Source organism: Pseudoalteromonas sp. P1-9 (assembly GCF_001399975.1).
GTDB lineage: Bacteria > Pseudomonadota > Gammaproteobacteria > Enterobacterales > Alteromonadaceae > Pseudoalteromonas.
This window is the reverse complement of sequence record NZ_LKBD01000011.1, coordinates 1-101705: the sequence shown is the minus strand read 5'-3', so window position 1 is coordinate 101705 and position 101705 is coordinate 1. Positions and strand designations below refer to the sequence as shown.

Below are 101705 nucleotides of genomic sequence, written 5' to 3'. Positions count from 1 at the left end.
ATAATCTTTTTGAGTTCTCTTGGATATAGGTTTCATAACATTCTCCAAATTTAAGTTGGAAAAGTGTCAACCGTATTTAGGACTGGTCAGAACAAAGTAAAAAGGGCGCTTATGCGCTCTTTTTTATTGCCGTATTCAAGAATTTAACTGACAAATAACGATTGGAAATTATGCTTGAGCTATATTCGCGCATTGATTAAGCTCTGAACCCTGTAACTTCTTCTTTACGCTCTCTTACCTTTCAAGCTTATCGCTTACGTAAACGTCAATCTACAATTTAAATATTAGCGGATCTTTGCGATATTTTGCTTGGAATAGGTCTGTAATTGCATTGTTTTTAATTAAATTAAGTTTAATTTAAATTGAATATGTTTAATTGTAAGTTTAACTGGGTTGTTCATCTAAAATTGTAGTCTTGATGAAAGGATAATGTTAGAGTCGGTGCAAACCAAGAATAACCCGTTCATTTAACGCCATACTTATTATGCGCGTTAAACATTTACAAGTTGGAGAGTCGTGTGACTGTTTTTAATCGTACTGAATTTGATAACCACGAAAACGTTGTTTTTTGTGCAGACAAAGAAACTGGCTTAAAAGCAATTATTGCTGTACACAGCACTAAATTAGGCCCAGCAGTGGGTGGTTGTCGTTTATGGGATTACGCAAGTGACGAAGATGCAGTATACGATGTACTGCGTTTATCAAAAGGCATGACATACAAGAATGCAGTAGCGCGCTTACCATTTGGTGGTGGTAAATCGGTAATCATCGGTAATGCAAAAGAAGTCAAATCGGATGCATTATTTAAAGCGTTTGGTCGTCATTTAGAGCGTTTAGGTGGTAGCTACTACTCAGCAGAAGACGTAAACATCACCTGTGATGACGTAGCAGTCATGAACACTGAAACAAACTATGTACTTGGCCTTGAAGGTAAAAGCGGTAACCCATCTCCGTTTACAGCGTTAGGTACGTTTTTAGGTATTAAAGCGGCTTACCAACACAAGCACGGTCATCAAGACTTAGCGGGCGTAAAAGTGTCAGTACAAGGTCTTGGCGCGGTTTCTTACACACTATGTAAATACCTACACGAAGCAGGTGCTGAGCTGTTTGTAACAGACATCAACGAAGAGCGTGTTAGCCGTGTAGTTAACGACTTTAACGCAACTGCAGTTAACATTGACGAAATCTACGACCTAGATGTTGATGTATACGCGCCGTGTGCACTTGGTGCAACGATCAATGATGAGACTATTCCGCGTATTAAAGCAGGCATTATCGCAGGTTGTGCGAATAACCAGCTTGCAGAGCCACGTCACGGTGAAATCATTCGTGAAAAAGGCATTTTATACGCGCCAGATTACGTAATTAACGCAGGTGGTATCATCAACGTTTATTACGAAACTGCGCCAGAAGGTTACAGTGCAGAAGCTGCAACTAAGCACGTTGAAGGTATTTTCGATACACTAAGCGAAATCTTCAAGCGCTCAGAAGACGAGCAAAAGTCAACGCACATTATTGCAGACGAACTAGCACAAGAAATCATCGAAAACGGTTTGTAATTTCCCCGTTTTTTGCTTGTAAAAACACGAGTAAAACAATGAACTTGCAAGTTCATGCTATGCTCGGTAAGGTGCCCGCAATTGCGGGCATTTTTATTTTAAGATTATGGCAACTCAAATCGACCTTTCTACTTGGCAACGCGCCGAACACTTTTCATTTTTTAAAGACTTAGCAAACCCATACTTTTCAGTCTGTGTGCGTATAGATGCGGGTGAATTGTATGGCGCATGTAAACAAAGTGGCCAGTCGTTCTATTTAGCCTGCCTTTACGCTTTGTTGCGTGCCAATAATAGCTATCAACCCGTTTGCCATCGTATTGATAACAACCAAGTATGGCTGTGCGATAAAATTGAAATTAACGCGGTGCAATTAGATGAGCAAAACCTCTTTAAAATTTCGTATTTACCTTATGCGGAAGGCTTCGCTGACTTTAGTGAAAAAGGCAAAATTGCATTCGAAACAGCAATAAGTCAGCCATTTTTCTCAGAGCAATTTAACTCGATAGAAGGGCGCCTTAACTGTATTCATGTGTCGGTGTTACCTTGGCTTGATTTTACCGGCTTTTCCCACGCAACACCGTTTGGTGAGCAAAATGGCATTCCCAAATTTGTGTTTGGTAAATTTGATAAACAGCTTGGCACCATGCCACTCAATATTGATGTGCACCACGGCTTAATGGACGGCTTTCATGTTGCGCAGTTTACAAATGTGCTACAGCAAGAAATGGCAGCACTTGCAAAGAGCCTAGATTAACCTACTTAATATCCACCAATTTACTGGCGCGGCGATATTGTATTTTTGCTCCATTAAAATTGGGTAGCTCCCACTTTTTTGGGGCTTCTACACGCTGACCACTCATGTAATGAAGCACCACGCGTTTTGCGCTTATAAAGTATTCCACCCTGAGTTGTTGTTGCGGAAGCACCACTGTTAGCGGGTAAAGCTCACAAAATTGCTGCCATGTGTAGTTATCAACTAAGCCATAGGCAAAATCACTGTTATCAAGAAGTGCCAGCTCATCAAGCGAGCTTATTTCTAAATCACTTAATACCCGTGTGATTTGTTCGTGTGGTGCTAATAATTGCCAATCGGTGCTATGTACATTTTGGTAAAGACAAAGCTGCTGGTATTCCTGTGTTAATTCATCATAGAGTGATTCACAAAGCACGCCAGTTTCAATTAGGTTAACGGTGGCGGTAATAAATTCATGGCTTTTAACTGCGGCGCTAAATGATTTTAATATGGTGCCTGCGTATTGATATTGGTAATTGCCTATTAATTCATTTTGCTCAGTAATTTCAGATGAGCATAGCTTTGCATCACCTAAGTTATTATCAATAATAGCGTTGGTTGTTATGGGGCTTACTTTAGTTGCCAGTGTTTTTCGGTCTTTTACTGCACGCCCAGCTAGGCTGTAGGTTTTGAGTACCAGTAGGGCGTCGGGCTCGTTACTTAAGTAGCTGTCTTTGGCAATCACCACTTCTTGCTTACCATTATTGTAACTGCCACGGCGGTTTTGCTTTTTAATATACACGCAGCTAGGCAGTAAAGCGGCAATAGTGTGTTGCAATTCAGTGATGTTGTAACTGGCGTATTTACTGAGTTCAGGTAAATCAAAATGACTGCGCAGCTGGCTGGCAAACTGTTTGGCCTCAACAAGCGCGTTTTCTTCGGTGCTAATATACTCTAAAAACTGACCGCGCACTAAGCCAATGAGCAAGCTAAAGTCACATAGGTTGGGAAAGTCATTTTCTAATTGTATAAATTTTTCTGAATTTTTATCTAGAGTGTACAGTTTAGCTGGTACGCTTAGGGCACCTGCAAGGTCGGCCATTGCCTGTTTAAGGCGGTTATTTGGCATACTTGCCACTAAATGGGAAAGCGTAACGTCGATGGGTAATGGCGCAAGGGCTTTACCATAGTCAGTTGCAATACCCGCATCGTTAATGGCATTGATGGTTTTAAGCGTTGAAAACGCTAAATCATGGGCTTGTTGTGACAGTGGGTTGATAAAGCGCAAATTGCCAAGGGCATGATTATTTGCCGCGGCTGCCAACATCATATCGGTTAAGTTTTCTCGCTGAATTTCAGGGGGTGTATGGGCTTCAAGCGGTGCGTGTTGACCAAAGAGTGCTAAGTAGACACCCTTAGTAATTCGCCCCGCACGGCCTCGGCGTTGTAGTTTGGAGTCATTGGCGATGGCAGTTAAATCCAACACACTTTGGCCGTTACGTATATGCGTGCGGCGTTCAAGCCCCGAGTCAAGCACCGCATCAACACCGGGAATGGTTAACGAGGTTTCCGCCACGTTAGTCGCTAAAATAAGGCGGCGTTTATCCCCTTGATGTAATGCGCGTTTTTGCTCGCTAATGGGGCTTGCACCATGTAAGGTGATTATATCGAATTGGTCATTCAATCGCGTGCGCAAATAGCTGGCACAAAGTTGAATTTCCCCTTTGCCGGGTAAAAATGCCAATACATCTTGGCTGCCAAGTTGATACGCTTTTTCAGCGGCAAATGCCATGCGCTCAGTGAGGTTGTCTTTATGTGGCATATCACGCATGGCAGGTGCAAGGTAATGCTCATCTACAGGGAACACTTTACCTTCAGCGTGTAAATGTATGCCTTGGCAATAGTTAATAAGTTGCTCAGCGTTTAATGTTGCGGAGGTGATCACTAGCTTGTGGTGTTGATTGTTGGTTTTATTATGCTCAAGCAGTAAAGCCAGCAGTAAATCGGTATCCCAACGGCGCTCATGAAACTCATCGAGCATAATGGTGTTGAAATCCTGTAATAACCCTTCATTTAACCAACGCAGTGCTACACCCGGGGTTACAAATACAATCTCGGTGTTGTCGTTTGCTTGTATTTCAAAACGTATGGCATAACCCACTTTGTCGCCAAGGGATGTTTGCATTTCGTTTGCGACGCGCTCGGCAAGGCTAGTACAGGCAATACGCCTTGGCTCAATGACCAATACCTTGCCAGTGTGTGTGCACCACTGTGGCAATTGGGTTGATTTACCCGTTCCCGTATTGGCGCTGACAATAATTGGTTGATAGCTATTGTTGTTGCCAATATGGGCTAAAAAATCGGTTTTAATCTGGTTGATTGGTAGCATGCGTTTATTTCTTTGTCCGAGTCGCGATATAATTGACGGTATTATTTGTCTATTAGGATAATGTTTTGAAAGACATTGCGATTTTGATTTCACCTGTTGCAAACGGTGCTTATTTTAACGAAACCATCGATATTGCACAAAAAGAGTTTAAACAGTGTATTGGCGAGTATGATCTTACACTAAACGAGATTGGCGGCATGCAATTTTTGCAAACCCAGTTGCCAGAACAAAAACTCGAAGCATTAGCACGCTTATCGTTTGTACAAGGTATTTTTAGTCATGATTCGGGCACGTTAATGCCGTTATCGCTAAATACTGATTTTCACTTACACAGTGATTTTGTATTTGGTAGTAAGTACAAAGGCAAAACTAATGAAATTTTAACGCAGTTGTTGCTAAATGTGGGTTTAAGTTTCTGTAAAGAAAAAGACATCAGCAAGATTAAATTGCTCGACCCTATGTGCGGGCGCGGCACCACTTTAATGTGGGCAATGCGTTATGGCATTAAGTCAAAAGGCATTGAGCAAGACCCAAATGCGGTATTGGATTTTAGAACCTTTGCCAAAAAATGGACGAAACTTCACCGCCAAAAGCATGAGCTAAAAGAGGGGTTTATTGGTAAAGCCAATAAACAAAACAAGGGTAAGTTTATTGATTTTACTGCTAATGGCGTTAATACCCGTATAATTAATGGTAATGCGACAACTGCGTGTGATTTATTAAAGCGTGAAAAGCAGCATTTAATCATTAGTGATATTCCTTACGGTGTGCAGCACTTTACGACTGAAAAAACCCGCAACCCAATTGCGGTGTTAGAAGAATGTGCACCACAATGGGCAGATTTACTGCATAAAGACGGTATTTGCGTTATTGCGTTTAATAAGTACATTCCAAAGCGCAAAGAGCTGATTGCGGTTTTTGAAGCGGCAGGCCTTAGTGCACTTGAGTTTGAAGCACCGCATCGCATGAGCGAATCAATTTTCCGTGACGTGGTTGTTTTAAGAAAGAACTAAATAATATATTCCCTACCTTGAACAATCCCATGCTTCACCCAATTAAATAGAGAAGGGGGGAGCATGGACTTCATACTAATAATATTAACCTTGGTATTTATCGCTGCTTATTGGCATTTCGATACGCTACGCACTATTTACTGGGAACATAAACTAAAAGATCGCACATTAAGCGACAGCGATCGCAATGTATTACTCAAGTACATGCCGATTTATCGCCGAATGACAGATAGCGAGCGCGCACGACTAGAAAAACACATCATTTGGTTTTTAGACACCAAAGACTTTTTAGGACGCGATGGCCTAGTGATAAACCACGCAATGAAGTTGATTGTGGCGGCCGATGCTTGTGTGCTGGTGCTAAATAAACCGTGGCCGCTGTATAAAAACGTAAAGCAAATTTTGCTTTACCCAAGCGCCTACTATGCAAATTCAGAAAGCCGTGATGGCGCAGGCCTTGTGAGTTTTCATCAAACAGTTAGGCAAGGGGAGTCGTGGCCTGGCGGTACTTTGGTGCTTTCATGGCATGATGTACTTAACGGTAACCGTTTACCAAACGATGGCCACAATTTGGTATTCCATGAGTTTGCCCATCAACTGGATCAAGAAACTGGCGCAACAACAGGCACGCCGCTATTAAAAGATAAACTCACCTATGAAAGTTGGGGACGCGAATTCTCTCGTGCCTACAATATGTTAAAAGCGCATGTGGCGTATGGCATGCCCCACGTTATTCACAGTTACGGTGCCACCAATGAAGCGGAGTTTTTCGCAGTAATCACCGAAACCTTTATTGAAAAGCCCAGCGAATTAAAAGCCTATGATCCGGTCATTTTTGATCTATTGCTTAATTACTTTGGCTTTGACCCAAGACGCTGGAGTTAATACCAATTTTATTAATAATTTGAACATTCTAGCGAGTTAAATGACCCATAAACTGCGTTTTAAAATTCTAAAGTAGAACAACTACATGTCGAATTTTAAGCCTTGTTTCTGAGCCATTTTTCTGTCGCAATAAATGACCCGTTAATTAATGCAATTGGTATCAATCTGCCAGTTCGCTTGGGTAAGCTGTTCAATAAACCATTGAAAGGCTTTGCCTTGATTATCTTTATGCCACGCAATGTATAAGTCTTGTTTTGGTCTTGGAATGGTGCACTCTTTTTGCACTAGCTCGCCATTTGCAAGATACGGTTTAGCAATATGACTTGGCAAAAATCCCACACCAATACCGGCAAGTTGGGCAGTGAGTTTTGCCTGCATTGAATTAACATTGATTACTTGCTTGGCGCTAAATAGCCCGGTACTTCTTTCTGGCAACAAAGTGGAAGTGTCTGATACCACAATCGCGGGGTAGTGTTTTAAATCATCGTCGTCAAGCGGTGTATTCACCTTTGCCAATGGGTGCGATGCTGCTACAGCAAATATAAAGCTTAGCTCTGCGATTTTGAGGGTGCGATACACGCCTTTTGGCAGTTCGCCAGTTGCACCAATAACAATATCGGCACGCTTGCTATGTAGCGCATCCCAGCCGCCACCTAAGGCTTCAACGCTCAGTTGAATATCGACTTGCTCGGGCCGTTTGGTGAACTCTTTTAATAACTCAAAAATGACATCTTCTGGGATCACGGTATCACGGGCGATACGCAGGCGTTTTTCCCAGCCTGAATCTAATTGGCTTACGGCATCGAGCATTTTGCTGGTGGAATGCAAAATTTGCCTGCCATGTTCTAACACCAGCTTACCCGCAGGGGTGAGTACTGCTCGCTGTTTTGAACGATCAAACAATGGCGTGCCAATGTCTTCTTCAAGTTTTTTGATAGTGTAGCTTAGTGCCGAAGGCACTTTATATAGTGACTCAGCCGCCGCGGCAAAACTGCCTTTTTTATCGATAGCATCGAGCGCTTTTAGGGCGTCAATGGTGATAGCTTGATACATAATTTTTTATTCAAAAAATTTGAACTAAGGGTTCAAAATGTTCCGGTTTTTTATTGAGTTTAGCATGCTTATACTTAATTTCATCAGTTAAGCAAACGCTTTAACAAATTAGATAAGTTTAAAATTTTTGAGGAACAAATTATGAAAACACTATTAACAACACTTACATCAAGTAAAGCTGGTTACGCAGCACTGGCGTTAAGATTACCTATCGGCATTATTTTTATGGCACATGGCGCGCAAAAATTATTTGCTTGGTTTGGTGGTTATGGCCTTGAGGGTACGGGGGCATGGATGGAATCTATTGGCTTGGCACCTGGCTATTTAATGGCGCTAATGGCTGGCAGTGCGGAGTTTTTTGGCGGTTTATTTATTTTACTTGGCTTATTAACTCGCCCAGCGGCATTAGCACTTGCAGGCACTATGATTGTTGCAATTTTTACTGTGCATTTTGAAAATGGATTGTTTATGTCTAACAATGGCTATGAGTTTGGCTTAGCATTATTGGCAGCAAGTATTTCTTTGGTGTTCTCGGGTGCGGGTAAAGCCTCACTGGATGCGCTTATTTCAAATAAATTGACACAACACGCTTAATTAAGAGGGAAAGTACGATGATCACACTTAGAAAAGCACATGAGCGCGGCGGCGCTGACTATGGCTGGCTTAAGAGCAAACATACCTTCTCTTTTGCAAATTACTACGACCCACAACACATGGGCTTTTCAGCCCTTCGTGTTATCAATGATGATGTTGTGGCACCGGGCGCGGGCTTTGATACCCATGGCCACCGCGATATGGAAATTGTTAGCTATGTATTGTCAGGCACCATTGAACATAAAGACAGTGCGGGCAATATCAAAACGCTTCCTGCGGGTGAATTTCAGTTAATGTCGGCAGGCAAAGGTATTTTTCACAGTGAATATAATGCATCAAATGAAGAAGAGCTTAGATTTTTACAAATCTGGATTGAGCCGAATAGCTTTGGCGACAAACCCGGTTATCAACAAAAAGATTTTGGTACAGACGTTGGTTTAACGACGATTGTGACGCCAAATGGCGAAAATGGCACGCTTGCGATAAAACAAGATGCAAAGCTACATCAACTGATCCTTGATCCAAAACAGCAGTATATATTTGAATCAAATAATGCACCTGTGTATGTACATCAAGTTTCAGGCAGCACTCTAGTGAATGCTATTCAAATTGAAAGTGGTGATGGTGCAAAAGTGTTAGATGAAACTGAATTAGTATTTGAAAACGTATTTAACACCCCAGCGACATTAATTATTTTTGAATTACCACAGGTTTAAGGAGCAGAACATGGGATTATTAGTTGAAGGTAAATGGCACGATAAGTGGTACGACACCAAAAACAGTAAAGGTAAATTCGAACGTGAAGCCGCACAATTACGTAATTGGATCACACAAGACGGTGAAGCGGGTGCTTCCGGTACAAGTGGTTTTGTCGCAGAATCGGGTCGATACCATTTATATGTGTCGCTGGCATGCCCGTGGGCGCACCGCACCCTTATTTTTCGCGCATTAAAAGGGCTAGAACAGCATATTTCTGTATCAGTTGTAAGCCCAGACATGTTAGAGCATGGTTGGACATTTGATAAAACACAGCATAGTACGGGCGATGCATTGTTTGATTTTGATTATATGCATCAAATATATACGCGTAATAACGCAAACTACAGCGGCCGTGTTACCGTACCTGTGCTTTGGGATAAAAAACAAAACTGTATCGTCAGTAATGAGTCGTCAGAGATTATTCGCATGTTTAACACTGCCTTTAATCATTTAACAGGCAACGAGCATGATTATTATCCTCTGCATTTACGGGCTGAAATTGATGAAATTAACGAATTTGTTTATCACAGTATTAATAACGGAGTATACAAAGCGGGTTTTGCGACAACACAAGACGCATACGAAGGGGCGTATATTGAGCTTTTTAATGCACTTGATAAAGTTGAAGCCATTTTGGCTAAACAGCGCTACTTGGTAGGTACACAAATTACTGAGGCAGACTGGCGTTTGTTCACAACCTTAATACGATTTGATGCGGTTTATTTTTCACACTTTAAATGTAATCAACGTATGCTTGAGTCGTATCCGAATATTGCAAATTATATTCGTGAGCTTTATCAAGTGAAGGGCGTGGCTGAAACGGTCGATTTTTATCATATTAAACGCCATTACTATTTTAGCCACACTATGATTAACCCAACGCAAGTGGTACCAGTTGGGCCAAAAGTGGATTACAGCTCAGCACATAATCGTCATTCGCTAAAATAATGACAATAAAAAAGGCAGCGTATAAGCTGCCTTTTTTACTTTTAATAGCTAATTAGCTATTAAACAACACCGCGTGGAAGACGAGTGTCGTGGTCACGCTCAGCAAGTTCTTTAATCCAGAACTCTTCAGCAGTAAACCCTTCAGCATTTGGCTTAGTAACTGTGTATTCTTTTTCTTTAGATGCAGTTACTGGTGCCGCTTTTTTAGCAGCAGCTTTCTTAGCCGGTGCTTTTTTAGCAGCAGGCTTAGCTGGTGCTTCTTCTTTCGCTGCAGGTGCTGCGCCAGATGAAAGTTCCTCTGCAAGCGTTACTAAATCAGCTAGGCGAACGTTTTTACCGCCGTCTACACTGTACCAACCACTTTTCGCTGTGATCTCAGGTTTTTTACCATTTGCTGCTTCATACGCTTTTTCAAACGCTGCAAGCACTTCAGTTTTATCGAGTTTACTCATCGTATATCCCGTTTATTTGATACGAAGATTACTGTTAAAAATACATTTATACCTAGTTTCACGTCATTTTTCAATTTTTTGAGAATTTTCTTTATTTTTGACGGTAGGTTAAGGACAATTCAATGATCAAAAACAACTTATAGGTAAGCATAATGCAACTTTCTAAATTGCTCCAAGAATTAGATAGTTTACTCGCCCCCCATAAGGTAAAAGACTTTAGTCCAAACGGCCTTCAGGTCGAAGGAAAAGACAGCGTTAATAAAATTATAACGGGTGTAACGGCAAGCCAAGCGCTAATCGATGCCGCTATCGAAAAAAATGCTGATGCGATATTGGTTCACCACGGCTATTTTTGGAAAGGCGAAGCGTATCCAATTACGGGTATGAAAAAACGCCGCATTGGCGCCTTAATTAAAAATGATATCAGCTTAATTGGCTATCATTTACCAATTGATGTGCACCCAACTCTTGGCAATAATGCAAAACTGGCAGAATTACTTGATATTGAGTATGAAGCGGGGCTTGATCCATACAGTGAGCCAAGTATTGCAGTGAAGGGGCGTTTAAAAACACCACTTAGCGCCGAAGAGTTTGCCGATAAAATTGAGCGTGTGCTCAATCGTAAACCATTAGTTGAAAATGTACGCGGTAAAAATATAGAAACCATTGCTTGGTGTACCGGTGGCGGGCAAGGCTATATTGATTTAGCCGCAAGCCAAGGCATTGATGCTTACCTTACAGGTGAAGCGTCAGAGCAAACAATACACAGTGCACGCGAGCAAAATATCGACTTTTTTGCCGCGGGGCATCATGCGACCGAGCGCTATGGTGTAAAAGCTGTGGGTGAATACTTAGCTGAGCAGTTTAATTTAGACGTTGAGTTTATTGATATAGATAATCCAGTCTAAACAACAAATAAAAAAGCAGCGATTACGCTGCTTTTTATTTGGTTCTATTTGCTGACTTCCGTAGCAATATACCGCTGAGAATACAGTGTATTAGCTAGTAACCACCTTTTAAAATGGTAATTTGCTGGTCAATCACAGCGAGTTCGCATCGCTTATATTTTAATGCTGCTTGCTGAGAATTAGGTAACTCATTGAGATAACGCCATTGGCAGTTATCGGAAATATAACTATCAAAACTGTTTTTACTGCGTTGAAAACTTAAAAATAATTGGGTGTTACCCGTGTTATTTTGCTTTATTTCCACTTCTTTTTCTAATTTAGTGAGCCAAGTTTGACGTGTACGTTTGTGGTCAATAATGGCTTGATCTAAGCATTGTAGCTGCAATAGGACTTTGCCTTTGCTACAGGGCTTTTCATCGTTTTGAGCCAATGCATTAATGCTCAGCAGCATTAACACGGTGTAAAAAAGAGTGTATTTATTCATAATTAAAAACCAAGGTAAATAGGGCGCCACCGAGCTGGCTTGTGGTAATGGTCATTTTGCCGTTATAGGCATCCATCAGGTCGCCTACAATCGCCATGCCAACACCGTGGCCGTGTTCGTAGGTATCTAAGCGTTTTCCGCGAATTGTAAGTTCTTCTATTTTATCTGCGGGTACGCCCGGACCATCATCACCAACTTCGATAATAAGTTGTTGTCCTAACTGCTTCACTTTTATTTCAATTAAAGCGTCACATGCTTTGCAGGCATTGTCGAGAATATTGCCTAGCAATTCCATTAAATCAGTTTTATCACCTAAAAAGATACTTTTTTCATCAACTGCTTGAATAAATTGAATGCCTTTGTCGCGATACACTTTACCCATTGCATTGATAATTGAGTCGAGTATTGGCTTAACTTTAGTTTGTTTTTTCCACGTATCAGTACCGCCCGAGGCCGCTTTCTTAAGCTGATGTTCAATCATATTGCTGATGCGATCGAGCTGTTCTTGACTGTCACCATTACTTGCCAGCTCACTTGATTTTAAAACAGCCAACGGAGTTTTTAAAGCATGGGCAAGGTCGCTTAATGATGCACGGTATTTATCTTTTTGCCTTTGTTGTGTAGCCAATAATAAATTAAGATCTTGCTGAATTTTTTCTAGCTCTTCTGGGTATTCCCCCGTAATTTGGTCGGCATTGCCACTTTCGATTGCGACAATTTCTTTATCAAGGCGTTTAAGTGGGTGGCTACTCCATAAAAAGCCCAGCATAATCAATAAGCCCATCACTATGGCGATAATAATCAGCCAGTGCCTCAAGGTTTCTTGGAAGTCTTGCATTTGCGATAAAATGGCTTCTTCGTCTTTTAATACCAATACGGTGACTTGATATTCAATGCCATCGGCATCCATGTAAAACACAAAGCTAAGCTGTCGAAAGTACTTATCAAGCTCTTCAATTTTAGAAAAGTCCATAATACCGGGCGCGGTTGCTGCGTGTTTTGGAATATATTGATAGCCGAGCGTTGATTCAGATTGCCAAGCTATTTCTTTGTTGAGATAAATATAGGCAAAGGTATCGGACACAGGACGAGTGAGTTCGGGGGCAATTAGGGTAATCGGCGCCAGTTCACCTTGCTCAATTTCCACTTTTGCCATCAGTGAATACAAATGTGCTTCGAGCGTGCGCTCGGTGTTGTCGACTAAACTTGCATAAAGTGCCTTACCAATTGAAAAGAACATGGCAGGCATAAGTACTAAAAGCAAAAAGACAAGGATAAATCCTTGTCTAATTTTTAACGATATACGGTGGATCACAGTTTGCCGCTTAAACGGTAGCCGCGGCCACGGAGTGTTTCAATTGGTGCGATTGATCCGTCTGGGTCGAGCTTTTTACGCAGGCGTAATACAAATACTTCAATTACGTTAGAGTCTAAATCGAAGTCTTGGTCGTAAATGTGCTCTGTTAACTCAGATTTAGATACGACTTTTTCTGGGTTAACCATTAAGTACTCAAGTACTTTGTACTCGTATGCGGTGAGCATTAATTCATTGTCGTTAACCCATACTTGTTGCGAGCGAGTATGAATGCGAATTGGACCCGCAGTAATAGTTGGGTCTGCTTTACCGGCGCTGCGCCTAATAAGGGCATTACAACGGGCAATTAATTCTTCGTTATGAAATGGTTTAGTTAAATAGTCATCAGCACCGGCATCTAATCCTTCCACTTTATCTTGCCAGCGGTCGCGGGCAGTTAAGATTAAAATTGGAATATCAATGCCTTGCTTTCGTGCATTGCTGATTACGTCAATGCCGTCCATTTTAGGTAGGCCTAGGTCAACGACTGCTAAATCTAACGGGTATTCAGTAAGGTGAAATAAACCAGCTTCGCCATCGTGACACATATCAACGCTGTAACGGGCTTTTTCAAGTGCGTGTTTTAGATTGTCTGCCAGTTGCAGATCATCTTCTATTATTAGAATGCGCATTGTTATTGCTTTCCTTTTTTAACCTGGCCATTTGACTTATTTACTTTAAAATCAACAACCTTACCTTTTGGTTGTAACATTCTTACTTTGTAGTAATGGGTGTTCTCTTTCACGCTTAAAATCTTACCAGGGTAGGATTGCGACACTTTCTTGGCCGCTCTGCGCTTGGTTAAACCCAGAGTGTTAACATTTTTTAGCGCTTTATTCGCTGCCGCATTTTGTGAAGATGTTTTGACGTTTGAGCCATTTTCATTACTTGCATTGGCATTAAATAGCACTAAGCAACTGATCAGACTAATCAAATATTTCATACGTTAGCTCGCCACATTATGGAGTAAGTTAAATGTATAAAAAGTTCACTGAACTTACTCTGAATCAGTTACGGTAAAACTAGTTTAAACGGTTTAACAATTGATTCTTTGTAAATACCTGCTTCGATATAGGGATCGTTTGCAGCCCAGCTGCGCGCATCTTCTAATGAATCGAATTTAGCAATCACTAATGACCCCGTGAAACCTGCTTCGCCCGGATCGTCGCTGTCGATTGCTGGTAGTGGCCCGGCAGATAACAAACGTTCTTCTGCTTTTAACGCTTCTAAGCGTGCTAAGTGAGCAGGACGCGCTTCTTTTCGCATCGCTAAGCTGTTTTCAACATCTATTGAATAAATCATGTACCACATACAGCACCTGTTTGGTTATTTTATTGAATATAAAAATAATTCTATCAACAGAAAGGATAAAACTAAAAATCATTTTTCGCGAAAACTTGAAACAGTAGGTTTAACACTGATAGCATCCAAGGTTGAAAACAATAATACTAAGGTTCAGCATGAGTGCATCGCGAGAGCATTTTAGCTCCAAACTCGGATTTATTTTGGCCGCTGCAGGCAGTGCAGTAGGCATTGGAAACCTCGTTGGTTTCCCTGTATCGGCAACCAAAAATGGCGGTGGTGCATTTTTAGTTGTTTATGCATTGTTTGTAATTTTTGTTTGTTTACCAGTAATGATGGCCGAAATGGCTATGGGTCGTAGCGCGCAAAAAGACCCGCTTGGCGCGTACAATAAATTATCGGGTAACAGCAGTAAATGGCGATATCCGGGATTTTTAGCGGTACTTACGCCATTTATGATTGGCGTGTTTTACATGGTGATCACCGTGTGGATTTTTGGTTACCTTGTTCAGGCAGCCATTGGTAATTTAGATGCGCTTGCCGATCCCAGCAACTTTGGCCAGTTTATTAACCAAACCAGCGTGTTTTATTACATGGTAGGTGTAGGTGTGCTGGTTAATCTAATTCTACTTGGTGGTGTAAAGCAGGGCATTGAAAAAGCAGCAAAACTGCTTATGCCAGCGCTATTTGTGCTGCTAGTTGGCCTTGTTGCTTACGTACTGACATTAGATAACGCGATTGCTGGCCTTCGGTATTACGTTGTGCCTGATTTTAGCAAAGTGAACGCTAGCGTGTTAAACGGCGCACTGTCGCAAGCGTTTTTCTCACTATCGCTCGGTATGGGTATTTTAATGACTTACGCCTCATATATTTCAAAGAAAGAAAATATTGTAGGCAGTGCAAAAATGGTTGCAGTAACTGACTCATTGGTCGCATTTATTGCGGGTTTAATGGTTTTACCGGCTATTTTCAGCTTTAACCCAAACACCAATCCTGCGGAGTTATCTGACTCATCAGTTTCGATGATTTTTGTTTATTTACCAAAAATCTTCCTCGCGATGCAGCAAGATATCGGCTACGTAGGCGCAAGCGCGATCGCAGTAATCTTTTTCTTACTGGTATTTTTTGCAGCAATTACATCACTTGTGTCAATTATTGAAGTACCAACAGCGACCTTAATTGAAGAAAAGGGTGTTTCGCGTTTTAAAGCATTGCTATTACTTGCAGGTAGCATGGGTATTTTAACCATTTTATGTACCATGTCGTTTGGTATGAGTGAGTGGTTAAGCACTCTGTTTAATTATGGCGACCATGATCCTGCAACTACGAAGAGCCTATTTGATTTTATTTACGATGTGTTTTACGACACCATCTTACCGTTAAACGGCTTAATGGTGTGTTTGTTCGTAATGTACCGTTGGAAGAAAGCGAAGCTAACAGAAGAGCTTAGCCAAGGTGCACCAGACTATGCAGGCAGCTTTACTGAGAAGTATGTAAACTTCTCACTATCAACCTTTATTCCATTCATTTTGGCGCTGATTTTTATTAATACAGTTGCTAATAAGTTCTTTGCTTACAATTTATTAGGCTTCTAATACGATTTAAATAAAGACTTAAGTTAAAAGCGGAGCAATTGCTCCGCTTTTTTGTGTTTAATGGCAATATAAGGTGATGGAAGGGCGAACTTTAATCATCTTAAAAGGTAGAATAGTTAATAGAATTAGATAGTTAAACTAGGTTAGAAGATGGTCAAAATTAACAGTGAACAAAGTAAGCGTAGTGCGCAGTTTAAGTTTGTAGCGTACGCACTTTCTGTAATTATGATTGCCGGATGTTTAATTGCAACGAGCATGCAAGTGGCGCTAAATTGGCCATTGATTGTAATTTTTTCTCTATGTATTGTTGGCTTTTTAATAGCGTCACAATCAGCAAACAACCGCTTTTTGATGTTGGGTACAGCGCCTTTAATGCTCGATAGTAAGGTTGTTATGTTAGGCATCGAGACGAAAGGGCAAATAGTCATTAATCAGCCGCATTTTGAGAAGTTTAATACAGCGATACTTCAAATACTCGCCCCCGGTTATGAAAGCGGTTTAAATGAGATTTGGTCTGATACTTTACCATTAAAAATTGAGTTTGACGGCGATATCACTTTGCTTGATTTTAGCTTTACGCTACCCACACAAATTAAGCTTCATTCAGGTACTCGTTGTTATTTAAGAATAAGTTATGTAGAGAATATGCAAGAAGTAAAGCGTACTTATCGATTGAATGTGCGAGACCCGAAAGTAAGGATGTTGTAGTGGCGTGTTTCTTTCTTATGTATTGCCATTATTAATGATGCTTTTGAGTTGGTTAAGTTAGAGGGAAATGAGTTAAATCTCAGCTAATGTAAATTAATTAAGGTTGGTTGGTCGCGCTGGCGACGGCAGCCAAAAGATGAAAAGTAATCGAAACGAAGTTTCGCAGTGCTTTGAAATGAGGTCATGGATGACCGATGTAACCAAGCTTCATGGATGAATTTTAACGCCAATTTTAAAAACGCCGGCCCCCCCTTTGGATTCTCTCGACGCCCCAAAATCAAACTTATTCTTAAAAAAATAATTTAAATATGAACATAAACGCCATGAAGCAACGTCCATGTTGTACATGGCTTGCTCGACCGCTTCGCTCCCTGTCTCGCATTATTCATTTAAATAATGTTTTCAGGTTTGATTAAGGGGATACGAAAGAGCCCAAGCTGAGAGCTTTACTGCTAGTTTATTTAACGAGATTCAGATCACCATCTACAAAGCCAATAGCAAATGCTTTAGCTTGGGTTAATTTGACCGCATTGTTGAAATCTGAGTTAAGGTAATTTTGAGCCATATTTATAATATTTTGTACTGCAGCTTCCCATGAGTTACCGAATATGTCACTTGAAACCTCAATGTAACGAGATGTAGGCACCCAACCTTCATTACATGCCCAATCTTCATCTTCTACGTCGAATTCATTTGAGCCCAAGACTTCAATAATAAATGGTGACTCGTAAACATTAATGTTAAAAGCTATTACATCTGATGGGATTTCTTCGTTTAACTGGCTATCTAGCCAACTAAAAAAATCTGCTTCATGTTTTATCATGCTTCTAATTCTCTATTTTAACTAACGTCTTAATAAACGTAGAAAGAGTTAAAGCCAAAAGTTTTGCCTTCTTTTGAATAACTTAAGTTTCGTATTCCACTTTATTAAAATCATCAAAGGCTAGTTTTAATTCTGAAAAAAGAGGGGAATAAGACTCTCTAATACTTTTAGTAAAATCATACTTTTTATTGCATTTCTTGTGGAGAATCCAAGTCCTCATTTCTGCAAGAGTACAAAGATCAGAAATTGTTCGAGCAATATGAGCTAATTTAACAACCTCTTGTCGTTTACTATCACGTGTACAACGCTCCCATATCATTGCAACACCGTCACCATCTTTATGTATTAAATGGCTGCTCATTCCAAAGTTATAAGCAAGATGAATTAAAGAAGATAAACCACTATCTTTGGATTTATTAAATTCTTGAATAATTGTGCTAAATGACCACTTCTGTTCGAGTAACTTCCTTTGATGCTTATTTGTTCCTTCTCTAATAGTTTCTGTTTCCGAATCCGTTAATTTAATGTCTTGAAGGGATTTTGTTTTCTGAAAGAACTCAGCATCTACTTGATCTAATAAAGAGCTGACTCTATCACTTCTCTTTACAGAGGAATAACTAGGAAGTATGTCCCAATATTCATTTACTTTTTCAAGAACTTCATCGTCAGTACCTTGGAGCATAAATATGTATTTAACAACACCTTCAATAATCGACCTATTAATTATCTCAGCATCCCATTCCTGACCTTGCTGAAGAAGTAACAATGAACTCTCACTACTGAAATGACAAGAAAGATAAAGTTGGGTACTTACAAACCTCACTTTTGGATTTAAACCATCGTAATCTTTATCCAATAGAGGCTTGCATTGGTCAAAATGCTCCCCTATGAAATGACTTGCTAGTGCAGTCCAACGCTTTAATTTATGCTTCATACTTCCCTGAAATCGTCAATTTATTAGCGAGACCTTTTCAGGTAGGTGTTTATTAACCTTAGGCTTCGCGTTTGATCATTAAAAAACTCATCTTAAATCAGAGTGTAAGTTAAATAAACAAGTTATGTGCGGACTGTCGAGGGGGAATATATGTTAGCCATAGAAAAGGCGCTTTTTAGCGCCTTTTAAATATCTTGTAGAAAGTTATAGTCGTTTAATGCGGTGTGCAATCAAACTTTTCATTGGTGTAAAACGCGGCGTACGCGATGCCGCTTAGGGTAAAGTACATGGTAAGTACAAAGAGTAAAAAAGTGCCTACATTGAAGCCTGAATTATTAAATGCATTCATCATAAATACGGCAAAGCCAATACCAATCGGTAAACACAGTAATGTTTTAAATAGGTTCTCGTTTTTGATTTCGTATTCAGGTTCTTGTTGGTTATCTGTTTCCATTTAAGCCTCGACTAATATTATTGTTGTAACCACTTTAAGTGGCTGGATTTTAGTTTTCTTTGGGCCTGTTTATCTCGATATAGCTCCTTGAGAAAAACACAACAGGTCATTAAATGTTCAACTTAATACTAGAACGATTTAATAAATTTTCCTAATTATCAAAACATAATGGGTGATATTTGTAACGTTCGCTTTATATGAAGTGTAAGTAGAAAGTTCCTAAGCAATAAATAAGTTAACCAACCGGTATTTTGCTAGCTGATATTTACATGGTGAGGGATTGAAGCATTATTTGTGCAGCAGGGCTTAAGGCTGAGTAGCGTTCGGAGAGAATTAACTCTCGAACGGCAAAACACGGATTTACTAAAAAGGAGCGGTTATCGCTCCTCTTTATATTTAAATCACGTTAAGGCTTGTTACCGTTATTCGCTTTTTTGTTCTTCATCGTCAGGCAAATATTGATAAAGCATCACGATAGTGATGATTAGCGCAACGAAAGTGGCGGCGGTAATGCCGAACACTTTGAAGTTAACCCAAAAATCCAGTGAAAACGCATAGGCAACATAAATATTAACAGCTGCGATTAGGTATAAAAACGCGCTCCAAAATAAGTTTATCTTATCCCAAAGTGGCTCTGGCACTTCAATTTTCTGGCCCGTATCATTAGTTGAAGCCAAAATTGAGCCTAACATTTTAGCCATTAGGTTCTTTTTAAAGAAATAACGTGATGCTAATAAAATGGTCGCAAAGCCTGCATAAACCACGGTTGCTTTCCACTTAATAAACTGCTCATCTTGGAAAAGAATAGTGAGTGAGCCAAGACCAACCGCTAAAGCAAAGAGTACCCAATGTTTGGTAGCGACTTTTTTCTCGATAAAGAAGTAGTAGGCTATTTGCAGAACTGACGCACCAATAAGTACCGACGTTGCCCAAAAAATATCCATGGTTTTATAAAGAATGAAAAATAAGATCAGGGGAGCATATTCAAATAATGCGAGCATTGTTTACCTCTTAAATTATGCTGAATATTTACCTTACACCAGAGTTAATATGAAACACCAGAGTTTGGGTTTAAAAAAAGGGCGCTTGGCGCCCTTTGTGTTGTTTATATACAATTATTTTTGCGTTGCAGCTTTCATATTGCGTACAAAGCTTTCAAGCTCGCTTAGCATAGTTTCAGGTGATTCAAGATTATTCTCGATGATCTTAACCACAGCAGAGCCTGAAATGGCACCTGCAGCACCTGAGGCAATTGCTGCTTTTACATCTTCAGGTGTTGAAATACCAAAACCCAGAAGCGCAGGTGCTGCGTTAAAGTTTAATAACTTTTTGATCATTGAATCTGCTGGCATTTGTGCTTTGGTTTCGGTGCCCGTAACACCTGCGCGCGATAGCAAATAAGTATAACCACGGCCGTAAGATGCGCATTGGCGAAGTGTATCGTCATCGGCATTTGGTGTGGCAATAAAGATAGGCTCTATCTCTGCTTGCATTGCTGCTTGTCTAAACATTTTTGACATATGCAGCGGTACATCAGCAACTAAAATTGAATCTACGCCCACCTCTTTTGCTGTGCGATAGAACTTATCAATGCCTTGCGCTAACACTAGGTTTGAGTAAAGCAGTAAACCAATTGGAATATCTGCGTTGTACTCACGTACTTTGCGAATGATTTCAAAACTCTCAGCTGTGGTGATTTTATTTTCTAGCGCACGAATATTTGCCGCCTGAATCACTGGACCATCAGCGATTGGATCAGAGAATGCAATACCTAGCTCTAGCGCATCAGCACCGCCGTCAATTAAGCGTTTAATAATCTCAAAGCTTAACTCTTTGTTTGGGTCGCCAATGGTAACGAATGGCACAAACGCACCTTGATTAACTTCATTTAATGCGTGAAATGCTTGTTGATAGCGGCTCATAGTTTGCCTCCTTCATTTAACACGGTATGCACGTGTGCTAAATCTTTGTCACCACGGCCACTTAAATTAACCACAATAATGGTTTCTTCGTTTTGCTCTTCAGCTAATTTTAATGCATAAGCAAGGGCATGGCTTGATTCAAGAGCCGGAATAATCCCTTCGTTTTTCGCTAATAACTGGAACGCTTCAAGCGCTTCATCATCACTAATGCCAACGTATTGAGCACGGCCTGTTTCAGCAAGGTGTGCGTGTTGAGGGCCAACCGCTGGGTAATCTAGGCCTGCTGATACAGAGTAAGACTCTTCGATTTGGCCATTGTTATCTTGCATAATAAAAGTGTATGCACCGTGTAAAATGCCTTTAGTGCCTTTACAAATTGCTGCGCCATGCTCTTCTGTATCAAGGCCTTTACCTGCTGGCTCAACGCCAACCAGTTTTACACTTTCATCGCCAATAAAGTCATTAAACATACCAATAGCGTTAGAACCACCGCCAACACAGGCAATCACATAATCTGGTAGGCGGCCTTCTGTATCAAGCACTTGTTGTTTTGCTTCTTCACCAATCATTTTTTGGAAGTCGCGTACAAGTGTTGGGAATGGGTGCGGGCCTGCTGCTGTACCAAGTAAGTAGTGTGCGGTATCGTAGTTTGCTGACCAGTCGCGCATTGCTTCATTAACCGCATCTTTTAGTGTGCCAGAGCCTGCGGTAACAGGAATGACTTCTGCGCCCATTAGTTTCATTCTAAATACGTTTGGTTGCTGACGTTCTACGTCTTTTGCACCCATATAAACGCGGCATTTTAAGCCAAGGAGTGCGCAGGCTAGGGCGGTTGCTACACCGTGCTGACCAGCACCGGTTTCAGCAATGACTTCTTTTTTGCCCATACGTTTTGTGAGTAATGCCTGACCTAACACTTGGTTGGTTTTATGTGCGCCACCGTGCAGTAAATCTTCACGCTTAAGGTAAAGTTTTACTTTAGGGTTTTTCACTAAGTTGCGTGTAAGCGTTAGTGGCGTAGGGCGACCGGCATATTCATTAAGCAGCTTTTCAAACTCTGCATGAAAGCTAGGGTCGTTCTTTGCTTTATTAAATTCACTTTCAAGTTGTTTTAAGGCGGGTACCAGAAGCTCTGGTACGTACATGCCGCCAAAATCGCCGAAATAGGCTGGGTTATTATTTTCCACCTCAAGATTCCTTTATCTTAGAAAACACAGAATTAATTTGTTGATGACATTTTTTACCTGGGCTTGTTTCAATGCCTGAGTTTAAATCAAGGCCAATTGCTTGGGTTGCAAGCGCGTCTTGAATATTGTCGTTATTTAAGCCGCCTGCAAGCATGTAGTTGCGCTCGTTAATCAGCACATCCCAATTAAAGGGTTGCCCCGTACCACCGCTTTGATTACCCACTTTGGTATCAAATAAATAGCGATCAGCCCCTTGGCTCTTATGTTCAATCACATCGCTTACCGCAACGGCTTTCCATACTTGCACGCTTGCTGGCAGCGCCTTTTTAAGCGCAGCAATATACGTTTCGTCTTCATCGCCATGTAACTGTACTGCAACCAGTTTTAGCTCAACGGCAATATGTACGATGGTGTCAATCGTTTCGTTTACAAATACGCCAACAAAACCTAAATCGCAGCTATCGGCAATTGGTTTTGCACAGTCGATATCAACGTAACGCCGCGATTTTGCATAAAAAATTAGGCCACCAAATACGGCACCCGCATTATATGCGGCAATCGCATCTTCTGAGCGTGTTAAGCCACAAATTTTATTTTCACCTAAAATCAGCTTGCGGCAGGCTAAATCAAGGTTGCTTTCAGCCATCAATGAGCTGCCAACTAAAAAACCATTACACAATGATCTTAAGCGTTTTACATCAGCGTGGGTGTAAATACCTGACTCTGAAATAACCACTTTCCCTTCAGGGATTAACGTGCGAAGAGTTTCTGTAGTGGCAAGATCGGTGCTTAAATCACGCAGGTTGCGGTTATTAATACCAATAATCTCAGCGTCTAGTGCTAAAGCGCGGTGTACTTCGTCTTCATTACTCACTTCGGTCAAAATTGCCATATTGAGCGATTTTGCCACTTTAGCAAGCGCGGTGTACTGGTCATCATTAAGCACGCTTAGCATCAATAAAATTGCATCGCCTCCGTGCAGGCGTGCTAAATACACTTGGTATTCATCAATGAAAAAATCTTTACAAATAAGCGGTTGATTCACCAATGAGCGTACTTTAGTTAAGTAATCAAAACTGCCTTGAAAGTATTTCTCGTCAGTCAGTACGCTAATACACGCTGCGTAATGCTTGTAAGCACCGGTAATTTCGCCAAGGTTAAAATCATCACGAATAAGCCCTTTTGATGGCGAAGCTTTTTTACACTCTAAAATAAAGTTAGTACCAGGTTTTGCTAGTTCGCCGTAAAAATCACGCTCGCTTGGTACCACCTCATTAATAAAGCTTTCAAGTGGTTTATTGGCTTTTCGCGATTCAAGCTCAATGCGTTTATCGGCAACAATTTTTTCTAATACATTAGCCATGAGACACCTCAATAATACGTGATAAGTGTGAAAACGCTGCGCCACTTGCTAAATGGTTTTGTACCGCCTCTGTTGCGTCTTTAAGGTTGCTGTAGTCGCCTTGCATTACTAGCATTGCTGCTACATTTGCTGCAATTGCTGCATTGTGCGCAGGCTTGCCTTCACCTTTCAAAATCGCCAGGCTGGCTGACGCATTATATTCAGGCTCGCCACCTTCAATATCCGAAAGGGCATAGTTATCAAGGCCAAAATCTTGCGGCTGTAAGGTGTACTCGGTGATTTCGCCGTCTTTTAGCTCGGCAACTTTCGTTTCGCCGTGTAGGGCAATTTCATCGGTACCTGCGCCGTGTACTACCATAACACGCTCACAGCCAAGCAGTTTAAGTGTTTGTGCCATTGGTCGAAGTAATTCAGGGGTATAAACCCCCAGTAGCTGATGGCTTGGCTTTGCTGGGTTTGCCAGTGGTCCTAAAATATTAAATAACGTGCGTGTTTTAAGCGCGGTACGCACTGGCATCGCGTATTTCACACCTGCATGGTAAAGCGGTGCAAATAAAAAGGTAAAATGGGTTTTTGCAAGGCAGTTCTCTGCTTGTGCCACGCTCATATTAATATTGATGCCAAGGGCATTGAGTAAATCAGAAGAGCCTGATTTACTTGAAACACTGCGGTTGCCGTGTTTTACCATATTAACACCCATACTCGCGGCAACAATCGCTGCGGTAGTTGATACGTTAATTGAATTCGCACCATCACCGCCTGTACCACATGAGTCAAAGCTAATTTCACTTGGGTTAGTGAATGTCACGGCATTATCGCGCATCGCTTTGGCTGCACCTGCAATTTCGTTGTCGGTTTCGCCTTTAATTTTAAGTGCAGTCAACGCTGCGGCAAGCTCGATTTCGTTTACTTGACCTGTCATCACAAGATTAAAAAACTCGCTGCTTTGTTCAAACGTTAAATCTTGCTGTTCGATTAATAGATTAATCAGTGGTTGCATTATGCGCCCTCCACATTGGCTAAATACGCTAGGCTTTGCTTTAACAGCTGTGAGCCATTTGGCGTTAAAATTGATTCTGGGTGAAACTGAAACCCAATCACTTTATCTTGCTCTTGTATAATTGCCATAGGAATTGTGTCGTAGCTGGCAATGACATCAAGGCTTACTGGCACTTCGGTTGCCATGAGTGAATGGTAACGCGCCACTGGAATTTGCGAATTTAAGCCACTAAACACTGCATGATTGTTTAGCTCAATAAGTGATGATTTGCCATGCACGGTTTCACCTGCGTGACCAACAATACCACCATAACACTCAACAATTGCTTGATGACCTAAACAAATACCCAGCATAGGGTAGAGGCCTTTAGCTTTGTTGATTAGCTCAATTAAATTGCCCGCTTGTTTTGGCGTGCCAGGACCCGGTGAAAGCACTAACGTAACAGGGCAAGTTTCCTTTGCCATTTTGCTTAAAATGGTGTCGGCTGGCACATGATTACGATAAACCTCTAGTTCAAAGCCTAATTGCTCAAACTCATCTACCAAGTTGTAGCTAAATGAATCAAAATTATCGATAAAATAAATTTTTGCCTGCGCCATTAGGCTTCTCCTTGGTAGATAGACTTAATTGCACGAATAACCGCTTGTGCTTTTTGGCGTGTTTCGTTTGCTTCTAGTTGTGGCACTGAGTCATATACAACGCCTGCACCAGCTTGTACGTAAGCCATATTATCTTTAACAAAGGCACTACGAATAACAATACAGCTGTCCATGGCTCCATCACCTGTTAAATAACCCACAGCGCCGCCATAGCTGCCACGGCGTTTACCTTCGGTAATGCGCACCAGCTCTGCCGCTTTTACTTTTGGTGAGCCTACCAAGGTGCCCATATTCATACACGCTTGGTAGGCATGCAGAGCATCCAGCTCTGGCTTTAATTGACCCACCACACGCGATACTAAATGCATCACTTGCGAGTAGCGGTCAACTTTTAATAACTCTTTTACATAACGTGAGCCCGGTGTTGAAATACGGGCAATATCGTTACGTGCTAAATCAACCAGCATAATGTGCTCAGCGCGCTCTTTTTTATCATCGCGCAGATCGAGTTCAATCTTGCTATCAAGGTCAAAATTAATGCTGCCATCGGCATTTTTACCGCGGGCACGGGTACCAGCAATTGGATACACCTCTACTTGATTGGTGCTTTGGCAATATTTAAGCGCGGATTCAGGTGATGCACCAAATAACACAAAATTTTCGTCTTTCATGTAAAACATGTAAGGGCTTGGATTTTGTGTTTTAAGCTGGTGATATGCTGCAAGCGAGTCAGCGCATGGTAATGAAAAACAACGAGACGGTACGACTTGGAAAATATCGCCATCAACAATGTGTTTTTTAAGGGTTTCAACTTGCTGACAAAAGGTTGCGTCGTCAATATCTACACTTTCGCTTACATCACCCGGAAAGGTTGGGGCATTGTAAGCTGGTAAATCGTCGCATAGCTTATTAAGCGCTTCTAGCTTTTGACCTACTTCAAAACAGTTTGCGTGTGCGTCGGGGCCGCTAAATACATTGCCAATTAGTTCTGTGGTATTTGCTTGATGGTCGATAACTATCAGTGTTTCTGCAAGATAAAAAACAAAATCAGGGGTTGTGTTATCACCGTTTGGTACGTCTGGCAGTGACTCAAAGTTTGCAACCATATCGTAGGCAAAGGTGCCGCCTAAAAATACGGCAAAGTGAGACTCTGTGGTGCTTTCAATATTATTGACACATTGTCTTAATGCGGTAAATGCATTGTCTGCCACTAAGCGAGTGGCTTCATCCATTAAGCTAGTATCGCGTTTAAACATAACACGTAGGGTTGAATCTGTAAGTTCAACGTTGTGTTCTTTAAAAAAGCCAGCTAAATGGGGTAGTAGCTGTTTGCCGTTATTGCTTTTTGCGTCAAATGTTACCGTATCACCATTACATTCAATACGAATAGCAGCATCGGCTAAAATTAAACTTTTTACATTATCTTTAGAATCTATCTCCGCTGATTCTAACAATAAGCTATTAAAGTTAGTCGGGTTGTTACATACCGCGCTGTAAAGTGCTAGTGGACTTTCAATGTAGTCCCGCGCCAGCGAAATGCTGGTAACTTTACCGACCTCGGTTGATATATGACTAAATATCACGCCTCATTCCTTATACAAAAAAGCCCGCTTAGAAGGCGGGCTGAATAATAGACAAACAGAATCCTCCCGCGTTAATTACAGGAACCACCACCATTGGATTAGTTGTTTGTTATTACTCATTATTCACCTCAAATTAGACATAAAAAAACCCGCACATTGTGCGGGTTTTAAGAATAGTTTAGATACAATTATTCCCACCCGCGATTACGAGTGCCACCACCATACTGTTTTGATTTGTGAAGTTACTAATTGCATTTAAACGATTCCTAAAATGTTACAGCCATAGTAAACCCCAGATTGTATACATGAGTCAACACAAAACCGCCATTTTTTATAACTAATCGGATTTGTTAGTGTTTATTGGTTATAAGCAGTGTTTAAACAGTTATAAAGTCAGGGCTTTAGTGGCTTTTTACCAAGTACAACCAGCAAAATCCCGTTTAGAATAATAGCTCCAGAAATCGCGAGGCGTTCACTGATAGGTTCGGATAAAAACAAAAAACCACCAATACTGGCAATAATGGGCACCGATAGTTGCGATACAGCTGCTTGCACTGAAGTTAAGTGTTTTAGTGCAAAATACCAAATGGCATAACCAATACCTGACGTCACACTGCCAGCTATCACGGCGAGTAAAACCCCTGTGGTTGAGGCAGTAATTGAGTTGAGTGAAATCAGGCTTAGTAGCGATATAAAAGGTAAGGTGCGTATAAAATTAAAGGCTGTATCGGCAAGAGGGTTAGAAGACTTTCTACCAGCTAAGGTATAGCCCGCCCACGCCATACCCGAAATCATCATTAGCACAAAACCAATCAGCGAAGGTGATGAAATATCGGGTAGCACTAAGTAGCTAAAACCTATAAACGCAATTAGCGCGCCGCACCACTCGATAGGATAAATTTTGGTACCTGAAAAAAAGGTGTAAGCAAGCATGCTAAATTGCACCGATGAAAATAGCACAAGTGCACCAATAGCGGTTTCAAGTGAAATATAGGCATAGGAAAATGTCACGGCGTAAATAAACAAATAAACGGCGCCAAGCCATGAACCTTTGCCCGCTGTTTGTTTGTTTTTATGAAATAGGGCGTAAAGAATAAAAAGCGTTATCGCCCCGGAAAATAAACGAATTGAGGTGAAGCTTGCTGCGTCAATTTGCCCTTGCCCAAGGGCTATACGGCAAAGAATGGAGTTTCCTGCAAAGGCGAAAAGTGAAAGTAGGGTAATTAGCAGTATTTTCATAAATTAAAGCGCGCTGTTTATTATTAGTCGAGTTTAAACAGATAAAGACCCTTATTAGCAAATATTAATTCCCCAAATGAAAGCAAACAAATCAGCAAGAGTAATTAGCCACTGAATTTGGTATGATTACACGCAGTACAAACTAAAACCATATTTATGAAATTTGACCTACACAGCCATACATACTATTCCGATGGCAAGCTATCACCAGAAGACCTAGTTGAACGTGCCGTTGAAAAGGGCGTTGATATATTAGCGATTACCGATCACGATACCGTTAAGGCGCTGCCAATTGCACAGCAACATATCGACAAAAATGCGTTACCGCTAACACTTGTTAAGGGCATCGAGTTTTCAACCAAATGGGAAAGCTTTGAAATTCATATTGTTGGTTTAAACATTGATGTTGAAAATAGCACTTTGGCATGTTTGATTGCTGAGCAAACAGGGAAACGCGCAACACGCGCCGAAAAAATGGCTGAAAAGCTTGAGAAACGCGGGTTTGAAAACGTATTAGAACAAGCAAAAGCGTTAGCCAACAAAGGCCAGCTTACCCGTGCTCATTTTGCACAAGTAATTCAAACACAAGGGGCTGCTAAAACCTTACAAGGTGTGTTTAAAAAGTTCCTTGTGCGCGGTAAACCGGGTTATGTAACCAGCGAATGGTGTGATATTGCAACTGCTGTTAAGGCAATTAAAGCAGCAGGTGGTCAAGCGGTATTAGCGCACCCAAGTCGTTATAAGCTTTCTAATAAATGGTTGCGCCGTTTGCTTGAAGAATTTAAACATGCTGGTGGCGATGGCATTGAAGTGGCGCTGCCACAACAAGCGCCGAGTGACCGTCAGTTTTTAGCACAGCTCGCAGACGAATATCAGCTGCTTTCGTCGCAAGGTTCTGATTTTCATTTTGCAACCAACTGGTTAGAACTTGGAAAGAACTTATACTTACCTAAAGCCAGTGTGCCAATTTGGCAGGATTGGGCGATTGCCAAAGAACAAGAATTAAATTAAGGATATCCAATGAGTCAATTTTTTCATATTCATCCAGAAAACCCACAGGCGCGTTTAGTGCGTCAAGCGGTTGATATGATCCAGCAAGGCAAGGTAATTGTGTTTCCAACGGATTCAGGTTATGCAATCGGCTGTAGCATAGGCAATAAAAATGCAATGGAGCGTATAGCCCGTATTCGTGGCTTAGAAAAACACCATAATTTTACCCTTGTTTGCCGTGATTTATCGGAACTTGCCACTTACGCTCGTGTAGATAACAGTTTGTTTCGGTTAATTAAAAATAATACGCCAGGGCAATACACCTTTATTTTTAAAGGTACTAAAGAAGTGCCACGTCGCTTGCTTAATGAGAAAAAGAAAACCATTGGTATTCGCGTGCCTGATCACATCATTACCCAAGCGATTTTGGCAGAGTTGGGTGAGCCATTAATGTCTTGTTCGTTAATTCTACCTGGAGAGCAATTTGCCGAGGCGGATCCTGAAGAAATTCGTTTTCAATTAGAAAAACAAGTGGATTTGATTATTCACGGTGGCTATTTGTCTGAGCAGCCAACAACTGTTGTTGATTTCTCGGAAGATTCGGTTGAGATTATTCGCGTTGGTGCAGGTGACCCAGCACCATTTGAATAAGTATCCAGAGTTCAAACAACGGCCATGAGCGAAATGCAGCAGCAAAAGTTACCGCTTGGTTTTTTACATGGCAAAGCGGTAACCGATAAACCTGAAGATCTTTATATTCCGCCAGACGCACTTGAAGTGGCACTGGAAGCATTTGAAGGTCCGCTAGACTTATTGCTATATCTAATTAAAAAGCACAAACTCGATATTCTTGATGTCTCGATTGCCAAGATCACTGGGCAATACATGCAATATGTTGAGATGATGAAAGAGTTTAAGCTTGAGCTTGCCGCTGAATACTTAGTGATGGCGGCGTTACTTGCGCAAATTAAATCTCGCTTATTATTACCGGTACATAAAGAGCTGGAAGAGGAGGAAGATGATCCTCGGGCACTGCTTATTAAGCGTTTACAAGAATACGAACAATTTAGAAAAGCTGCCGAAAACCTAGATGCTTTACCACGAGTAGAACGCGATATTCATATTGCCCATGCGCTGTTAGATGAAACGCAGTCGCAAGATATTGAACTGCCTGAACTCTGTGTGAAAGAGCTACTTCTGGCACTTAGTGATGTCATGGCACGAGCGCAAACTTTAACCCATCACCAAGTCAGTGCGGAAGTGCTTTCAACCCGCGCACGGATGTCACATATTTTATCGCTATTAACTGAAAACGATGGGTTTTTGCCATTCTCACAGGCGTTTGAACACGTTGAAGGTAAAGCGGCTGTAGTGGTGAGTTTTATCGCCATTTTAGAGCTGGTGAAGGAAAGCTTGATTGTGGTTCAGCAAAGCGATATAAACTCGCTCATCTACCTTAAACTAAAATAAATAACGAAATAGGTATTATGGCGAAGCGACTTTCTGATGAACAGTTAATTGAATTGATTGAAGCGGCAATTTTTGTTGCGAATACGCCATTAACCAAAGACAAGCTGCGAGACACCGTATTAAGTGACTTTTCTATTTCCCTAAAGCGTATTCAAAGCGCTATTGATGCCATTATGGCGCACTACGCGACGCGCGGTGTGCGTTTAGTAAAAGTTGGGTCAGGCTATCGGTTTCAAGCATGCAGTAGTTTATCGCCGTGGCTTAATAAACTATGGCAAGAAAAAGCCCCTAAATATTCTCGTGCATTTTTAGAAACATTGAGTTTAATTGCGTATCGTCAGCCAATTACCCGTGGTGAAATCGAGCAAGTGCGCGGCGTTACCGTAAGCAGTCAAACCATCAAAACCATGCTTGAGCACAATTGGGTAAAAGTGGTTGGTTATAAAGAAGTACCGGGCAAACCGGCACTTTATGGCACCACCAAACAATTCTTAGATCACTTCTCATTGTCTTCATTGAATGAATTACCGCCATTACCAGTAGCACAAGACGAAAAAATCTCACAAATCCTCAGTGAGCCTGCGCAACTTGATTAGCTCTGTGCTAGAATAGCCAACAATTCCTAGCTGCGAAGTTACATGAGAAAATAATGAGCGAAAAGTTACAAAAAGTATTAGCACGTGCTGGTAAAGGTTCACGTCGTGAATGTGAAAAATTTATTGAATCGGGTCGTGTTAGTATTGATGGCAAAGTTGCCCGTTTAGGTGACCGTGTCGAACCAACACAGCGTATCCGTCTTGACGGACATGTTGTTAAAGTTGAGGCGTCAAACGAACGTGTTTGTCGTATTTTAATGTACCACAAGCCTGAAGGTGAGCTGTGTACACGTAAAGATCCTGAAGGTCGCCGCACCGTATTCGACCGTTTACCTCCGCTTGAAAATGACCGCTGGATTGCCATTGGTCGTTTAGATATCAATACCTCAGGCTTACTACTGTTTACCAATGATGGTGAACTTGCCAACCGTTTAATGCACCCAAGTTATGAAGTGGAACGTGAATACGCAGTACGTGTATTTGGTGAGGTAACGGATCAGACGCTGAAAAATTTAACAAATGGCGTTGAGTTAGACGATGGCTTTGCCAAGTTCTTATCGGTAGTGCCGCAAGGCGGAAGCGGTTTAAATAACTGGTTTAACGTTACTTTAACTGAAGGCCGTAACCGAGAAGTACGTCGTCTATGGCAATCACAAGAAGTAGAAGTTTCACGCCTAATTCGTGTGCGCTACGGTGACTTATTACTGAATAAACGTTTACCGCAAGGTGGTTGGGAAGAGCTAAACCTAAAAGATGTAAACTATTTACGTCAAACGGTTGGAATGCGCCGCGAAACCGAAACCAAACTATCGGTAATGCCTGAGAAGCGTAAAGATCGCCGCGCTAAGATTAACAAAATCCGTAAAGCGGTTAAAAAGCATAATCAGCGTGTGACGCCGGGCAATAAACGCCGTGCACCAAAAAAGTAATTCGGTGCGTAACTGAATTGTAGATATAAAAAAAAGCGCCAATTGGCGCTTTTTTTAATTAAGAATGTTTTTCTTAATTAAGCATTTTCTTTTAAGTAATCAATAACCACTTGGTGGTGATCTTTGGTTTTAAACTTATTAAAGAAATGTTCAATTGTACCATCTTGGCCAATCAGGAAAGATAAACGGTGAATGCCGTCATACTCTTTACCCATAAACTTTTTTAAACCCCACACACCAAATGCATCGGCAATGGCGTGGTCTTCGTCTGATAACAGTGGGAAGTTAAGCTCTTTTTTGGTTTCGAAGTTTTTAAGGCGTTTTACCGGATCTGGGCTAATGCCAACCGCAACGGTATTAAGCGCTGCAAGTTCAGCTTTATGATCGCGCAGATTTTCAGCTTGTACGGTACAGCCCGGTGTGGAAGCTTTTGGGTAAAAATAAACAAGTACTTTGTTTTCTTTTAATAACTCTGCAAGTTCCACTGTGTCACCGTTTTGATCGGCAAGTGAGAATAGCGGTGCTTTATCGCCAGTTTGAAGCGTATTCATATTATAATTTCCTATCGAATCCGTTTTAAAATGTGTTCTACGTTAGACTTTGAAAAAATGATCTCAAGTTGATGTTTAAATTCAGCTTCATCCACGTCACGCGAGAAATTAATGTCAATTTCAGAGCGCATTACCACATCACCATCTTGTTCAACACTATCGGATTTAAGCGCTGCAATATTTACTTGGTAGTCAGCCATTAATTGCGTCACTTTGCTTAGTGTGCCTGGCGTATCAGGGCCGTGGTAGGTTAGTTTATAACCTGCTTTATACTGTTTTTCTTGATGTTGGCTGGTGCGTTTCATCATGGTTAATAAACCAAGTTCAACGCTTTTTGTCGGAATATTATATTCAACACGACTAATGGCAGAAATATCGCCTTCAAGCAACATTATAAAGGTGAATTCATTACCTAAAATGGCAATGCGGCTATCAATAATATTGCAATTAGTTTCACTTACTAGCTTGGTAAGCTCACTCACTATGCCGGGGCGATCTTCGCCGATGGCAGTAACAACAAGTTGATTTCCAGTGTTTAACGTCATTTTTAGTCTCAATGGGTTAATAACGTGGCCGCGAATTTTAGCAAATTTAAATGGGTTCAACCATGTAAATATATGATGTGGTGAAAATTATAGCGAATTGTTAAGAATAAATTAAAGATAGGGTGGTGGTTTCTTGTGTTTGGCCCTTAGTAAAAGTAACATAGGCGGCAATTTTGAGAATAATATTATGAACCAAACAGTGTGTGCTGCGTCAAATCAAGCAAATAATAAAGAGCACACCAAGGAGAAATTTGTGCAGTATTGGATCCGAAATTCATTGGTTGTCGCTATCTCAATGGCGATTACTGCTTGTTCTGTTTTCACCAATGATTCGCATCATAAACGCAATTACCGTGTTAATGATGAACTTAAAGTGCCTGGTAACCTGACAAAACCATACAAAGATCCTGCCTACGATCTGGAGTCGGCACAATATACATCAGCTGAAGAAAGTGCGTTATATCTGGTAAAAGCTCCGGCTCAAGTACTTACTTTTGCACAAGGTTCATGGATTAACGAAGGTGATAAAGAGTCGCGCATTTTCTTCGATAAAAACGAAGGTATTCAAGATTTAGAAAGTTTTATTTGGCAAGCGATTGACGATTTATTTGTTGAGCGCCAAGTAACTACAGAAAATAAAGCTGACAATTTCGTAGTGACTAACTGGCATACAATTGAAGAACCAATTGATGTTTGGTGGTGGGAAGAAGAGCGCGAGCTAAGCCGTCAAAAATTTAAGTTTATAGTTGAAACTGAAGAGCATAAACGTACTGCATCGGTAAAGGTTGAATTAGTTGATTTTGAATCAAAATATGACGAGTTGACAGCGGTACTGCAGCAGCGTTTAGAAGTGGCGGCGCTAAATGAGTTTATTGGTCAGTTTGATTTTAACTACCGACAGTTAATGGTTGAATTAAACAAAGCACGCGGCATTGTATCGCTGCAAATGGGCTTTGATGACAAAGGTAATGCAGCGTTTGTAACTGAGCAAAAAGCACGTGCTATTTTTGAGCGCTTCCCAAGCTTCTTAGAGCGCGTTGGTTTCAATATTGATGAAATCGAGCAATCTCGTAACTTAATTTTCGCCACGTACGAAACACCAGACGAAAGTGTTTGGGATTCAATTTGGGGTGATGACGTTCGTAAACTGCCACTTGAAGCAGGTCAGTATCAATTATTAGTTGCTGAAACGAACACCGGTGGCACATCAATTACTTGGCTTGATGCTGAGGGTGAAACATTAGAGCCGGGCACGTTAAGCGATACACTACAAGTTATTTTAGCCATGCTAAAAGAGCGTGGTGTAACCGTTCAATAATTTATAAAATTGGATTAGCAAAAAAGAGCCTTCGGCTCTTTTTTGCTTTTAAACGATAGAAAAGTAGCGATTAAAATAGCAATTTAGTAAATGGTTATGCACTTTGTTGGCAAAGATATGCAGATCAATTTACCGCTATCACTTTAAAGGTAACAAATATGAGTTTGGAAGCTAATCAATCGACTGCACCACGCAGTAATTTTGCGACCATAATGATTTTCCTTATTCCGTCATTAATAGGCGTGTTTTTATTTATGACACCGATTAATTATGGGGGCGAATTCACTATCCCTATAGCGATATTGGCTAAGGAATTAAAAGGCGCGTTAGCACACTCAATTACGCTTATTGTGACATCGGTGATTGTGTCAATGGCAGTAATATCCGGCTTAGCTACGCTATTTAAACCAAAGTTTTTAAAAGCGGGTAGCTTTGTCCGTCACTTACTGATTGTTAGCCCGATTTGGCTTGTGGCACGTACATTAGGCGCTATTTTTGTGCTAATGGCGTACTTAAAAGTCGGGACGTTTTCGATTGGTGATACCAAAATTGAAATTCACTCAGACGCAGTTGGTGGCTTGGTACTGCACGAGTTGATGCCAATTCTATTTTCGGTGTTTATTTTAGCTGGTTTATTACTGCCTTTATTGCTTAATTTCGGTTTGCTTGAATTAGTCGGTACGTTACTGACTAAAGTAATGCGTCCACTTTTTGGTGTACCGGGTCGCAGTGCCGTTAACTGTGTTGCCTCTTGGTTAGGTGACGGCAGTGTGGGTATTTTAATGACTGCTAAGCAGTATGAAGAAAAACATTATACACAGCGTGAAGCTGCGATTATTGGCACAACATTCTCGGCAGTTTCAATAACCTTTTGTTTGGTGGTTATTGGCCAAGTAAAATTGGCGCATTTATTTGCACCGTTTTACCTTACTGTGTGTATGGCGGGTATTGCCGCTGCACTGATTGTTCCGCGCTTGCCACCACTTAGATTCAAAAAAGACATTTACATTGATGGTGAAGAAGTAAAAGGTAATCCCGAGGCATTACCTGAAGGGAAAACCTTGTTTAAACATTCACTTGATGTAGCACTTGATAAAGCACGTCATGCGCAAACAATTAAAGAAACGCTTATCGATGGTTTAAAAAATGCCGTTGATATGGTGTTTGCGGTACTGCCAGTAGTTATGGCAATCGGTACGATTGCACTAGTAATCGCTGAATATACGCCAGTATTTCAATGGTTAGGCACACCGTTTATTCCTCTGTTTGAACTGATGCAAATTCCGGAAGCTGAGAAGGCTGCGCAGACTGTGGTTGTAGGTTTTGCCGATATGTTTATTCCATCAATTTTGGCGGCGCAAAATATAAACAGTGAACTTACGCGTTTTGTGGTTGCGGCAATGAGTGTAACCCAGTTGATTTACATGTCTGAAGTGGGTGCACTGTTACTAGGTAGCAAAATTCCAGTAAATATCTTTGAGTTATTTATGATTTTTGTTTTGCGTACATTAGTAACGCTACCGGTAATTGCCTTAATGGGACATTGGTTAGTAGGCTAATTTTCGTGATCTTTTTCGGCTCGCTGTTTTTCTTCTAATGAGCGGCGAGCTTTTTCTATCGGATCTTGATTAAAGTTTTTCATATCCATTTTTGCGGAATGCTTTAGTAATGCGATATTGCTCCAAATCACGCCAAGCACAATTGCGATTATTAAGATTGTGGCCCAGATGCTCATAGATTTGCCTAAAAGTTGTGAATTTCTTTAATTTTAACCCAGTAAATGGAACTTAATAAGTTCTTTTTCATCAATTAAATAGTTGTTACTATTAGCGCGTTTCGCGTAATTACATTTTATTCTGGAGCACTGCGTTGTCACTTGAGCGAGTATTAGTTTGGCCTGAGGCTTATCCACTTTTATTAAAAGGTTTGTTAGAGCAAAATGGCGCATTTATTTTGGATGCCCTAGAAGCTTGGCCGAAATGCGAAGAGACCAAAGACGCGCAAGGGATCAGCACCAGCGTGCTACCGCCACTGTATTATTTATTGTGGCTAAAGCCGGCAGAGCCATTTGAGCAATGTTTCTATCAGCATATATTTGAATACGATGATAATGCTCAGCAGTATATTGAATCGGCTATTGCGCATTTACATCAGCAACTCAATAGCAAAGAAGCAATAAGCGAACTCATGTTATCACGAATCGACCAATACGCAGCGATTGGCAATCAGGTTGCAATGCAAAGTGAGCTAACACTTACCTCACTGTGTATGCACTTGCGTTTCTTTAAGTTGTTTCAGCAGTTTTTAAACCTCGGCATGCCGTTATCACACGACGATGTGTTAGCGATTTGGGCGGATGATGATTTTCGTGAAGTTGCCTTACCCTTTATTAAAAGTAATGTAACTGGTGATACTAACCTTTTGGCAGAAGAAATCGCCGATAGATTGCGTCAAGGCGAAGACTTTTTTGATTTGTTACTTGCACTTTCTGATGGTGAAGTTGATAACCGTTTGTTAGAGCGAGCGTTGCTATCTCATATTTCACAGCCCGACGCTAAACAAAGTTTATGTATGCGCTTTATCGAGCAGGGTGCAAAAGGGCAGATCACCGATGAAGATGGTTTAACCGCCTTAATTTGGTCAGCAAAGCAAGGCTTTGCGAACGTATTTGATGCGTTGCTGAGTAAAGAGCGCGCAGGCGAATGCGATTTAAAAGGCAATAACTTGCTGCATTTTGCGGTGCGAGCGCGCAGCTTGGATATTATCAGTAAAGCGCTTAATGGTGGCGTAAATTATCACCAAAAAGACAGCGATGGCCTTACACCATATCGCTTAGCGGTTGAATTAGAGCTACCTGAAGTGATAAAGCACTTCGAACACAAGTTTGGTATTAAAGAGTTGAGTGAAGCAGGGCAATTAAAACTGATCCAGCATGTGCATTTTTTACATGCATTAGTGTGTTTTATTTTGCCGTTACAGATTTTTCTGATTTTTTCAGACTCAATTACTATTAAAACAGAAATCAGCATTGCGACAACGCTAGTGTCACTCGGTGCATTTGCTTTTGCCTTGTCATTAAAGCGTAGCAACTTATACCCAAATATTAAGCACCCGTTTGCACTCACGCTTATTCGCATATTGTCGCCAATATCACTCATATTAGCGTTGTTACTGCTATTGGTGATCTTAACAACTGTGCTCAGCTAAGCTGTTTCTAATAATTATAAAAGGCCACTTACACAGTGGCCTTTTTTTGTTTGTGGTAAAAGCTTTATAAAAAGCCGTTAGGTCAAAACGAAATGTTATTAGCCTTTCTGATGGATATTTGAAACAATGTTATAAGATATTCCATAAAGTAATAAAGCAGTAACCATGAGCCAATCTTTAATTTATTTAGACGCCAATGCAACAACACCGGTTTATAGTGAAATCGCAAAAGAAGTGATGCACTGTATGGAAGTGGAGTTTGGTAACCCGTCGTCATCACACATTACTGGGTTAAAAGCCAAGCGTTTAATGGAAGACACACGCCAATTAGGCAAACAATTAATTGGCACTGAAAAGGGAAGGTTGCTATTTACCTCGGGTGCAACAGAGGGGATCCAAACGTCGGTTGTATCTGCATTGGTCGCTGCAAAAAATCACACTATCGAAAAGCCAGTATTGCTTTATGGCGCAACAGAGCACAAAGCCGTGCCAAATACGCTAAAGCATTGGAATGAGTTACTTGAAATTAACGCTGAAATATTAGCAATTCCAGTTGATAAAAAAGGCTTGCTTGATCATCAGTTTATCGCAGAGCACAGCAAAAATGCTCTGCTAATTTGTACCATGATAGTAAACAATGAAACAGGTGCAACACAAGACATTGCATCATTAGATAAAGTGATCCGTGATAACAATCCAAATGTGTTTTGGATGGTGGATTGTGTACAAGGCTTAGGTAAACAAAAATTGAATCTTGACCAAACAAGCATCAATTATGCACCGTTTTCTGGCCACAAGCTGTATGCACCTAAAGGTATTGGCTTTTTGTATTTAAGTGAAGATGCACCACTGACACCTTTTATTGCAGGTGGTGGGCAAGAAAGTGGCGCGCGTTCTGGTACCGAGAATTTGCCGGGCATAGCAGGTTTAAAAAAGTTATTTGAATTAATGCAAAAGGGTGAAGCAAGCCCGTTTAAATCGGCAGATGTGTTGGCGAGTTACCGTGATAAGTTAGCAAAAGCATTGTCGCATACATTTGATGAAATCGTTTTTAATAACGACTTTTCAGTATCGGTTCCAACCACAATTAACTTTAGTGTTGCTAACATTGCAGGCAGCGAAGTAATGAATTTATTTGATGCTGCTGGCATTCGAGTGAGTGCAGGCTCTGCTTGTAGCTCAGGTGCTGCCAGTAGCTTTGTACTCGATGCGATGAATCTAGCACCGTGGCAAAGTGAGAACGCAATTCGCCTATCGTTTGGCCCAATGGCAAGTGAAGATGAAATTAACAGTGCGTGTGAGCGCATTATGGCGCTTAAAGATAAGCTTGCAAATGCATGTATGTTAACGAGTTATACTAAAGAAACACCGTGTGCGGTCGGTATTAATCAATATGTGGTCGATGGCAACATAATGTACCTTATTGTCAATCAATCACTTGATACTTTGCTGATTAACCCTATCTTTTCTGAGATAAACAAGGTTAAACGTTTAGCAACTAAGCAAGGGTTGAAGATCACCCATATTATTAGTGATAAATCGGACTACGCAGATGTATTTTTAGACAGTCAATATGTTGATTTAGCTACAGATAAAGCAATGCCTGAGTTTTACGTTGAACTGTGCGAACGCGCAGTTCTATTTACTCACCAAGGTAGTCAGTTAGAGCTTGCATTAACATTAAACGCGCCTAACGCCGTTACTGAAATAAACAGTACAGAGCTTAAAGCACAATTAGCCGCTAATAAATTGGATGGCATCATTGATATTCGCGAGCATTATGAACATCAAGAAGGTGAGCTAAGCGACTATCTAAAGATCCCACGCGATATGGTGACGAATATTCCAAGTCACCGTTTGCTAAATGAGTTTGCTTCAGGGCAGCTGGTAAAAGACAAACATTATGTGTTGGTGTGTCGCAGTGGTCGTCGTTCGAAAGCCTGTTGTGAGCTACTTACTAGCCTTAACTTTACTAAGTTAAATAATCTTTCTGGTGGTGTTGCCTTTATTTAGTGGTAGATAACAGAACGAATACAAGTCAGTTAAATAGCAGGTTTTTTGAGCGGGTTAAATTGAATGCTAACAGTGTTTGAATTTATCAATGTAAAACAACGGCATAAAAAAAATTTTGCTCTGTGATTATTTATTTACCGGCACAAACTCTGACTACATTCTTAACAGAACTGGTATAAAAAAAGCAGCTTAAAGCTGCTTTTTTTATAATCTAAATGAATTATTGTTACAGCGCATTACCGGTTGAGTCCCTCACAACCAATTCAGGCGTAAAACAAATTGCCATTTTTTCTTCTTTAATTTTAGTTGGGCGGCTGTTTGCAAATAGTAGCTTCGCTGCTTGCGTAGCAATATCTTGGTTAGACTGATGAGCCGTTGTTAATTTTGGCCATGTTTGTTTTGAGAAGGGTGAATCCTCAAATCCAGTAATAGATAGTTGCTCAGGAATTTTAATATCCATCAAACGCGATGCGAATAATGCACCCGCCGCGATTTCATCGTTACAGGCAAAAATAGCGGTGACTTTTTCGTTATTCGCCATCAGTGCTTTAGCGCCTTCAACACCGGATTCAAACGAGTACTTACCCGGAAATATCAGCGCATCGTTTAACGTAATATTATGAGCAGACAGTGCGGCTTTGTAGCCCGCTAAGCGCTCAAGTGTTGATTTGTGTTCTTCTTCACCGGTAATAAATGCAATGTGCTTGTGGCCGAGCGAAATTAAATGCTCAGTAATTTGATATGCAGCATCGTGGTCATTTACGAATATAGCGTTAGGCTTACTTTCTTTTTCGCTTGGTTCGCGGCCCGATAATATGCGCACATAGTTAATGCCAATAGAATCAAGTAAATCTGTAACATCTTGACGCTCAGACAGCGGTGGCGTTAATACTAATCCCGATAAACGCGAGCGCTCGATCATGGTTTGAATTTCTTCTAGCACATTTTCGTCGGTACTGCTGCACGGGTGAATAAGTAGTTCGTAACCTTCTTCTTTACAGCGAGATAAAATACCATTTTGCATATCAATGACATAATAAGCATTCGGGTTGCTATAAACGAAGCCGATAGCAAATGACTTGGTGCCTGCTAAACTACGCGCCGCTAAGTTCGGCTTGTAGTTTAATTCTTTAACAGCTGCCATAACCTTATCGGAGGTTTTTTTTCTAACAGAAGGCTCGTTGTTCATAACACGAGATACTGTTTTCATTGATACGCCGGCTAGGCGTGCAACATCATTTATGGTGACTTTCATATTGTTATTATATCTTTTGCTGATGAGCTTTGCGTAAAGCATGGGGTTAATAACACACAACTTATTATTCTAACTGTTTTTTTTTCAAGTCTGTAGCTATGTTTCATAATTTATACAATTAATATGACGTGATACCGGTGTCAAAAAGTTTAAATTGTCAATTGACAGCGTTGTCATTTTTACTTATTGTTAACCTAGACATTTTAATAAGTAGTAACTTTAGCAAGTGTTTAGCGAGTTTCAAGTTGCAAACACACGCTTAGGGTAAAGAGAGTTAGGTAGAGTATGAGTAGTCGTTCTTCTTTAGCAAGTTGGCAAACACTGGCAGGCCTTGCAAGTGATATAAAGCAACAGCACTTAGTTGATTTATTTGCTAATGATGCACAAAGATTTGAGCGTTTTTCCACGCAAATTGAGGGCGTTTTCTTTGATTACTCAAAAAACCTAATCACTCAAGATGTTAAAAATGCGTTATTAGCACTCGCCAACGATGTTGATTTGGCATCATGGCGCGACAAAATGTTCTCGGGCGAAAAAATTAATATTACCGAAAACCGTGCAGTGCTGCATACCGCTTTGCGTAAACGCAATAATCAAGCGGTGTACGTTGACGGCGAAAATGTGGTTGATGCCGTTAACGCAGAATTAAATAAAATCAGTGAATTTACCGAAAAAGTGCGCAGTGGCGCTTGGTTAGGTTACACAGGCAAGCGCATTACTGATGTGGTGAGCATTGGTGTTGGCGGCTCAAACCTTGGTCCGCAAATGGCGACAGAGGCACTTGCTGCCTACGCGGATGAAACGCTTAAAGTGCATTATGCTTCAAATGCCGACGGCATGCAGATAGCAAATGTTCTGAGCAAAGTGAATGCGGAAACCACGCTATTTATTATCTCAAGTAAAACCTTTACCACATCAGAAACCATGGCTAATGCGAAAACAGCTGTTGCATGGTTGAAACAGGCTGCCGGTAATGACGATGCGGTTGCAAAGCATTTTGCCGCAGTGAGCACTAATTTAGAAAAAACGTCAGAATTTGGTATTAATCCAGATAACGTATTTACCATGTGGGACTGGGTTGGTGGACGTTTTTCGATGTGGTCAGCAATTGGTTTACCTATCGCTTTGTATCTTGGTTTTGATGCGTTTATTGAATTACTTGAAGGTGCATTTGAAGTTGATCAGCACTTTGTAGAAACACACTTTGAAAATAATATTCCTGTGCTTATGGCGCTTTTAAGCGTGTGGAATACCAGCTTTTTGGATGCACGAGCGCAGGCCATTTTACCTTACGACCAAAGCATGCATATGTTACCGGCATACCTGCAACAGGCAGAGATGGAAAGTAACGGCAAGTCAGTTACGTTTGATGGCAAAGCGATTGATTATACGAGCGTGCCACTTATTTGGGGTATGACAGGTATCAATGGTCAACACGCGTTTTACCAATATTTGCACCAAGGTACGACGATTGTGCCGGCCGATTTTATTGGTTCAATAAAGCCTGTGCGTGAAGTGAATAATCATCATGAAATTCTAATGGCAAACTTTTTTGCCCAAACCGAAGCCATGATGACAGGCGTTAGCAAAGCACAAGTTGAAAAAGAATTAGCAAGCAAAGGCTTAAGCGAAGCGCGTATTGCTGAGCTGGTTGAGCATAAAGTACATCAAGGCAATCGTCCTACCACATCAATTTTACTTGATACCATTGATGCGAAGCATTTAGGCCGTTTAATTGCACTTTATGAACATAAGATTTTCTGTCAGGGCATTATTTTAGAAATTTGTTCATTCGACCAATGGGGCGTGGAATTGGGCAAAGGCTTAGCAAATGCTATTCAAAAAGAGTTAGAGACAGATGAGCAGCTCACACACGACAGCTCAACAGCGGGTTTAATTGCATTGTATAAAAATAAGCGAAAAAATTAAAAAGCGGTCAAATGTCAGGGTTAAGTTAATGGCATTAGCTTAGACTGCGCGGTTTTCAAAATGCCTTAGGCTGCTTTTAAACTGCAACAAATACCTTTGAACGGGTAGCACTGAGTTATTTGGAACGTCAATTGGTGAGAGAGTTGACGCTTCCAAACACTCTTATTTACCGGTTCAAAAAGCAACTTAGTAATTTTAAGTTGTACTTAATCAAATAGTTAAAAATACCTTTGAACGGGTAGCGCTGAGTCATTTGGAGCGTCAATTGGTGAGAGAGTTGACGCCTCCAAAGCTCATATCCGTTTATAAAGCGAACTGAGTAGCGCTGAGTATTCAGGGGTAACAGTGGGTGAGAGCATTGTTACTCCTGAAAACTCTTTTCTTCATAGCCCCATTTGCGTGAGCAGTTACATACGAATTCAATATAAATTAGCATTCATAAATAGCTTACCCAAGCGCTATTTAGTGCTAACATAACGAACTAAAAACACATTCTATATTGTACTTAACAACAAGTTACTAAAACGAAGAGAACAATTATGCTAAACCCATTCGATATCGTTATTTTTGGTGGTGGTGGTGATTTATCACTGCGTAAACTGCTACCTGCAATGTACCGTGCCTATCAAGAAGGAAACCTGCCGGAAGGGACGCGAATTCTGCCAACCGTTAGGGCATTAGCAAATGAACAAGAATTTGTTGATAAAGTACAAAGCAGCCTTAAGTCGTTTTTAGGTAAAGGCGAATATAACGCGAAAGACTGGAAAGCGTTTTCTGCGTTTTTAAAACCAATTGTTGTTAATGTCACTGAGCAAGACGATAACTGGTTACGTTTAAAAGAAATTTTAGAGTCAGACGAACAAGACAAAGCGCGTGTTTTTTATTACTCATTACCGCCTGCGGTATATGGCCGTTGTAGCGAGCTTTTATCTGATAATCAGCTGATTACTAAATCAACACGTATTGTTGTGGAAAAACCAATTGGTTACTGTGGCGCGTCAGCAGAAGAAATTAACGCGAAAATCGCAGAATACTTTAAAGAAAGCCAAATTTATCGTATCGATCACTATCTGGGTAAAGAGACAGTTCAAAACTTAATGGCACTGCGTTTTTCAAATGTGATGTTTGAGAATATGTGGGATGCAAAATCGATTGATAATATTCAGATCAGTATTTCTGAAACTGTTGGCTTAGAAAGCCGAGCGGGCTTTTACGACAAAGCCGGTGCGCTGCGCGATATGGTACAAAACCACTTGTTACAACTACTGTGCCTTGTAGCGATGGAATCTCCAAATAAGCTAACGGCTAAAAGCATTCGCACGGAAAAATTAAAAGTACTTGAAGCTTTGCGTCCACTTGTAGGGGATGACGTTGAAGCAAACACCGTACGTGGTCAATACGTACCGGGCCAACTTGACGGCAAATTGGTACCTGGCTATTTAGAAGAGCTTGGCGAAAACAGCGAAACAGAAACCTTTGTAGCGATCCGTGCGCACATTGAAAACTGGCGTTGGGCTGGCGTACCATTCTACCTAAGAACCGGTAAACGCATGAAACAGCGTTGTGCTGAGATTATCGTAGAATACAAAAATGTATCTCACAACGTGTATGACGAAACGGTTGGCGGCATTGAGCCAAACCGATTAGTGATCCGCTTACAGCCGGAAGAAAGCATTCAGCTTACGCTAATGTCTAAGCGTTTAGATAATTTAGAAATGCAACTTGAACCAGTAACGCTTGACTTAGATTTGTCTAAAAACTATGAAAATGGCTTCCATTCAGATGCGTACAAGCGCTTAATGCTTGATGCTGCGGCAGGTAATGCATCGCTGTTTATTCACCGTGACGAAGTACGTCAAGCATGGGCGTGGATTGATCCTATTATCGAACAGTGGCAAACAGCGGGTATGCCAGCACTTTATCGTGCAGGTACGTGGGGTCCAGAAGATGCAGACGAGCTACTCGCTGAAAATAATCACGCATGGTACAACGCAGGGAATAACAAATAATGTCAGCCAATATTATTGAAAAGTTTTTCGATTCAAAAGATGCCTATAACGCTGAATTAGGTGAAGATCTTGCTAAGTGTTTAGCACAAGGTATTGAACAAGATGGGCGTGCTGTATTAATGGTATCAGGTGGTTCGTCACCGGCGCCAGCATATCGCTATTTAAGTGGTCTTGAGTTAGCGTGGGATAAAATCGACGTAGCTATGGTTGATGAACGTTGGGTTGAGCAAAGTCACGATAAAAGTAATGAAGCGTTTATTAAATCAACGCTATTACAAGACAAAGCTGCTGCTGCGAACTTTGTAACCATGAAAAATCCAGCGGACAGTGCGCAACTTGGTCAAGCTGAGTGTCAAAACGCATATGCGGCACTTAAACAAAATTTTGATGTGACGATTTTAGGTATGGGACCAGATGGTCATACTGCATCACTTTTCCCGCATGCTGAAGGTCTTGATAATGCGTTAACAACGACTGATTTAGTCGCGGCAATTGATGCAATCAAAAGTGATGTAACTGGTGATATTACTGAGCGCATGACATTAACGCGTGCTGCTATTTTACAATCGAAAGTGATTAAGCTTTTAATCAGCGGTGAAGAAAAGCTAGTAGTTTATAAAGAAGCCAAAGCTGGCGGGGAGGTTGCAGATATGCCACTTCGCGCTATTTTACAGCAAACAGAAGTACCGGTAGAAGTGTACTGGACAGCTTAATGTTCGGCTAAAATAGATTAAAAAGCCCAACTCAAGTTAGGCTTTTTTAATTTAGAAAGCGTGACGCTTCAAAATAGTTCCGCGATGATCTATGGCAATTTTATAAGGCGTTTGAGAAACACCATAACGTTTAAAAATCGCATTTTCGCTATCCCAGATTACCGGCATTTGTAATTGATGGGTTTCAATAAAACTGCGCACATGGGCTTCGTTAACGTAGTAGCCACTGATCACAGCCAGATACAATTTACCTTGTTTAAGTTGATTTTCAGCTAATTGCTTTAGGCTCGCTTCACAATTTGGAAAGTGTGGCATTGGGCATAAGCTATCAAGAAATATCAACTCAAGTGTATTACTGGGCTTGAGCATTTTTATGGTATTGCCTAACGATACCGTTTGCCCTGACAAACTTTCACGACCAAAATCTGAAAATTGTTCACCAACGGCAACATGATTTACCGGCGGTTGTTTTTTAAAGCGTGGTGAGGATGCTTTTTTTAATAACTTGCTTTTATAGTGTGCAAACTGAGCTTGGGAAATTTGTTGGTTTAATTTGAGATATGCCAAGAGTGCAGCATCATCACCTTTAAACAAAACTGTGCCATCGTGCTCAATAATATGAAACGGTGTTTGCCAAACGCCATATTGCCGCATTAACTTAAACCCTTTATCGATTTCGATGGATGCAAATTGCGGGTAGTAGCTTTTAAATTCAGCTAATTGACTGGGTGTTACGTTGAGATCTTGTTGTTTATAGCTGACGTTATCGTTTTGTTGATTTAGCCAGTCAATAAACACGGAATTTGTGCCATCATAATGTGCCCAAATATCCATAAACACCGTATGTTTAATGGGCTCTTGTGTTTTTGTATACGCAGGGTTAGCAAATATTAATAAGCTCAATGTTACAAGTATTATGTGCAATGCTTTAAGTTGATTAAACATAGTTACTACTCCTTTTCTGGTAACGCTGCGATATAGGCGTCAATTTTGTCTGAATGTAAGAAGCTCGTTAGCGCAACCTCGCCACTTTGGTCGATTAAAATATGATAAGGCGTGCCTAATACGCCAAAGTTTTGCGTGATTTCACCGTTTGTATCAAACACTGTATCTAGCGACAGATTATTGCGATCAAAGTAGGCGTTAATATTGTCAACTGAATCATTAATGCCAACGTTCACCGTAATGATGGCGATTTTGTCGCTATGGTTTTTATTTAACTCTGCTAGATGTGGCATTTCAGCTTGGCAATATTGGCACCATGTTGCCCAAAATTTGAGGTAAACGGGTTTTTCCTTTAGTAACTCTTTTAAATTAATAGCCTTACCTTTTAAGGTATGACTAACTAAATTAGGCGCTTTGTCGCCAACCTTAAGCGGTGATGCAAACAAAGGGATGGCAAGAGTAAATAACATAAAAGCCAGTATATTTTTCATATAAATATCCTTAAAACGTGATTTGAAAATAGAAATAAAGGGCCACGCCAACCAGCAAGGCCGCCAATATGTATTTAAAGGCGTTAAGCCAAGGGCCGCTTTTTGGCAGCGAGTTCAAAACGTTGGAAAAAATGCCTGCAATGAACAGTAAGGCACTTAATCCAAGTGCAAATGCGAACAAATAAATGGGGCCAACGAGTGGTGCTTGTTCAGTTGAAACGTACATCAGTAACATACCAAGTACCGGTGAAGTACAGGGCGCCATTACCAAGCCGGACAAAGCACCACTGACAAATACATTGAGTGACGCATACGAACTGAATGAGTTTTTGGTGAAAGAAAGCTGCGGCATGTTTATCCAGCCAAGCATCCATACAGCCATGATTAAGCAAAAACTACCCGCAATGAACAACATTGCAGGGTGGGTGGCGACACTGCCAAACAAATAGCCCAGCTTAGCGGCAAAATAACCTAATAAACTGTAGCTAAGTGCAAGGCCTAACACATATAAACAGGTATATGCTGTTGACTGGTAAACATTGTTTGCGTGCTGGCGTACCACAGCAACGGTAATTGGCAGCATTGGGTAAACACAGGGTGTTAGGCTGGTTAGTACGCCTGTCACAAATATTACCAGCACCACATACAGCGATGCTTTATCACTGACGAGGGCTTCTTGAATAAACATTTCCATACTGAGCTCACTTTAAAAATTGGCTTGCACCAGTGTTGCTGTTATTTTCCCCAAACCCTATTAAATCGATATAAAATCCATCTAAAATAAATATATTTATATATTTTTCAATGCATTAAGTTTTGTCTAGGAGTTTGTTAAAGGTTTTGTTTTGCTATGCTTTGATTTATTATTTAGGCCTATTTTGATTTGTGGATGGATGCGCTGTTGTTTCGTTTTAGTGATTATGAATTTGAACCAGAAACAGGTTACCTAACGCGGCTGAACGATGCCCAAACTCAACAGCCGGTGTTACTGCGAAACAAGGTCGCAAATTTGCTGACTTATTTTTTGCAGCACCCAAATGAACTAATAGCGAAAGAAACCCTACTTACACATTTATGGCAGCATGGTGACTATCGCGAATCAGCATTAACGCAAAGTATTCGTGAGTTACGTTTGGCCCTAAACGATGATGCTAAATCGCCGCGCTACATTAAAACAATTCCACAACGTGGTTATCAGTGGATTTGCCCAATAACACGTGAAGTAAATCAGGCAGAATCGAAGCATTCTGAACAGCCAGCAGCAAAAAAACACAGACAGACAAAACGTTAAATAAATCCATACGTGTATGGTTTTTTATGGTCGTTTTAATGTTAGCTGGGTTAATAGCAGCGGTTGGAATTTGGCAACCTAACAGCTTTAATGTAGCTAATCATAGCGAACAACAAAACCAAGCTACATCACGTTTACGAGTAATGGTGCTGCCGTTTATTAACGATACACAACAGCCTAGCATGGCATGGCTAGAACATGGCCTGTCAGATATGCTGGCGGTTGATTTAAAGCGCTCTCAACGGGTTGATGTGATTTCGCCCTCTGAGGCACATTTATCGTTGTTGAAAAATGAGTTACCGTGGCCCGCAATGCCAGTACAAATACGTAACTTACTCGATAAGCTTGAGGCAAATGTCGCTATTTTCGCAAGTGTGCGTATGCATCAGCAAAAACAAGTTATCGACTTTCAGGCAATTTATTCCGATGGACGTATTAAACAGGGCAGTTTGAGCTATGACGAATTAGCGTCTCAGATTGAAGTTATCTCGCAGCAGATTTTAGCAATGATAAACGCTCATAAACAAAACACCAAAAAAGCGCGACCTGATATTTCAGCTATGGCGATCGCACAAGGCATGCAAGCATTGCAAACCACGGGTGCTTTTGATGCGATTAAGTATTTTCAAGCTGCGAACACTATATCGCAAACAAATTGGGCAAGCGCTTATTTGGCAAGAAGTTATATTGCTGTTGGAAAATGGTCACAGGCTCGCGCCGAATTAAGTAAAATTGAGCAAAACGATCTAAAATACGACCCACTACTTAATGCCTTTATCGCGTATTGGCAGGCAATTATTGCGACACGTCAAGGTAGTAACAATCAACACGCTTTGATTGAGAAAAGTATTCACGCCAGCATCAACAGCCAAGACCCACAATTAATTGCTGAAAGTTATCGTTTACAAGCGTCATTGGCTTGGCAAGCAATGAAATGGCAGCAACATGATGACTTACTGAAAAAAGCAGCGAAGTTAACGGATGATTATATGGAGTTAGCCGCGACGGCAGATTCATTATTTTATTTGGGCCAACCCAATAATGTGGGGCTAGAAAAAAGCCCGTATAACGATTTAGCCAAAAATAAAGAGCGACTAACCAAGGCACTGAGTTTTTACCGAACTTTAGGCAATCTAGAAAAAATCGCGGCAACACAACTGGCTATTGCGCAAAACTATTATTTTGACCAAGAAAAGCGTGAAACCGCTTTGCAAGATGCGTTAGCGCGCTTTACAGAACTTAACTTACCGTATGAGTTAGCGATGGCAGAACTGTATGCGGGGTTTTATCATATGCAATTGCACCAAGGACAACTTGCTGAGCAGTATTTTAAGCAAGCAAAGCATGGGTTTGAAAAGCTGGGTGCCAAATCGGCGTTGCCTTGGGCTGATTTTTACTTAGCATTTTCCTATCTTGATCAAGGGCTAGATCAAAGTGAACAGGGCCGCCATGGGCAAAATCCTGAAATGCTTAAACGAGCGATTAATGCATTTCAGACACTATTACCGAAGACGCAATCGAATGTTATAAAAGCAAGTAGTTATGTATTTGTTGCATGGGCATACACCGACTTACAACAGTTTGATAAGGCCAAGCACGCACTTGAATTAGCGTTAACCCATTCCAGCGATCCTGCGTTAACCTTAACAAATGAATACGCGCGTTATTCGTTAATGTATATTTACCTTCTACAAGACCAAGCGCAAAAAGTACTGGAAAAGAGACACGCCCTTGGCGTACAAGATTGCAAGCAGTTTATGTCGCTAAAGCGTATGATGCATTAGCGCAATATAATAAGGCGGGCAACACGCTTAATGAATTAAAAGAAGTAATGCCGGGGTATTTCACAACACAAGATAACGACCTGCTTGAGGCTTATCGCAGACAAAATAGGGCAGGCAGCACCATGCTCGAGCAAACTCTGCCTAAAGCGCATTCCGTTTATTGTGAAACAGATTGGTCGATTGATATCAGTAAACATGCTAACTAGCAGTGCTTTAATCACTATCGTTTTACCAGTCATTTTGTGCCTTTATGTAAGCTGGGTGGTTATTGCTTGCTTAATGTAAAAGGGTTACAAATTCGATGAATAACAAGGACTGTTTTTCTTTACAGCCCTCATTTTGCGTGTTTTTATCGCGGTGCTTGATATGTTGCTTAGTAATCTAAATGAATACAAAGCAAAGCTTGCACGCTCAGCTCACATTTCTTATCTGGATTTTGTTGGCGACAATGATAAAAGTTTGCGTAAGAGTACTGTTCGCCTGCGCTTTTTGGTTTTCTACTGTGTTATCGCTTATTTATGGTGACCAACCTTATCGCGTTTTAGGCATTGTTTGACTATCGCGATAATAGAACTCACATTTCTTTATGTAAACAACAATTCGATAAGCATGGCGTGGTTATTTTTTGACGATACGACAGGCTCGCTTACTGTGACTTAAACGCTCGCTTTGTAACCTGATGTGTTTTGAAAAGCATAATCATGTCTAATTTTGCTGAAAGATAGAAATAAGACTAGACAAATGACACCGGTGTCTCTATTATCCTCATTAACAAATGACAGCGCTGTCATTTGTTCCCCTAGAAAGTAATGTGAATTAAGATTTGAGGGCTCCACTTCTATCATTCTGCCCAGTGATAGGGGCCCTCAATTAGCTAACACAGAGTTAACCAACGTAACGTTAAAAAAGCGCTTTATCATGCAATGTAATAATTGCCTGACATTTTTCTAAAATCGCTCCAAACACCTGATCCGACCTCCAGCTGATTAAACTTTTCTTACAGATTAAGCTTTACAGATAATATTTGCCGTGTGTTATAGTAAAAAGGTCGCTAGCCCCTGTATTTAGAGGGGGTTATGAAAATTTATTATTGCAAATGTAAATAGATTGTTCTTATTTGTTATATATAAATGAACGTGATTGTTTAAAAAATGCAAAAATAATTGTAGCGATATTGTAATTTTACGTGTAAGGTTTGTTATCAGATGACAACGCTGTCATCTTCACTGGGCAGAAAGTGAATTAAACCAAAACAAAATGATTCAAGGGGAATCCTGTGTTAGCTAAAAATTTCAAAAAAAGCTTATTAGCAGTTAACATCGGTTTAGCAATGGGCGCTGGTTTTTCAGGCGTGGCTGTTGCAGCTGATTCAGAAGTACAAGCAAAAGAAGATGTGGAAGTAATTGAGGTACGTGGTATTCGTCGCTCTCTTGAGGCTTCTCTTAATACAAAACGTTTCTCTGACTCTGTAGTAGATGCAGTTTCAGCAGAAGATGTTGGTAAATTTCCAGATAGCGATGTGGGTGAAGCCCTAGGTCGTATTTCTGGTATCGCTGTTAACCGTGCATTCGGTCAAGGTCAGCAAGTTTCAATCCGTGGTGCTTCTGCACAACTAACACGTACACTTCTTAACGGTCATTCAGTTGCTTCAACTGGTTGGTACGACCAACAAGCTATCGACCGTAGCTTTAACTACACACTTCTTCCACCTGAAATGGTTGGCGGTATCGAAGTATACAAGTCGTCACAAGCTGACGTTGTAGAAGGTGGTATCGGTGGTACAGTTATTGTTAATACGCGTAAGCCGTTAGATTTAGATGCAAACACTATCTTCGGTAGCGTTAAAGCTGATTACGGTACAATTTCTGAAGAGACAGATCCTGAAGTTTCTGGTTTATATAGCTGGAAAAACGATGACGAAACATTCGGTGCATTAGTTGCTGCAGCATACTCAGAAACTAATTACCAACGTAACGGTATCGAATCACTTGTTGGTTGGGGTGACATTGTACCTACAACGTTCCAACAAGAGCGTGAGCGTACTGCGATTAATGCTGCGTTCCAATACCGCCCAACTGATAACTTAGAGCTTGGCTTGAATATCATGAGCCTTGAGCTTTCTGCAAACAACGCGAACACATCGTTATTTGCTATTTTCAACTCAGATGACCCAGCAGACAAAGCTGCAATGTGTGAGCAATCAAATACAGACGGTACATGTACTTTCTACCGTCGTCCTGCAAACACAGTTTATCCAGGTTGGGCGCAAACATGGGGCCGTGCAGGCTCGATGACATCAGACACTGTTGACTTCGACTTTAAATATGTTGGTGAAAATTTTGAACTTGAAGGTCGTGTAGGTAATACACAATCTGACGGTGGTACAGATCTTACTTCAAACTACGGTTTCTGGTTAGGTACACCAGCTGATTATGCAGGTACTTACGATGCAACTGGTGAAGTTATTAAGATTGATGTTGCTAACAAACACTTCACTGCAGATGACTTCCAAGGCGAATTATCTTCAGCTGGTTGGGCTCTTAAAAAGCAACCTAACTCTGACGAAGAAACGTATGCACAGTTTGACTTAAAATTCCCTGTGGATTTTGGTGCAATCACGGCAATCAAAACTGGTTTCCGTTGGGCTGACCACGATGTTAAACAAGAAACTTACACTGCAAACTTAGTTGATAGCATCCCAGCATACGATGCGTCACACTACTATTCAGGCACTATCAGCTCTGGCGCAGGTTATATATTACCTAAACCAAACCTAGACCAAATGCTTGCTGATGGTTACGCGGCAATTACAAGCTTCGATAATACTTCAATTGCTTACAAGTCTGGTTACGGCACAGTAAACGAAGAAAATATTTCACTATACGCAATGGCTGATTTTTCAGCTGAAGGCGTACGTGGTAACGTTGGCCTGCGTTATGTTTCTACTGATGCATCATCTGATTACTACGCACTTGATGCAAACGGTAACTATGCTAACGATTTAACAACAGATACAGCTGATTACAGTGAAGTATTGCCAAGCGTTAACGTTGCATTTGACTTAACACAAGACGTAATCTTACGTTTCTCTGCAGCGCAAGTAATGTCACGTGCTAACTACACTGATATGTTTGCAGCTTCTACATTAGCTGGTTACAACGATGGTACTAAAGGTAACGAAGTTATTACTACTGGTAATATCGGTCTTGAGCCATTCAAAGCAACACAAGCAGATTTAGGTATCGAGTACTACTTTGATGGTGACGGCATGATCAGTGCTACTTACTTTATCAAAGATATTTCATCATTCACTAAGGTTGACCAAAAGACTGAACAAGAAATCGGAATTATTGACCCTAACACAGGTGAAGATAACTGGACTGTTGCAACTAAAGGCACGGGTTCTGGTGGTGAAATCCAAGGTCTAGAGTTACAAATTCAAGATGGCTTTGACAATGGTTTTGGTTACCAAGCTAACTATACTTACGTAGATTCAGAAGCGCCTGCGGAAAACTTCCCAGACCGTATCGAATTATTCTCTGATTCTTCAGATCACACTGTTAACCTAGTTGGTTACTACGAGACTGAAACATACAGTGTACGTTTAGCGTATAACTGGCGTTCAGAGTACATGGTTCGTGAAGCACCTGGTTTCTACGGTAACCGCGAGCACCAAGACTACGGTACACTTGACCTAACGGCTAAGTACTCAGTAACAGACTACCTAGACCTAACATTTGAAGCTGTTAACATCACAGAAGAAGACAGCATCCAAATTGGTACTGCGACAGCAGCTGATGCAGAAGTTAAAGCTGACCTTCGTAACGGTTACCCAGCGTGGAGCTTTGAAGGTGAAGCACGCTATAAAGTGGGTGTAGCTTTCCGCTTCTAAGCAAAAGTTAACCTGTAAAAAAAGCCTCGTAATTGCGAGGCTTTTTTTTATCTTAAATCGTAAGTTATTGGCTGATTCTATTCAGTCTAATAAAAAATTTGAGGTTAATTTAATCGTTTAAAGAAACTATTAATTGAGGTTCGGCTATTAGGGCTTTTTTTATCAAAATCCACATACTTTGTCACTGATGGACTATGTAAAATATTGCCTGAATAAATAATAATACGGTTAGGCTTGGCTTCAACACTATGAACTTTTTCAAATACCTCGTTAGACTGTTCAATATAACCTGTAGCCTTCGATGCTTGATGTTGCTTTAGCATATTAATAATAAGCGGTTCATCGCTTTGTGATAGCGTGATATTTTCACACTCACGATAGCGATAAAAATTTGTTCCCCCCAGTTCATTCCCTGATAAATAATGTACTGCAGCCATATCTTCACTTAACAATGAATCATAATGGGGCATAGTTTGCATGGGTGAAAGTTGATCAGGTTTAACAGTAATTTTTGATAACCAACAACGTGCAATTTGATGTTTGATACTTGATGGGAATACGCAACCTAAGAGTGTCGTAAACGCTTCGTAGTAGGGAACTGGCATTTCATCGCGACTACCAGGGTATAAGGTGCCGTCTTTACCAGGAGGTTGAAAATAAGCAGTGTTATTTGCATAGTCAATGATTTTATCCAAATCATTGAACGCATTGTCAATTATTATGATTTTATGCTCTGAGCCTGAAATATATGACTCAGATACGGTAAAATTTTTATTTATAGAAAACAAAATAGTCCTTCGTTAATTAAACGCTCAGATGAATTGGCTAAAATTTCACAGCCATGGTGTTATTCATTGTTTAGGGCTTGATAGTGTGGCTTAAAATGTAAGGCTTGTTGTTCGCAGTAATTATCAATATCAGCCACATTAGCAACTTTAACTGACTGGGGTAGAGCGTGAGTTGCTTCGCTAAATCGCCCCTTACCTGCAAGCAGACAATACCAACTCGGTGAAAAATACATTACTTCCGCATTTAACTGTTGTAATGTACTTTCGAACTGGCTGTCTGAATCATCCCAAGACATGAGTATTTTTGATAATTTTTCTGGCGATGCAGCACCTCGGTTGTCTCGCCAATAAGCGCTGTCATCTCGGGTGTTTAATCGATAATGTGCACTGATGTAGTCCCGAATAGCATCATAAACAGTATTGATCTCTTGATTAAATTGCTGTTGGGTAGTTGCATCGTTGCTACCTTGCTCAACTGTTTCAATAAAATGTTCAACAGTGTATTGAATACAGCTTAATGCAGTGGCTTCTAGCGGTTCAATAAAGCCTTGTGATAAACCGACACCGAGCACATTTAAATGCCAGTGTTTAGCCACACGCCCTAAACGCATTTTTATATGGTGCGCCTTAATATCGGCACGCTCACTAATACCTAAATAAGCGCGCAGCTCAGTTTCAGCATCTTCAGGTGTAATATATTTACTGCTATACACATAACCATTGCCGTTTCGGTTTCTAAGCGGAATTGTCCATGCCCAACCAGCACTTAAGGCGCGAGACACCGTTTGAGGTGAAATCTCATTATCTGTTTGCGTTTCGGTTGGAATAGCAATAGCACTGTCATTCAGTAAATAATCTTCGTATGAAATAATAGGTACTTTAAGCGTTTTTTGCAGCAATAAACTGGCAAAGCCTGTTGCATCTATAAATAAATCGCCGTTGATAGTTTTACCACAGCTTAATGTTAGGCTGTGTACGCCTTTATCATCATTATTAACAACATCTACGGTACCAATAATGTGCTTTATACCTAGCTTAATAGCGCGATTTTTTAAAAACTCGCCTAGCTTTTGCGAATCAAAATGATAGCCATAATCTAGCTCTTTATTTTGTGCTTGTTTGAGTTTAGGGCTGAGCTTATTCTTTGCTAATTTTGCTTGTAGCCAATAGTGATTTGGCCTTGTTTGAATATCAAACCCTTGGCGTCTTACGTTACAGTTATGGATAAACGCTTGGCCTGTCTTCCAATCGTGATCAGAGTAAAAGGGATGAAAATATTCGTTTTCTTCTAAGTGTGACGTCCAATCAGGGAAGCTGATGCCGCACTTATAAGTAGCATTACAAAACGGCATCCATTCATTTTCAGCGATTTGTAGCTTTTCAAAAAAATATTTTAACGAGGGAGTAGAGCCTTCACCAACGCCAACAACACCAATCATGTCAGATTCAATTAACGTGATTTCAGAGCCTTTATTTGCCCAGCTGTGATGTAATAAGCTTGCTGCCATCCACCCAGCTGAACCACCGCCAAGTACTACTATTTTTTTTGGAATTGCCATACCGTATTTACACCTTGCTTAAGCCAAATTGCTTAATTTTGTTAATAACTGTTAGGTTATCTTCCAAATAATCAGATAGCTTCAACGCGTGTTTTTGAATTAACTCAAATTGTTTTGATGCGTTATCTGGTGCTTGATAACGATAAGCGGTATCACCAATCTCGGTCGGGTAATTCATCCCGTATAAAACGTACAAATAATTTTCTAAGCGAAACGCATCAAAACCGCGTTCAAAATCATATAAGTTTGGAATATGTGTTCGCCAATGCTCAAGCTTTTCTTGTAATTCTAAAGGCCAACTAGCTGTATCACGATTATCACGCCAAAATGCGGTATCGTCTCTATCTGATACGGCATAATGCATTTTTATAAAGTTTATTACGCCTTGCCATAAACCATTTACATAGGTGTTATAGCGTTTTTCAGCTAGGGCTAATTGTGATGTATTGGTAGGGAACGATTTAGCGAGTAATTTAGCGGTTGCGTCAAATGCCAGTAACCCTGTGGCCTCAAGTGGTTCAACAAACCCTTGAGACAACCCAATTGCAACACAGTTTTTATGCCAAAACTTTTCACGATGACCGATTTTCATATCGATAAGTCGTGGACTTATTTCTTCAACTGACTTGTTTAAATAGTTGGCAAGCGTGGCTTTTGCTTCATCTAAAGAGCAATGCTTTGAAGAAAATACATGACCAATACCGCGCCTAGTCGGCAATGCTATATCCCATATCCAACCTGCATCACATGCCGTTGCAATAGTAGAAGAGGGGAGTTTAGGTTGTTCGCTGTCATATGGGACTTGAATCGCAAGAGCTTTATCGACAAAGAGCACATCGCTTTTTTCAATAAACGGAATATTTAACGCTTGCCCTAATAATCGGCTGCAAAAGCCTGAACAATCAAGGTAAAAATCAGCGTTAAATACTTCACCTTGCAAGCTTATTAGGCTGTCAATTGCGCCATCATCTGAAAGCGTCACATCTTCAATATGCGCCATAAGGTGTTCAACACCTAAATTTTCAATTGCATGTTGTTTTAACAAATCAGAAAATTTATAGGCATCCAAGTGATAACCGTACGCTGCTTGCCCAGCAAATTCAGGGTCGGTGATAGCCTTTGGAGATTTATGATTATCACATAAAATTGCTTGGCGATTCATCGCATGAGAAAAAGGTAACACAGGGTTTTGAAGCCAAGCGGCGACACTGTCGTTATCAAGAACAGGGTAGTCGAAAGGGTGATAATATGAGTGCATTTTGCCATTTATAGGCTTCATCCAATTATCAAATTGAATGCCTTGTTTAAAGGAAACATCGCACTCTTTTATAAATGTTTCTTCACTGATGCCAAACTCTTTTAGTGTATTTCGCATCAAAGGCACTGTGCCTTCGCCTACACCGATGGTTGGGGTGTCGGGAGATTCAATCACGGTAATCTTAACACCTTGTTGCTCTTTAGGTTTTAGATTGATTGCCAGATGATTAGCAGCCAGCCAACCGGCTGTACCACCACCTAAAATAATAATTGATTGAATTGGCTTTGTTTCCATTTTGACACTACTTAATAAATGACAGCGCTGTTTTTATGTTATCAATTAGACACAAATTGTCGCTTTTTGTCACCTGTTCCCTTGAAAAATAATTGTTCGTCCTTATATCATTTTGTAATGAAATGTTAGGTAAAGAATAGACGTTTACATACATTAAAAAGAAACGAGGTTTTTACTTTCTTTTTACAATTAAAACCGCTAGCCTAGCAGCATTATTATAAATAATTAGAATCCCATTGGAGCAGTAAGATGACGGACGTAGTAAAGCCTCTTCATAATGTTGAACACAAAGATGTTAAAATTAAAAACGGTTTCAACACAGACCTAGTTAAAGATCAACACTTAGTACCAGTTGTAGCGCACGAATTTGCACGTGTAGCTAACGAATACCCAATTGTATTTGTAAAAAATAACGAAACAGGTGAATTCCAGCCAGTTGCAATGTTAGGTCTTGAGCCTGGTGAGAACCTATTTGTTAAAGATGGCAAATGGCAGGGTGCTTACCTTCCACACGCACTTACACGTTACCCGTTAGTACTGAGCAAAAACCCTGAAAATGAAGACCAGCTATTTGTTGGTATCAACGAATCTAGCGACCTTGTAAACAAAGAAGAGGGTAATGCACTTTTCGATGAGAAGGGCGAAGAAACAGATTACCTTAAGCGTCGTAAAGAAGGCTTAATTGCGTTTGTTGAATTCTCACAAGTTACTGCTGCGTTCACTAAGTTCCTAGCTGATAAAGAGCTGCTTATCCCGCAAACACTAACACTTGAAATTAAAGGCGAGAAGCGTGATATCAATGGTATCTACCTAATCGATGAGAAAAAGCTAAACGAGATGGCTGATGAGGAGTTCCTAGAGCTTCGTAAGCGTGGTTATTTGCCACCAATCTACTCGTTCTTAACATCAATGCCTCAAGTAAATCGTCTTGCACGTCTTAAAGCAGAGCAAGATGCTTAATTTAACGGCTAAACGTTAAGTAAAAAAAGCGCCAATTGGCGCTTTTTTTGTGTTTGCTGTTTGTTAATTTTCTTTATGTGTTTTCAGCATCGCGTACAGCTCGTCTTTTAGATGTAAACGACGCATTTTTTGTTTTTCGAGGTATGCGTCAGACGTATTTTCAACGCCTTCTTCAATGCGGATCACTTCGTGATCAAGATCGTGGTATTCCTTAAATAATTTAGAAAAGTGCGCATTAGTCATTTTTAATTCGCGAATTTCTTCATTAAACTCTGGAAACTCATGATGCATGTCGTGTTTTTCAATAAACATGGGTGTTATTCCTTATTGTGCACAGTTGATACAAGTTTGAACATAGGGTAATGCATGTAAACGCTCGCGTGATATTTCGCTCTCACATTGTCTACAAATGCCATAATTATTGTTTTCTAAGCGCGAAATAGCGGCATTTACTTGTTGTAATTCCAATTTTGCCTCATGGCGAATGCCATCGAGCACTTGGTCGTTTTCACTCTCAGTCGCTTGCTCTGCAAAGTCTTGCGAGCGACCTTTTTTAAAATCTGAACCAATCGCATTGATGCGTTTATTGAGTTCGATTTGTTTTTCTTTAAGCTCGATTAAAATTGCGTTTTTGTTCATAACGCCTCCTATTCTTTAATTATTAATCTACGCTGCTCGGATGGGATTGCGTTGATCTAGCGCAAAAAAGTAACGCCTTTGTGCTGTTCATCGAAAATGCTTGAAGTTGACGCGTTTGCCTTGCAAATTGAACAGCAACAAAAGGAAAACAATAATGAACAAACGACTCGCAACTGCATTTTTAACAGCGTTTTTATCTACAAGCGTGTTTGCTGCAAGTGAACAGCCTTTCTCAATCGCTATTCATGGCGGTGCCGGTACCATAGATAAAAGTAAATTTACCCCTGAAAAGGAAGCTGCATATCGCGTTAAACTGCAAGAAGCGGTAGAAGCAGGTTATAAAGTGCTTGAAAACGGTGGTGAAAGCTTAACCGCGGTCACTACAGCCATTAATATCTTAGAAAATTCGCCGTTTTTTAACGCCGGCGTTGGTGCCGTTTATACTTATGATGGTCACCATGAACTTGACGCATCAATTATGGATGGACGCGACCGTCAAGCGGGCGCCGTAGCAGGTGTAAAGCACATTAAAAACCCAATTGATTTAGCACGTTTAGTAATGGAAGAGTCTGTACACGTGATGCTAAGCGGCAATGGCGCAGAACAATTTGCTAAGAAAAACGGCATGAGTTTAGTTAACAACAGTGTGTTCGACACCGAACACCGTTATAAAGCGTTAGAGCGTGCCAAAAAGAAACTCAATAAAACAGAGAACTACCAAGCAAATCATCGTGCACTGCCTGAGCAATATAAAATGGGCACGGTCGGCGCTGTGGCGTTAGATAAACACGGTAACTTGGCAGCTGGTACGTCAACCGGTGGTATGACGGCAAAACGCTTTGGTCGCATTGGTGATTCGCCTGTGATTGGGGCGGGCACCTTTGCCGATAACCGTTCATGTGCGGTGTCTGCCACAGGCCATGGCGAATATTTCATCCGTTACAGTGTGGCGTCTGATATTTGTGCTCGTGTGCAGTATCAAGGCAAAACCATTCAGCAAGCCGGTGATGAAGTAATTCATGATGTACTTAAACCAATAGGGGGCACAGGTGGCGTAATTATTGTTGATAGTAAAGGTAATATTAGCCTGCCGTTTAATACTAAAGGCATGTATCGCGCGTCAAAACAGGCAAATCAGCCTACCTATGTGGCAATTTTTAAAGACGAATAACGGCGATTTTTTCGTTGAATAAAATTAAAATAAGGGAAGCGCAATGCTTCCCTTATTTTATGACAATCAATTTGTTATTATTGGCCTTTTGAAATTCCGCTTTATTCTATCTATGGCTAATCCACAACAGCAGCTCTATTCACTCTTAAAAAATTGTCTTAAGAAAGATCAGTTTTTCTTCAAACGTCGCCTCGATGGTGTGAAAAAAATAAATGATGAAGCAAAACAGGTGAAGGTGCTTACCACAATTACAAAAGACATTGAAAAAAGCATCGAGCTGAGGGAGTTACGTTTAAAGCAACTGCCAAAGGTGAGTTATCCAGGAAACCTACCGGTTAGTCAGAAAAAAGACGACATTAAAAAAGCCATTAGCGAAAATCAGGTGGTGATTGTCGCGGGTGAAACTGGTTCAGGTAAAACCACTCAGTTACCAAAAATTTGTTTAGAGCTTGGCCGAGGTGTTGCAGGTTTAATTGGCCACACCCAACCACGCCGATTAGCGGCGCGCAGTGTTGCAGCGCGTGTTGCTGAGGAAATTGGCACCACTATAGGTGATAAAGTGGGTTTTAAAATTCGCTTTAGTGATCAAGTTTCTAACTCAAGTTATTTGAAGCTGATGACTGATGGTGTGTTGCTCGCGGAAATTCAACAAGATAGATTTTTAAACCAGTACGACACCATCATTATCGATGAAGCGCACGAACGTAGTTTAAATATCGACTTTATTTTAGGTTATTTGAAAAACCTGTTACCCAAACGCCCCGATTTAAAACTGATTATCACCTCGGCAACCATCGATCCCGAGCGATTTTCGAAGCATTTTAACAATGCGCCGATTATTGAAGTATCGGGCCGCACTTACCCAGTTGAGGTACGTTATCGTCCGTTAACGGAAATCGACAAAACAGAGATGGAAGCAGAGGGCGATCAACTGCAAGGTATTTTTGATGCGGTTGATGAGCTAATGCAAGCTGGGCCGGGCGATATTCTTATTTTTATGAATGGTGAGCGTGAAATTCGCGATACTGCCGATGCACTTGCAAAACGTGGCCTTGCAAATACCGAAGTGCTGCCACTTTATGCACGCCTTTCAAATGCTGAACAAAACCGTATTTTTGCCTCGCACTCTGGCCGTCGCATTGTATTGTCTACTAACGTTGCTGAAACGTCACTTACGGTTCCTGGTATTCGTTATGTTATTGATCCTGGTACGGCACGCATTAGCCGATATAGCTACCGTACTAAGGTTCAACGCTTACCAATTGAAGCAATTTCGCAGGCCAGTGCCAATCAGCGTAAAGGGCGATGTGGTCGTGTGGCGGAAGGTATTTGTATTCGCCTTTATTCAGAAGAAGACTTTTTGGGCCGCCCTGAATTTACCGACCCAGAAATTTTAAGAACAAATTTAGCGTCAGTTATTTTGCAAATGTTGGCACTTGGCTTAGGCGATATTGCGAAATTCCCATTTGTGCAAGCACCAGATAACCGTAATATTACTGATGGTCTTCGCTTACTCGAAGAAATTCAGGCAATTACACCGGTTACACGAAAGAAAGATTATAAGCTTACTAAAGCAGGGCGCGAATTAAGCCGCTTACCAGTAGACCCACGGTTAGCAAAAATTGTGCACGCAGCGAAAGATTTCGACACCATGTTCGAAGCGATTGTGATTGTGGCGGCGTTATCGATTCAAGACCCACGAGAATTTCCGCAAGATAAAAAAGCCAAAGCACAAGAAAGCCATAGCCGCTTTGCGGACAAAGATTCTGATTTTATCGGCTTTTTAAAGTTATGGCGTTATTTAGAAGAGCAACAACAAGCGTTGTCGCGCAGCCAATTTAGAAAGCTTTGCCAAAACGAATTCTTTGCTTATATGCGTGTGCGTGAATGGCAAGATATTGTTTATCAATTGGTATCAACATGCGAAGAAATGGGCTTTAAAATTAACCAAAACCCGAGCGATTACGAAGCAATTCATAAGTCAATTTTGGCAGGTATGCTCAGCCATATTGGTATGAAAGATGAAAATCAGCAATACATAGGTGCGCGTCAAAGTAAGTTCTTTGTATTCCCAGGCTCAGGTCTTTTCAAAAAATCACCGAAATGGTTGGTGGCTGCAGAGCTTGTTGAAACCAGTAAACTATTTGCCCGTATTAATGCCAAGATAGATCTTGCATGGGTAGCGCCACTTGCACAGCATTTAGTGAATCGTAGTTACAGTGAACCGCACTGGCAAAAGAAAGCGGGCGCGGTAATGGCGTTTGAACAGCAAACCCTTTATGGCTTAACCATTGTGTCACGCAAAAGCGTGCAATTTAATAAAATAGACGCCAAGTTAAGCCGTGAAATTTTTATTCGCAGTGCGTTGGTTGAACAACAGCTTGGTCAAAGTGAAAGCTTTTTAAACTTTAATCAAAAGCTGATTGATGAAGTCCAAGATCTTGAGCACAAAGCACGTCGTCGCGATATTTTAGTCGATGAAGAAACCTTGATGGACTTTTACCATCAACGATTGCCAGATAACATCACCAGTCGCGTTGAGTTTAATACTTGGTGGAAGAGCAAAAAAAAAACCGAGCCAAAATACCTGCATATGGATAAAGCGGCGTTAATGCAACATGATGCGGCTCATATTAGTAAAGACAATTACCCGGACGTTTGGCAGCAAGGTAATTTGTTCTTTCCGTTAGAGTATCATTTTGAACCGGGACAAGCATTGGATGGTGTCGTGGTGCAAGTGCCATTAGCACTGTTAAACCAAGTGGAAGATACAGGTTTTGATTGGCATATTCCGGCGTTTCGTCATGAGCTTATCACCGCCTTAATCAAATCGTTACCGAAAACAACACGTCGTAATTTTGTGCCAGCGCCCAATTACGCTGATGCCGTAATGGCGTCACTTGAGCCAATGCAGGGCAGTTTTATTGAAGCAATCAGTAAGCAATTATTACGTATGTCTGGTATCACGATTAAAGCGCAAGAGTGGGATTATTCTGCGTTGCCAAGTCATTTGAAACTTCAGTTTGCTATTAGAGATGATAAAAATAAATTGCTTGCAAGTGGTTTCGACTTAACTGAACTTAAAGAAAAACTGAAAGGTAAAGTAAGTGACAATCTTGCCAAAGTGGCTGAAAAAGGTATAGAACAAAGTGACTTAATTGAATGGTCATTTGGTGAATTACCGGCATCTTACGTACAAAAACAAGGTCAGTACGAGGTTAAGGCGTATCCAGCTTTAGTAGATGAAGGAAAGTCCACAAGCATTAAATTGTTTGATGCTAAAGACAAAGCAGATAGTGCACACTTAAAAGGCTTACGCCGTTTAGTGTTATTAAACATTCCATCACCGATTAAGTATTTACAGCAAAAACTGCCAAATAAGGCGAAGTTAGGCCTTTATTTTAATCCGTTTGGTAAAATTAACGAGCTGATTGACGATTGTATTGCAGCCGCAGTTGATGACATTTTGGCTGCGAGCAGCGCTGTACGCGATGAGCAATCGTTTGCCGAGGTTAAAGAAACCATTCGTGGTGAGTTGGGTGATGCAGTTGTTGCTATTGCACTCGATGTTGAAGCGGCACTTAGCCTAGTTAGTGGCTTGAATAAAAAGCTTAAAGGTAAAACCGATCTCACTATGATCTTGGCGCAAGGTGATATCAAGGAACAGTTATCACAGCTTATTTTTAAAGGCTTTGTCACCCGTCACGGCGCCAAGCGCATCAAAGATGTGATCCGCTATTTAAAAGGCATTGAGCGACGATTAGAAAAACTGCCGATTGACCCGCATCAAGATAAACTTAAAATGTTGGATGTGGAAAAAGCACAAAAGCTACTTTGCGATGCACTTGGTAAAGCGCGTTCAAACAGTGAAAAACAGAAACTTGAAGAAGTACGCTGGATGATTGAAGAGCTGCGCATTTCAATGTTTGCACAGAATTTAGGTACAGCGTATCCTATCTCGTTGAAGCGCATACAAAATGCAATTAAAGAGAGTAGTGGCGAATAAATATCACAAGCAAATGTAAATTTTTTGTTATTGGAAATCGGCATTTGCTGTGGTAATAATAAACCTGCGACAGGAAGTTTAGGGGAAATCTAATGTTGTATGAAGACAAGCGTAATTTTTTTCGCATGTTAGTAAATGCCGAAGCACAGCTAGTAATTTTAGACTCAGAAGCTGGCCGTAAAATTGATGGGGTATGCCGAGATTTAAGTGCAACGGGAATGGCAATTGAAATCGATGAGCCATTAGAGGTAAGTACGCAAGTAAAAGTACGTATCGATGCCACCAATAACAGTGTACCGGCACTTGATGCACTAGCAACTGTGGTGCGCTGCAGCGAAGTAGAAGATCAAGAATATTTGCTGGGGTTGGAAGTATTGGAGATTAATTAAAAAAGGAGCATGATGCTCCTTTTTTAATGGCAAAATCTACCTGAAATAAAACTAGCTATATACTAGGGTCTATTGCTCTTTGTTGTTCTATTTTTGTTCTATTTGAGCGCACTTTTATCGCGGCGTTCGATGTGTAGCCTAGCAATCTAAGCGAATATCGAGCCACAATGAGGAAAGTGTGCTCAAAAGAACCATTCGGCAGCGCTTGATTGGGTTTTCTACTGTGTTATCGGCTGACTCACATAGAAAACTATGTCACACAGCCTCTGCCTTGTATAAACCCCAATCAAACTGCAGAAAAAACGAACTTGAAAGGTCAACAGACCCTAGACCTTAGCGTTACTTCATTGAATATAAAGAATTTAGTGTTGGCATAAAGCGCTAAAGGCGGCAACGTAGTTGTGATTTTAGCAAAAAGGATATGTGTATGTGGTCATGGATAATTATAGTACTAGGCCTAGTCGCATCTGGGTATTTTACCGATGTGCAATCTGAATCTAACTTGCAAGCGATAGTGTGCCCGATTATTTTTGCGATATTGATTATTGCCACTTTGATTAAAGCATCACTTCTTTCATCTGATCTTAGCAGCTCTAAAAGTGGGACCAGCTTTATAGGTGGCGGTGGATTTCTCGGTAGTGGCAGTGGTTCAAGTGGTGGTGATTGTTCTGGCGGTGGCGGTTGCGATGGCTGTTAAATTTGCGGCTTAAAAAGAACTGTCAGATACAATACCTGAATCTGACAGTTTAAGTCTTTATAATACCTTACAGATAAGGCCCTTAAGGTAGAATCCTTCAGGGTATTCCCCCGCAATTGGGTGATCTGGTGCTTGATTTAATCGTTCCATGATACGCAGCTCTCGGCCCGCATCTAATGCCGCATCGGCAACCACTTTTTGGAATAAATTCTGTTCCATTAAACCAGAGCATGAGAAGGTTAATAACGTGCCACCTGGTTTTAAAATTTGCATGGCAATCATATTGATATCTTTATAACCACGGCATGCACCGGTCAATTGTGCTTTGCTGTCTGCAAACTTAGGTGGATCCATCACAATTGTGTCGAACTTCACGCCGTTTTCACGATATTCACGCAGTAATTTGAAAACGTCTTGTTTGATAAAGTCTACTTTTGATAGATCAAGATTGTTATGCTCGACATTGCGTTTGGCAATGGCAAGTGCACTCTCCGATACATCGACATTAGTCACTTTTTCGCAGCCTGCTTTTAATGCGTACAGACTAAATGTGCCTGTATAGCTAAAGCAGTTAAGTACGGTTTTACCTTTCGAGAAACGACTCAGCGCATTACGACTATCGCGTTGGTCTAAGTAAAAACCGGTTTTGTGGCCGCCTAAAATATCCACTTCCAACGCTAAGCCATTTTCCACTATCTTAACCGGCTCGGTTGGTGCACTGCCGTGTAATACGCCAGTAATTGGCTCCAAGCCTTCTTTTTTGCGTACATCAACGTCTGAACGTTCATATACGTTGAAACCCGGGAATAATCTAATTAGTGCTTGTACTAATTCGCCTTTATGGCGTTCGGCACCGGCACTTAGTAACTGGCACACTAAGTAGTTATCAAACTTGTCAATGGTGATGCCCGGTAGGCGGTCTGATTCTGCTGCACATAATCTAAAACCGGTTAGGCCGCCTTCTTCAATTACATAATCGCGTAAACTAAGGGCTTGCTTTAATCGGTTATAGAAAAAGTCTGTATCAACAATGGTGTTTTCATCAAACGACCAAACACGTGCGCGAATTTGTGACTGCGGACTGTAAGCAGCAATTGCTAAAAATTTACCATCTGCATCGTAAACGCTAACGGTGTCACCTAAGCCCGGGTTGCCCTTAACTTTTTTAATGGCTTTAGAAAAAATCCAAGGGTGTTTGCGCTTTAACGATTTTTCACGCCCTGGTTGAAGATAAATAACCCCAGACATAATGGCTCCGGTTGTTGCAGATAAAAAAGGTCGTTATTTTAGTTAACCTCGTAGGTGCTTACAAGTAGAATACGCTTTTGCTAATCGACAATTGCTATGAAGATTCTTATTGCCACAGATATTTTTGGTGAAACCCCATCACATTTGGCACTTTGTGAATGCTTAGCGTCACATCATTCAGTTACGTCTCTTTCCCCGTACGAGCATAACCCCCCAGCATTTGCGAATGAATCAGACGCCTATCAGTATTTTTTACAATCAGGTGGTATGGATAACTATCTGTTACGCTTAAAGAGTTTGAAAAATGCGGGTGAAATTGACATCGCCCTTGGTTTCAGTGCTGGCGGCGCGGCAGTCTGGGCGGGACAACACTTGCTGCCGTCACTTAAAAAAGCGATAGCTTATTACCCGGGGCAGATCCGACACTATCTAGAAGTGCAGCCTGCGGTGCCTTGGCATATTGTGTTTGCGCATTACGAAGCGCATTTTGACCAAAACCAAATAATTGATGCGTTGTTGCCAAAAACTGCGCTTTCTCTTTATCGCGCGCCATATCGCCATGGTTTTGTAAATCCAGATTCGCTGCAGTTCAACCACACGGCAAGAGAGCAGGCAATAGCCTGTCTTTTGCAAAGTATTGACGCTGTTGAAGGTGACAGTTTTGCGAATTACTATGAAAAATTTGGCAATACTAGAGTGACCGACTAAGTTTGTTTAAACAGTTGCTATTAAATTGGTGTGGATATGTCAGAGCGAACCTTAAAAGCTATTGTCGCTGGGCGCGTACAAGGGGTTTTTTATCGCGCGTCAGTCAAGCAAGTTGCAGAGCAATTAGGCATTAGTGGCTATGCAAAAAATCTTGCTAATGGTGAAGTAGAAGTCGAAGCGACTGGCCAAGACTTAAAGCTCATTAAGTTTACTGAGTTTTTAGAGCAAGGGCCAAGTAAAGCTGAAGTGGAAAAGGTGTCGTGGGATTATATTCAAACAAAACAGTTCAATGGCTTTGAGGTACAATAGCGAAAAAATTAGTACCTTTGCAATTCACTGATTATACTTACATTTATAACTAACAAAAGAATGCTCTCACGTATGAAACTACGCTTACTTTATGTTGCCTGCGCGCTTGCCTGCGCCCCTTCGTTTGCTCAATCTACTAAAACTGATATGGAGGTGATTGAGGTCTATGCTACAAAACGTGCACAACCGATTAAACAAGTAAGTGTAACCTTATCGAGAATAGATGGTGAGCAAATTAATGCGGAACAGTTAAAAGACATCACCGCTATCGGTCATTTAATTCCAAACGTTAAAATTTCCCAAAATGCCGCAGAGGGTACAACGCCCGCGGTGAATATCCGTGGCGTTGGCCTAATTGATTACAACACATCAAATACATCGCCTATTGCGATTTATCAAGATGACGTATCAGTTGGTGCTGCCAATAATCAATTAGTTAACTTATTTGATATCGAAAGCGTAGAAGTGCTGCGCGGACCGCAAGGTACCTTATTTGGCCGCAATAGTACCGGTGGGGCAATATTAGTGCGTAACAAGTTGCCCGAGCTAAATAATTTAGATGGCTACATAAAAGTAGGGCGAGGTAATCTAAACTTTGGTTTGCTTGAAGGTGTGGCGAATCTTCCGTTAAGCGATTCAATCGCGGCGCGAGTAGCGGTGAGCTCAAAAGAATATGATTATTCTACCAATAACTTACTTCCTGAATCAGAACAAGCGAATATGGTGCAAACCGATTATCGTATTGCTGTTTATGGGCAATGGGATAACTTCGATATGCTGTTCAAAATCAATGGCAATGACTGGGATGGCCGAGTAAATCCAGTTGGTTCTATTGGCATATTTAAAAATCCTGCCGATGGTTCTTTGTGTAGTAAAGACGAACTTGGCTCAAATAGCTGCTTTGATGCGTTTGGTTTTAACGATGGCAGTGAAAATTTTTTCGATGTTATGGTGAATAATGAGCAAGAACACGATACGGAAAATATAGGTGCGTCGCTAAAACTTAATTACCAATTTAACGATGTAACTCAACTCACTAGCATTACAGCATATAATTCCCTCAACCGCGATCATGGTTTTAATTGTGACGGAAGTCCAGCCCAGCTATGTGAAGGCCATTTGGGTACTAAAGATGATGCTTTTAGTCAGGAAATTCGCGTATCGTCAAAGTTAGATGTTGGGCATCTAATGGTGGGCTTATTTTACTTACATGAAGACATTAAACAAAATAACTTCAATGACATTCTGCGTGACCTACGTGGCGTGCTTGATCCTAGTTTAACGACGACCTTCTTTTATGATAATACCATTAACGTTGAATCTGCAGCCTTGTTTGCCCAGTTTGATTGGCAAGTCAATTCGCAATTTACCGTGGTGCTTGGCACGCGCTATACCGATGAAACGGTTAAATATGAATCCGATAGCGATTTAAACCTTGTGCTCGACCCAAGTGATTTGCTTGGCCAAACAATTGATTACTATAGCGTGTCTGGTGATGAAAGCGATGAGCAGTTATCAGGAAAGTTAGCGCTTAATTATCAAACATTAAACGACACACAATTTTATTATTCACTTTCCAATGGTTATAAAAGCGGCGGATACTATGGCGGCTTTATTGCCACCGAAGAGCAGGCAAAGCTAGCTGCATATGGTCCTGAATATTTGATTGCGAATGAATTGGGCCTGCGTACAGAGTTATTTGATAATACGTGGAAAATCTCAGCAGCAGCGTTCCATTATGATTATCAAGATCAGCAAGTGTTTATGAATCAGGCAAGTGCTACTCCTAATGCGCCACCGTTACAGCTATTAGAAAATGTCGCTTCATCAACAATCTATGGTGTGGAAGTTGAAAATACGTGGTTTGTCGGCAGCGATTTAGATATCGTGCTTAATATTGGTTACTTGCCTCATGCAGAATTTGACGAATATACCGACCCACTTGGTAATCAGCTTACCGATAACCGTTTACCCTTTACATCAGAATGGAATATTTCAAGCAACGTAAATTACCGTATTAACTTTGATAAAAGCGAACTTACGTTTGGCATCGGCAACGATTACCAGTCGGAATATTACTTTGACCAGAACATGAATGCGTTTGCGATGCAGGATGATGTATTGTTATGGCATGCAAACGTATCGTATCGCATCGCAAATTGGCATGTTAATCTGTGGGGTAAAAACCTAACAGATGAAGAGTACAGTCACTTAAAGTTCGACCTGAGCTCATTTTTAGGCATGCTCGAAGATTTTAAAGCCGAAGGCCGTCAATATGGCGTAAATCTGCGTTATCAATTTTAATTCATGTTCGGAAAGCAGTAGATGATCAGAACACGTGGGATATACTTTTTACTGATTTGTTGGTGCTTGCTGAGTCCGATTTTGGCCTCAGCAACGGTTCTGTCTGAAGAGCAACTCGGCGCTAATGTATTAACCTACGCTGCGCAAATTGATAACTCACAGCCTTTAAGCTTTCCGCTGAGCTTTCAAGAATCCCTAACTTGGCGACACAAAGCACAAGCCGTAAAACGACCTAATATATTTGGCGATGAAGTGTGGTATGCGCTTTCAATTGATAATCAAGTCGCTACTGGCGATTATGTATTTGCGCCGTCAAATTTTATGGCAGATGATATTGAGGTACGAGTTTTTGCCAAAGATGGCGTACAAGCGACGTATTCGGGCGCTAATTACCCCTTAAATGTGCCATTTCATTTCGCCAATCGTGTTCACTTAAAACAAGGTGAGCAATATATGGTGATTATACGCATCACCAGTAACTATTTTTACACTGCGCCAAAAGTAACGGTTAGTCACGCCTCCAAGTTTGAACAGCAAGCAACTGTAAATTCAACCATAATGCTGCTTTGTTTTGGCATTGGTTTAGCGCTTGGGTTATATAACTTACTGATTTACTTTGTGTCGCGAGAAAAAATGCACTTGTACTATGCATTATTTACCGCGTCGTGGGTATTCGCGTGGAGTCATTTCTTTTTAATTCCACAGCAGCTATTTAATGTTAATACTGCGTCTGTTCATTGGTTGGGCTTTATCTTATTGCCGCTGACCAACGCACTGTTTTTTATTCCGTTTTTACGACTGGATGAACGCTTTCCTCAATTGGCGAAGGTCGCTTTATGGATTGGTTATGGCGCACTCGCCGGCATTCCCATAAGTTTGTTTATGCCTGGGTTCGGTTTTATCTGGGCCACGCTCGTTACTGGAACCATGATGGTGATTGGCATGGCGTCTGGATTACTTAGTTGGCAACGTGGTTTTAAACCAGCCCGTTATTTTATTTTGGCTTACATTGCAATGCTGCTGCCGAATATGGTAGGCAATTTAAATAACTTGGGGTTATTGGGCGACGTTAACGCAAACTTTTACTTGTACGGCTTAATTGGCACCACGTTAGATGCCTTGTTATTGGCGTTTGCGGTCGCCGATAAATTGCGTTTAATCAATCAGCAAAATATCGATTTAAGTCAAAACCTAGAACTAAAAGTACGTGAACGTACCATCGCCCTTGAAGTTTTGACTGATGAACTTAAAGACGCAAATCAGGCAAAATCACGCTTCTTAGCCAATATGAGTCATGAAATTCGTACGCCAATGACCTCTATTTTAGGCTATGTAGATACCTTAAACAGTGATAACACGTTAACGCCAAACGAGCAGCGTCATGCGCTTAAAGTCATCCAAAAGAATAGCCGACACTTACTAAGCTTAATTAATGACATTCTGGATGTATCTAAGATTGAAGCAAACAAACTTACCATTGAGCAAGTACCAACGAATATCTTCCAGCTACTTTCCGAGGTGGGTTCAATTTTGGGGCGCCAAGTACGCGATAAAGGCCTTGAATTTAATATCGATTACCATTTTCCGCTGCCTAACACCATCATGTCAGACCCCGTTAGGTTGCGCCAAATTTTACTGAACTTAGCCAGTAACTCAGTTAAATTTACCAAAAAAGGCAGTGTCAGTATTAAGGTTGAAATGGAAGAAGACGACCTGAAAATTACCATTGTTGATACGGGCATTGGCATGGATGAACAAGCCGTTAAAAAGTTATTTACGCCATTTCATCAGGGCGATATATCGACCACACGGCAATATGGTGGCACTGGTTTAGGTTTACATATTTCCAAAAACTTAATTGAGCGCTTGGGTGGTTTAATTAATGTTTCGAGCAAACCAGGCAAAGGATCTAAATTCAGCTTTACACTGCCATGTTATACAACCACAGAAACCAAATGGCTTGATTCATACCAGGTCACTCAAGAAGCGAATACCAAGAAAAAACAATCTGGCGAGGTTAAAAAACTCGAAGGCAGTATTTTGCTGGCAGAAGATCACCCAGATAATCGCCTGTTTATATCCCGAATGCTTGAGAATTTAGGATTTCAGGTTATGTGTGTTGAAAATGGTGCTCTGGCAGTTGATGCCACCTTTACCGATGAGTTTGATATTATTTTGTTAGATATTCAAATGCCAGTGATGGATGGTATTGAAGCCCATGAATTAATGCGCTCAACCGGTGTATCGTGCCCGATTTTGGCGCTTACTGCTAATGCAATGACAGATGAAATTAAACACTATTTATCAGTAGGGTTTGATGACCATATTGCCAAACCCATTGATCAAACCGAGTTTTATGAAAAGCTGAGCAAGTATACCGGTATACCAATTGAAGTCGCGGCCATTCCAGAGCAAGACTTAAAAATTATGCGTTTGCAATTTATTAATAACTTAATGGAACAAAAAGCCCTCGCTGAGCACCTATTTTGTTTGGGTGATAATAAAGAGTTGGCAAAACTGTGCCATGCAATTTATGGCGCGGCTGGTATGTTTGGCTTTGATGAGTTGGGTCAAATGGCTAAAGGCTTAGAAGGCGCCTTGAAATCACAATCACAAAAAGATATTAGCTCATCGTATCAATCATTTATGCGCTCGATTAAACAGGTGAGTTAAATTTTCCCGATTTATGCTTAACCCGCCTGGCCCTATTTGTTGAGATACAAAAAAACCGCCAGTCGGCGGTTTTTTTAAGTGGTATTTTCTAACAATTTACTTGAATAGCTGTTCATGCTAGAGGGTAAATATTTTGCTAACAGCGTTTGAATTTACCCTGCGCTATTTCTGAACACACACTCAACACAATTGCTATTACATTACACGCATACCCGGCTGTGAACCGTCATCTGGGTTTAAGATGTAAATCTCTTTGCCGCCAGGACCTGCAGCAAGCACCATACCTTCAGACATACCAAAGCGCATCTTACGTGGTTTAAGGTTTGCAACCATAACTGTAAGCTTACCTTCAATATCTTCTGGTTGATAAGCTGACTTAATGCCTGCAAATACTTGGCGTGTTTCACCACCTAAATCAAGTGTAAGCTTTAATAACTTATCAGCGCCTTCGACGTGCTCTGCTTTTGCAATTTTAGCAACGCGTAGGTCAACCTTTGCAAAGTCGTTAAACTCAATTTCGTCAGCAATTGGCTCTTTTGCCAGTGGGCTATTTGGGTCAATTGCCGGTTTTGTTGGTGCAAGGCTTTCTTTTGATTCTTCAAGCATAGCGTTAACTTTATCCATTTCTACACGCTGCATAAGCGCTTTAAACTTACTAATTTCATGACCAGTTAGTGCTGTATTAATGCTCTGCCATGTTAGTTCAGTGTTCAAGAACGTTTCTACTTGCTCGGCCATTGCTGGAAGCACAGGCTTTAAGTAAGTCATTAATAACTTGAATAAGTTAATACCCATTGAACACACAAGGTGCGCTTCGTTTTGGGTCTCTTCGTTCTTAATTAACACCCACGGTGCTTTCGCATCAATATATTGGTTTGCTTTATCCGCTAACGCCATAATCTCACGAATGGCACGGCTGTACTCTCGGTTTTCAAACGAAGCTGCAATGCTTTCTTGTGCGTTTACAAACTCAGCAAGTAATTCAGGCTCTGCAATATCAGTGCTTAACTTGCCATCAAATTTCTTGGTGATAAAGCCAGCGCAACGGCTCGCAATATTCACTACTTTACCGACCAAGTCAGAGTTAACGCGCTGAGCAAAATCTTCAAGGTTTAAATCTAAATCAGTAATACCCGAATTTAGCTTCGCCGCGAAGTAGTAACGTAAGTACTCAGGGTTGTTAATGTGATCTAGGTATGTGCGCGCTTTAATAAAGGTACCTTTTGATTTAGACATTTTAGCGCCATTTACCGTGACAAAACCGTGAGCAAATACATTGTTTGGCTTTCTAAAACCTGCACCTTCTAACATCGCAGGCCAAAACAGGCTGTGGAAATAGACAATGTCTTTACCAATAAAGTGATATAGCTCGGCATCTGAATCGGTTGACCAAAATGCGTCGAAATCTAGGCCAGATTTATCGCATAAGTTTTTAAAGCTTGCCATGTAACCAATTGGCGCATCTAACCATACGTAGAAGTATTTACCTGGTGCACCAGGAATTTCGAATCCAAAATACGGTGCATCACGGCTGATATCCCACTGCTGTAGGCCATCTTCAAACCACTCGTTTAGTTTGTTTGCCATTTCGCCTTGAATTGCGCCTGAGGTTAACCACGATTTCAACATGTCTTCAAATGCTGGTAAATCGAAGAAGTAATGCTCAGAATCCTTTAACACTGGTGTTGAACCAGACATCACAGATTTTGGTGCTTCCAGCTCAGTCGGGCTGTAAGTTGCGCCACATGCGTCACAGCTGTCGCCATTTTGGTCTTCTGCTTTACAGCGAGGGCACGTGCCTGTTACGAAACGATCTGGTAAGAAAATACCTTTTTCTTCGTCAAATAGCTGAGAAATAGTACGTTTTTTAATATAGCCGCCATCATTTAGACGGTTATAAATTAACTCAGAAAACTGCTTGTTTTCCTCTGAGTGAGTGCTGTGGTAATTATCAAATTTAATATGAAAGTCAGCAAAGTCGCGCTGGCGCTCAACACTTACATTCGCCACCATTTCTTCTGGTGTAATACCTTGTTTTTGCGCGTTTAGCATGATCGGCGTACCGTGCGCATCATCGGCACATACATAATACGTTTCGTGACCACGTAATTTCTGGAAGCGCGACCAGATATCCGTTTGAATATACTCAAGTAAATGGCCTAGGTGAGTCGGGCCATTTGCATAAGGCAATGCACTTGTAATTAAGATTTTTCTTTGCGACATATCGTTTACCGTAAACTAGTGTGGTGACAACACCATTAAAATACCCAACGGGTAACACCTAACTTGTGAAAGCGAATATTAAACAGTACAACAAGCTAAGTTTAAAACTGGAGTTAAGGTCAGGAATATTACATAATTCCAGCGCGTATTTCATTAGCCAAATGAAGATTTACATGTTTAATATTAAAAATCTTTTCCGAGGGTCCAAAGCAGCCGAAAAAGCGCTGAAAAAACCACACAATTCCGACTTATTTGAGCAAATAAACAGTTTGCTCTGCGATTATCGCTCGGACGTCTTTCCTGTGGGGTTACAACAAGCGTGTAGTTTAGTCTCGGTGGATGATGTTGATGGTGTTAAAGTTGCTCTAACGCTTCATTTTGCTGCCACGACAGAGCAGCCTGCAATCGCCGCGTTTCTTTCAGAACAACTGCAAAAACCGGTGCACGTGAGTGTGCAGGTGCAATTGCTCGAGCCTTTTCGCCATAGCACGATTAAACATATTATCTTAGTTGCCAGTGGCAAAGGTGGTGTCGGTAAATCAACTAGTGCCGTTAATTTGGCCCATGCGTTGAAGCAAAATGGTGCAGCCGTCGGGGTGCTAGATGCCGATATTTATGGCCCATCTATTCCATTATTACTGGGGCTTGAAGACCAAAAACCGCAAGCGAAAGACGATAAGACTTTGCTACCTATGAGTAAAAATGGGCTTGCAGCACAATCAATAGGCTTTTTGCTAGGCAAAGAGGATGCCACAGTGTGGCGGGGTCCTATGGCATCCACAGCGCTGATGCAGTTATTAAACGAAACCGCGTGGCCTGAACTTGATTATTTAATTGTGGATATGCCACCGGGTACAGGGGATATTCAGCTCACTATGTCGCAAAAAATTCCAGCAAGTGGCGCTGTGATTGTTACAACACCACAAGATTTAGCGCTTGCCGATGCCAATAAGGGCATCGACATGTTTAATAAAGTTAAAGTGCCAATTTTAGGTTTACTTGAAAATATGAGTTACTTTCACTGTCAACATTGTAATGGTATCAACCACGTATTTGGTGAAGACGGTGGTAAAGCACTTGCCCAGCGTATTGATGTACCATTACTTGGCCAAGTGCCGCTGGCCCATGCCATTCGCGAAAGTGGCGAAGCAGGTGAGTTTATTTCACATAATGCTGACAAGGCGCTCGTTGCCATTTATAATCGAGCGGCAAAACTTATTGCTAGTCATTTGTTTTATCAAGGAAGTGGCAGCAATCCCGTCGAAATTATTATAACGGACGATTAACTATGCGATTATGCGATACCCATATAAAAGAGTATCTAAACGCGGGTAAAATTAGCATTGATCCTGCACCAAAAGATGACATGATTTCCGGTGTGACGGTCGATTTACGATTAGGCAACAAATTTCGTGTATTTCAGGATCATAAAGCCCCCTATGTTGATTTAAGTGGTCCAAAAGAGTTGGTGTCAGCGGCAATGGAATCGATTATGAGCGATGAAATTGTGCTAGAAGAGGGAGAAGCATTCTTCCTACACCCGGGTGAACTTGCCCTTGCTATCACGTATGAAAGTGTCACTTTGCCTGACGATATCGTAGGTTGGTTAGATGGCCGTTCGTCGCTTGCGCGTTTAGGTTTAATGGTTCACGTAACCGCTCACCGAATTGATCCAGGTTGGTCAGGCAATATTGTGTTGGAATTTTACAATTCTGGAAAATTGCCATTAGCCCTTCGCTCGTATATGAAAATTGGGGCGCTGAGTTTTGAAACCATGTCTGGACCGGCAGAGAACCCTTATAACCGCCGTAAAGACGCAAAATACAAAGGCCAATCAGGCGCTGTGGCTAGCCGCATTAGTGACGACAGCCAGTCTTAATCGTTTTGTTTATAGCGTGCCCGTACTTCTGCGGGCATGTGCTTAAATTGATTCTCCATCATTGCCTCTAATGCCGTGTAAGCGGGCTCCATCGGTAGTTTTTCCGTTAAGTTAAGCGCGTAAGCAATTGCCTCAAGGCTCGATAAGCTATCCATACGGTTGGCTTTACGAATATGATACCGATTTTCCGGTAGCTGGCTAAAACTCACCTGTTTAAACTGGCTCAAAATATCCAGACTAAAAAACAGCTTATTCGCTTTTTTCCAGGTACCATCAAGCACGATTAAATGGCTAAGGTTTAACGCGGTATTGTTGTCTTCTAGTGGCTCAGCATCTTCTGTAGGGTATAAAAGGGCACTGGAATTTTGTGGCAGTGCTTTAAGTGCGTCAAAGTCTTCAGGTGTTTCACCGACTAAAACCGTAATATTAGAATAAATTAACTCGGCCAATCGCACTGTATTCTTTGCGTTTTTCTCTTCGCCTTTGTGTTGCAACACAATGATGTTAATGCGATTCGAAAGGGTTTTAACGTGTGCGCATATGCAATCAGTTTTAACAAAGTGGCATGTATTACAAGTGGGGCGGGCCATAGATGTGTAGTTTCGTCGCTAAAATGAGTAGTTTAATAGTCCGCGTTGCTTCATTCAAGCACGCCATTTGATGGGTTAAATAAAAACTAAATGGTGTGCTAAATATAGGAACTAACAGTTAATTTTTAAATCGGAATAGAAAAGTGGCGCATCTTGGTTTAATGTTAAAGGAAGTCAAATACTTTAATAGCTTTCTATGAGTGAAATAGACGTAAACATTAATTCAGATGCACTGTTTGCTATGCAAGATCTGTTGCAAGATCAATTTTTACCTACCTTAGAATTCTGTCTGACAGAATTTGACCGCCTTTATCAAGATCTTGAAAACGATTTTGACAGTAATTTAACTGAGGCAACGCGACATGCCCATAGTTTAAAATCAAATGCGGCGCAATTTGGTGCTGACTCGCTTGCGCAAATCGCGAGACAACTCGAACACGCGCTTAACGAGTCAAATATGGCTCTGGCCAGCGAATTAAAAACGGCTTTGCCTGCGCATATTTCTGCTACTAAAGACGCAATAAACAAGCTGGTTTAATTATTTTATTCCATTAGTGTGTTTATCCTTTCGCTTTTAATGCAAATGCGATAGCCTGAGGCTTGAGCATGCGCTAGCTTTCAATAGATTTAAGCTATTTATCGGAATTATGTAACGACATAAGTCCGTTGCGCGTTTGGTTGTTATAAAATAGAGCGTTTAAGGTAAACGCAAAAATAGTATTTGGGGACGTTTGGCAGTGTTTAAGAAAAGCGATAAGTTACAAGGGGTTTGTTACGACATTCGTGGGCCAGTTTTAAAAATGGCACGTGAAATGGAAGATCAAGGGGAACAAGTATTAAAGTTAAATATTGGTAACCCTGCCGCCTTTGGCTTTGACATGCCAGAAGATATGTTAAAAGACATTATTCGAAATATGAGTGCCGCACAGGGTTATTGTGATTCAAAAGGTTTATACTCGGCCCGCGTTTCTATTTATCAATACTACCAAAATAAACAGTTTTCAAATTTATCAATCGATAATATTTTCATTGGTAATGGCGTTAGTGAGCTTATTCAAATGGCGACTCAAGCTTTGCTTAATAGCCAAGATGAAGTACTGATCCCAGCGCCTGATTATCCACTTTGGACGGCATCGGTTAAGCTGGCTGGTGGTAACCCAGTGCACTATTTGTGTGATGAAGAGCAAGACTGGTTTCCAGATATCAATGATATTAAAAGTAAAATTACATCGAATACCAAAGCAATTGTGCTGATTAACCCAAATAACCCAACGGGCGCTGTTTACGACAAAGCATTGCTTAATGATCTGTTAGGTTTAGCAAGAGAGCACAATTTACTGGTATTTAGTGACGAGATTTACGAAAAAATCATCTACGACAATACGCCATACACGTCGATTGCGAGCCTATGTGACGATGTACCAATTATTACCTTTAATGGGTTAGCAAAAACCTATCGCGCTGCGGGCCTTCGCATGGGCTGGATGGTATTGAGCGGCAAAGTGTCATTGTTAGATGAGTATATGCAAGGGCTTGAAATGCTTGCATCAATGCGTTTGTGTGCAAACGTACCTGCACAATATGCCATTCAACAAGCATTAGGTGGGGTGCAATCAATCGACGATTTGATTTTGCCAGGCGGCAGATTGTATCAGCAGCGTAATATGACATATGAAGGCTTAAACGCCATTGATGGTGTTTCGTGTGTAAAACCAAAGGGCGCACTTTATGCGTTTGCTAAGTTTGATCTTAAGCGCTTTAATGTCGATGATGACGAAAAGCTGATTTTAGATTTACTTAAGCAAGAGCGTACATTATTAGTGCATGGGCGTGCGTTTAATTGGCCTGATCCAGACCACTTTAGGCTTGTGTTTTTACCACATCCAGACCAATTAACCCCGGCGATAGAGGGAATACAGCGCTTCTTTGCTAATTACCAGCAGCGCTAATATTGCTGACGTACTGAGGATAAATTGTATCGAGTTGGTCAACTAAGCTTGGCCAACCTGCCACATTTGAGTTTATCAGTAGCTTTTCAAGCAATTCTTTAGAGTGGATATTGCTGTAATATTGCGCTCGGCTGATATGACTAATATGCCACGGCTCCTTTGCAACGCCCCCATTAAACTGCTTATAGGGCAAGAAAAATCCATACGTTTCAGCGTGTTGTTCAAGCCATTGCGCAAGTTCTAAAAACGGTCCACCCGATGCATACTCTTGTTGGCTAAGCGCCAATTGATAGTTATCATCTACCTTATTTGCGTCAAATACGTCCAGATCGGTGCCAAAGTGGTGTCGGCTCGCCCCAGGAATCGCGCTAAACAACATGATTGCTTGGCATTTGTCTTGTTCATTTAAGTGAGTTAAATCGACTGGCTGGTCGTTGATATCGAACACGGGTCTGATTTGATTAAACTTATTGTTCCAAATAAGGCTTTGCCTTTCAAAATCGCGAAAGCTAGAGGCAAGAGAAAGAGTAATATTGCATTTGCTTGCGGCAACTTGCATTTGCTTGAGGTTGCGTACAATCGATTGCTCAACTAAGCGACCGTGATAATCGCATAAATGCGCTTGCGTAAGACCAAGCGCTGCCTGCTCATCTAGGTTAAACATTTAACTAAAATGGCCTCATAAACATCAGCAAGGATCTCAAGATCGCGTGCGTTTACACACTCGTTAACTTTATGAATGGTTGCATTGATAGGGCCCAGTTCGACTACTTGTGCGCCTGTTTGTGCAATAAAACGCCCGTCAGATGTACCACCTGTGGTTTCAACCGATGTATCAATATGCTGTACATCTTTAATGGCCGCTACGGTAGCTTCAAGTAGCGGGCCTTCATCGGTTAAAAAAGGTAATCCGTTGTAAACCCAGCGAATATCATATTCAAGTCCGTGATGGTCTAAAATAGCAACAGTACGCGCAGTGAGCTCATCAGCGGTTACTTCAGTGCTGTAGCGAAAGTTAAACTGCACTTCAACGCTGCCAGGGATCACATTACCAGCACCAGTACCACCATTGATATTTGAGATTTGGAAACTGGTGGCTGGGAAGTATTCGTTGCCGGTATCCCATTGCGTATTTGCCAGTTCATCCAATGCGGGGGCAGCTAAATGAATTGGGTTTTTTGCAAGATGCGGGTAGGCGACATGGCCTTGCACACCTTTCACAGTAACAAACCCGGTTAATGAACCACGGCGACCATTTTTAACTACATCCCCTAAGGTATGGCTAGATGACGGTTCGCCCACTAAGCACATATCAATTTTCTCATTACGCGCTTCTAATACATCAATCACCTTAGTTGTGCCGTTAATAAACGGGCCTTCTTCATCTGAGGTGATTAAAAAGGCGATACTTCCTTTATGATTTGGGTGTTTTTCAATAAAACGCTTTGTGGCAATCAGCATAGCGGCAAGCGAGCCTTTCATATCAGCGGCGCCGCGACCGTGAATATAACCGTCGAGTAAATTACCCGAAAACGGTGGTTGATGCCATGCATCTGTTGGACCAGTTGGTACCACGTCGGTGTGACCCGCAAAACAGAATAGTGGTGCTTCAGTGCCTTTACGCGCCCACATGTTTAATGTGTCGGTAAAAAATAAAGACTCAATATTAAACCCGAGCGGCGTTAGCAGCTCGGCCATTAAATCTTGGCAGCCAGCATCATCGGGTGTAACTGAGGGCTTTTGAATAAGCGCTTGCGTAAGGCTTACTACATTGTAATCACTCATGAAAAAATACTTTGGTATTGGTCTGCTTTAAAGCCTAAATGTAATTCGCCATCTTTTTCTAAAATAGGGCGCTTAATCATGGCTGGTTGCTCTACTAATAGTGCCACAGCAGATTCGGCGTTTAGGCTCTCTTTAGTTGCATCATCGAGTTGGCGATAGGTCGTGCCGCGCTTATTCAATACTTGTTGCCAATCTAGCTGTTGGCAAAAGGTATTTACCATCTCTGAGTCTACACCGTCTTTGCGGTAGTCGTGAAAAGTGTATTCAATGTTGTTTTGTTCAAGCCACTTTTTTGCTTTTTTAATTGTGTCGCAGTTTGGAATGCCAAAAAGTTTAATCATGATTAATTCGTTTTGTTAATTTAAATAAAATATCGTTTGCAGCGGTTACGCGGCTCGCTTGATAGTAACATTTATCAAGCACCTTGTTTAAGCGCTCAGGCTCAAGCAGTAAAATGCTCGCGAAAACACTGTGATGTTGTTTACGAAAATCAAAGCTCGCGACAAGTTGCCCAGCGGAAACCAAATCGCCAACCTTTAGGTGTTGTTTGAAGCCTGTCATTGGTAGAGATTGTTCATCTAGATTGACGAGAACCAGCAATTTAAGGCCTTGCTTTGATTTAAAGGCAAACTCTAAACCACCTTGGTTGACTGAGAGCAGAGTGCCTGAGAAAGGGGCAAAAAGCTGATAATTGCTGATTTCTAATTCAACTCCTAACCCCAACAATCGATTGCGTACTAATGGATTCATGGCGTCACCTTGGCTTATCACCCGACCGGAAAATGGCGCGTGAATAGCAAGAGCTGCATGTTTAACGCTGTAAAAATCTTGTTTTAACACGCGCATTAACTATCAACCACTTTATAGCCTGCTTTTGACAAGTGAGTTGCGGCGTCATTAATTAATGATTTTTTCACCAAGATATAATCGGTGTCAAATGTTGAGATTGCGAAAATGGAGATCTTTGCACTTGCCAGAACGCCCGAAATATTAGAAAGAATACCGGTCATAGAAAACCCAAGAGGGCCTAAAACCTCAAGCGCTGCCCAATCTTCTTCTTGCTCGTTTGAATCAAGTTTTACATGGGATGGGCATACAACCGAGAGCTCATCATAGGTGCGCGCAATAAAAAACACCTTGCTTTGATAAACGGCAGGTGGAATAGGTGTGTCTACGTCAAAACTGTGAATCGTAAAGGTTTCTTGCATTACGGCTAACGTTTGTTGAGACATATTACTCCCAAAAATCCTTGTGGTTTATAGCCTTACAATATCAAAAAAAATATCATCTGTAAGGCTATTTTCAACCTGATCAGCGGCTTTCTTGCGTTGCCTGTATCGCAGTTAATGCAATGGTGTAAACAATGTCGTCTACCAAGGCACCACGCGATAGATCGTTTACCGGCTTGCGCATACCTTGCAGCATTGGACCGATAGAAATCAGATCAGCGCTTCGTTGTACTGCTTTGTATGTTGTATTACCTGTGTTGAGGTCTGGGAATACAAACACCGTTGCTTTACCGGCAACTTTACTGTCTGGTGCTTTTTTCTTCGCTACGCTTTCCATAATTGCAGCGTCGTATTGCAGTGGACCATCAATTAATAGGTCAGGGCGCTTTGCCTGAGCAAGTTCGGTTGCTAAACGTACTTTTTCAACGTCATCACCGGTACCTGATGTACCTGTACTGTAGCTGATCATCGCAACGCGTGGTTCAATGCCAAATGCGGCTGCGCTATCAGCCGATTGAATGGCGATATCGGCTAATTGTTCTGCTGTTGGATCAGGGTTTATTGCACAGTCGCCGTAAACCAATACTTGATCTGGTAAAAGCATAAAGAACACGGATGATACCAGTGAGCTATTTGGCGCTGTTTTAATCAACTGTAGCGGCGGACGAATTGTATTGGCTGTGGTGTGTACCGCGCCTGAAACAAGGCCATCCACTTTATTCTCTGCGAGCATCATGGTGCCTAACACGACGTTATCTTGCAGTTGCTCTTCGGCAATAACTTCCGTTAAGCCTTTGTGTTTACGTAGCTCAACCATAGGCGCAATGTAGTTTTGTCGTACAATGCTTGGATCTTGAATTTCAACGTTATCGTTTAGCTGCACACCTTGTTGCTCAGCAATACGTTCAATTTCTTCACGGTCACCAAGTAAAACGGTACGGGCAATGTTACGCTCGCCGCAAATAGCCGCAGCTTTAATTGTGCGCGGCTCGTTGCCTTCAGGTAAGACAATGGTTTTTTGCGCTGAGCGTGCAGTAGATGACAGCAAATGACGAAACGCTGGTGGAGACATTTTACGATTTAGCGCAACGCCCTGCGTCAGTGATTCTAACCAGTCTTTATCGATATGGCGGGCATTATGGTCTTTTACTTTTTCGATACGTTGTTCATCGTCTACCGGTACTTCAAGGTTAAAGCTTTGTAGTAGAATCGAGGTGCGCCAAGTGTCATTTTCTGTACAAATAATTGGCAGGCCAGTATCAAACGCTTGTTCGCACAATTTTAAAATGCGTTCTTCAGGTTTAAAGCCACCGGTTAACAGTACCGCACCAATTTTTGTACCATTCATTGCTGACAAACAGGCTGCAACTAACACATCCGAGCGATCACCCGGGGTTACTAATAATGCACCCGGTGAAAAGTGGTTAAGAATATTTGATACGGTACGTGCACAGAATGTAACGCTTCTTAAACGACGATGCTCGATATCACCGTAATTTAAAATTTCGGCATTGAGGTGCTTGGCTAAGTCCATTACGCGCGGCGCAACTAAATCTTGGTACCAAGGTACCGAACCCAATAACTTAAACGGTTTTTTACGAAATAGTGGCAGCGATGCAATGCGATTAAGCTCAATTTGCAAGCTTTCATCATTACTTGGCTCGATAAAGTCAGTGCGAATATTACCTTCTTCATCGAGTGGTGCATTTACTTTATTGAAAATACAGCCGAGTACGCGAGGGTGTTCAACACCACCGTATAAACTTGCTGCTAGCTCAATACGGTCTTCAATTTCATCTACGTCATCATTGCTTGGCGTTAAAACAAATACAATGTGCGCACCAAGGGTTTGTGCAATTTCACGGTTTACGCGGCCAACATAAGGTTGCTTACGTGTCGGTACCATACCTTCAATAATCGCAACATCATCTTTGCCAACATGTTTTTCAAAACGACCGACAATTTCTTCAAGTAAAACTTCAGTTTTACCGTCGCCAATCATTTGCTCCGCGGTATGTAAATCGATTGATTTCGCGGGGTTAATGGTTGAGCCAATTTTAACGATTTCGGTAGATAACTCAGGCCCTGTTTTTTTACCGCGAGGCTGAGAAATAGGTTTAAAAAAGTTAACTTTAACCGATTTTTTTTCAAGGGCACGCACCAAGCCCACAGAAACCGAGGTAAGGCCAACGCCCGTTGATACGGGAATAAGCATAATACGATGTGACATTAGCGTGCCTCCACAAGCTTATGTGCATCCATCGCGATAACCCACTCTTCGTTGGTTGGCACAACAAGTACTTTTGCACCTAATGGGTTAGACGCGATTATGCCGCTGTTACCAAAGCGTGCTGCGAGGTTGGCATCGTTATCAAGTTCAAAGGCAAAATAAGCCAGTAATTGAATGACTTTTTCACGAATAAGTGATGAGTTTTCGCCAATGCCACCGGTAAAGGCAATGGCATCAAGCTGACCTAATGGTACAACGTATGACGCGATGTACTTAGCAAGGCGGTAACAAAACACATCAAGAGCAAGCTTAGCTTGTACATGATTTTGCTCGGCTGCTTCTTCAATTTCTCGACAATCGCTCGAAAGTTCGCTTAAGCCAAGTAAGCCACTTTGTTTATTTAGTAATGCGTCGATTTGGCTGTTTGAATAGTCAAGTGTGGTTGATAAATAGTTGTAAAGACCTGCGTCTAAATCGCCTGAACGCGTGCCCATTACAAGGCCTTCAAGCGGTGTTAAGCCCATACTGGTATCAACGCATTTACCATTTTTAACCGCTGTAACAGAGCAACCATTGCCTAAATGGGCAGTGATAATCGCGCTTTGTTCTATTGGCTTATTAATTAATTTAGCGGCTTCATTAGCAACAAAAAAGTGGCTAGTGCCGTGGAAACCGTAACGGCGCACACCGTGCTCTTTGTATAGCGAAAGTGGTAGCGCATACAAGTACGCTTGTTTTTCCATTGTTTGGTGGAATGCCGTATCAAACACGGCAACTTGTGGTAAGTTTGCAAATGCCGCTTGTGCCGCACGAATACCCATTAAATTAGCTGGGTTGTGAAGTGGTGCAAGGGCAACATTACTTTCGATGCTATTTAATACAGCGTTATCAATGATAACTGAGCCAGTGAATGCTTCGCCGCCATGAACGACGCGATGGCCTACCGCAATTAAGCTGTTACTTAAGTTTTGCTTTTTAATTAGATTAACGATTTCTGCAATGGCAGTGTCGTGCTGTGCCCCTTTTGGTAATTCGATTTTATGCTTTTCACCGTTAAGTTTGTAACTTAGCGATGCATTATCGAGTGATAAACACTCGGCTAAGCCGGTTAGGCTTGCTGCGCCAGTTGTGGCATCGATAATGGCAAACTTTAAACTTGAACTTCCACAATTTAATACGAGCACATTGTGCGACATAGTTAATGGTTTCCTTAAATAGATTTTTCGGCAGTCATTTCAGACTATGGTATACTTGACTTTATTAGTTGCAATTTTACCCTAAAATTTACTTTTTCGTTAGGTAATTCTAGAAACTCAATGCAATTTCGAGGTGGTAATGCAAAAATCGATGTTAGCGCAAATTTCTGATGGGCATCACTACAGCAAAACATGGCCGTTGGAGCCTAAATTAGGCGCTGTATTTTTGGAGTTTCGTGTCATAAAGGCAACTAAGCTTGCCATTAAAGTTGTGCCTTTGCTTGCGGTGTTAAGCGTGTTTGTGCAGGTAAACTTTTTAAGTCTTGAATATTTACCGCAAGCGTTAACCTTTTCTTTATTTTTGTTGTCAATGCCAGTGCAAGGTTTGTATTGGTTAGGCAAGCGTGCCAATACGTTGCTACCGCCTCAAGAAGCGGTGTGGTTTCGCGAGGTTTACGGCAAAATGACTGAGCACGGGGTCGAGCCGCCAGTATCAATTACCAAACCGCGTTACGGCGATTTGGCATATCTGCTTAAAGAGGTGTACGACAAAATGGATAATGCGTTTAAACGCGATCTTTTTTAAATACCCTGTGATAACCAAAAAGTGTCAGGGCTTTAGCTGACACTTTTTTGTATTCACGTAATGCCTTGTAAGATTAAGCAATGCCTTTGTTAAACACACTTACATAAAACGACAGGGTTACTGTAAAAGGTGTTTTCTCGCTGAGAGATTGCCAATGCTCCGGGCGGAATTTCCACGCAAATGGCGTCATTTTAATTAATTCAGTTAACGCATCGAGTTCTAAACTAACTACTTCGGTATGTAACGTATGGCTTTGAAGGCTAAAGCCTGTTGGCGCTTCAACTGCTTGATGTGGTCTTACTTCGTTATAAATAATCGATTTTAATTCAGTTAAGTGGTTATCACCTGGGCTTGCAACAATTAGTGTGCCGTTGTCGTTTACAAGGCGATTTAATTCATCGCTAAATAGTGGTGAAAATACACTGGTTACAATATCAAACACCGCGTCGTTAAATGGTGCACTCGACGATGAAGCAACACTAAAATGGCAGTTTTTAAAGCGCTTAGCAGCATATTTAACCGCAGGTTTTGAAATGTCGAGCCCGTAAGTCGTTGCTACGTTCTCACATTCATCAAATTTGTGGGTATAAAAACCTTCGCCACAACCAACATCTAGTAATGTGCTGTCACTCGCCAGTGTTTCAATCTGTTGGCAAATTGCATCGCGTAAAAAATTATAGTGACCACGAGCTAAAAACGCGCGTCGTGCTATAACCATTTCTTTGTTATCACCCGGATCCTTACTTTTTTTGTTTTGCACGGGCAGCAGGTTGATATAACCTTCTTTGGCTTTATCAAAACTGTGGTTATTGGCGCAAATTAAACGATGTGTGTCATCGGCAAGTGGCGTCTGGCACATAGGGCAAAAATAAAGTTGAGACATTTAGATCTGGTTACACGATAAATAATCGCATGATTATAACCTTAAACCACCAGCAGATACGAGATTAGTGCACCATAAACTCGGCTCTTTCAAAATATATGGTTTAGCGCGCTAAATACTCGTTGTCGTAAAAGGTTCTTACCCAATGAGGGTGATAAATAATTAACACCGTCATTGCCATGCCGTTGATGGTGGCTTCTGGAAACCAGATGAGGCTTGCTAAAAAAGTGTAATTATCAAGCAATATTTGCCAGTCATAGTGGCCAGAAAAATAATGATAGCCTGTCATTAAGCCAATATGAAATACGGCGGTAAGGCCGGCGCCTAAAAAGCTATTAACAAAGATATAAACAAATAAATGGCGAGTAATGTACTGGTAGCACATTAAAAACAGTGCATAGCTAAACAAAATAGGCAACAGCGAGGTAAATAGGGCATAGCTGCCAATTTGTTCAAACGGCACTAAACCAAGGCCTAACTGTAAACTATGGCTAAGCGCTGCAGTGAGAATTGAAAGGCGAGGACCAAGCGTTAACGTTACACCAGTCAGCGCTAAAACGTGAATATCAAGACCGGGATAAAGCCCAGCCTTGAGTGACCAAAAGCCAACTAACATTAGGCTGATGGCGAGCACGCTTCGCTGCACAACTTGATTTGATAAAAGAACATGACGCGTGGTCGCATTCAGTGATTTAATCACTGCAATTGCAAATAACAACAAACAGGTTAATTCAGCTAAGTCAAATTGCACAGGGTTACCTATCAATTGATCCGGTTAAATATCAAATGTTGCCCAAATTGGCGCGTGATCTGATGGCTTTTCAATGCCGCGCAGCTCGTAATCAATGTCTGACTCGATGCATTTTGCTCCAAGCGCTTTCGTTGCTAGCACAACATCAATACGCAGACCGCGGTTATCATCAAAGCCTTTAGAACGGTAGTCAAACCACGAGTACTTTTCAGTAGCATCTGGTGTTAATGCTCTGAAGGTATCAACAAATCCCCAATCGAGTAGGCGAGCAAGCCATTCACGTTCTTCTGGTTGGAATGAACATTTACCGGTTTTTAGCCAGCGTTTACGATTAGGCTCACCAATACCGATATCTAAATCGAGCGGTGAAATATTAATATCACCCATTACGATAATTTGCTCTTCAGGATCATGACTTGCTAAATAAGTCATTAAATCGAGATAGAACTGACGTTTGTATGGAAATTTTGTTTCGTGGGCAATGTTGTCACCCTGCGGGAAGTAGCCGTTTAAAATTTTAACCGGATTACCGTTTTTATCTGCTACTGTCGCAATAATCATGCGTTTTTGCGACTCTTCAGTATCGGTCGGAAAGCCTTTTTCAATTGCGATTGGCGCTTGTTTAGTAAGAACCGCCACGCCGTAATGGGCTTTTTGACCATGAAATGCAACGTGATATCCCATCGCTTCAACATCTTCGATAGGGAAAGCTTCATCATGTACTTTAATTTCTTGAAGGCCAATTACGTCAGGCTGATGCTTGTCGATAACCGCTTGTAGTTGATGCAAACGAGCACGTAAGCCGTTTATATTAAAACTGATAACTTTCATTGTTCACCTTGTTATCCACATCTGAGATTAGTGCGCACTAGTCTAACAAAAAACAAGCGTGTCACGTTAGCTTTTTACTCTTTCATAGTCAGCCGCTTTTATTTAAATTAATATAAGGTAAACCAATTAGTTAGTTTGTTCTTAAAATGCTGCATATTATTCAATCAAACCGTATGGAAGCGCTTCAGCTTCACTTATCTCAGTCGCTGATGCACAGCCCCAATCCGAGCATTTTTGATAAAGAGCAAGTATTGGTGCAATCACCCGGTATGGCGCAGTGGCTAAAGGTGTTGATTGCCGAGCAGCATGGTGTCACAGGGCAAATCGATTATGTGTTGCCTTCAAGTTATATTTGGCGTTTATACCAAAACTTATTGTCAGATGTGCCACAAGAATCGTCATTTAACAAAAATAATATGGCGTGGAAGCTATTTAATATTTTGCCTAATTGTTTAGAACAAGCGGAATTTGCACTATTAAAACAGTACTTGGTAGATACGCAAACTGCGCTCGATAACGATACGCGATTATTTAGTTTGTGCGAAAAAATTGCCGATGCCTTTGACCAATATTTAATGTACCGACCAGCTTGGCTGGAGAGTTGGCAGCAGGGCGACGACGAACTTGCCGATGTCGATATATCAATTGCACCGTGGCAGCCCATATTATGGCGAAAACTTGTTGAACATACGCAAACACTTGGGCAAAACCCATATCACCGTGCGAATCTGCATCAAGATTTAATTGCATGCCTAAGCAAAAATGCAATTAATTTATCTCATCAAAACTTATACATATTTGGCCTGTCAGCTATTCCTAGTCAGCAACTTGAAGTGTTTCAGGCATTAGCCGAGCACATTGATGTGTACATTTATTTGTGCAACCCAAGTAAACACTACTGGGGTGACGTGGTTGATGAAAAAACCAAAGCGAAAATTATTGCCAATTATGACGTAAAACCAAATATTGATGCCGAAGGCGAAGATTATTACATTGTAGGTAATCCACTTTTGGCATCATGGGGTAAGTTAGGGCGTGAATATTTAGAGCAGCTGGTGGAATTAGACGCGCAGTGGACGGATATATTTATTGAAGCGTTCGATGAAAATTTACTGGGTCAATTACAACAGGAAATTTTTGAGTTAGCGTTTAAAGGTGTGCCGCTTGCTAGTGATTCAACTTGGTTTGTATCAGATGAAGGCAAGTTAACTTATAGTGAAAACAAGGGCTATTCGTCATTTCAGTTTGCGCGCTGCCATAATGCACTTAGAGAAGTAGAAGCGCTGCACGATCATTTGTTGAACCTATTTAGTGCTGACGAAAGCTTATCGCCGCGCGATATTATTGTGATGATGCCTGATTCGGGCCAGTATAGCCCATATATTGAAGCGGTATTCGGCAGTGCAAAAAACAATCGTTATATTCCATTTGCGATTTCTGACTTAGGTGTTGAGCAAGAAAAACCAATCGTAAATAGCTTTCTCAAACTCGCCGATTTAGGCGCTTGTCGTTTTTACGTATCTGATATTCTGGACTTATTACAAGTTGACGAAATCTCAGCAAAGTTTGAAATTTCGAGCGAAGAACTCAATCAAATTGGCTATTGGTTAGAGCAGGTTAATATTCGCTGGGGCATTGATGGCGAACATAAAGGCGAATTTAACCAACCGAAAATTGCTATTAATAGTTGGCGACAGGGATTATCGCGCTTAATACTGGGGTTTGCCAGCAAAGACGAAAACACCGAATTTAATCAGTTATTTGCCGCCGATCAGGTTGAAGGCATGGCGGTTGAAACGCTAGCTAAATTAATTCGTTTTTTTGATGCACTTGAACAAACGCAAAAAGAGTTAAAAACCAGTGGCAACTTAGCTGATAAAGTAAAGCAATTGCAACAACTTACAATGCGCTTTTACGCAAGTGATGTAAGCCAAAATAACGACTTAGGCTATGTGCAAAAAGCGCTCGAACACGTTTTACAGCACTTTGAAAACAATGACCATACTGGCACGGTATCGCAAGTGCTCATGGTGCATATTCTCAAGCAGCAACTGATGCAAAAAGGGGTTGGCCAGCGCTTTTTTATGGGCCAAGTAAACTTTTGTACTCTAATGCCAATGCGTGCAGTGCCCTTTAAAGTGGTGTGTATTTTAGGCTTAAATGATGGCGATTATCCGCGCAGTGTGCAGCCTCTGGGTTTTGATTTACTTCAGCACAGCAAACCACAAAAAGGTGACCGTTCACGTAAAATGGACGACCGTTACTTGTTTTTGGAAGCAATTTTAAGTGCCCGTGAACATGTGTATTTAAGCTATATCGGTAATTCGTGTGTGGATAATTCGGAGCGTTTACCTAGTGTGTTAGTCAGTGAACTAACAGACTATTTATCCCGTGTGTTTGAGCACGATAAGGGTAAACTTATTGAATCATTAACGGTTAGCCACTACTTGCAGCCGTTTAATCCTGCGTATTATCAACAATCGCACCTGCAAAGCTATAACCCGATTTGGTTACCAAAACCAACGCCAGTAACGGGTCAAAACGAGCCGTTAGGTGCCGATATCGACACACAGGTTGATTTAGCGTTGTTTATTCAGCAATTACTTGCACCACAGCAATCGTTTTATCGCTCCACCATTGGTGCACGATTAGGTGACTATCAATTTAATAATCAAGATGACGAAACTTTTGCCTTAGACGGTTTAACGCGTTACCGCTATTTGCAAGAAATTATCGAGCGCGATTATCTCAGTAATGCCCCTAATTTGGCGGCAATTATAGCAAGGGGCGATTTACCGCAAGGTGCGGGTGCTGAGTTGGCGTTTGATAACATGGTGAATACTGCAGAGCCTTTGTTGATGGAGTTAAAACGCCATCAAATTATTATAGGTGATGAAACACCAATTGAGCCAAAACGTGTAGATTTGTCACTATCAATGCTGAAAATAAGTGGTGCATTAAAACCTGTATCGTTGGCGACTCAATATTTGTATCGTCCCACAGCAAAATTAAAAGCAAAAGATAAGATTGCCGGGTATTTGTATCACCTAGCGGGCTCAGCCAGTGGTGATGTAAACAGCACCGTATTTTTATCTCTTGATGGCTATATTGAATACCAGCAACTGAACCAAGACGAGGCATTAGCTCAGCTTGAAAAATGGGGCGAGCTTTACCTCAGTATGTTTACGCGGCCACTGCCACTGTTTGCGACGACTGGATTTAGCTATTTACAAAAACGTGATTTTGCCACGGCAGAAAACACCTTTTCAGGTGCCTCGTTTGTTGGTCAAAACGAATTAAGCGATCCGTATATTGCGCTCGATTTTACTTCCCTAGAAAGTGTCGCTGCAGAGTTTATTGAATTAACCGAAACCTATCTTGCACCGATAGACGCCATTATTACGGAGCATAAATATGCAAAATCTTAAACCTATGGCGATGCCGCTGTGCGGCGCAAACTTAATTGAGGCAAGCGCGGGTACCGGTAAAACGTATACCATCACGGCGCTATATTTACGGTTACTACTTGGCTTTACTCAAGAAGGTAAACGTTCAACGCCGCTCAGTATTGAACAGATTTTAGTAGTAACGTTTACCGAAGCGGCCACCGCGGAAATTAAAGACAGGGTAAGGCAGCGTTTAATTACCTTGCGTGACGCTCTACTGGGTAAAGAAACAAAAGATCAGGTAGTTAACGAGTTAGTAAGTCAAATAGATGATAGCCACAGCGCGTTTTATCAAATCGACAGTGCAGTTAAATCGCTCGATGACGCCGCCATTTTTACGATTCATGGTTTTTGTCAACGTATGCTTAAACAACATGCGTTTGAATCAGGAATGGCGTTTAATTTGCAATTTATTATGGATCAGAGTGAATTGCTTGAGACCGCGATTAAAGATTTTTGGCGTCAGTTTGTTTTTCCACTTGAAAAGCAAGAGTACGCGGCGGTAACCAGCTGTTTTTCATCACCGGATGTATTGCTTAAAAATTTATTTGGATTATTGAGCCGCACAGGCATTGAAATTACGCCGCATTATACCTTTGAGCAGGCGCTTTCGTTACAGAATGCTCTTTATGAGACCACAAGTACGCTAAAACAGCAGATCTTAGCGCAAGAGTTTATCGGCTTTATTGAAAACTCACCGTTTAAAAAATCAAAACCAATTGCGAGCAGCAAAAACTTAGGATTATTAAACGCCTATTGCCAAAGTGATGAGGTGATCTTTGAAGGCGCGTCAAAACGCTCGTTTGAAATATGGGGTGAGCAAGCATTTGCAGATAAAGGCAATTATTTAAAAGATAAAACACCGGTTAGTCATCAACTTTCGACCTTATTTGATGAAGCGGCAACGCTAAAAGCGCAGGCCGAAGCAGCATTGCCGGTGTCGATTTTAATTAGTGCGTATCACTACCTTGTTGATTGGTTACTCAGTGAAAAACAAAAGCATCAGCTGATTAATCCTGATGACTTATTACAAAATTTAAGTTTGGCGCTTGAAACTAACACAAGTGGTGAGCTGGCGAATGCAATTTTAAGCAAGTACCCAGTGGCACTAATTGATGAATTCCAAGATACCGACCCTATTCAATACGGTATATTTGCCAATATTTATTTAACCAATAACAGCGTATCGAATAACGACAACGCATTGATTATGATTGGTGATCCTAAGCAGGCTATTTATGGATTTCGTGGCGCTGATATTTTTACCTACATTGACGCCAAGCGCCAAGTACCGCTAGAAAGCCATTACACACTGGATACTAACTATCGTTCATCGCAACAAATTGTCGATGGTGTAAACAGTATTTTCGCTAACAAAGACGATAGTTTTATTTTTAATAAAGATATTCCATTTAGCAAAGTAAACGCGTTTGGTAAAAGCAGCGAGTCGGGATTATTTGTTAACGAAAAAAGTAAGTCGGGTATCCATTTTTGTGTCTTAGATGAACTTGATGACACCGTAGCAAAAGGGCAAGGAGATAATCACCTTGCCAATATTTGCGCCTCGCAAATTGCCGAACTATTAATTGATGCGGCAGCGGGGCGTGCCAAATTGGAAGGTGAAGCGTTAAAGGCAAGCGATATCGCGGTACTCGTCAGGGATCGCAACCAAGCAAATTCAATTAAAAGTGCTCTTTATAAATGTGGTGTTGCCAGTGTATTTTTATCACGCGATAGTGTGTTTGAAACGCCACTAGCCAGTCATTTATTAACCTTTCTTTCTGCGCTTATTAACCCCTACAATGAAGCGATTTTTCGCGGCGTTTTAGTGGGACCGCTGTTTGCGCTAAATTATTCACAAGTGCATGCATTAACGCAAAATACCAATGCATGGGAAGAAACCTTAGAACACTTTGCCGAGCTAAAATTGTTGTTACAACAAAAAGGTGTAATGGCGGTGATTGAATCACTGGTCGAATTAAATGCACTTCCGAGTCGTTGGCAGCAAAAAGGCTGGGATGTACCACGCTTGCTAACGGATATTCGTCATTTAGGTGAATTATTACAGCAAAAACAACTGGCGCTGAATAGTTATCATCGTTTGCTGCATTGGCTCTATGACCAAATTACTAAATTCGCGGCGGAAGGCTCGCAACTGCGCCTAGAAACCGATCAACAACTGGTGAACATTGTAACCATGCATGGCTCAAAAGGGCTGGAATATCCGGTTGTGTATATGCCGTTTGTGGCAAGCTTTAGAGAAAATAACGATGCGGTTTATCATAAAGACGATGGCACACTTATTTATGATTTAGCGCCAGACGATGAGGCGAAAACGCTAGCAAGTAAAGAAAGCCTTGCTGAGGACTTGCGCCTTTTATATGTTGCGCTAACGCGTGCAGTACATTACTTAGTGGTGGGTTTATACAACTGTAAAGATGGCCGCAGCAAAACCCCTGGTATTGCAAAAACGCCATTAGGACATCTGCTACTTAATAAAGACGATATTGATACCGGACATGACTGGTATAACCAACTGCGCGGATTTTGCGATAGCCATCATGGTTTAAGCGCGTCACTTTATAGTGCGCCCGAATCGCCCGTAGTGTTGCCTCAGGCAGAAACCACGTTTGATCAGTTAATGGTTAAGCAAAAAACACAAAGCGTACCAAATAAATGGCGACTTTCGAGTTTTTCATCATTAACTAAGTCATCTCATGGCGATAGCAGCTCATTCGATTATAAGCAAGGTGCCAATGATGAAATGCATTTACTCGATTGGCAGGAAAGCACAACTGCAATTTTACAAAATGAGTTTAGTTTTCCAAAAGGCGCCAATGCGGGTAGTTGTTTACACGCTATTATGGAAGAAATCGATTTTAACTCGCCGGAACAGCCAATTTTTGAGCAAAAAGAACCACTTGCAGATGTTGTGGAAAAGCAGTTACTCGCATATCAAATTGATGATGGTTGGCAGGAGGTTGTTGAAAACTGGATTAAACAGTTGTTGGCTAAACCATTGGCGCCACTAGCCATAGCGATGGAACAATTAGATATGACGCAGTGCCTAATCGAAATGGAGTTTATGCTGCCAGTAAACGAATTAGTAACCCGCAAACTTAACGATATTCTGTTAACGCAAAGTCGTGACCATTTTACACCGCTTACAAGCGCTACCATAAGCGGCATGCTGAAAGGCTTTATCGATTTAATCTTTTGTTTTGATGGCCGTTACTTTGTGCTCGATTATAAGTCGAACTATTTAGGCGATAGTGGCGAGGATTATAATCAAGATAATATGGAAACTGTGATGAGTTCACATCATTACCATTTGCAATATTTACTCTACACAGTGGCGTTACACCGTTTGTTAAAACAACGCATTGCTAATTACGACATTCACACCCATTTGGGGGGCAGCCTTTACTTATTTATGCGCGGTATGCCAACGGGTAATGGCGTGTATTACAAAGCACCGGATGTTGAGCAAGTGCTTGCATTAGACAGCTTATTTGATAAGGGGACATTCAATGCGTGAACTACTTATTGAATATGACAAAATTGACCAGTTTGACCTTAATCTGGCGAGCGTTTTAGTGCCAGATAGCGATTCTAAAGTATTTTACCTAGTACTGTTATTAAGCCGTGCGGTGCGCTCTCAGCATTCATGTTTACCGCTTGAAAGCATTGATAAAGACGACCCGTTTAATCTTGCTCTCACTGAATATGGTAAAAAGCAGTCGCCATTTACAAGTGATGATGACTTCAGTGCACTTTTGCAGGCACACCACAGTGTAGGGGAGCAACAGCCATTACGTTTGTTTGCAAAACACCTGTATTTTGCTCGCTATGATGATTATGAGCGTGAATTTGTAGAGGCGGTAAAGGCGAGAAATGCACTTTCTACTGACCTCGATTTAACTGAGTTGGGTAATTTACTGTCTCATTATTTTAATGACACAGGGGCCCTTGATTGGCAAAAAGTGGCCTGCGCCGTAGCCTGCTTAAAACGTTTTTGCATTATTTCTGGTGGACCGGGTACAGGTAAAACCACCACAGTGACTAAATTGTTGGCAATTTTACAATCGCTCTACAGCAAGGTGCCACTAAAAGTGCAACTCGTTGCGCCAACGGGCAAAGCAGCGGCGAGATTGAGCGAATCGATTGCCGGTGCAAAGCAACACTTGAATATTGATTCGCAAATTGCAAAGCATATTCCAGACACAGCGCAAACCTTGCACCGTCTGTTGGGGGTGCTCCATTTATCAAACAAGTTTCGCCACAATCGACAAAACCCGCTCGATGTGGATTTGGTGGTCTTAGATGAAGCTTCAATGGTCGACTTAGCTATGTTAGCTAAACTATTTGATGCATTACCAAGTCATGCGCGGGTTATTTTATTAGGTGATAAAGACCAATTATCGTCGGTTGATACGGGTAATGTACTGTCAGATTTATGTCGCCCGTTAACGTTAGGTAACGATCATAATTACACACCAGAGACAGCGAAAACTCTCGCGCAGCTACTTAATATGCCAATGAATGCGGCAAAACCAACCTCTTATGAGCTCAATGATAACCTTGCATATTTGCAAGTTAGTCACCGTTTTAAAACCGACAGCGGCATAGGGCGATTGGCAAAAGCGGTTAATAGCAATGATTTGAATGCTCTGAATGAGGTATATCACTCAAACAGCGCAGATTTGATGTTCAGTTCGCTTGAAACTGATTTTAAGGGATTTATTGACCGCGCAGCCGGCCACTACAGTGTTTACCTTAAAGCAATACGCAATGGCGATAGCATTCGCGATATTCATTTAGCGTTTGCAAACTACCAAGTCTTGTGTGCAACGCGTGTTGGGCCGTATGGTACCAACGAGCTTAATATGAAAATCGAAAAACAGCTTGGCCAGCAGCAGTTAATTAAACGCACTGGTAATTTTTATATTGGTATGCCAATTATGATCAGCGAAAACAATTACCAGCTTAATTTATTTAACGGTGATATTGGCATTATCATCGAGGATGAAAACGGTCGATTAATGGCGAGTTTTATTGATGATCAAGGCGCTGAACGCGTTATTTCAACCACCCGTTTACCGCAATTTGATACTGTCTATGCGATGACAATTCATAAATCGCAAGGCTCTGAATTTAAACATGTTGCTATGCTACTACCGGTTAATTCACCGGTACTTAATCGACAATTGGTATACACGGGTATTACGCGTGCGAAAGAATCGTTTGAATTGGTATCGTTAGCGGGAGGCTTAGAACGCGCTATGGCACGCACGGTATCGAGATACTCTGGTCTTTATGCGCGTTTTCAACGTAGTGAACTTTAGCTAACCAAAAGCGTGTAAAGTAAAACAAGGTTATAACTCAACTGGTGGTTTATCTTGTATGGCAGAAAATAGCTGAAAGCAAGGTAAACTTTAAATATCATTTAAAGTTTTATCTGATAGGTCGATAGCAAGTTAGGAGCGAGGGTAAAAAGGAACACGAAGGCATATTAAAACTTGGTAACGATTATGCATAATCTAACTAAGTGTGCCAAACAGGTATGTTGGTATAACACCGATACTACTATGAGGGTTCTATTATGATTAGTCGTGAATATTGTAAAGCATTAGAGTTAAAAGTTTTTAAAACGTCTAAACAGGTACGCAGTTTAAAAGGGCAGTTGTTCTTTTTTCGATTACTTTCAATGGTATTCATGATGTTGTTTATTATTGGCAACATTAATTAGCAAAACGAATATGACGTTAATACTCGGGTTAATGGTTTGAGTTTTCGTTAAGGGTGTTCACGCTAACGCGTCATTTTCTTAACGAAAACTACCACAAACAGGGCTAGAGAGAAGCTACCGCAAAAAGCTTCGACGGCGGCGATAAATCGGGAATAGCCAAGGGGCGTTATGTCACCGTATCCTAAGGTTGTAAAGGTCACTACGCTAAAGTAGAGGCTGTTGACCAGCGCCATTAAATTTTCTTGCGTGTTTTGTGCTGAACTAAATTGAATTGTGTCGCCGTTAAAGTTTACGCCAAATGTGAAGTAACCTAGTGCACACAGCAGAATCAGCATCATCGAAAAGAAAATAACGTTCACAGGGCGTTCGCCATAGCCGCAAAGCATATCGAAAAACTTTGACGCAATGCGATGCTTTGAAAATTTCGGGTATTGATGCCTGCGCATTATCAGTACTTTGTGATTAAACTTGCCTGATAGCTCTAACAGTCCTTGATTCTCTGCGGCATTTCGAAGATCGCGATAGATTTCTTCAGATTGTTCAAAATAATCCAGTGCTTTGTCACTATCGTTTTCTTTTTCAGCTTTTCGCGCGAGATTTTCTTGTAATAAGGTGTGGCCTAATTTCATATTATCGATACGTGCGCCGACTAGTTTAATGCCCAGCAGGTTTGTTCCCTCTAATTTGGCGCAATGCAAATTAGCGTCACGTAAATCGGCTTTCATCAGTGAGGCATCTCGAATACAGGTGTTGTAAAGATGCGCGTTTTGCATATTTGCGCGATAAAAGTTGCTGTACGATAGGTCGAAATCTTCACCGTGGTGATTGACTAGGTTAAGCCCGGTAAGGTCGGCTCGTTTTAGCTGTAAGCCTTTTAACAAACCGCCGCGCTTGGCGTAGCGCTCTAATTTTTCAGTTAATGCTAAGCCACTTTTATCGTATTTTTGATCGTGCCAAAAACAATAGCCGCCACCCATATCAAGCTCACGACATTGCTCGTTTTCGGGCGATACATATTTACATTTTGGTGCATTGCTCATAGATCAAAAATATCAGATATTGAATCCTTTAAGCCTAGCACTTAGCTAAGGTTTTGCTAATTTGATTGTGAATAAAGTTTAGCTAACTTATTGTATTCAAACTTAAGATCTTCAAGTCGTTTGGCGTGTTGACGAGGCAGTGCCATACCTTCAACCAAGCGAAAATTACTGCGACATTTTTCCAAAATAACATCGGCTGCTTGATTTGCTCGAGGCAAAAGCTGTAATAAGGCTTGCAGTAAGTTAAGTGCGCTACCGGTATTCATTGGTGCGTATTTAAGTGCCATTTCAAATTGCTCAATAGCGTTTTGAAAATCGCCTTTTTTATACAACTCGATGCCACGTACATTATGCTGTTCAAACTCGGTCTGATGATTTGCAAGTGACTCGTTACGTTCTTGTAGTTGTTTAAGGGTTTGCCCATCGCACTCATTCAGCTCTTTGTATTTTTCAAGCTGCGCGTTGGCATCGTCAAATTCACCTAAATCAAACAGCGCCATAACAGAATCAGGCAATACCGAGCTACTTAATGATTGTTCAGCAATATAAGGCGCTATCATTTTCTTTGCATCTAAAAAATCGCCTTCACTGACACTTAATCGCGCTTCGCAAAAAGTATTAAACTCTTTAAACAATGCATGTTGCTCCGTAACGGTAGGGTCGTTTTGTGCTTGACGTAAGCTCCCTTTAATTTGATTACTTAGGTCAGCTTTTTCTTCTTTTGAGTTAGCCAAATGGAGTTGGCTGAACATGGCACGAATGTAGTTAAACTGATAATCAATATGGGAAAATGCGGTGCCTTTAGACATGGCAAGCAGGGTGCCGTGTGCTTTAATAAGCGCCTCAAGATCGTTGTTTGCTTGTGCGATTTCAGCAAAGGTTTTTTGCCTTGCAAATGAATGCGGTGAAATATTGCAACTTTGCTCGATAAGAAAAATCGATTCTTTACCTTGGTCAAGATGGTTTAAACACAACGCTTTAATATCTAATGCGTCGATATTAAAGCGGTTTTGACCGAGTAGTTCGTCACAAATACGGATTGCTTTGTCGTATTGTGCCAAAAACATGCAAGTTTGTGCCATATAAGTTAATGCCCAAGTGGGCCGTGCAGTGGCTAAAATATTACCAAGTAATTCAAAGGCGTTTTGGTATTGCCCTAAGTCAAAGTAGATCTGACAGACACGTTTATAACAAAACTGAGCATTACGCGGTCTCTCTTTGGCGATTTTTAAGTAAATTTTTACTGCGGCTTCTAGTTGGCCGTCTTCGATTGCCTGATTCGCGTCAAAAAAGAGCTTCTTTTTATTGGAGAGCTTACTTAAGCGTGTTTTTAACATGCCACTTGAAAACGGCTTAATTAAATAATCGTCAGGCTCAATTTCAAGTACCGACAAAACAACTGAGCGAGTACTTTCTCCTGTAACTAAAATGGAAATACTGTGGCGAGATAATTTGTTTAAATACTTAAGCTCTTCTAAAAACTGTTTACCATTTCGGCCTTGTCCAAGGTTATAATCGATAAACACAATATCAACAGAATCTTTGTCAATTTTATTAAGGGCGGCTTCGCCGGAATCGTAAAATGAGACGTTATTGGCACCCAGTTGTACCAACATGCCTTTTAGCAGTTGTTGGAATGATTTCTGGTCATCAATAATTAAAATGGACTTATCTTTGAGTGGATTTTCGCTGTTTTGACTCATTTATATACAGATTAGCGCTAGATTCTTATAACTATAGCAAGTTAGCCACAATAGAAAATAATGTCGATCAAATATCAGCTAAAACGCAGTAAAAATCGTAAAACACTCGCCATAAAAATTAAAGCAAAAGAAGTATTTGTTTATGCCCCTATGCATTTAAAACAAGACTTTATTGAACAATGGTTAATGCAAAAACAAAATTGGATAAATAAACACTTAGAAAAGCAGATTAAACGTATTGATGCAGCTTCGGTATTAACGCAAAAAACACTCTCTATTTTAGGTGAAGACGTTAATCTAGCATTTGTTGAAGGGCAGCTTAAAAGTAACGCTGAATTAGTTGATGAGGTACTGTCGATTAATACATCGCGACGGGTAATAAATGTAAGAGATAAGCAGCTTTCATTAATCGCTGATTTTGTAAAAGATAAACTTACTGATTATTGCAGCGTCAAGGTGCAGCTATTGGCAAAACAAATTAACGAATCATTTCATAGTGTGAGTGTTAAGCATGTGCGTAGTCGTTGGGGCGCATGTGATTCGAAACGCCGATTACAATTTAATTTACAGTTAGTAACTGCGCCATTGTGGGTAATTGAATATGTTGTTGCACACGAGGTAGCGCATTTAAAAGTGATGGATCATAGCCGTAGGTTTTGGCAGACGGTTGAGAGCATCTATCCAGATTATCGAAAAGCAGAAACCTGGCTTAAAGAAAATGGATATAAATTGGATATATTTAAACTTGATTAGGTTTAGAAGAACTTCAGAAAGAAAGTGGTGGAGGGGGACGGATTCGAACCATCGAAGGCAATGCCGTCAGATTTACAGTCTGATCCCTTTGGCCGCTCGGGAACCCCTCCA

90 protein-coding genes and 1 tRNA gene are annotated in these 101705 nt (G+C 41.1%); 44 read left to right on the top strand and 47 right to left on the bottom strand.

What is annotated here, in order from left to right; genetic code table 11:
- The first annotated feature begins 518 nt into the window (after positions 1-518).
- Positions 519-1559, top strand: coding sequence for a Glu/Leu/Phe/Val dehydrogenase dimerization domain-containing protein (locus AN214_RS09465; RefSeq protein ID WP_054979507.1), 1041 nt, complete (start codon positions 519-521; stop codon positions 1557-1559).
- A gap of 106 nt (positions 1560-1665) precedes the next feature.
- Positions 1666-2313 carry a CatA-like O-acetyltransferase gene (locus tag AN214_RS09460; protein WP_054979506.1) on the top strand — a complete coding sequence of 216 codons (648 nt, stop codon included), beginning with the start codon at positions 1666-1668 and terminating at the stop codon, positions 2311-2313.
- Between the two features lies 1 nt (position 2314).
- On the opposite strand, the gene AN214_RS09455 is transcribed toward AN214_RS09460, so the two are convergent.
- Positions 2315-4681: a helicase-related protein gene (locus AN214_RS09455; RefSeq protein ID WP_054979505.1), complete on the bottom strand. Its 2367-nt coding sequence runs from the start codon at positions 4679-4681 to the stop codon at positions 2315-2317.
- 65 nt (positions 4682-4746) lie between these two features.
- Here AN214_RS09455 and AN214_RS09450 point away from each other — a divergent pair, with 65 nt between their 5' ends.
- Together AN214_RS09450 and AN214_RS09445 are read left to right on the top strand one after the other, a co-directional pair.
- Positions 4747-5694 (top strand): TRM11 family methyltransferase, encoded by a 948-nt coding sequence (locus AN214_RS09450; RefSeq protein ID WP_054979504.1) that lies wholly within the window; start codon positions 4747-4749, stop codon positions 5692-5694.
- 63 nt (positions 5695-5757) lie between these two features.
- Complete coding sequence (locus AN214_RS09445; RefSeq protein WP_054979503.1) at positions 5758-6579, top strand: M90 family metallopeptidase; 822 nt, start codon at positions 5758-5760, stop codon at positions 6577-6579.
- A gap of 141 nt (positions 6580-6720) precedes the next feature.
- Here AN214_RS09445 and AN214_RS09440 read toward each other — a convergent pair whose 3' ends face one another.
- On the bottom strand, positions 6721-7632 hold the full coding sequence (locus tag AN214_RS09440) for a LysR family transcriptional regulator (protein WP_054979502.1): 912 nt from the start codon (positions 7630-7632) through the stop codon (positions 6721-6723).
- A gap of 141 nt (positions 7633-7773) precedes the next feature.
- Here AN214_RS09440 and AN214_RS09435 point away from each other — a divergent pair, with 141 nt between their 5' ends.
- From AN214_RS09435 to AN214_RS09425, 3 genes are read left to right on the top strand one after another with little or no spacing between them, the layout of a single operon-like run.
- A complete protein-coding gene (locus tag AN214_RS09435; RefSeq protein ID WP_054979501.1) occupies positions 7774-8226 on the top strand; it encodes a DoxX family protein in 453 nt (150 codons plus the stop codon).
- 17 nt (positions 8227-8243) lie between these two features.
- Complete coding sequence (locus tag AN214_RS09430) at positions 8244-8942, top strand: pirin-like bicupin family protein (RefSeq protein WP_054979500.1); 699 nt, start codon at positions 8244-8246, stop codon at positions 8940-8942.
- Between the two features lie 10 nt (positions 8943-8952).
- Complete coding sequence (locus AN214_RS09425; protein ID WP_054979499.1) at positions 8953-9933, top strand: glutathione S-transferase family protein; 981 nt, start codon at positions 8953-8955, stop codon at positions 9931-9933.
- 59 nt (positions 9934-9992) lie between these two features.
- Here AN214_RS09425 and AN214_RS09420 read toward each other — a convergent pair whose 3' ends face one another.
- On the bottom strand, positions 9993-10385 hold the full coding sequence (locus AN214_RS09420; RefSeq protein WP_054979498.1) for a hypothetical protein: 393 nt from the start codon (positions 10383-10385) through the stop codon (positions 9993-9995).
- Positions 10386-10537: 152 nt separating this feature from the next.
- On the opposite strand from AN214_RS09420, the gene AN214_RS09415 reads away from it, so the two are divergent.
- A complete protein-coding gene (locus AN214_RS09415) occupies positions 10538-11293 on the top strand; it encodes a Nif3-like dinuclear metal center hexameric protein (RefSeq protein ID WP_054979497.1) in 756 nt (251 codons plus the stop codon).
- A 94-nt stretch (positions 11294-11387) separates the two neighbouring features.
- Here the strand turns inward: AN214_RS09415 and AN214_RS09410 are convergent, their stop codons facing one another.
- From AN214_RS09410 to AN214_RS09390, 5 genes are all read right to left on the bottom strand, one after another.
- Positions 11388-11777 (bottom strand): hypothetical protein, encoded by a 390-nt coding sequence (locus tag AN214_RS09410; protein WP_054979496.1) that lies wholly within the window; start codon positions 11775-11777, stop codon positions 11388-11390.
- Complete coding sequence (locus AN214_RS09405) at positions 11770-13041, bottom strand: ATP-binding protein (protein WP_082428541.1); 1272 nt, start codon at positions 13039-13041, stop codon at positions 11770-11772. The genes AN214_RS09410 and AN214_RS09405 overlap by 8 nt, the downstream gene beginning before the upstream one ends.
- A gap of 47 nt (positions 13042-13088) precedes the next feature.
- On the bottom strand, positions 13089-13763 hold the full coding sequence (locus AN214_RS09400) for a response regulator transcription factor (protein WP_010560353.1): 675 nt from the start codon (positions 13761-13763) through the stop codon (positions 13089-13091).
- A 2-nt stretch (positions 13764-13765) separates the two neighbouring features.
- Positions 13766-14074: a PepSY domain-containing protein gene (locus tag AN214_RS09395; RefSeq protein WP_054979494.1), complete on the bottom strand. Its 309-nt coding sequence runs from the start codon at positions 14072-14074 to the stop codon at positions 13766-13768.
- Between the two features lie 68 nt (positions 14075-14142).
- The gene (locus AN214_RS09390) at positions 14143-14442 is read right to left on the bottom strand and encodes a YciI family protein (RefSeq protein WP_054979493.1); all 300 of its coding nucleotides are present in this window, start codon (positions 14440-14442) and stop codon (positions 14143-14145) included.
- A gap of 149 nt (positions 14443-14591) precedes the next feature.
- On the opposite strand from AN214_RS09390, the gene AN214_RS09385 reads away from it, so the two are divergent.
- Positions 14592-16028 (top strand): sodium-dependent transporter, encoded by a 1437-nt coding sequence (locus AN214_RS09385; RefSeq protein ID WP_054979492.1) that lies wholly within the window; start codon positions 14592-14594, stop codon positions 16026-16028.
- A gap of 150 nt (positions 16029-16178) precedes the next feature.
- On the top strand, positions 16179-16736 hold the full coding sequence (locus AN214_RS09380; RefSeq protein ID WP_054979491.1) for a hypothetical protein: 558 nt from the start codon (positions 16179-16181) through the stop codon (positions 16734-16736).
- A 457-nt stretch (positions 16737-17193) separates the two neighbouring features.
- Here AN214_RS09380 and AN214_RS09375 read toward each other — a convergent pair whose 3' ends face one another.
- From AN214_RS09375 to AN214_RS09325, 11 genes are all read right to left on the bottom strand, one after another.
- Complete coding sequence (locus AN214_RS09375; RefSeq protein WP_054979490.1) at positions 17194-17559, bottom strand: hypothetical protein; 366 nt, start codon at positions 17557-17559, stop codon at positions 17194-17196.
- A gap of 82 nt (positions 17560-17641) precedes the next feature.
- Positions 17642-18493: a DUF5677 domain-containing protein gene (locus AN214_RS09370; protein WP_054979489.1), complete on the bottom strand. Its 852-nt coding sequence runs from the start codon at positions 18491-18493 to the stop codon at positions 17642-17644.
- Positions 18494-18707: 214 nt separating this feature from the next.
- A complete protein-coding gene (locus AN214_RS09365) occupies positions 18708-18947 on the bottom strand; it encodes a hypothetical protein (protein ID WP_054979488.1) in 240 nt (79 codons plus the stop codon).
- A 422-nt stretch (positions 18948-19369) separates the two neighbouring features.
- Positions 19370-19948, bottom strand: a complete 579-nt coding sequence (locus AN214_RS09360; protein ID WP_054979487.1) for an inner membrane-spanning protein YciB — start codon at positions 19946-19948, stop codon at positions 19370-19372.
- Positions 19949-20062: 114 nt separating this feature from the next.
- Complete coding sequence (gene trpA / locus AN214_RS09355; protein ID WP_054979486.1) at positions 20063-20869, bottom strand: tryptophan synthase subunit alpha; 807 nt, start codon at positions 20867-20869, stop codon at positions 20063-20065.
- Positions 20866-22056 (bottom strand): tryptophan synthase subunit beta, encoded by a 1191-nt coding sequence (gene trpB, locus AN214_RS09350; protein WP_082428540.1) that lies wholly within the window; start codon positions 22054-22056, stop codon positions 20866-20868. The genes trpA and trpB overlap by 4 nt, the downstream gene beginning before the upstream one ends.
- 1 nt (position 22057) lies before the next feature.
- On the bottom strand, positions 22058-23419 hold the full coding sequence (gene trpCF, locus AN214_RS09345; RefSeq protein WP_054979485.1) for a bifunctional indole-3-glycerol-phosphate synthase TrpC/phosphoribosylanthranilate isomerase TrpF: 1362 nt from the start codon (positions 23417-23419) through the stop codon (positions 22058-22060).
- Positions 23412-24419 (bottom strand): anthranilate phosphoribosyltransferase, encoded by a 1008-nt coding sequence (trpD, locus tag AN214_RS09340; RefSeq protein WP_054979484.1) that lies wholly within the window; start codon positions 24417-24419, stop codon positions 23412-23414. The genes trpCF and trpD overlap by 8 nt, the downstream gene beginning before the upstream one ends.
- Positions 24419-25018: an aminodeoxychorismate/anthranilate synthase component II gene (locus tag AN214_RS09335; protein ID WP_054979483.1), complete on the bottom strand. Its 600-nt coding sequence runs from the start codon at positions 25016-25018 to the stop codon at positions 24419-24421. Before AN214_RS09335 ends, trpD begins: the two co-directional genes overlap by 1 nt.
- Positions 25018-26601 (bottom strand): anthranilate synthase component 1, encoded by a 1584-nt coding sequence (locus AN214_RS09330; protein ID WP_054979482.1) that lies wholly within the window; start codon positions 26599-26601, stop codon positions 25018-25020. Before AN214_RS09330 ends, AN214_RS09335 begins: the two co-directional genes overlap by 1 nt.
- Before the next feature lie 393 nt (positions 26602-26994).
- Positions 26995-27840, bottom strand: a complete 846-nt coding sequence (locus tag AN214_RS09325) for a DMT family transporter (RefSeq protein ID WP_054979481.1) — start codon at positions 27838-27840, stop codon at positions 26995-26997.
- Between the two features lie 156 nt (positions 27841-27996).
- On the opposite strand from AN214_RS09325, the gene rnm reads away from it, so the two are divergent.
- From rnm to rluB, 5 genes are read left to right on the top strand one after another with little or no spacing between them, the layout of a single operon-like run.
- Positions 27997-28851, top strand: coding sequence for an RNase RNM (rnm, locus tag AN214_RS09320; protein WP_054979480.1), 855 nt, complete (start codon positions 27997-27999; stop codon positions 28849-28851).
- Between the two features lie 9 nt (positions 28852-28860).
- The gene (locus AN214_RS09315; protein WP_054979479.1) at positions 28861-29481 is read left to right on the top strand and encodes an L-threonylcarbamoyladenylate synthase; all 621 of its coding nucleotides are present in this window, start codon (positions 28861-28863) and stop codon (positions 29479-29481) included.
- Between the two features lie 24 nt (positions 29482-29505).
- Positions 29506-30300, top strand: a complete 795-nt coding sequence (locus AN214_RS09310) for a ScpA family protein (protein WP_054979478.1) — start codon at positions 29506-29508, stop codon at positions 30298-30300.
- 17 nt (positions 30301-30317) lie between these two features.
- The gene (scpB, locus tag AN214_RS09305; protein ID WP_054979477.1) at positions 30318-30896 is read left to right on the top strand and encodes an SMC-Scp complex subunit ScpB; all 579 of its coding nucleotides are present in this window, start codon (positions 30318-30320) and stop codon (positions 30894-30896) included.
- Positions 30897-30949: 53 nt separating this feature from the next.
- On the top strand, positions 30950-31825 hold the full coding sequence (rluB, locus tag AN214_RS09300) for a 23S rRNA pseudouridine(2605) synthase RluB (protein WP_054979476.1): 876 nt from the start codon (positions 30950-30952) through the stop codon (positions 31823-31825).
- Positions 31826-31902: 77 nt separating this feature from the next.
- Here the strand turns inward: rluB and bcp are convergent, their stop codons facing one another.
- Both bcp and AN214_RS09290 read right to left on the bottom strand, forming a co-directional pair.
- Entirely contained in the window at positions 31903-32376 is a 474-nt protein-coding gene (gene bcp / locus AN214_RS09295) for a thioredoxin-dependent thiol peroxidase (protein ID WP_054979475.1), read from the bottom strand.
- An 11-nt stretch (positions 32377-32387) separates the two neighbouring features.
- Entirely contained in the window at positions 32388-32921 is a 534-nt protein-coding gene (locus tag AN214_RS09290; RefSeq protein WP_010560331.1) for a glycine cleavage system protein R, read from the bottom strand.
- A 187-nt stretch (positions 32922-33108) separates the two neighbouring features.
- On the opposite strand from AN214_RS09290, the gene bamC reads away from it, so the two are divergent.
- Entirely contained in the window at positions 33109-34239 is a 1131-nt protein-coding gene (gene bamC, locus AN214_RS09285) for an outer membrane protein assembly factor BamC (protein ID WP_054979474.1), read from the top strand.
- A gap of 158 nt (positions 34240-34397) precedes the next feature.
- Positions 34398-35798 carry a YjiH family protein gene (locus AN214_RS09280; RefSeq protein WP_054979473.1) on the top strand — a complete coding sequence of 467 codons (1401 nt, stop codon included), beginning with the start codon at positions 34398-34400 and terminating at the stop codon, positions 35796-35798.
- Here AN214_RS09280 and AN214_RS09275 read toward each other — a convergent pair.
- A complete protein-coding gene (locus tag AN214_RS09275; RefSeq protein ID WP_054979472.1) occupies positions 35795-35974 on the bottom strand; it encodes a DUF2897 family protein in 180 nt (59 codons plus the stop codon). The two genes, AN214_RS09280 and AN214_RS09275, sit on opposite strands and share 4 nt — an antisense overlap.
- A gap of 134 nt (positions 35975-36108) precedes the next feature.
- On the opposite strand from AN214_RS09275, the gene AN214_RS09270 reads away from it, so the two are divergent.
- Positions 36109-37446, top strand: coding sequence for an ankyrin repeat domain-containing protein (locus tag AN214_RS09270; RefSeq protein ID WP_054979471.1), 1338 nt, complete (start codon positions 36109-36111; stop codon positions 37444-37446).
- A 165-nt stretch (positions 37447-37611) separates the two neighbouring features.
- The gene (locus tag AN214_RS09265) at positions 37612-39459 is read left to right on the top strand and encodes an aminotransferase class V-fold PLP-dependent enzyme (RefSeq protein WP_054979470.1); all 1848 of its coding nucleotides are present in this window, start codon (positions 37612-37614) and stop codon (positions 39457-39459) included.
- A gap of 226 nt (positions 39460-39685) precedes the next feature.
- Here the strand turns inward: AN214_RS09265 and AN214_RS09260 are convergent, their stop codons facing one another.
- Complete coding sequence (locus AN214_RS09260; RefSeq protein WP_010560325.1) at positions 39686-40714, bottom strand: LacI family DNA-binding transcriptional regulator; 1029 nt, start codon at positions 40712-40714, stop codon at positions 39686-39688.
- A 285-nt stretch (positions 40715-40999) separates the two neighbouring features.
- Here AN214_RS09260 and pgi point away from each other — a divergent pair, with 285 nt between their 5' ends.
- The 3 genes from pgi to pgl all read left to right on the top strand — a co-directional run bounded on the left by pgi (position 41000) and on the right by pgl (position 45365).
- Complete coding sequence (gene pgi, locus AN214_RS09255) at positions 41000-42643, top strand: glucose-6-phosphate isomerase (protein WP_054979469.1); 1644 nt, start codon at positions 41000-41002, stop codon at positions 42641-42643.
- Between the two features lie 539 nt (positions 42644-43182).
- Positions 43183-44652: a glucose-6-phosphate dehydrogenase gene (gene zwf / locus AN214_RS09250; protein WP_054979468.1), complete on the top strand. Its 1470-nt coding sequence runs from the start codon at positions 43183-43185 to the stop codon at positions 44650-44652.
- Positions 44652-45365 carry a 6-phosphogluconolactonase gene (gene pgl, locus AN214_RS09245; RefSeq protein ID WP_054979467.1) on the top strand — a complete coding sequence of 238 codons (714 nt, stop codon included), beginning with the start codon at positions 44652-44654 and terminating at the stop codon, positions 45363-45365. Before zwf ends, pgl begins: the two co-directional genes overlap by 1 nt.
- A gap of 51 nt (positions 45366-45416) precedes the next feature.
- Here the strand turns inward: pgl and AN214_RS09240 are convergent, their stop codons facing one another.
- From AN214_RS09240 to AN214_RS09230, 3 genes are read right to left on the bottom strand one after another with little or no spacing between them, the layout of a single operon-like run.
- Complete coding sequence (locus AN214_RS09240) at positions 45417-46310, bottom strand: peroxiredoxin (RefSeq protein ID WP_054979466.1); 894 nt, start codon at positions 46308-46310, stop codon at positions 45417-45419.
- A gap of 5 nt (positions 46311-46315) precedes the next feature.
- Positions 46316-46801: a TlpA disulfide reductase family protein gene (locus AN214_RS09235; RefSeq protein ID WP_054979465.1), complete on the bottom strand. Its 486-nt coding sequence runs from the start codon at positions 46799-46801 to the stop codon at positions 46316-46318.
- Between the two features lie 10 nt (positions 46802-46811).
- A complete protein-coding gene (locus tag AN214_RS09230) occupies positions 46812-47495 on the bottom strand; it encodes a cytochrome c biogenesis protein CcdA (protein ID WP_054979464.1) in 684 nt (227 codons plus the stop codon).
- Positions 47496-47702: 207 nt separating this feature from the next.
- Here AN214_RS09230 and AN214_RS09225 point away from each other — a divergent pair, with 207 nt between their 5' ends.
- The 4 genes from AN214_RS09225 to AN214_RS09205 all read left to right on the top strand — a co-directional run bounded on the left by AN214_RS09225 (position 47703) and on the right by AN214_RS09205 (position 53768).
- Entirely contained in the window at positions 47703-48092 is a 390-nt protein-coding gene (locus AN214_RS09225; RefSeq protein ID WP_235576730.1) for a winged helix-turn-helix domain-containing protein, read from the top strand.
- Between the two features lie 26 nt (positions 48093-48118).
- The gene (locus AN214_RS09220) at positions 48119-49876 is read left to right on the top strand and encodes a hypothetical protein (protein ID WP_152960746.1); all 1758 of its coding nucleotides are present in this window, start codon (positions 48119-48121) and stop codon (positions 49874-49876) included.
- Positions 49837-50082, top strand: a complete 246-nt coding sequence (locus AN214_RS09215; protein ID WP_054979461.1) for a hypothetical protein — start codon at positions 49837-49839, stop codon at positions 50080-50082. The genes AN214_RS09220 and AN214_RS09215 overlap by 40 nt, the downstream gene beginning before the upstream one ends.
- Before the next feature lie 1070 nt (positions 50083-51152).
- Complete coding sequence (locus tag AN214_RS09205) at positions 51153-53768, top strand: TonB-dependent receptor (protein ID WP_152960745.1); 2616 nt, start codon at positions 51153-51155, stop codon at positions 53766-53768.
- 104 nt (positions 53769-53872) lie between these two features.
- Here AN214_RS09205 and AN214_RS09200 read toward each other — a convergent pair whose 3' ends face one another.
- From AN214_RS09200 to AN214_RS09190, 3 genes are read right to left on the bottom strand one after another with little or no spacing between them, the layout of a single operon-like run.
- A complete protein-coding gene (locus tag AN214_RS09200; protein ID WP_054979459.1) occupies positions 53873-54556 on the bottom strand; it encodes a DUF6445 family protein in 684 nt (227 codons plus the stop codon).
- A 59-nt stretch (positions 54557-54615) separates the two neighbouring features.
- Positions 54616-56115 (bottom strand): tryptophan halogenase family protein, encoded by a 1500-nt coding sequence (locus AN214_RS09195; RefSeq protein WP_054979458.1) that lies wholly within the window; start codon positions 56113-56115, stop codon positions 54616-54618.
- A gap of 7 nt (positions 56116-56122) precedes the next feature.
- Positions 56123-57667, bottom strand: a complete 1545-nt coding sequence (locus AN214_RS09190) for a tryptophan halogenase family protein (protein ID WP_054979457.1) — start codon at positions 57665-57667, stop codon at positions 56123-56125.
- Positions 57668-57916: 249 nt separating this feature from the next.
- Between AN214_RS09190 and AN214_RS09185 the strand changes: the two genes are divergently transcribed.
- Positions 57917-58627 carry a SapC family protein gene (locus AN214_RS09185; RefSeq protein ID WP_054979456.1) on the top strand — a complete coding sequence of 237 codons (711 nt, stop codon included), beginning with the start codon at positions 57917-57919 and terminating at the stop codon, positions 58625-58627.
- Between the two features lie 63 nt (positions 58628-58690).
- Here AN214_RS09185 and AN214_RS09180 read toward each other — a convergent pair whose 3' ends face one another.
- Positions 58691-58939 (bottom strand): YdcH family protein, encoded by a 249-nt coding sequence (locus AN214_RS09180; RefSeq protein ID WP_010560313.1) that lies wholly within the window; start codon positions 58937-58939, stop codon positions 58691-58693.
- A gap of 12 nt (positions 58940-58951) precedes the next feature.
- On the bottom strand, positions 58952-59266 hold the full coding sequence (locus tag AN214_RS09175; RefSeq protein WP_054979455.1) for a TraR/DksA C4-type zinc finger protein: 315 nt from the start codon (positions 59264-59266) through the stop codon (positions 58952-58954).
- Between the two features lie 154 nt (positions 59267-59420).
- Here AN214_RS09175 and AN214_RS09170 point away from each other — a divergent pair, with 154 nt between their 5' ends.
- From AN214_RS09170 to AN214_RS09155, 4 genes are all read left to right on the top strand, one after another.
- Positions 59421-60437, top strand: a complete 1017-nt coding sequence (locus AN214_RS09170) for an isoaspartyl peptidase/L-asparaginase family protein (protein ID WP_054979454.1) — start codon at positions 59421-59423, stop codon at positions 60435-60437.
- A gap of 112 nt (positions 60438-60549) precedes the next feature.
- Positions 60550-64443 (top strand): ATP-dependent RNA helicase HrpA, encoded by a 3894-nt coding sequence (gene hrpA, locus AN214_RS09165; protein ID WP_054979509.1) that lies wholly within the window; start codon positions 60550-60552, stop codon positions 64441-64443.
- 92 nt (positions 64444-64535) lie between these two features.
- Positions 64536-64832, top strand: coding sequence for a PilZ domain-containing protein (locus AN214_RS09160; RefSeq protein ID WP_054979453.1), 297 nt, complete (start codon positions 64536-64538; stop codon positions 64830-64832).
- A gap of 427 nt (positions 64833-65259) precedes the next feature.
- Positions 65260-65529: a hypothetical protein gene (locus AN214_RS09155; protein WP_054979452.1), complete on the top strand. Its 270-nt coding sequence runs from the start codon at positions 65260-65262 to the stop codon at positions 65527-65529.
- A 57-nt stretch (positions 65530-65586) separates the two neighbouring features.
- Here AN214_RS09155 and AN214_RS09150 read toward each other — a convergent pair whose 3' ends face one another.
- Positions 65587-66777, bottom strand: coding sequence for a class I SAM-dependent methyltransferase (locus tag AN214_RS09150; protein WP_054979451.1), 1191 nt, complete (start codon positions 66775-66777; stop codon positions 65587-65589).
- 96 nt (positions 66778-66873) lie between these two features.
- Here AN214_RS09150 and AN214_RS09145 point away from each other — a divergent pair, with 96 nt between their 5' ends.
- The 4 genes from AN214_RS09145 (at position 66874) to AN214_RS09130 (ending at position 72771) form a co-directional block, all read left to right on the top strand.
- Positions 66874-67485, top strand: a complete 612-nt coding sequence (locus tag AN214_RS09145) for a dienelactone hydrolase family protein (RefSeq protein ID WP_054979450.1) — start codon at positions 66874-66876, stop codon at positions 67483-67485.
- A gap of 36 nt (positions 67486-67521) precedes the next feature.
- On the top strand, positions 67522-67794 hold the full coding sequence (locus tag AN214_RS09140) for an acylphosphatase (protein ID WP_010560305.1): 273 nt from the start codon (positions 67522-67524) through the stop codon (positions 67792-67794).
- A 72-nt stretch (positions 67795-67866) separates the two neighbouring features.
- Complete coding sequence (locus tag AN214_RS09135) at positions 67867-70098, top strand: TonB-dependent receptor (protein ID WP_054979449.1); 2232 nt, start codon at positions 67867-67869, stop codon at positions 70096-70098.
- Positions 70099-70119: 21 nt separating this feature from the next.
- Positions 70120-72771, top strand: a complete 2652-nt coding sequence (locus AN214_RS09130; RefSeq protein WP_082428539.1) for an ATP-binding protein — start codon at positions 70120-70122, stop codon at positions 72769-72771.
- Positions 72772-72966: 195 nt separating this feature from the next.
- On the opposite strand, the gene metG is transcribed toward AN214_RS09130, so the two are convergent.
- Positions 72967-74994, bottom strand: a complete 2028-nt coding sequence (gene metG / locus AN214_RS09125) for a methionine--tRNA ligase (RefSeq protein ID WP_054979447.1) — start codon at positions 74992-74994, stop codon at positions 72967-72969.
- 173 nt (positions 74995-75167) lie between these two features.
- On the opposite strand from metG, the gene apbC reads away from it, so the two are divergent.
- Positions 75168-76280, top strand: coding sequence for an iron-sulfur cluster carrier protein ApbC (gene apbC, locus AN214_RS09120; RefSeq protein WP_054979508.1), 1113 nt, complete (start codon positions 75168-75170; stop codon positions 76278-76280).
- Between the two features lie 2 nt (positions 76281-76282).
- A complete protein-coding gene (gene dcd, locus AN214_RS09115; RefSeq protein ID WP_054979446.1) occupies positions 76283-76873 on the top strand; it encodes a dCTP deaminase in 591 nt (196 codons plus the stop codon).
- Here dcd and AN214_RS09110 read toward each other — a convergent pair.
- Positions 76870-77463 (bottom strand): tRNA-uridine aminocarboxypropyltransferase, encoded by a 594-nt coding sequence (locus AN214_RS09110; RefSeq protein ID WP_054979445.1) that lies wholly within the window; start codon positions 77461-77463, stop codon positions 76870-76872. The genes dcd and AN214_RS09110 overlap by 4 nt on opposite strands.
- Positions 77464-77659: 196 nt before the next feature.
- Here AN214_RS09110 and AN214_RS09105 point away from each other — a divergent pair, with 196 nt between their 5' ends.
- Both AN214_RS09105 and AN214_RS09100 read left to right on the top strand, forming a co-directional pair.
- Positions 77660-78001: an Hpt domain-containing protein gene (locus tag AN214_RS09105; RefSeq protein WP_054979444.1), complete on the top strand. Its 342-nt coding sequence runs from the start codon at positions 77660-77662 to the stop codon at positions 77999-78001.
- Between the two features lie 193 nt (positions 78002-78194).
- Entirely contained in the window at positions 78195-79412 is a 1218-nt protein-coding gene (locus AN214_RS09100) for a pyridoxal phosphate-dependent aminotransferase (protein ID WP_054979443.1), read from the top strand.
- Here the strand turns inward: AN214_RS09100 and AN214_RS09095 are convergent.
- The 7 genes from AN214_RS09095 to AN214_RS09065 all read right to left on the bottom strand — a co-directional run bounded on the left by AN214_RS09095 (position 79393) and on the right by AN214_RS09065 (position 85852).
- A complete protein-coding gene (locus tag AN214_RS09095) occupies positions 79393-80076 on the bottom strand; it encodes a M15 family metallopeptidase (protein WP_054979442.1) in 684 nt (227 codons plus the stop codon). The genes AN214_RS09100 and AN214_RS09095 overlap by 20 nt on opposite strands.
- A complete protein-coding gene (dapE, locus tag AN214_RS09090; protein WP_054979441.1) occupies positions 80064-81197 on the bottom strand; it encodes a succinyl-diaminopimelate desuccinylase in 1134 nt (377 codons plus the stop codon). The genes AN214_RS09095 and dapE overlap by 13 nt, the downstream gene beginning before the upstream one ends.
- Positions 81194-81538, bottom strand: coding sequence for an ArsC family reductase (locus AN214_RS09085; protein WP_200911124.1), 345 nt, complete (start codon positions 81536-81538; stop codon positions 81194-81196). The genes dapE and AN214_RS09085 overlap by 4 nt, the downstream gene beginning before the upstream one ends.
- Complete coding sequence (locus tag AN214_RS09080; protein WP_054979439.1) at positions 81531-82043, bottom strand: PTS glucose transporter subunit IIA; 513 nt, start codon at positions 82041-82043, stop codon at positions 81531-81533. The genes AN214_RS09085 and AN214_RS09080 overlap by 8 nt, the downstream gene beginning before the upstream one ends.
- A complete protein-coding gene (locus AN214_RS09075) occupies positions 82043-82429 on the bottom strand; it encodes an ACT domain-containing protein (RefSeq protein WP_010560292.1) in 387 nt (128 codons plus the stop codon). The genes AN214_RS09080 and AN214_RS09075 overlap by 1 nt, the downstream gene beginning before the upstream one ends.
- Positions 82430-82508: 79 nt before the next feature.
- A complete protein-coding gene (gene pta / locus AN214_RS09070; protein ID WP_010560291.1) occupies positions 82509-84656 on the bottom strand; it encodes a phosphate acetyltransferase in 2148 nt (715 codons plus the stop codon).
- Positions 84656-85852 carry an acetate kinase gene (locus AN214_RS09065; RefSeq protein ID WP_054979438.1) on the bottom strand — a complete coding sequence of 399 codons (1197 nt, stop codon included), beginning with the start codon at positions 85850-85852 and terminating at the stop codon, positions 84656-84658. The genes pta and AN214_RS09065 overlap by 1 nt, the downstream gene beginning before the upstream one ends.
- A gap of 139 nt (positions 85853-85991) precedes the next feature.
- Here AN214_RS09065 and yfbV point away from each other — a divergent pair, with 139 nt between their 5' ends.
- Positions 85992-86438: a terminus macrodomain insulation protein YfbV gene (gene yfbV / locus AN214_RS09060; protein WP_054979437.1), complete on the top strand. Its 447-nt coding sequence runs from the start codon at positions 85992-85994 to the stop codon at positions 86436-86438.
- 73 nt (positions 86439-86511) lie between these two features.
- Here yfbV and rlmA read toward each other — a convergent pair whose 3' ends face one another.
- From rlmA to xthA, 3 genes are all read right to left on the bottom strand, one after another.
- A complete protein-coding gene (rlmA, locus tag AN214_RS09055) occupies positions 86512-87321 on the bottom strand; it encodes a 23S rRNA (guanine(745)-N(1))-methyltransferase (protein ID WP_054979436.1) in 810 nt (269 codons plus the stop codon).
- 103 nt (positions 87322-87424) lie between these two features.
- Positions 87425-88072, bottom strand: coding sequence for a hypothetical protein (locus AN214_RS09050; RefSeq protein ID WP_054979435.1), 648 nt, complete (start codon positions 88070-88072; stop codon positions 87425-87427).
- A gap of 24 nt (positions 88073-88096) precedes the next feature.
- Positions 88097-88903 carry an exodeoxyribonuclease III gene (xthA, locus tag AN214_RS09045; protein ID WP_054979434.1) on the bottom strand — a complete coding sequence of 269 codons (807 nt, stop codon included), beginning with the start codon at positions 88901-88903 and terminating at the stop codon, positions 88097-88099.
- A 146-nt stretch (positions 88904-89049) separates the two neighbouring features.
- Between xthA and recC the strand changes: the two genes are divergently transcribed.
- From recC to recD, 3 genes are read left to right on the top strand one after another with little or no spacing between them, the layout of a single operon-like run.
- A complete protein-coding gene (gene recC, locus AN214_RS09040) occupies positions 89050-92331 on the top strand; it encodes an exodeoxyribonuclease V subunit gamma (protein WP_054979433.1) in 3282 nt (1093 codons plus the stop codon).
- Positions 92318-95887 carry an exodeoxyribonuclease V subunit beta gene (gene recB, locus AN214_RS09035; RefSeq protein WP_054979432.1) on the top strand — a complete coding sequence of 1190 codons (3570 nt, stop codon included), beginning with the start codon at positions 92318-92320 and terminating at the stop codon, positions 95885-95887. Before recC ends, recB begins: the two co-directional genes overlap by 14 nt.
- Positions 95880-97694: an exodeoxyribonuclease V subunit alpha gene (gene recD, locus AN214_RS09030; protein WP_054979431.1), complete on the top strand. Its 1815-nt coding sequence runs from the start codon at positions 95880-95882 to the stop codon at positions 97692-97694. The genes recB and recD overlap by 8 nt, the downstream gene beginning before the upstream one ends.
- 466 nt (positions 97695-98160) lie before the next feature.
- Here the strand turns inward: recD and AN214_RS09025 are convergent, their stop codons facing one another.
- Positions 98161-99138 (bottom strand): pentapeptide repeat-containing protein, encoded by a 978-nt coding sequence (locus tag AN214_RS09025; protein ID WP_054979430.1) that lies wholly within the window; start codon positions 99136-99138, stop codon positions 98161-98163.
- 56 nt (positions 99139-99194) lie between these two features.
- Positions 99195-100841, bottom strand: coding sequence for a response regulator (locus AN214_RS09020; protein ID WP_054979429.1), 1647 nt, complete (start codon positions 100839-100841; stop codon positions 99195-99197).
- Positions 100842-100901: 60 nt separating this feature from the next.
- Here AN214_RS09020 and AN214_RS09015 point away from each other — a divergent pair, with 60 nt between their 5' ends.
- The gene (locus AN214_RS09015; protein WP_054979428.1) at positions 100902-101594 is read left to right on the top strand and encodes a M48 family metallopeptidase; all 693 of its coding nucleotides are present in this window, start codon (positions 100902-100904) and stop codon (positions 101592-101594) included.
- A gap of 25 nt (positions 101595-101619) precedes the next feature.
- Here AN214_RS09015 and AN214_RS09010 read toward each other — a convergent pair.
- Positions 101620-101704: transfer RNA gene (locus tag AN214_RS09010), tRNA-Tyr, on the bottom strand.
- Between the last annotated feature and the right edge of the window lies 1 nt (position 101705).

Bases quoted from the DNA above. Each gene is read 5' to 3' on its own strand.
- AN214_RS09460 (WP_054979506.1), top strand. From the start codon at position 1,666: ATGGCAACTCAAATCGACCTTTCTACTTGGCAACGCGCCGAACACTTT.
- AN214_RS09455 (WP_054979505.1), bottom strand. From the start codon at position 4,681: ATGCTACCAATCAACCAGATTAAAACCGATTTTTTAGCCCATATTGGC.
- AN214_RS09445 (WP_054979503.1), top strand. From the start codon at position 5,758: ATGGACTTCATACTAATAATATTAACCTTGGTATTTATCGCTGCTTAT.
- AN214_RS09440 (WP_054979502.1), bottom strand. From the start codon at position 7,632: ATGTATCAAGCTATCACCATTGACGCCCTAAAAGCGCTCGATGCTATC.
- AN214_RS09435 (WP_054979501.1), top strand. From the start codon at position 7,774: ATGAAAACACTATTAACAACACTTACATCAAGTAAAGCTGGTTACGCA.
- AN214_RS09430 (WP_054979500.1), top strand. From the start codon at position 8,244: ATGATCACACTTAGAAAAGCACATGAGCGCGGCGGCGCTGACTATGGC.
- AN214_RS09425 (WP_054979499.1), top strand. From the start codon at position 8,953: ATGGGATTATTAGTTGAAGGTAAATGGCACGATAAGTGGTACGACACC.
- AN214_RS09420 (WP_054979498.1), bottom strand. From the start codon at position 10,385: ATGAGTAAACTCGATAAAACTGAAGTGCTTGCAGCGTTTGAAAAAGCG.
- AN214_RS09415 (WP_054979497.1), top strand. From the start codon at position 10,538: ATGCAACTTTCTAAATTGCTCCAAGAATTAGATAGTTTACTCGCCCCC.
- AN214_RS09410 (WP_054979496.1), bottom strand. From the start codon at position 11,777: ATGAATAAATACACTCTTTTTTACACCGTGTTAATGCTGCTGAGCATT.
- AN214_RS09400 (WP_010560353.1), bottom strand. From the start codon at position 13,763: ATGCGCATTCTAATAATAGAAGATGATCTGCAACTGGCAGACAATCTA.
- AN214_RS09395 (WP_054979494.1), bottom strand. From the start codon at position 14,074: ATGAAATATTTGATTAGTCTGATCAGTTGCTTAGTGCTATTTAATGCC.
- AN214_RS09390 (WP_054979493.1), bottom strand. From the start codon at position 14,442: ATGTGGTACATGATTTATTCAATAGATGTTGAAAACAGCTTAGCGATG.
- AN214_RS09385 (WP_054979492.1), top strand. From the start codon at position 14,592: ATGAGTGCATCGCGAGAGCATTTTAGCTCCAAACTCGGATTTATTTTG.
- AN214_RS09380 (WP_054979491.1), top strand. From the start codon at position 16,179: ATGGTCAAAATTAACAGTGAACAAAGTAAGCGTAGTGCGCAGTTTAAG.
- AN214_RS09375 (WP_054979490.1), bottom strand. From the start codon at position 17,559: ATGATAAAACATGAAGCAGATTTTTTTAGTTGGCTAGATAGCCAGTTA.
- AN214_RS09370 (WP_054979489.1), bottom strand. From the start codon at position 18,493: ATGAAGCATAAATTAAAGCGTTGGACTGCACTAGCAAGTCATTTCATA.
- AN214_RS09365 (WP_054979488.1), bottom strand. From the start codon at position 18,947: ATGGAAACAGATAACCAACAAGAACCTGAATACGAAATCAAAAACGAG.
- AN214_RS09360 (WP_054979487.1), bottom strand. From the start codon at position 19,948: ATGCTCGCATTATTTGAATATGCTCCCCTGATCTTATTTTTCATTCTT.
- trpA (WP_054979486.1), bottom strand. From the start codon at position 20,869: ATGAGCCGCTATCAACAAGCATTTCACGCATTAAATGAAGTTAATCAA.
- trpCF (WP_054979485.1), bottom strand. From the start codon at position 23,419: ATGGCTAATGTATTAGAAAAAATTGTTGCCGATAAACGCATTGAGCTT.
- trpD (WP_054979484.1), bottom strand. From the start codon at position 24,419: ATGCAACCACTGATTAATCTATTAATCGAACAGCAAGATTTAACGTTT.
- AN214_RS09335 (WP_054979483.1), bottom strand. From the start codon at position 25,018: ATGGCGCAGGCAAAAATTTATTTTATCGATAATTTTGATTCATTTAGC.
- AN214_RS09325 (WP_054979481.1), bottom strand. From the start codon at position 27,840: ATGAAAATACTGCTAATTACCCTACTTTCACTTTTCGCCTTTGCAGGA.
- rnm (WP_054979480.1), top strand. From the start codon at position 27,997: ATGAAATTTGACCTACACAGCCATACATACTATTCCGATGGCAAGCTA.
- AN214_RS09315 (WP_054979479.1), top strand. From the start codon at position 28,861: ATGAGTCAATTTTTTCATATTCATCCAGAAAACCCACAGGCGCGTTTA.
- AN214_RS09310 (WP_054979478.1), top strand. From the start codon at position 29,506: ATGAGCGAAATGCAGCAGCAAAAGTTACCGCTTGGTTTTTTACATGGC.
- scpB (WP_054979477.1), top strand. From the start codon at position 30,318: ATGGCGAAGCGACTTTCTGATGAACAGTTAATTGAATTGATTGAAGCG.
- rluB (WP_054979476.1), top strand. From the start codon at position 30,950: ATGAGCGAAAAGTTACAAAAAGTATTAGCACGTGCTGGTAAAGGTTCA.
- bcp (WP_054979475.1), bottom strand. From the start codon at position 32,376: ATGAATACGCTTCAAACTGGCGATAAAGCACCGCTATTCTCACTTGCC.
- AN214_RS09290 (WP_010560331.1), bottom strand. From the start codon at position 32,921: ATGACGTTAAACACTGGAAATCAACTTGTTGTTACTGCCATCGGCGAA.
- bamC (WP_054979474.1), top strand. From the start codon at position 33,109: ATGAACCAAACAGTGTGTGCTGCGTCAAATCAAGCAAATAATAAAGAG.
- AN214_RS09280 (WP_054979473.1), top strand. From the start codon at position 34,398: ATGAGTTTGGAAGCTAATCAATCGACTGCACCACGCAGTAATTTTGCG.
- AN214_RS09275 (WP_054979472.1), bottom strand. From the start codon at position 35,974: ATGAGCATCTGGGCCACAATCTTAATAATCGCAATTGTGCTTGGCGTG.
- AN214_RS09265 (WP_054979470.1), top strand. From the start codon at position 37,612: ATGAGCCAATCTTTAATTTATTTAGACGCCAATGCAACAACACCGGTT.
- AN214_RS09260 (WP_010560325.1), bottom strand. From the start codon at position 40,714: ATGAAAGTCACCATAAATGATGTTGCACGCCTAGCCGGCGTATCAATG.
- pgi (WP_054979469.1), top strand. From the start codon at position 41,000: ATGAGTAGTCGTTCTTCTTTAGCAAGTTGGCAAACACTGGCAGGCCTT.
- zwf (WP_054979468.1), top strand. From the start codon at position 43,183: ATGCTAAACCCATTCGATATCGTTATTTTTGGTGGTGGTGGTGATTTA.
- pgl (WP_054979467.1), top strand. From the start codon at position 44,652: ATGTCAGCCAATATTATTGAAAAGTTTTTCGATTCAAAAGATGCCTAT.
- AN214_RS09240 (WP_054979466.1), bottom strand. From the start codon at position 46,310: ATGTTTAATCAACTTAAAGCATTGCACATAATACTTGTAACATTGAGC.
- AN214_RS09235 (WP_054979465.1), bottom strand. From the start codon at position 46,801: ATGAAAAATATACTGGCTTTTATGTTATTTACTCTTGCCATCCCTTTG.
- AN214_RS09230 (WP_054979464.1), bottom strand. From the start codon at position 47,495: ATGGAAATGTTTATTCAAGAAGCCCTCGTCAGTGATAAAGCATCGCTG.
- AN214_RS09220 (WP_152960746.1), top strand. From the start codon at position 48,119: ATGGTCGTTTTAATGTTAGCTGGGTTAATAGCAGCGGTTGGAATTTGG.
- AN214_RS09195 (WP_054979458.1), bottom strand. From the start codon at position 56,115: ATGGCAATTCCAAAAAAAATAGTAGTACTTGGCGGTGGTTCAGCTGGG.
- AN214_RS09190 (WP_054979457.1), bottom strand. From the start codon at position 57,667: ATGGAAACAAAGCCAATTCAATCAATTATTATTTTAGGTGGTGGTACA.
- AN214_RS09185 (WP_054979456.1), top strand. From the start codon at position 57,917: ATGACGGACGTAGTAAAGCCTCTTCATAATGTTGAACACAAAGATGTT.
- AN214_RS09180 (WP_010560313.1), bottom strand. From the start codon at position 58,939: ATGTTTATTGAAAAACACGACATGCATCATGAGTTTCCAGAGTTTAAT.
- AN214_RS09175 (WP_054979455.1), bottom strand. From the start codon at position 59,266: ATGAACAAAAACGCAATTTTAATCGAGCTTAAAGAAAAACAAATCGAA.
- AN214_RS09170 (WP_054979454.1), top strand. From the start codon at position 59,421: ATGAACAAACGACTCGCAACTGCATTTTTAACAGCGTTTTTATCTACA.
- hrpA (WP_054979509.1), top strand. From the start codon at position 60,550: ATGGCTAATCCACAACAGCAGCTCTATTCACTCTTAAAAAATTGTCTT.
- AN214_RS09160 (WP_054979453.1), top strand. From the start codon at position 64,536: ATGTTGTATGAAGACAAGCGTAATTTTTTTCGCATGTTAGTAAATGCC.
- AN214_RS09155 (WP_054979452.1), top strand. From the start codon at position 65,260: ATGTGGTCATGGATAATTATAGTACTAGGCCTAGTCGCATCTGGGTAT.
- AN214_RS09150 (WP_054979451.1), bottom strand. From the start codon at position 66,777: ATGTCTGGGGTTATTTATCTTCAACCAGGGCGTGAAAAATCGTTAAAG.
- AN214_RS09145 (WP_054979450.1), top strand. From the start codon at position 66,874: ATGAAGATTCTTATTGCCACAGATATTTTTGGTGAAACCCCATCACAT.
- AN214_RS09140 (WP_010560305.1), top strand. From the start codon at position 67,522: ATGTCAGAGCGAACCTTAAAAGCTATTGTCGCTGGGCGCGTACAAGGG.
- AN214_RS09135 (WP_054979449.1), top strand. From the start codon at position 67,867: ATGAAACTACGCTTACTTTATGTTGCCTGCGCGCTTGCCTGCGCCCCT.
- AN214_RS09130 (WP_082428539.1), top strand. From the start codon at position 70,120: ATGATCAGAACACGTGGGATATACTTTTTACTGATTTGTTGGTGCTTG.
- metG (WP_054979447.1), bottom strand. From the start codon at position 74,994: ATGTCGCAAAGAAAAATCTTAATTACAAGTGCATTGCCTTATGCAAAT.
- apbC (WP_054979508.1), top strand. From the start codon at position 75,168: ATGTTTAATATTAAAAATCTTTTCCGAGGGTCCAAAGCAGCCGAAAAA.
- dcd (WP_054979446.1), top strand. From the start codon at position 76,283: ATGCGATTATGCGATACCCATATAAAAGAGTATCTAAACGCGGGTAAA.
- AN214_RS09110 (WP_054979445.1), bottom strand. From the start codon at position 77,463: ATGGCCCGCCCCACTTGTAATACATGCCACTTTGTTAAAACTGATTGC.
- AN214_RS09105 (WP_054979444.1), top strand. From the start codon at position 77,660: ATGAGTGAAATAGACGTAAACATTAATTCAGATGCACTGTTTGCTATG.
- AN214_RS09095 (WP_054979442.1), bottom strand. From the start codon at position 80,076: ATGTTTAACCTAGATGAGCAGGCAGCGCTTGGTCTTACGCAAGCGCAT.
- dapE (WP_054979441.1), bottom strand. From the start codon at position 81,197: ATGAGTGATTACAATGTAGTAAGCCTTACGCAAGCGCTTATTCAAAAG.
- AN214_RS09085 (WP_200911124.1), bottom strand. From the start codon at position 81,538: ATGATTAAACTTTTTGGCATTCCAAACTGCGACACAATTAAAAAAGCA.
- AN214_RS09080 (WP_054979439.1), bottom strand. From the start codon at position 82,043: ATGCGCGTGTTAAAACAAGATTTTTACAGCGTTAAACATGCAGCTCTT.
- AN214_RS09075 (WP_010560292.1), bottom strand. From the start codon at position 82,429: ATGTCTCAACAAACGTTAGCCGTAATGCAAGAAACCTTTACGATTCAC.
- pta (WP_010560291.1), bottom strand. From the start codon at position 84,656: ATGTCACATCGTATTATGCTTATTCCCGTATCAACGGGCGTTGGCCTT.
- AN214_RS09065 (WP_054979438.1), bottom strand. From the start codon at position 85,852: ATGTCGCACAATGTGCTCGTATTAAATTGTGGAAGTTCAAGTTTAAAG.
- yfbV (WP_054979437.1), top strand. From the start codon at position 85,992: ATGCAAAAATCGATGTTAGCGCAAATTTCTGATGGGCATCACTACAGC.
- rlmA (WP_054979436.1), bottom strand. From the start codon at position 87,321: ATGTCTCAACTTTATTTTTGCCCTATGTGCCAGACGCCACTTGCCGAT.
- xthA (WP_054979434.1), bottom strand. From the start codon at position 88,903: ATGAAAGTTATCAGTTTTAATATAAACGGCTTACGTGCTCGTTTGCAT.
- recC (WP_054979433.1), top strand. From the start codon at position 89,050: ATGCTGCATATTATTCAATCAAACCGTATGGAAGCGCTTCAGCTTCAC.
- recB (WP_054979432.1), top strand. From the start codon at position 92,318: ATGCAAAATCTTAAACCTATGGCGATGCCGCTGTGCGGCGCAAACTTA.
- recD (WP_054979431.1), top strand. From the start codon at position 95,880: ATGCGTGAACTACTTATTGAATATGACAAAATTGACCAGTTTGACCTT.
- AN214_RS09025 (WP_054979430.1), bottom strand. From the start codon at position 99,138: ATGAGCAATGCACCAAAATGTAAATATGTATCGCCCGAAAACGAGCAA.
- AN214_RS09020 (WP_054979429.1), bottom strand. From the start codon at position 100,841: ATGAGTCAAAACAGCGAAAATCCACTCAAAGATAAGTCCATTTTAATT.
- AN214_RS09015 (WP_054979428.1), top strand. From the start codon at position 100,902: ATGTCGATCAAATATCAGCTAAAACGCAGTAAAAATCGTAAAACACTC.